The following is a 115,343-nucleotide window of genomic DNA, read 5'->3' as shown; positions in this document are numbered from 1 at the left end:
TTAACGGAAATTTTTAATGGTTAACATTATAGAGGAATGATAAGGAGGTAAGAGAATGGATTCATCACAATCAAGATTACGTATGCTGATTTTAACTGCTTTATGTACAGCAATTATCTGTATTTTAGCACAAATAACAATACCATTGCCACTTGTACCAATTACAGGACAAACGTTAGCAATTGGAATTGTTGCAACTATTTTAGGTTCAAAATACGGAACTCTTGCATCCTTACTTTATTTAATTTTAGGAGCTGTAGGGATTCCGGTATTCTCAGGTTTTTCTGGTGGACTAGGTGTGATTGTTGGTCCGACTGGTGGCTTTATTTTTGGATTTATTCCAACTGCATTTATAATTGGTTATTATTTAGAAAAAACATCATTCACAGTAATAAATGCCATTATTGCAAACATTATTGGGATGCTTGTTACATTAACAATTGGAACAGTTTATTTAAAAATAGTTGCTAATTTAACTTGGACAGCAGCATTTTTAGGAGGTTTTGCCCCTTTCATTATTGTTGGTGTAGTGAAAGGCGTTTTAGCAGCTTGGCTTGGAATTGTCGTGCGAAATCGACTGAATTCTGCTAATCTACTATATGCTTAATCCCTCCCCTTTTTGTAGGTAGAATATATCTTTGGCACATCATTTCTTGTTTGATAGAGATGATGTGCTTTTTATTCTTATTGAAAACCTTTACCACATACAAAAAGTGGCTAGACTACAATCAAAAGTAGTTAGCCACTTTTTTTATTTGATTTCTGTAATCATTTTATGCGTCTTTTCGATTTCTTCATCTGGAATTTCTAAATAATAGACACCATCAATTTTTGTTCCAGTACCCTGCATCATATAACTATCCATGTTTTTTCTCGTTCCACTATAGTCACTGAAAATTTGTTTCATATCACCAAATTCCATGTTTGTTGCCATATTTTTCCCTAGAATTTCCATCGTACTATTAATTTTCGGAACGTTACCAACAGATGCACCACGGTCAATAATTGCTTCAATTACTTTCCGTTGACGTTTTGTTCGGCCGAAGTCACCCTCTGGATCCTGTTTACGCATCCGAACATATGCCATTGTCATATCACCATCCATTGCAAGGGAACCTTTTGTAAAATTGTATTTACTATCAGACCATTCCACTTCATTTTGAACGGTAATATTACCTAATTCATCCACTAATTCTTTTAAACCTTCCATATTAATTTGCACATAATAGTCTAAATCAATATCTAGAAGATTTTTAACAGTAGCAGCAGACATATCAGCACCACCAAAGGCAAATGCATGATTAATTTTATCCTCTTTCCCTTTCCCAACAATAGTCGTCCTTGTATCACGAGGGATGCTAATTAATTGGGAACGGTTATTTTGCGGATCAAGCGAAAGAACCATCAATGCATCAGAACGACCCTTATCACCCGCTCTGGCATCCACACCTAAAAGAAGAATATTTAATGGTTCCAAATCCTCCAATTTTTTCTTCGCCTTGGAAATATCAATAGATTCTACCGGCTCATGCATCTCTTTATCCACTGTATTCTTCACCTTTACATAAAAGGATAATACATACGCCCCAATACTAAACACAAGGACTGCAAAAATAGTAAGCGGAATAACAATCCAGAGATTTCTTTTCTTTTTAGATTTATTTTTTCTCATGAAATAAACACCTCATATTCCCAGTCATATAATTTAAATTTTAAAGACACTGTACGGACTCACCTGCATTTAATTATACATCTAAAAAAAAAATACGCTAGACATATTAAGACAATATTCATAAAAAAATTCAGAATTTCGGGTGGGTTTATCGAGAGGTTTGGGCGGGATATCGGGATTCGGCGTGGGATATCGGGATTTGGGCGCAGGTATCGGGATTCAGCGCGGGATATCGGGATTTGAGCGCGGATATCGGGATTCAGGCGCGGATATCGGGATTCGAACGATTATATCGGGATTCAGACACATATATCGGGTTTCAAACAAATATATCGGGATTCGGACGAATATATCGGGATTCAGGCGAATATATCGGGATTCGGGCGCAGATATCGGGATTCAGAGCGAGATATCGGGATTCGGCGTGGGATATCGGGATTCAAGCGAATATATCGGGATTCGAGCGCGGATATCGGGATTCAGAGCAATATATCGGGATTCAAGCGCGGATATCGGGATTCGGCGTGGGATATCGGCATTCAGGCGAATATATCGGGATTCGGACGAATGTATCGGGATTCGAGCGAATATATCGGGATTCGAGCGCAGATATCGGGATTCAGACACATATATCGGGATTCGGGCGGATATCGGGATTCGGCGTGGGATATCGGCATTCAGGCGAATATATCGGGATTCGCACGATTATATCGGGATTCAGACACATATATCGGGATTCAGAACGATTATATCGGGATTCAAACAAATATATCGGGATTCAAACAAATATATCGGGATTCAGACACATATATCGGGATTCGGACGAATATATCGGGTTTCAAACAAATATTTCGGGATTCGCGACACAAGGTATTAATAGATTTTCCTCATTTGTTTCCAAAAGTGAAGGATTTGTTTTGTTTGTTCATATAATAATGATTCTGCATTTTTTATGCTGTCTTTTAGTGTTATTGGCTGTTTTTGAATGGAAAAGAAACCGGAAAACTTTTTCTGTAAAGCTGAAGTTTCTCCACCAAGGCTTCCGGAAATTAATACGGTAGGAACATTATGTTTGTATGCAATTTCCGCGATAAAACCAGGGGCCTTTCCGTACAATGTTTGTTCATCACTTTTTCCTTCACCAGTTAAAACAAGATCCGCCTTTTTTATCGCTGATTCAAGTTCAATCATGTCGGCAATTAGCTTTGCACCGGAGTATATATTTCCACCAATAGTTAACAGGGCGAAACCTATACCTCCTGCAGCACCTGCGCCTTGTTTACTTTTTTTAGATACATCGTCCTCTAGTCCACGAGCAGTTTTCGTTCTATGTTTATTTTTCACCAGTAGAGCGAATTCTTTTTCTAATAATGTTCCATAAGTATCCAATGCTTGGTCATATTGCGTTACTTGTGTTGGGGTCGCACCTTTTTGGGGACCAAATACACTACTTGCACCTGTCTCTCCGCATAACGGATTTGTCACATCGCTTGCAATTTTAATTTCCGTCTGCCAAATTCGCTTATCTAAATTGTCTATGTTCACTTTAGCCACCCGGAGCATGTCTTTTCCAAAATGGGATAGTAAGTTTCCCTTTTCATCCCAGGCTTGTAATCCTAATGCTTGAAGCATTCCAAAGCCACCATCATTTACCGCACTTCCGCCAAGTCCAATGACAATGGAAGAACAGCCTCTATCCAGCGCATCTCGAATAGCTTCTCCAATTCCATAGGATGTTGTTTTGTCAGGGTTTCGCATTTCTATAGGAACAAGTGGCAATCCAGCAATATTTGCACATTCAATCATTGCTGTTTTTTGATCAGATTGTATCCCATAACTAGTTGAAATCTCTTTTCCATCCGGACCTGTACACGTAATCGGGATTTTCCTTCCATTTGTAGCCTGTAATAAAATATCTAATGTCCCTTCCCCGCCGTCCGCCATTGGTTTTACGATGGACTGACATTCAGGAAAAATTTCAAGCACTGCTTTTTCCATCGTCTGGCCTACCTGTAATGCCGACATACTTCCTTTAAAAGAATCCGGTGCAATGACAATTTTCATAAGAAACCCTTCTCCTTTTTTGTTTTATTATTAATAGGAGTTCGTCTGATTCCTAGTTGTTATATGAAAAATAATTGCATGACTGCAATGTAAATAGCACCTAAAAATAATGCCACATGGCCAATGCAAATATTGGAAAAGAATTGTTTGATTTTACTTTTTTCTTCCACTTCACTTTTTTCTATAGAACATGTCGGACATGAAAATAGAGAGCTTTTTATTCCTTTTTCATTCTTCATCATCGCCATCCTCCATTAATTGATAGTAATGGTATAACATCTTATTTCATAAAAAAATATTATTTGGTGTCGGTATATAATATGCCCACCTTTTGTAATGCATGGCATGCGGCATCTAATTTTTCCGTTGAATCTGCTTCTAACGTGTGTAAATGAATACCTTCTGTTAAAACAGATAATAAATTTGCTTCTTGTTTGGATAATGCTGTAACAAATTCATTGACATCATACCGACTACTGATCATGAGTGAACCAGTTAAGTCGCCATATATTTGGTGCTCTACAATAACATCGACTACTGTTACACCAGCATCAACAATAATCTCAAGTTCTTTTTTCGTCTCTTCTGGTGTGTGATTACAAACAATAACTCGGCTATATTTCCCTTTAGAAGATTGTTTTTCTATATATAAATAACCACGATTTGTCGCAATAATTGGCTCTTTCCTTGTTTTTAATAAAGCCATATCTGTAACAATTACTTGTCTACTTACATTTGTCTTGTCAGCTAACTCCTTACCTGTAATAGGTTGGTCACTTTTCTTTAATAATTGCATGATGAATTCTCTTCGTTCTTCACCTAATAATTTTTTTACCATGCCTTTATCCACCTTTTTTTCCTTTATCCTTATTACAAATCCGGTATTTTATAAAGTGAAATTTCTAGTGATGGGAGATTTCCTCATCTGCCACTAGTTACAATCGAACGGGCATTTACTGGCTGTTGATTTCGACATCCATTTTTGTGGTCCCCAGTACTTCTTGAAATGTAATCATACAGCCAGCCTTCTCGAAATGTAATCTTACAGCCAGTTAAGCTGCGATAAATTTATTTTCTGCAATGTTTTTAATACTTTTCCGATTGTCTGGATAGTTTGGGTTATTTGTTCTTCTGTTGTCATTTTCCCAAATGAAATTCGAATAAGCTGTTTCGCATCATCCACTGTCTTTCCCATTGAAAGCATTGTTCGTGACGGACTTTGTTGCCCAACTTGACAGGCGCTTCCAGTTGAAACAGCTAACCCATATCTATTACATTCTAGCATAATATATTGTCCCTGTGCTTGTAAAAACGAGAGCCCAACGATATGAGGAAGTTGTTTATCCATATCATCATTACCTTCCACAACAAATTGGTTTGACAGTTCTTTTAATCCGTTTACCAATTTCATCCGCAAATGTAAATCCCGTCTTCTTTGCCCCTCCATTTCTTGATGCATCATTTGAGCTGCTGCTGTAAATGCTAAAATACTTGGAACATCCACTGTCCCCGGACGGAATCCTTTTTCATGGGTTGTACCCTTGTATTGTGACTTCCAGTTTACTCGCGGATTAATATAGCACATACCTATTCCTTTTGGTCCATATATTTTATGACTTGATACGGACAAACTATCAATATAGTTTTGGTTTACATCAATGGGAACTTTTCCATATGATTGGACGCAATCTGTGTGAAAAATAATCTGATGTTCTTTCAGGATTTTTCCAATTTCAAGTATAGGTTGTACAGCTCCAATTTCTGAATTACCGTGATGAATGGAAGCAAGTATTGTGTCTTTACGAAGGGCATTTTGAAAGTCTGCCAAATCGATCTGCCCGCCTCCATCTACCGATAAATAAGTCACTTCATATCCTTCTTCTTCTAATTGTTTAAACAAATTGTGTACAGAGGAATGCTCAGCATCTGTTGTAATCAGATGATTTCCCTTTTTACGGTTAGCCTCAATTAAAGAACGGATAGCTAAGATATTTGACTCCGAACCACCACTTGTAAAATAAACACCATCTTTATTCCCTTGAATCGTACCCGCTAATTGCTCACGACATAACTCCAATGCTTCATTTGCCTCTGTTCCGATATCATGTAAACTACTTGGATTACCATAATATTTTTTTGCAGCCTCTTGAAATGCATGTAATACTTCCTTGCGCATTGGTGTTGTTGCTGCATAATCTAAATAAATCATATCTATTCCCCCATTTTTCCATTTATTGTCTTGTCATATGTCAAGTTTTGTGTCAATATAGATGTCAACAGTTCCATTCTAACACATTTTTTAATTGATTGTGAAATTACTCACAACCATTATTCATAACGAGGGAAGAAATGATTGAATATTAATTTATTTATGGGAGGTTTTTTAATGGTGCAAATACTAGATATGTTGGATAAGAAACAGCGGTTACCTGAATCGATTAAAAATTTATCTGTAGAAGAAATGGAAAAACGAGTGATTCAAATAAAGAAACAATTAGGAAAGCGGTTATTTATTCCTGCACATCATTATCAAAAAGATGAAGTAGTACAATTTGCGGATGCTACAGGGGACTCCCTTCAATTAGCACAGCTTAGTGAAAAGAATAAAGATGCAGAAGTGATTGTATTTTGTGGTGTTCACTTTATGGCAGAAACTGCAGATATTTTAACGTCAAAGGATCAAAAAGTGCTCCTTCCTGATTTACGGGCAGGCTGTTCTTTAGCAGATATGGCGGATATTGGGCAAACAGAAAAATGCTGGGACATCTTACAAGATACATTTGGTGATACGATTATTCCTTTGACATATATTAATTCAACGGCTGCTATTAAAGCATTTGTTGGAAAACATGGCGGAGCAACCGTCACATCATCTAATGCGAAAAAAATGATTACATGGGCCTTGGAACAAAAAGAACGTATTTTATTTTTACCTGATCAACATTTAGGCAGAAACGTGTCACATGAGCTTGGGATTCCACTTGATGAAATGGCAGTATGGAATCCACAAACCTCTTCATTTGAATATGATGGAGATATTCAAGATGCTAAAATTATTTTATGGAAAGGGCATTGTTCTGTACACGAAAATTTCACAGCAGATAATGTAAAAGAGATTCGTGAAAAACATCCAGACATGAATGTCATCGTCCACCCAGAATGTCCACATGAAACCGTTCGTGCCGCTGACAAATCTGGTTCCACCAGTTATATTATCCGCACGATTGAAGAAGCACCAGCTAAAAGCAAATGGGCAATTGGAACAGAAATGAACTTAGTTAAACGATTAATGAATCAACATCCAGATAAAAAAATCATCTCTTTAAATCCATACTTATGCGCTTGTTTAACCATGAATCGGATCACATTACCATATTTACTAGCCTCACTAGAATCCATTATATCCGAGGAATATGTCCATGAAATTCATGTAGAACAAGAAACAGCTGACAATGCAATCTTGGCATTAAACCGTATGTTAAAAAATGTATGAGGAACTCGAAATTAAATTTAGATTTTGAGATTTGAATACTGTTCAGATGGAATTTTAGTGCGGGATATCGGGATTCGGAGCGAATATATCGGGATTCAGGCAAATATATCGGGATTCGGAGCATTATATCGGGATTCAGGCGGATATATCGGGATTCGGAGCATTATATCGGGATTCGAGCGGATATATCGGGATTCAAGCGAATATATCGGGATTCGGAGCATTATATCGGGATTCCGCACATTATATCGGGATTCAGGCGATTATATCGGGATTCGGAGCATTATATCGGGATTCAAGCGAATATATCGGGTTTCAGGCGAATATATCGGGATTCGGAGCATTATATCGGGATTCCGCACATTATATCGGGATTCAGGCGATTATATCGGGATTCAGAGCGGGATATCGGGATTCAAGCGGATATATCGGGATTCAAACAAATATATCGGGATTCAGCGCGGGATATCGGGATTCGAGCGAATATATCGGGATTCAAACAAATATATCGGGATTCCAACGCAGATATCGTGTGGATCATATGTAAAAAAATCATGCCAATCCTTTGTTATAAGGTGGCATGATTTTTTATTTTAGAAAAGGCCAAATACTCTTATTATCTCGCCAAATCCTGTGTCAATTAAAATTGTTGAAAAAATGAACACAACTACACCGAAAAATACTAGATATAATAAATAACCGTATAGTGGATCTACTTTTGCTGTGTCTTTTGTAAGTTGTTTACTTACAATATGCAATGGCATAATTACAGTGATAAGAGTCATTGTGAGACTTAGTAAGAATACACTGGATCCATAGGCACTTAAAAGGGAAAGTATTAAAGTAACTACGATAACAATATTTACTGGTATCATATGCACACCGTAGATACCAACAATTTCTTTAAAATGGTGTTCTTTTCCAAAGAATTTAATCGTTATAAAAATAAGTCCCATTATAATGGCTAGTAAAGCAACTAAAAAGATAAGGGATTTCCCGAATACTGGGAGGAAAACAGACTCTGAATACGAAAAGTAGTAGAACATGTCTTTCCCTATGAAATAAATTGTTAAAGAAAGTAAAATAACTAATAGAACATTATTAATGATACCATTTTTAAATTCGGTTTTACCTTTTGAAAATACAAGGGAAGGTTGCTTCAAATAATGTAGAAAATACGTGCCATATGCAGTCGCTGTCTCTTTTACTTTTTCCAATGTATCATTTTGACCTGTGTTAGGAGTTTGTTCTACGGTGGATGATACTTCTTCGATGCTTGCAGTCGATTGTTCAACAGTATTTGTTTCATTGGTTTGTTCCGTATGAGACGCATCTAACGGTTCACCACATTTCCCACAAAACTTTCCTGCTTCTTGTTCAAATCCACATTTTTCACATTGCAAATTATTACACCACCCAAAATATAAATATTCCCCATAAACTGAAAAAATATTATTTACATTCTTTTCTGATTATAGGTAACGATATTTTATCATTTATTAATAAGCCAAGCAATAGCTATTGACAACTTATTCCGTTAATGAAACATTATTCCTATGATGGAAGGACCAGAAGATGAAATTGTCATCCACTAGTTCATCTGCAAACATTTAAAAAAGACTCCACTTTAAAAAAATGGGGCCTTTTTTAGATTTGGATTTTTAAGTTCCATTTAATTCAATTTTTCAATATCTGTTATCGTTAAATTATGATTTTCTAAAGCTTTTACGACTTGTTTCATTAATTTTTCATCTACTTCTTCTGGTAAAACAATACATACTCTTCTAACATAGAGGGAGTTATTATTTAAAGAAATGACACTTTGTACATTGCAATATTCATTAATAATTCTCAACATTTTCTGTAATGCACCTGCATATTCAATGGTACCGATTGTAAGAGAATAACTTCCATTGTGAACGCCCCACGCATTTTCCAATACTTGAATCACATTTCCATTGGTTAAAATTCCCTGAAAATGTTTCTCCTCGTCAACTACAGCAAGAAAAGGTAATTGCTTAATCGATTTAAACACCTTAAAAAATGCATCATTTTCTTTTACAGAGCTGTTTTCTCTATCCGCAATTAGTTCATCTAAAGGACCATCCAAAGAATGTTCTTTTTCATGTTTCAATAAATGTACTTTATAAACATTACCAACATATTTTTCTCCTCGTTCATCTAAAACAGGGATACATCGATATCCAGAATCTGCTAATGTCTTCATGACCTCTTTCATATTGTCCTTTTCTTTAACGAATACGACTTCATTTTTATTAACATAGTCATTTTTAACAAGCATCTATAAAACCCTCCCCTATTATTTTTCTTGCCACTTCTATTTTCCTATATTTTCACTTCTATTTCAATAGAGGAAAAATTCATTATTCTGGAAGGAAATAACAAGTGGAATTTTCCCAAAATATATTAAAAAGGTAATTTAACATATTAACGGAAAAATTATAATCATAGCAATTATTTTGTTTTAACTAAAACTATTTACTAATTTTATTTGAGATGATAATGTATTAAATTGTGGCACTTCATCTTATTTTTATTTGTTACTGAATGCAATTTATTGTTTTTAAACTAATCAAAATAAAAGCGTTATCATAAGGAGGTTTTTATTATGGAATTTTCCCCCTGGGACTTTTTTATAGATTTTGGACTAGCTGCAACTCTATTGATGATTGGTACAGTTTTACGGGCAAAAGTACCTCTTATACAAAAACTGTTCTTACCGGCTAGTATTATTGCAGGATTTCTAGGACTATTACTTGGACCAAACGGATTAAACTTTCTTCCATTTTCCGATCAAATTGGTACGTATCCAGCAATATTAATTGCCTTTATTTTTGGTGCCATCCCTTTAACAACCACTGTTATTAATTGGAAACAAATTAAGAATCGTGTTGGTAGTATGTGGGCTTTTTCCCAAAACTCGATGATTTTAATGTGGGGAGCTGGACTATTATTTGCAGTACTTCTCATTAACCCATTTTGGAGTGAGTTAAATAGTGGATTCGGTCTGATCCTAGCAGCAGGTTTTGTTGGTGGTCACGGTACTGCAGCTGCTGTTGGTGATATGTTTTCCAAGCATGGTTGGGAAGAGGCAACATCTTTAGCAATGACATCGGCAACAGTTGGTGTACTTGCAGCTATTTTAATCGGAGTTCTATTTGTAAAAATAGGTTCATCCAAAGGATATGCTTCCTACCTTACTTCTTTTAAGGATTTACCAAACGAATTACGTACAGGCTTAATTCCACCAGCATCTAGAAAGAACGTAAAAATGGATACTATTTCTTCGATGTCTGTTGACCCTTTTGCTGTTCACTTTGCATTGGTTATATTTGTTGCAATGGGTGGATATTATTTAAGTCAATGGGGCGAGATGCTCATTCCGGCCGCGACAATTCCTGCCTTTTCATTAGCATTTATCGTTGGTTTAATTGTTCAGAAGATATTACGTTCAACAAATGCAGATCAATATATTGATAGCCATGTTATTAGTAGGATTAGTGGAAGTGCGACAGATTTTCTTGTAACTTTTGGAATCGCTTCAATCAGCATTTCCGTTGTATTAGACTATATCGTACCACTACTTTTATTACTTGCATTTGGAGTGTTTATCGCATTTATGTTCTTTGCTGTCATTTCAAGACAATACTTCCCAGATTATTGGTTTGAACGAGGCATTTTCAGCTGGGGATGGACAACCGGAACTGTTGCAATGGGAATCGCATTATTACGAATTGTTGACCCAGATGGTAAAAGTAAGACACTCGATGATTACGGTCTAGCCTATATCCCAATTGCACCTGTAGAGGTACTCTTAGTTACATTTGGACCATTATTAGTCATTCAAGGACAAGCTTGGACTTTTATTGGAATTACATTACTTGCATCTTTCCTTATCTTCTTTATTTCTTATAAAAACAAGTGGTTAACCTTTGGAAAAGACAAGTCCAAAAACGTAAATAGCTCAAACTAATCTTTGGCACGATAATGAAAACGATGACATATTATTTTTCAACATCCCCCCTTGATACAGTATCAAGGGGGGATGTTTACATTATGGGGTATGAAAACGAGGATGGTCTTTGGGGCTTGGTGGTTGGTATCCTTTATCATTAAAAATAGGGGGGCACGCGGCAGAATCCAGCGTTACCAAATTCGAGCATTGGACCAGTTTGGGGCACGCGGCAAGGACACCGCGTTACCAAATTCGAGCATTGGACCAGTTTGGGGCACGCGGCGGAATCCAGCGTTACCTAATTCGAGCATTTAACCAATTTAAGGCACGCGGCAGGGACACAGCGTTACCAAAATCGAGCATTAGACCAATTTAGGGCACGCGGCGGAATCCAGCGTTACCAAATTCGAGCATTTGACCAATTTGCGGCACGCGGCGGGATCCAGCGTTACCAAATTCGAGCATTTGACCAATTTGCGGCACGCGGCGGAATCCAGCGTTACCAAATTCGAGCATTGGACCAGTTTAGGGCACGCGGCGGGGGCCAGCGTTACCCAATTCGAACATTGGACCAGTTTAGGGCACGCGGCGGGGGCCAGCGTTACCCAATTCGAGCATTGGACCAATTTAAGGCACGCGGCGGAATCCAGCGTTACCAAATTCGAGCATTTGACCAGTTTAGGGCACGCGGCGGGGGCCAGCGTTACCCAATTCGAGCATTGGACCAGTTTGGGGCACGCGGCAGGATCCAGCGTTACCAAATTCGAGCATTTGACCAGTTTAGGGCACGCGGCGGAATCCAGCGTTACCAAATTCGAGCATTGGACCAGTTTAGGGCACGCGGCGGGATCCAGCGTTACCAAATTCGAGCATTTGACCAATTTAAGGCACGCGGCAGGGACACCCTCCCTGTCTCATCACCCATAAGGATTTTATTTTTAATAAAAAACAGCAGAGAAATCTGCTGTTTTCCAATTTATACCTTTTGTTTGTTCACGTATTGACGCATATGATCTTTAATTCCGGCTACACAGATTGGTGCTGGGTCTTCTTCTATATTTAAGTCTAAGGTGGAGCCATCTTTTGGTAGTTCTTGTTTGAAAATTTCTTCGTATTCTGCAATTGATACTTCTTGGCGTTTTTCAAACATTGTTGTATGCTCCGCCGTATGCAAATATTTGCGATAATTAGGTTGTAAAATTCCTGTGAAAAATTCGCCAACCGCACCTGAACCATAACTAAATAATCCAATTCGGGAACCATCTCGCAAGTTTTCCTGTTGTTCTAATAAAGATAATAAACTTAAATATAATGAAGCTGTATAAATATTTCCTACTTTACGGTTATATCTTGTACTTATTTGGTAATTTTCCACTAAGCGTTCTTTATCTGCTTCTGTTTTATCATCATAGATTGTTCGCAATGCTTTTAGGCCCATTTTTGTATATGGTAAATGGTAGCAAAGTGCTTCGAAATCATTTAAATCAAACCCGGTTTTTTCTTTATGTGCGGTCCACACATGGGAAAAGAATGAAATGTATTGTTCATTGGAGTACTTTCCATCGACATAGGCAGTATCCGAATATACTGGGCGCCAGAAATCCATTATTTCATCTGTTCGATAGGAAACCTCATCTTCCAAAACAAGAATTCTAGGGTCCGCACTAATTAAAATCGCTACTGCACCTGCTCCTTGTGTCACTTCTCCAGGTGTATTTAAACCATATCTTGCAATGTCGGAAGCTAAGACTAGTACTTTGCTTGTCGGGTTCAACGCAATATGTCCTTTTGCTAACTGGATGGCGGCTGTTCCACCATAGCAAGCTTGTTTCACTTCAATGGCGCGTGCTTCTTTTTTCAATCCTAGTAAATGGTGCACATAGACAGCACCAGATTTCGAATGATCGATTCCAGATTCCGTACCGAAAATAACGAAATCAATCTGTTCTTTGTCTGCTTCATCTAACATATTCCATGCGGCATTTGCTGCTAATGTTACAGGATCTTGAGTAATCGGAGCAACCGCCATTTCATCCTGGCCAATTCCAATCGTAAACTTCTCTGGTTCCTGATTTCTAGCAATCGCTAATTTATTCATATCTACATATAAATGTGGAGTGTAAAAGTTTATTTTGTCAATTCCAATTTGCACAGTCATTCTCCTTTATCTAACATAGATGATTGATCTAAGTTGTTATAATGTTGAAGTGAATGAGTTAGAAATATGAAGAACAAATGGGGGAAAATAAGCATTCTTACACAAGAAATACTACCCGACTACTTTTCAATATTCCCTAACTATCTGTTCACTTTTTTATACTAAACGAATCATTTATATACCCCATAATATCTTCGCACATTCGAGAATAAAATGAAAGTCTTGCAGTCCATATTTAGTAGATTTCCTTCTGCTTTAACAAAATGAATTTTACACTATTTCCCATCCCCAATTTTCAAAAAGCGATCAATCATTTCCTTTATCCATCCCTTTCTCTGTTTATTATCGAATGAAACTTTACAGATGATCTTTTCTATGATATCTTTTAGACAATTGCATAAATAGGAATCTACTAGGGGTGTCCAATTTTGCTTGGACTGAGAGAAAAGCGCGTGAAAGCTTTTCGACTCTTAGAACCTGATCTGGCTTACACCAGCGGAGGGAAGTAGTTGATAAGAGTACATCCATTTTAATTCATGCATATGGATCGCTGCCTCTTATGCTCTTGTTGCTGATAACTACTATCGGGTTCTTGAAAAAGAACTCGATTTTTTATGTTTCAAGAGCCTTTTTTCAATTCCTTACACTTCTCTATGGATTCCTTTTTTTCAATAAAAAGGAGGAATTTTTTATGAAACAAATGACAAATGCAAACATCGATTTCAAAAAGCAATTTCCAGCAAGCAAAAAAGTATATGTACAAGGGAACAAACCTGATATTCAAGTCCCTATGCGAGAAATCTCTCTAAGTCCAACCGAAACAGACATGGGTGTTTTCCAAAATGAGCCAGTCCGTGTGTATGATACAAGTGGCCCGTATACAGACCCAGATTTCAACCCAGATGTACATAAAGGACTTCCAAAACTTCGAAAAAATTGGATTTTAGAGCGCGATGATGTAGAGGAATATATTGGTCGAGAAATGAAACCAGAAGATAATGGATTACGTGAAGGCCAAAACCTGAAGACAGATGTATTTGAAAAGAAGGAAAATCCGCTTCGTGCAAAAAAAGGAAAAAATGTTACCCAAATGCATTATGCAAAAAACGGTATCATTACACCCGAAATGGAGTTTATCGCAATAAGGGAAAACCTTGATCAAGAATTTGTTCGAAAAGAAGTTGCTGCAGGCCGTGCCATTATCCCAGCAAATATTAATCATCCAGAAAGTGAGCCAATGATTATCGGTAGGAATTTTCACGTGAAAATTAATGCCAATATTGGGAATTCCGCTGTCAGTTCTTCTATTGAAGAAGAAGTAGAGAAAATGACGTGGGCAACTCACTGGGGAGCAGATACCATCATGGATTTATCGACTGGGAAAAATATCCATGCGACAAGAGAGTTTATTATTCGAAATGCTCCTGTACCAGTAGGAACGGTACCAATTTATCAAGCATTAGAAAAAGTAAATGGAATTGCGGAAGATTTAACTTGGGAAGTATACCGTGACACATTAATCGAACAAGCGGAACAAGGGGTAGACTACTTCACCATTCATGCGGGAGTTCTCCTTCGCTATGTTCCGATGACGGTTGAGCGAACAACTGGAATCGTCTCACGTGGTGGTTCCATTATGGCACAATGGTGTCTCGCCCATCATAAAGAAAGTTTCTTATATACTCATTTTGAAGACATATGTGAAATTTTAAAGGCCTATGATATTGCAGTATCCCTTGGAGATGGGTTGCGACCAGGATCGATTGCAGATGCGAATGACGAGGCACAATTTGCTGAACTAGAAACACTAGGAGAATTAACAAAAATCGCATGGGAACATGATGTGCAAGTTATGATCGAAGGACCAGGACATGTGCCAATGCATAAGATTAAAGAAAATGTAGATAAAGCTATCGACATTTGTCATGATGCTCCTTTTTACACGTTAGGACCACTGACAACAGATATTGCACCTGGTTATGACCATATTACTTCTGCCATTGGTGCAGCAAATATTGGTTGGCATGGAACAGCGATGTTATGTTACGTGACTCCAAAAGAGCATCTTGGCCTGCCGAATCGAGACGATGTTCGTGAAGGTGTCATCACCTATAAAATAGCGGCACATGCTGCAGATCTTGCCAAAGGACATCCAGGAGCACAGATACGAGATGACGCTTTATCGAAAGCACGATTCGAATTTAGATGGATCGATCAATTCAATTTATCCCTTGACCCTGAACGTGCACGCGAATATCATGATGAAACACTTCCAGCAGAAGGTGCGAAAATTGCCCACTTCTGTTCCATGTGCGGACCGAAATTCTGCTCCATGCGTATATCTCATGATTTACGTAAAATGGCAAAGGAAAGTGGAAAAACAGAAACAGAAATAGTAGAAGAAGGAATGAAGCAAAAATCAAAGGAGTTTGTTGAACATGGATCATCTATTTATAAATAATGTAGATGTTCATAAACAAATTCATTCGATTAAAAAAGAAATAAGAAATCTTCAAGAGAAAATGAATCACTTAGAAGAACAACTCTCCTATTTACAACAAAACTGTCAACATGTATTTAATGAAACAGACTTAATGCGAAGATGTGTCAAATGCCACTATACGGAGAGTTTATATTATTAAGTAAAACTTGATTCAGATGGAGTTAGATAAACTCCATCTGAATTTTTTTTGGAAAATTTCATGCTTTACTTTCAATCCAGTTGGAATGGTGCGGGATTTTAGTGGGGATTTTAGGATTCGGCGTGGGATATCGGGATTCAGGCGCTTATATCGGGATTCAAACAATTATATCGGGTTTCAAACAATTATATCGGGATTCAGAACAATATATCGGGTTTCAGACGAATATATCGGGATTCAGAACATTATATCGGGTTTCGAGCGAATATATCGGGTTTCAGGCGAATATATCGGGTTTCCGATGCACACATATCGGGATTCAGGCACATATATCAGGATTCCAACAATTATATCGGGATTCAGCACGATATATCGGGATTCAAGCAATTATATCGGGATTCAAGCGAATATATCGGGTTTCAAACAAATATATCGGGATTCCAACACATATATCGGGATTCAGTACGATATATCGGGATTCAAGCGAATATATCGGGTTTCAAACAAATATATCGGGATTCCAACACATATATCGGGATTCGAGCACATATATCGGGATTCAGCACGATATATCGGGATTCAAGCGAATATATCGGGTTTCAAACAAATATATCGGGATTCAGGCACATATATCGGGATTCCAACACATATATCGGGATTCGAGCACAGATATCGGGATTTCGGTATGCGATACATGGATTCATAGTCGCTATTTAATAGATTACTCAATTACTAACGAAAGCATCTATCTACAACTATTAGGTAAATTTTTCATTTGATATTTTTTAAAAAATATATTATATTTAAATAGAATTGTAAGCGTTATCTATTTGACTTTTCAGACAAAGGGGTTCAAAATATGAAAAACTATAGCAGGGAAGATATTGTCAATAGTGTCCCTCAAAAGGGATTTTTTGGTCATCCGAAAGGGCTTTTTACTTTATTTTTTACAGAGTTCTGGGAACGTTTTTCCTATTATGGAATGCGCGCCCTATTACTCTTCTATATGTATAGTGAAGTAGTAGACGGTGGTTTAGGGATGGAAGATGGGACAGCGAAATCAATTATGGCTGTCTATGGATCACTTGTATATATGTCTGGGATTATTGGTGGTTGGATTGCTGACCGCTTATTAGGAACACAACGCTCCATTTTTTATGGTGGGGTACTTATTATGGCAGGACATATTGTACTTGCACTGCCAGCCGGTGTAACAGCACTATTCATCTCTATGTTCCTTATTATTTTAGGAACTGGTCTATTAAAGCCAAATGTTTCTAGTATTGTTGGGGACATGTATCATGAACAAGATAATCGCCGGGATGCTGGTTTTAGTATTTTTTACATGGGTATTAATATGGGGGCTTTCATCGCACCTTTTATTGTCGGAACACTCGGCCAGAAGTATAATTACCATCTAGGGTTTGGTATGGCAGCAATCGGAATGCTGTTGGGATTAATTGTATTTTTAATTACTCGTAAGAAAAATCTTGCACTTGCAGGTACCCAAGTTCCTAACCCATTAGTAGGCGATGAGAAGAAGAAAGTATTCAAACGCTTTGGACTAGGTGCATTACTTCTTATTATCTTAGGGTTTATTACTATTCCAACTGGTATTTTAACAGTTAACAGCTTTACGGTTTTAATTAGTTTATTAGGAATTATCATTCCGACAGCATATTTTATTGTTATGTATCGTAGTAAGAAGACAAATGAAGTGGAAAAATCTCGCTTACTTGCCTATATTCCATTATTCATTACTTCTGTTATATTCTGGGCAATTTACGAACAAGGTGCTATTATTTTGGCAGATTACGCCCATAAACGGACAGAATTATCCATTTTTGGAATCGAACTTCATTCATCCTGGTTCCAATCATTAAGTCCGCTTTTCGTAATTACTTTAGCACCAGTGTTTGCTGCTTTATGGATTAAACTAGGTGACCGTCAGCCATCGACAACACGGAAATTTTCTTTTGGTTTATTCTTTGCGGGACTTTCTTTTATCATCATGATTGCGCCTGCTCTTATGTATGGAACAGAAGCACTTGTTCATCCAATTTGGTTAACACTTAGCTTTCTTTTAGCTGTTATTGGGGAGTTATGTTTATCTCCTGTTGGTTTATCAGCTACAACTAAACTTGCACCAAAAGCATTTTCAGCACAAACGATGAGTCTGTGGTTCTTATCAAACGCAGCTGCTCAGGCATTAAATGCTCAATTAGTAAAACTGTATCATCCATCTACTGAAGTTATTTACTTTGGAGCAATTGGTGGATTTGCCATCCTAATTAGTGTTCTATTATTTATGTCCGCACCGAAAATTCAGAAGTATATGATGGGAGTAAAATAACCCATTCATCCTCCACTTTCTTCGATGAGAAAGTTGGAGGTTATTTTTTTGCAATCACAATCACTATCACAGATTAACCGAATGAACGACTCCCACTACAAGAATTCAACTGAATCAAGATTTAAGGGGGACGAGCATTTTCCAATATTTTTATCTGTGATAGAATAGAGTAAAACAGTGGAGTGGATAAACATGGAAAAGCGTGTTTTTGTTGTTACTTTTGAAGAAGATAGTAAATCCTATCAAGCGTTTTCAGAATTGAAACAAATGCATGTGTTAAAAAAGGTACAAGTTGATCAAATGGCTGTCATTACAAATATGGAAGATGAAAAATTAAAGATAAAAGATTTTATGGATATGACAGGGCCGGATAAGACTTCACGTGGTAGCATTATTGGTATATTAATTGGGCTTTTAGGTGGTCCAGTCGGTATGCTTTTAGGATGGGTATCTGGTGCTGTCATCGGTGCTTCTGGGGATGCGCGTGAGGTAAAAGATGCGATGTCAGCTTTTGAACAAACTTTAGCCATGATTTCTACTGGGAAAACCGGCTTAATGGTCATTGCTACTGCCGAAAGCCGTGAAGCAATTCAAGATTTAGTACAGGAGGAAATAGAAGGAGGCCGCGTGCTCCAACTTGATTTAGAACTTGTCAAACGAGAAATCGAACATGCTAGACAAACCGAACGTGAACTACAAAGAGAAGCTCGGAAACGCTGGTTTGATAAAAATAAATAATATATCAAAATGGGCTGGGACATAACTAAGACAATCAACTTTAAAGACGAACAATATACTACCATCGTTCTTTGGATTATCTTAGCTAAAAAATTTTGTCCCAGTCCTTTTTTTAAAATGAAAACAGCCTAAAACCGCCCAGATCGAAAAATAGCAAAAATGATCCAAAGAAACATAATGGCTGCCATGACAAATCCAATTTCAATGACTGGTATATTCCACAAAAGTGTAGATTGTCTAACGAGTGCTGAACCGACAAGCAATCCTGCCATGACAATACTAAAAGCCAATAACACAATACTAAAAGATAAACGATTACTAATACGGTCTAGTTTTTTTAATGACCGGTCTAATTCCGGAATCGTAATTTCCATCCGAAACTTCCCCTTTTTCACAACTTCTTTTAACTTTTTTACAGAGGAAGGAAATTCAGTAACAAGCTCTTTATATTCCAAAAAATATTTAAACATATCTCCTACCACTTTTTTCGGATGAACCTTTCTTTTTATCAGCTCTCGTCCAAAAGGCTCTGCCATTTTCACAATACTTAGTTCTGGGTCCAGCTTTTCAACAATTCCTTCAATTGTAAGTAATGTTTTCCCGAGCAATGTTAATTCAGACGGAATATGTATACGATGTTCATACGACACAGCAAATAAATCCTCAATTGCTTCACTTAAACTAACCGAACTTAATGGGACATCATAGTACTTCAGCCGTAATTGTTCAATATCCTGATATAAGCTATTCATATCAACCTCATCCGAAATCATGCCCAACTGCATAAGAGCTTTCATAATCCCATCTGTATCCTGGCGCATTAAAGCTATAACAAACGTCCCTAAATCATCTTGTGTTTGTGGAGTAAGATGCCCAACCATCCCGAAATCCATAAAAATAATTTTCTCATCAGGAAGAGCCAAAATATTACCTGGATGTGGATCCGCATGAAAAAAACCATCAACAAAAACTTGCTGAAACATTGCCTCAACAAAACGCTTGGCCAGAGTGGTGCGATTAATCCCCTTTTCTTTTAATTTCTCTTCATCACTTAGTTTCGTTCCTGAAACATACTCCATAACTAACACTTTATCAGTCGTATAATCCCAATAAATCTCCGGTACATGAATGGACTTATCTTCTTCAAATGAAAAAGCAATTCGCTCCCCACTTCTTCCTTCTTGCATATAATTTAATTCTTTTTTTAAAGACTTTTCAAACTCCTCAACAATCTGACAAACTTGATAACGTTCAGCCCAATCTAAACGTTTTTCAGCTAAAACAGCTAGATCCTGTAAAATTTCCAAATCCGTATTCACAACTCGATGAATCCGAGGTCGCTGAATTTTCACTGCTACTTCATCATTCGAATGTAATATCGCATAATGTACCTGTCCAATGGATGCTGCTGCTAAAGGAGTTTCCTCAAATTCCGCAAAAATAGTTTCCAGCGGCTTTTCTAATTCGGTCTCAATAATATCTCGGACTTCTTCATACGGAAAAGCGCCCACATCATCTTGTAACTTTTCCAACTCTCTAATAACATTCTCTGGCAAAATATCTGGCCTCGTACTAGCAAACTGGCCTAACTTCACAAATGTCGGACCTAGTTCCTCTAAAATAAGCCGAATCCTTTCACCAACACTCTTTTTCTCTATTTCATAATCATTGTGTGACAGAATACGTTTAGGGAGGGATACCAAATCAAGAAGCCCCATCTCATCCGCAATGTAACCAAAACCATTACGAGAAAATGCAACCACAATATCCCGATACCTCTGCAAATGCCGAATTCTCTTTTCTAAAATAATGACCCCTCCTCTACTTGCGTATAAAATCCCGATATATGTGTGCGAATACTGGTATCTATGGGCGAAACCCGGTATCTGTGCGTGAATCCTGGTATCTGTGTGCGAATCCCGATATATTCGTCTGAATACCGATATATCCGCCTGAATCCCGATATATTCGTCTGAATCCCGATATATCCGCTTGAATCCCGATATATGCGTTTGAATCCCGATATATTCGTTTGAATCCCGATATATGCGTTTGAATCCCGATATATCTGCCTGAATACCGATATATCTGCCTGAATACCGATATATCTGCCTGAATACCGATATATCTGCCTGAATACCGATATATCTGCCTGAATCCCGATATCCTCGTTTGAATACCGATATATCCGCCCGAATACTGATATATTCGCCTGAATACCGATATATCCGCCCGAATCACGATATATTCGCTTGAATACCGATATATTCACCCGAATCCCGATATATTCGCTTGAATCACGATATATCCGCTTGAATCCCGATATATTCGCTCGAATCCCGATATAATGTTCTGAAACCCGATATGTCTGCCTGAATTCCGATATCCTGCCGTGAATACCGATATCCGTCGACACCACGATACACAACAGACTTATTATTTCCGATAAAAAAGATGATCATCTGTTTCTTGTCAAAATATTGACATAAGCATAGATGACCACCTTATCATTTTAAATCTTCATTATAATATAACTGCAAGAAACGCCTAGTCATCAAATAACAAGTAATATTAGCATATGCCTTTTTCTACTTTTTATTTGGATTCTTTCAGCGCTTTTTCCAATTCTTCTACTCGTTTTCTTAAATGTTCTACTTCATCTTCTGTCACTATGTTCATTTCTTTTAATACTTCATCCACTTTTTCATTTATTCTCTGGTCAAGGTCTTCTTTTGTTTCTTCGCCTTTTTCGATGAGTTCTTTGATAAAATTCGTTGATTCTTGTTTCGTCAGTTCTCCTTTTTTAACAAGCTCATTCGCAATTTTCTCTGCTTGTTCTTTCGTTGTAACTGCAAATCCTAGTCCTAATGCCAAACTCTTTTTAATCGTGTCTTTCATTTTAAATCTCTCCTTTAAATGGGAAATTTCAAATAACACATTCCATTCATTTGTCATTATTTCCATTCTTAGTATAACACTTTACATTGATACATGACTAATGATTAATGGTTAATATATCACGATTAGGTGAAAAATATATCTTTCAAACAAAGAAAACATCCCGAATTTCTGCTTCTTCATCTTATTTACCTTCCTTATGATATTTGTTACCTCTAAAAAAAGAGGTTTAAATCAGATTGTGTTGTCCCATCTTTTCTCTAAAATCCTTTAACCCAGCCATAAATTCACGAAGAAAATCACCTCGTTCCCTCGTCACCTCTCACCTTTTAGTATTTTTTGCGTTTATCGAATTATTTTGTCCGTATTTGTCAATATGCTATTTTCATTATTATAATACACGAAACTAACAGCCCTATTGCCAGTAAAATGACAAATGTAGTTGCTAAAATATAATCCAATTTATCAATTTCATCATCTTCTTTTTCAAATTCATGTTTGTTTTCAGTCATTTGATCAACCCTTTTCTGATTTCTTCAGTTATCTGTCATCGTTCATAATATCTTTTATAGCGTTTTTAAATTCCTTTAAAATCTTGCCTACCGATTTTCCTATTTCGGGTAACTTTAAGGGCCCGAATACAATTAAAACAATTTTGGTTGCTTCAATAATTAAACCTACAATATTTTCACATAATAGATTATTTAATATGTTAAAAAAAGCATTCGGAATCCTATGCTCTAAAAAAGGCATCAGAAAAACACTTCTTACTTTTGCCAAATAAGAATGAATGACATTGTGAAAATATTTTTTATAAATAAACTAATAATTGGGATTTTTATTATATTAGGGGAGGTAATTCGTTTGGTTTTGTACAACACAAATAAAACCAGCAATTTTTCTAGAGAAAAACAGATGGTTCATAAATTTAATGGGGATAGGTTTTCCCTTTAAAATATATAGAGCGTCAGTAGAAGGAAACAGAAATTCAGTCTGCCACTTTGGAATTATCGTTTGGACTGATTGGGTAATTACATCAGAACTGGCCATTGTATAAACTGTAGAGATTGCTGGTTCATCTGTAAAATCAAATGAAGACTGTCTCATTTCTTCCGAAGGGCCTATATATAGTGAGAATGAAATCAACATTAGTAACATGCTACTTAGTAAAAACTTTTTCATTGCTAACAGACCCCCTTCCTTTATTCCATATTATTATATAATAAAATTTAGTACAATCTTTATCTAAAACATCTTCAATATAAAAGTTTTATAACTTGCTTAAACAAGCTATATTTAAAGACTATTCTGTGTTTGAATTTTATATTTAGAATAGAGCTTGAATTATATGGCCCAATTGAAGCACAACTCTTATTCCATAATCAGCACCCTTTTGCTGAAGATTGAAAATGGGTATTTCGAGTAATTATTTTACAGTTACTATATTCCCCATTGAAATAGAAATTCTGTTCCATTTGTTAATTTGATTGATTATCAGAACAAGGTCAACATATTGTTTCTCATCATAATGTTCACGAATCCGTTGATAAAGTTCATCTGGAACACGTTTTGTTGGGATTAATGTCACATGCTCCGCCAACTCTAAGGCTACCTTTTCAGCTTCTGTATAAAATTCACACTTGTAATATCTCTACATAAATTCATTTTAATCCATTCAAGTAAAAGCTGGAAAATTCACTTATAAATAAATTCCATTAAATAAAAATAATTTTAATTGTTGACAAATTAAGATATATTGATTACACTAGTATATAATTTAATAAGACTTATCAAGAGTGGTGGAGGGATAGGCCCTTTGAAGCCCGGCAACCGGTTTTTATTATACGGTGCTACATCCTACAGCTTTTGCTGAAAGATAAGAACTTGCTCACGTGACCTCTTTCAGCTAAAGAGGTTTTTTTTTCAAAGTTTTTTCAGCCGTACTTTTTCGGCCATACATTTTCAGCTGTGGCTTTCCAGCTATACTGTTCCAGCTGTAGAAGTATTTACAATTAAATAAGAAAGAACTCTTATCAAGAGAGGTGGAGGGATGGGCCCTGTGAAACCTCGGCAACCTTCAGATGAATTCTGAAACGGTGCTACGTCCTGCGCTCGACCTTTCGAGGGATAGATGAGGGGGAAATCAAATTCGAACACTTCCCTTTCATCAACAAGATGCAAGGGATTTTTTATATCACTATTATTTTACAAGGGAGAAGATAAAATGACGAACAAAAATTTAAAGTTTGACACATTACAAGTTCATGCAGGCCAAGAGGCAGATCCAACTACAGGTTCACGAGCTGTACCAATTTACCAAACAACATCCTATGTGTTTGACAGTGTAGAACACGGTGCAAATTTATTTTCCCTAAAAGAAGAGGGAAATATTTATACAAGAATTATGAATCCAACGACAGATGTTTTTGAAAAAAGAGTAGCAGCACTTGAAGGTGGAATTGGGGCACTTGCATTAGCATCTGGTTCTGCTGCTATCACCAATGCTATTTTTAATATCGCGGGAACTGGCGATGAAATCGTTTCAGCAAGTACCCTATATGGTGGAACATACAACCTCTTTACAGCCACCTTACCAAAATTTGGTATCACAACTACTTTAGTTGACTCAGATGATCCAGAAAATTTCCGCCACGCCATTACAGATAAAACAAAAGCTTTGTTCTTGGAGACGATTGGAAATCCGGGAATTAATTTAGTGGATATTGAAAAAGTTGCAGAAATCGCACATGAACATAACATCCCACTTATTGTAGATAATACATTTGGAACACCTTACCTCATTCGACCAATCGAATATGGGGCAGACATTGTCGTTCACTCTGCCACTAAATTTATCGGAGGACATGGTACTTCTATTGGAGGAATTATCATTGATTCTGGAAAATTCAATTGGAAGGATAATGAAAAGTTCCCTGAATTCAATCAACCAGATAATAGTTATAACGGAATTGTCTATGCAAAAGATGTAGGTGCTGCTGCTTTTATCACGAAAGCAAGAGTACAATTACTTCGAGACACAGGGGCTGCAATTAGTCCATTTAATTCCTTTTTATTTATACAAGGATTAGAAACACTTTCCCTACGTATAGAGAAGCATGTAGCAAACACAAAGGAAATCGTCGCATTTTTACAGAACCATCCACATGTATCATGGGTGAATTATCCCAATTTAGAGGACAGTAAATACTATGATCTTGCCAAAAAATACTTCCCAAATGGGGCTGGCTCCATCTTTACGTTTGGTATAAAAGGTGGCATAGAGGAAGGAACGTCATTTATCGAGTCACTTGAATTATTTTCCAACTTAGCCAATGTCGCGGATGCGAAATCATTAGTCATCCATCCAGCAAGTACGACACATGCCCAATTAAATGAGGAAGAACTTGCCCAAGCCGGTGTTACACCAGATATGGTGCGAATTTCTGTCGGGATTGAAGATGCAGAAGATTTAATAAGAGACATCGACCAAGCACTCCATAAAGCAGTTGAAACTTCCGGTCAAACTGTCAAAAATTAAAAGACTAAAATAAAACGCACGAACATTCGACCACTCAAATACTCGAATGCTCAAAATAAAAAGAGAAGGAACGGAATACCTAGCAAAGGATTCCGTTCCTTTTTTATTAAAACCTCTACTATCTATATAAAAAAGCTCTCCCTTCTAGCATGCCAATAATGGCTGGAAAAGGAGAGCTTGTCTATTATTCTATCATTTTATTCAGTCAACCATTCGTCGATGACCTCTTTATTTTCTTCAATCCATTTCTTTGCCCCATCAATAGGCTTTTCAGCTTCTGCGACATAACTCATTAATGATCCGATTTGGTCATCATCCATTTTCCAGTTTTTTAACCACTCTGCTACTTCTGGATGATCATCGGCAAAGCCTAATCGGGTAGCATGGTGAATTTTCTCAACACCACCATACACTTCTTTTGGATCTTCTAAATATTTTAAATCTACTTCAGAAAATACACGGTGCGGACTCCATAAGGGAGAAACAATTGGTTTTTCTTCTTTAATTGCTTCCTTAATCTCTGTAATCATCGCCGGTTCTGAACTTGGTAATAGTTCTAATTCTAGATCATATTCTTCAATTAAGTCTTCTGTTACTTCCATTGTTCCAGCACCTGGATCGAACCCAACAATCGATTCTTCAAACATTTCTTTGTTATCATTTAACTCAGTAACACTATCTATTTCCACGTAATCTGGCACAACTAATCCCACTTTGGCATTATCATACCAAGTTTCTTCCGAGATATGAACCGTATCCTGATACTGTTTTTTATAGTTCGCATCTTGAATTGGTAGCCATACCTCTAAACCAACATCAAGCTCGTCATTTTCTAGTGCAGCCATAATTGTTCCCATGTCTAATAGATGTAATTTTACGTCATATCCTTTTTCTTCTAAAATAAGTTTCCACATATTGGATACGGCAATATTCTCTGCCCAATTAATTTGTCCGATATCAATTGTCTTTGCTTCTTCTTGTCCACTACTATTATCTCCACTAGTCTCATCATCGGAACTACATGCAGATAATGATGCTAAAACCAATATTCCTAACACAACTACTGTAACAAAATTCCTTAACTTGAAAATAATAAAAACCTCCATAAAATTTTAGTGATTTTCTGGATCCTTCGGTAAGAATTCGTATATTTCTCCACTACGAATACTTTTTACTAATCGCTTTAACCAATGATAATATTTTTTGGATTGCTCTAATAATTGATATTTTTCTTTCGCATCTTCTCGAATAACAGAAGAAATCGATTTATCTTCCATGACATTCTTTAATAAAACCTCTGCCTCATTAATGGCAGATAAATTCGTATTCGCTTCCCGCATCCACATTTGGCAAAAATAAGAGATAAATGAATTAAAAAAGTCTTTTTCAGCAATATAATTATGTTTTCTTGACCCACGTTGAAAAACCTTTTTCACCATTTCAATTTCTTGTAGTTTGCGAACACCGGTACTCATACTTGGTTTACTCATCCCAAGCTCATCACGCATTTCATCCAATGTCATTGCATCTTTAAAATACATGGTCGCATATAGCAAGCCTGTGGAAGGAGTAACACCATATAGATCCATTGTTTCTGAAATAGCACTAATCACAATATTTTCTGCTTCCTCTATTGTTTCCAGTGCTTGATCATTGTTGGAAAGGTTCATTTGTGCATCCCAGCCATTCATTCATTTAGTTTGTTAAATTTTTTCTTAACAATGTTTATATTATCGTATATAAGTAATATGTCAAATGTTTTTTAGCAAAATATATACGAAAACTCCAATAACTCATGTTCAATATGGCTTATATCAAAAAAGTAATCCCATTTTGACAATCTATTTTCTTTGTGTTAGATTAATTATGTTCAAAACGTTAAATTTTTTCTTAACAAACTTAACGAAAGTGAGGGGTTCATTTGGACATCAAAAAACAATACATTAATGGCGAGTGGATTTTATCAAACTCCAATCAAACGAGAGAGATTATGAATCCATTTAATAAAGAAGTGGTTGCTGTTGTAACGGAAAGTGATCGAACAGACGCCAAAGCAGCTATTCAAGCAGCAAGAGATGCATTTGATCACGGAGAATGGCCAACCATGACTAGTGCAGAACGTGGTGCAATCGTTCAAAAAATCGCAGAACTTATTCTTCGTGATAAAGAAGAACTTGCTTACTTAGAAACATTAGATACTGGAAAAACATTGGAAGAAAGCCGCTGGGATATGGATGATATTGCCGGTGTATTTCAATATTATGCCGACATTGCAGATAAAAATGGTGGAGAAATCATTGACTCCCCTATTCCGAATTCCGAGAGTAAGGTAGTTTATGAACCTGTTGGGATTTGTGGGCAAATTACACCATGGAACTATCCGCTTTTACAAGCATCATGGAAATTAGCACCAGCACTTGTTGCAGGAAACACATTAATTATGAAACCAAGTGAAATTACACCGCTAACTACCATTAAAACATTTGAATTAATGGAAGAAGCAGGTGTTCCAAAAGGTGTTATCAACTTAGTACTTGGACCTGGTAACACAGTTGGTGCGGAGCTATCAGAGAACACGGATGTTGACCTCATCTCCTTTACAGGTGGAATTGAAACAGGAAAGACAATCATGCGTGCAGCAACAAGTAATGTGAAAAAAGTTGCACTAGAACTCGGTGGGAAAAATCCAAATATCATTTTCGCGGATGCAGATTTTGATATTGCGGTTGATCAAGCATTAAATGGGGTATTTTTCCATGCTGGACAAGTTTGTTCTGCTGGAACAAGGGTTATTGTGGAAGAAAGTATTCATGATGAATTTGTCAAAGCATTAGTTGACCGAGTGAAAAACATCAAAATCGGTAGTGGCTTTGATGAGGATACTGAAATGGGACCACTAATTTCCAAAGAACACTTACAAAAAGTAATGGACTATGTAAACAAAGGAATCGAAGAAGGAGCAACAGTTGCCATTGGTGCAAAACAACCAGAAGATGCAGCTTTACAAGATGGCTTTTTCTATATGCCAACGATTTTAACAGACTGTACAACAGATATGTCTGTCGTACAAAATGAAGGTTTTGGCCCAGTGATTACGATAGAAAAATTCTCCACAGAAGAAGAAGCTATTAAACTAGCAAATGATTCTATCTATGGACTTTCCGGTGGAGTTTGGACGAAAGACATTGCCAAAGCAGAACGTTGTGTCGCAAAAATGCGCATGGGTACTGTTTGGATCAATGACTTTAATATCTACTTCCCACATGCACCATGGGGTGGTTACAAACAGTCCGGATTTGGTCGTGAATTAGGTAAAACAGGCCTGGAAGAATATCAAGAACAAAAACATATCCTATTAAACAAACAACCAGAACCTAGTAATTGGTTCGGATTTTCTGATAAAAAATAAGTACTACATACTGGAGGAATTACAATGGGTTTAAATATGAAAGTCGAACATTTGCACACATTTCAAGAGTTTGAAATGCCAACAGCTATTAAGCACGGAATCGGTGCAATCAAACATGTTGGAGACGAAGTGAAAAAATTAGGTGTTACAAAAGCTCTCTTAGTAACAGACCCTGGCATTTATAAAGCAGGCATCACAAAACCAGTAGAAGAATCTTTAAAAGCAGCTGGCATAGAGGTTGAACTATTTAATAAAGTAGAAGCAAACCCACCTGTTCGCTCTGTTGGAGAAGGTTCGAAATTATATAAAGATACAAACTGTGATGGACTTGTTGCAGTTGGTGGCGGAAGCTCCATGGATACGGCAAAAGCAATCGGTGTAGAAATTGCTCATAATGCATGTGTATTAGAATATGAAGCAGCTGAAGGTAAAAAACCTTTAGAAAAACGTATTCCACCATTAACAACAATTCCAACTACTGCTGGAACTGGTTCAGAAGTAACACAGTGGGCAGTTATTACGGATGAAGAACGTGAATTTAAATTTAACACAGGTGGACCTTTAATTGCAGCACACTTAACGATTATTGACCCAGAACTACATGTAACCATGCCACCACATGTTACAGCAATGACTGGTGTAGACGCATTAGCACATGCAATTGAATGCTATACAATGCATTATGCACAACCAATTACAGATGCTGTTGCACTTTTAGCAATGGAATATGTTGCAAAATACATCCGCCGTGCATTCGCTGATGGTGGAGATATCGAAGCACGTTATGGAATGGCACAAGCAGCAATGCTCGCAGGACTTTCTTATGGTAGTGCTTCAGCAGGGGCAGCACATGCGATGAGTCAAACACTTGGTGGAATCATTCCGGTTGCACATGGTCAATGTGTAGCAGCAATGATGGGACCAGTAATGGAATATAACTGGAAAGGTCATCCAGATAAATTCGCACGTATTGCAAAAGCAATCGGTGTAGATACAGCAAATATGACAACAGAAGAAGCTGCAAAAGCTGCTGTTAACGAAGTATACAAACTAGTAGAAGACTTAGAAATTCCTAGTTTAGAAGAACAAGGTGTATCACCAGACATGATCGAACGCCTTGCAAAAGAAGCAATGAATGACCCACAAACAATTGGAAACCCAAGAGATTTAACGGTAAAAGACTATGAGTGGATCTACAAAAGATGCTTTAACTTAACACCGAAAACAGTATAATTAGGATTGGAAAGGTTGCCGGTAGCACCGGCAACCTTTTTTTCCTGTTCAATTACAAGCATTCATCCATATGTTTTTGCTTTCTTTTTCAACCTACTTTACCACATCCCTACGACCTTTCTTCAGCTTCAGGTGCACATCTTTTTTATTCCCCAATTTACATCCAACAGTTAAAGCAATTTTGTGTAAACCCATCATAAATAACCCTGCCGCAACTTGATCATATTTTGTATGAAATGGTGCTGGAAGTATGGAAGTAGATGTTTCAGGAGGTAAACATACATGTTCACTAAGTTCTGCTAATAACGGATTACTTGCCCCTTCCAACCAGGCACTAACAATGAAAAATAAACAGGCTGGCGTGACGAGAAGCACACTTTTAAAGGCATATTTTTTCATATTTTTTTTGGAAAGTCGCGCCACTCCATCTGGAGATATAATCGGCCACCAGGAGCGAAGAGAAAGTAAAAATAATCCAATCATATATCCATTTTGTATGAATGGATACTGGGAGATACTTCCGATAATTGGTGGAAAATGATATATAAATAACAGAAATGCAAATCCATACAACGAATAGATTGGTGGAAATAGTTTTCCTACTTTTTTAACAAGGGGAGTGTTTACGATTGGATGATATAAAAGAAAAGGAATTCCAAGTAATAAAAGAGGTGGAACGATAAAGAGGAATATACTCATGTGAATCATATGAAAACTGAAAGATAGATTACTAATCGCAAGAATCGGACTTCCATATAAGAAATAAAGTAAACTCATCCCTAATAAAAAATAAGCAGATTGCGTATAAAATTGCCTTTTCCACGTCCTGTCCTTCATCTCATTTGAAGTTTTCATATGCCAAAAGAGTCCGTATCCATACAAACAAACGATACCTACAATCAACCAAAGTAACGGAATATTCCACGTCGCCTCACCTAAAAGTAAGGTGATCATCAAAATTGATCCCTCCATTTAAAAAGAACCATCCTCACATATGTATGATTACATCGGATGTTTCATTCCAGTTTTTCCATTCAACCTCCCTCTCTTTAGATCTTTGTACGTGATTTTTAAAAAATCTCACATGCAAAATAACGGGAAATTTTGTTGGATTCATTGACAGTAGGAACTATTTTTTGTACGATTACCTCAAGTAGAATAGAGGAGATGAGATGAGCATGAGCGTTCAGTTTAGTGTAGAAGAGAAAGGTTTTTTTGGAGAGTTTGGTGGAAGTTATGTACCAGAAGATTTACAGAAAGTTCTCGCCCAGTTGGCAGAAACATTTGAATCATGTAAAAATGATCCTGATTTTCATAGTGAATTGATGTATTATTTAACCGAATATGTTGGTCGGGAAAATCCATTAACATTTGCGAAAAATCTTACCAAAAAAATCAGTGGAGCCAAGATTTACTTGAAACGTGAAGATTTAAACCATACTGGTGCACATAAAATCAATAATGCAATTGGGCAGATTTTATTAGCCAAACGTATGGGAAAAAAACGTATTATCGCTGAAACAGGTGCAGGACAACACGGTGTAGCAACAGCAACAGCCGCTGCAATGTTTCATTTACCATGTACGGTTTATATGGGTAAAGTTGATGCCAAGCGTCAAGCACTGAATGTATTTCGAATGGAATTACTTGGTGCAGAAGTGATTGCCGTTGATAAAGGGGAAGGCCGATTGAAAGATGCTGTTGATGAAGCACTTCAAGACCTTGTTGAAAATGCAGAGGATACCTTTTATCTTATCGGATCTGTAGTAGGCCCACACCCATATCCGTCTATCGTCAGACATTTTCAAGCCATCATAAGTGAAGAATCGAAACGTCAAATGTTAAAAAAGGAAGGCAAACTTCCCACAGCCGTTGTAGCTTGTGTAGGTGGAGGCAGTAACGCGATTGGAGCGTTCGCCCATTATATCGATGACCCGAGTGTTCGATTGATCGGGGTCGAACCAGCTGAAGCAGCTTCTTTAACAAAAGGAAAACCAGCCGTTCTCCATGGATTTAAAAGTTTTACATTAGTAGATGAAAATGGGCAGCCAAGTCCTACTCATTCCATTGCAGCAGGACTCGACTATCCAGGAATCGGGCCGGAACATAGTTTTCTAAAAACAAGTGGACGCGCCGAATATATTACCATATCAGGCGATGAAGCACTTGATGCTTTTCACGAATTATCTCAAACAGAAGGAATTATCCCAGCTTTGGAAAGTTCACATGCCGTAGCATATGCAGTCAAACTGGCAAAAGAATTAGATAAAGAAGATAGTATTATCATTAATTTGTCAGGGCGCGGGGATAAAGATGTTGCCCAAATATATGAAATGAAACAAAATTAATTTGTAAGGAAAGGAACCAATTTATTTGGCTCCTTTCCTTTTTCGGTATTTTGGTGTGGGATATCAGGATTTGAGCACACTTACCGGGATTCCGGTGCATATATCGGGATTCCTGCACATATATCGGGATTCCTGCACATATATCGGGATTCCTGCACATATATCGGGATTCCAGCGCAGATATCGGGATTCCAGCGCAGATATCGGGATTCAGAGCAACATATCGGGATTCCAGCGCAGATATCGGGATTCAGAGCAATATATCGGGATTCAAACGCAGATATCGGGATTCAAGCATATATATCGGGATTCCTGCACACATATCGGGATTCAGAGCAATATATCGGGATTCAGAGCAACATATCGGGATTCAAGCGCATATATCGGGATTCAAACGCATATATCGGGATTCAAGCACACTTATCGGGATTCCAACGCATATATCGGGATTCAAGCACATATATCGGGATTCAGCACGATATATCGGGATTCAGGCAAATATATCGGGATTCAGCACGATATATCGGGATTCAGAGCAATATATCGGGATTCAAACGCACATATCGGGATTCAAGCGCATATATCGGGATTCCAACGCACATATCGGGATTCCGAAGTGGGGCAATATAGGTGAAGTGTCATTCTTTGTTTTTTAATTTTTTTGTTAGTAAGTATCTTCTACCTTTGTTTTTGCCAATTGATTCGAAGTTTTTTTCAAGTATATTTTTTACTATATACGGGGATTTTACTTGTAAAAATTCCCTTGCTTCTTTATTGGAAATAACGTCCCCTATTAATAATTGATAGTCATTTAATGCTAAAAGGTGTGCATCGGCTGCGGTATGACTACATTTTAAACAACACCATTTTCTATTTTTTCTTTTCATTGGCACCGCACCACAATTTGAGCAAAATACTCCTTTTATAAGATCAGATAGACTTACATTGAATTTTTCCATTACATTTTCTTTTTTTGGTTTGTGCATCGTTAATAATTTTCTAGCTACTTTTTTTAAATCATTGAAATTTTCAAGAACAACTGGCAGTGATTCTGCGGTCTCCTTTATAGAAAAAGGTAAATGATTGGCGTGGGTGATTTCTTTTGGAATTGTATAATGGGAAGAAGCGGATTTAATAATTGTGCTTGGGAAGCTAATACAAGATAATGTTATTATGGGAAAATTTAACCAGGGGAATTTTCCGTGGAGGCGGAGTTTTTGTAATTCGGCCTGTGCTACTGGATTGGGAAGGCCTTCCTCTTTTTCGTTATCACCAATTCGGGTAACTTGTCCATTCTCACCAAAAATAACGGTCCCATACCAGTTTTTTACCTCAACAACAAAAATACACTTTGTACAAAGAATCAGCTTATCAATCTGAAAAAATCCATTATGATCAACAAAACGTAAATCATGTAAAACAATAAATTTAGTAGGATCCAAAAACTGTAATCGATATGCAACTTTTCTTTCGCCAATCACCCCTGTCCGTTTCTTTCTATACTCAATAAAAATTTTGTCCTTTGATGGATGAGCCTGAATTAAACGTTGATTCAATACGTTGATTTTTATAAGCTCTTCTTGATAATTCATTGTTTTCATTTTAACTAGGTTCACTCCTTATAAAGTTTATACCTAAATAATTCGACAAGATTATCTCAAATCCTCTAAAAAAACTAACTTTAAATTTTGTTTAAAAAATCATTTCTATTTTTGTATAATCCCCTTATTTTCTCGGTGAAATATGATTTTCTTGAATAGTTTATCGGTGTTTCGCATGAATATTAGGCTTTTTAAACAAGATTATACTCCATCATAAGGTAAAAAGAGTGTTTCAAATTCATAATGATTTGCTTCGGAATTATTTAATTCAGACTGATTGTGCATTTTTTCGAGTTCATTCTATTTCCTTTTACCTACTTCATATTCGTTTACAATGTTAAAAATATAATAGCAGATATGATTTAAATTATTAGTCGGATGAAAATATTTTAAGTATCGTAAAATCCAAACCCAAAATTTTCCACCTTCTTATAATGATTCACCCATACAATAACTTTTTCGGTTATTACGTTTTGTTTACAAATATCCATTTCAAATGTACATTTAATATATACTTTTCACCAAAAAACGTATTGGAATATCGGGTTTGTGCAGCAGATATATCAGGATTTCGGCGCATATATCGAGGAAGGAGACAGCAAGAGATGCAACTACTAAATGAACCACTGATACTTGTTTTCGTTATTTTATGTTTAGGATCATGGATTGGGCAAATTAAATTAAAAGGACTTAGCTTAGGTTCAGCTGGAGTGCTGCTTATAGGAATGATTTTTGGACATTTTGGCTATCAAGTATCACCAATTATCCAAGACTTTGGGTTAAGTCTTTTTATCGTTGCAATCGGCCTTCAAGCAGGTCCGCGATTTTTTCGAATGATTCGATCAAAAGGTGCCATTTTTGGAATAATCGCATTGGTTATTGTACTTGCCGCTGGTATCACAACAATTATCGTAACGAAAGTTTTTCAAATTTCCCCTGCATTAAGTGTTGGTTTAATGTCTGGAGCATTAACAAGCACACCAGGACTCGCTGCTGCACTACAAGCAACGAATGACCCACTTGCATCTGTCGGGTATGGGATTGCCTACCCATTCGGAGTACTTGCGGTCGTATTATTTGTTCAACTTCTACCCCGCTTCACAAAGGTAGATTTAAAAAAGGACTTACAAGAAGCAAATGATCCCATTAAAACAAATCTCTCACCAGAAATGGCAAAAGTAGTCGTTACCAATCCTACACTTCATAAAAAAACACTAAAACAACTTAAACTTCATAAAAATTCCATTGTCATCAGTCGTGTGATTCGTAATAAGCAAACCATGATTGCATTAAGTGATACAGTCATTTTATTAGGTGATAAATTGGTAGCTATTGGGGAAAAAGAAAAATTAGATAAATTTACCGATTTCATTGGAGAGAAAATCGAAATGGACCTTGAAAACCCAGACAATATCCATTTACGAAAAATTACGGTTGAAGCGGAAAATGTGATTGGAAAAACCTTAAAAGAACTGAAACTCCGAAGAAAATACGGCGCAACCGTCACAAGGATTGTTCGAAATGGCATTGAATTAAGGCAAAATCCAAACATGCCATTAATACGTGGAGATGTGCTTACCGTAGTTAGTACAGAGGATAGACTTGAAGAAATAGAGAAATTTTTTGCTAAGAAAAAATTAACCGTTACAAATGTACACATCTTTTCGTTAAGCATAATTTTAATTGTAGGTATTTTACTAGGCATGGTCCCCTTTCACTTACCAGGCCTTGGAACCATCCAATTAGGAATTGCAGGTGGTCCTTTGTTTGTCGCACTGATTGTTGGCCACTTCGGGAAATTAGGACCAATTCATGTCCGTTATTACGGACCAGCAAATCATGTTATTCAAGAACTCGGACTTGTCTTATTTCTAGCCGGCGCAGGGACAATGGCTGGACAAGGTTTAGTAGAAGTCATCCAAACAGAAGGATTAAAGCTCGTTTTAGCCGGAATGATTATTACAATTTTACCAATTATTGTGGGATATCTTATTGCTAAAAGACTCTTTAAATTAAGTATTGTTCACGCTCTAGGTTCCCTTAGTGGTGGGATGACAAGTACGCCTGCGCTAGGTGCATTAAACCAATTAATTGATTCCGAAGACCCTGCCATTGCCTATGCTGCCGCCTATCCTTTCGCCCTTATATTTGTAGCTGTTGCATCCCAGTTGGTTGTCTTTTTCTTGTAAATATATTCATCAAATAGAAATCCAAAATGGAAATAGACATTTTGAGATTTTAATAGAAGATTTAAAAATGCGAATAAATCCGAACGTTCATCTAAGAACGCTCGGATTTATTTATGGATTATATCTTTTGTCCCAGCCTCTTTTAATAGCATTATTGTTTTTCTATTGATTGTTCTCCTAAAATTAAATATGCTAACTTTTTTTCTGGGATACTATTGTATTCTTTTCGTTTAAATAAATAAAATCCAAACCCTAGTAGTATCCAAATGACAAGAGCAATTAGTGATTCTTTTCCAAGAAATGCTGGTGACCCTGGAATTAACAATAGACTAATAAATATTAAACTAATGATGGAACCAATAAGAGAAATGAGTTTTTTCCATGGTGCTACTGCCTCTTTCGTTGCATCTTGTACATCTTTTTTGGACCATTTAAATAAAACAAATGCCGTATAGCAAGTATAAAAATAGGCAATCGAAACACCAATAGATGACATATCTACTACCCAAGTTAATACCTCCCGACCAAACCACGGTGCTGTCATGGCAACGACAGCCGTAAATATAATCCCCACATATGGTGTATTATATTTTGGATGTAATTTAGAAAAAGCAGCTGGAATCACCTTCGCACGTGACATCGCAAATAATAATCTACTAGTAGAAAGGATGAATCCATTTAATCCTGTAAAAATCCCCATCGATAAAGCAACAACTAAAATAACGATCCCTGTTGTTCCTAATAAATTTTGTAAGGCAAATCCTGTCCCCCACAAATGTTGCTCATTCACTAAATTTAACCATGGTTCTGCCATTGCCGTTGCAATAATCATTAAACTATATAGTACAAACGCAGCTATCATGGCGAAAATAATTAAACGAAATGCTTTCTTTGATGAAAAATTAAACTCTTCTGCTGCTTGTGGGACATTATCAAAACCAACATATGCCCACGGTGCAATCGCAACAATGGAAATAATAGCTGCAAAACTCGTTACCTCTGTATTAAAAGCGGGTTTCATATTTGCTAAACTTGTATCAGGAGAAATCCCTACGAAAGCTGTGATGGCCACAACGCCAACAACCATTACCACACAGAAAATAAATTGCATACTTCCTGTTAATCCAGATCCTCTAATATTTAAATATGCAAAAACTGCCAATAAAACAGAAGCAATGATCACTTCTGTAAAATAAACATCCCAGCCAGCTAGTTCGTACATATGAAAATGTTGAATAAATGCTGGAAACACATACTTAAACATGAGGGCAAATGCTGATGCATTTAACGCAACGATACCAATATATCCTAAAGAAAGAAACCATCCAGAAATAAAGGCATGTTTTCTTCCCAAACTAATAAAAGCATATGCGAATTCCCCGCCTGATACAGGGAAACTTTTGATTAGAAATCCATAACTAACCGCAATTAACATCATTAGAAGTGCACCGATTCCAAATCCAATAATTACTCCTAAAGGTCCTGCAGTAGACATCCAGTTCGTAGGTTGAACAAAAGCACCCCAACCAATAGATGATCCAAGGGCAATTGCCCATACCCAATGAGCTTTTAGTGACTTTTGTAATGTCTTTCGCTCTTCCATATAAACTCCCCTTCAATTTCACATTGAAAAATATACATTTTCTATCATAAAGTAGTATTCTGTCATATTCAATCATGTCCGTACCAGTTGAATACCATAAAAAAAAGCCTGCCAAATCCAATGGCAAACCCTTTAATTACTTTTTCTGGACAATTTAATGTGAAAAGAATACATATCCGCCCGATAGAAAGCATTCTCAAATTCAACAAAATGGCCATGAATATCGGTAATTTTCCGTTGGGCATTAAGAACATGAGAAGAATCCGGAATATGTAGAAGCTTTGCATCAACCTCTGTTGGTGCGATTGATTTAATAACTTGATCTGCTTCAAATGTTTTTACACCTAACTCACGCTCTAATAATTCATAGAATGCTTCCTTATTTAAATCATATTTAATCAGCTTGTTTCCAACATGTACCGGATAGTAATGATTTTCAATTCCAATTGGTACTTGATTCGCAAATCGTAATCGCTTGAAATGATATGCTTCATCCAATCCAGTAATCTTCTTTAATGGATCAGTAAGTAAAACCGTTTCTGACTTTAGTAATTTCGCACCTGGCTTCATTCCCATTCTTTCAACCGTTTCATTCGTACTACTTAAATTACCAAGCCAATCATTAATGGGTTTTACAGCAATAAATGTGCCTCTTCCATGTCTTTTCTCCAATACACCTTCATGTACCAATTGTGCAATACTTTGTCTTACTGTACTCCTACTAACATAAAATTCATCCATCAATTCCCGTTCACTAGGAATTTTGTCTGTATACTCTTCAGTAAATATCCTCTCCTCTATTTTTTTCTTCAACTGAAAATGAAGCGGAATAGAGTTGGTGTAATTTAACGGCATGACTTCACTCCTCGAAGTATCTATGTATGATGAATGGGAATCACAAATCATAAATAATATTTTATTAATTCTATATTAACTATTATTTATTATCTTTTCCATTCCATTTTATATATGAAAAAAGATATTAGCTTCCCACGCAGAGTTGGTACCCTCATTTAAAATTTTTCACTATATGGCCTAGGAAAATACCAATAGGGGACTAACAGCCATAACCTGTGATAATAGTTTATATTCTTCTATTATATATCATCATATTTTATTACAGGTAGAAAAGACATTTACCATATTCCCACATAAAACAAATTACTGCTCCTTTATTCTTAACGAATTTAGGTAAATATCTAAAAATTCCCAAATAAAACCTTTCAATTTAATGGTTTGTCGATTATAATAAGGATTAACAGGCGTTGAATGAACAGTCATTCATTAATAATAGGGGTGATTATGATGGAAAAAGTAAAATTGGTTAGTGAAAATGGTGTATCGACAATTACTTTAAATCGGCCTGACAATTATAATGCACTAGATGTAGAAACATTAATTCAGTTGTTAGATATTATCGAAACTGTTGAAGAAAATGAAGATCAAATTATCGTGATAACTGGTTCTGGAAAAGCATTCAGCGCCGGTGGAGACATCAATATGATGGAAAAAATTCATGACAATAAAAAATTCGATGAACTAATGGATTCCATCGAAAAAATGACATTAAAATTATACATGATGCCAAAACTAGTCATTACTGCAGTGAATGGGTCTGCAGCAGGATTAGGGATGAGCCTTGCGTTAAATTCCGATTATATCGTAGCACAAAACGAAGCAAGATTTGGTATGCTTTTTGCAGGAATTGGCCTTATTCCCGATGGTGGTGGCCACTTCTTCCTAAAAGAACGTCTTGGCACACATCACGCTAAACAATTTATCTGGAGCCTGGAACAAGTAAAAGGTGAAAAAGCAAAAAAACTTGGATTTGTCGATCTTCTAACAGATGAAAATGCAGCAGATGCAGCCCACCAGCTAGCCAAAAAATTACAACATGCACCATTACAAGCGATGATAGAATCCAAAATGATTTATCATGGAAAACAAAAAGAAGAATTACGATCCCTCTTACAACAAGAAAAACACAGCCAGTTAAAAATGCGAAACACAGAAGATCACAAAGAAGGAATACGAGCCTTTTTAGAAAAACGGAAACCTGTTTTCCAGGGAAAATAATAGAACACCATAACGGGAGACACGTATAATTAAAACGCGCCTCCCCTTTTTCATTTTCGTATGTGTTGGTTTAAAAAGGAGCAGCATTCGGGCGTGGATATCGGGATTCGGAGCATTATATCGGGATTCAAGCACATATATCGGGATTTAAGCACAGATATCGGGATTCAGATACATGGAAATGTTTCATTGTCTGCATAAAATGAGGACTTCACCCCCACGGGTAAAGTCCCATCAGCGTATTACAAAATTCTCGGTATAGTAAGGAGTTTTTTCATCATCAAATGCAACACCAATCGCAAGGAACTGATAGTCTCGATGCAATATATTTTCCCGATGGCCAAGTGAATTCATTAATCCTTCATGTGCGAAAATGCTACTCATTTGACCTGAGGCAATATTTTCTCCGGCGCCTCGAAACGCTATCCCATCCCTTTCCATCCGGCCAGAAGGGGATAGTCCTTGTTGGTTCGTGTGGTTAAAATAATGATTCTCTGCCATATCTGCACTATGACTGCGAGCGGTCTGTCTAACACCATCATCCCAATTCAAAACAGATAATCCGTGAGTTACTCTTTCGGCATTCGTTAAATCAAATAATTGATATTCGAATCCCTCTTTCAATTCTCCACTAGGTTCTCCAAACATTCCCTCTTTCCTGTTCTCCAGCTCTTCAGAAATAATTTGAATCGCTGTTACGGAATTATTTTCATGTTTATCATAAAAAATTGTCACGTAATTTTGATCGATTAAAAATGTGTCAAATTCTCCATCATTTTTCACCCGATAGTTCACATGTCCTTTTTGGATACCTGTAAGGGCTTCAGGTAATTGATTTTGAACATCTTTTTTAGATGTGCCAATTTTTATATCATAAGTGGATACGATTAAGTCTTGATTTGTATATAACCCAGCCACATCATTAGCATTATCATATGCCACCATGAAAAAGTTATGGTAATTTTCATGGTAAGTTGTCCAGTCCACTCCATATTCATTGAAAGAAGATCGTTTCGGTTTCCCTGTTTGTGTTTCCACTTGATCCCGATAATCACCAATTTCTATATTATGAACAGAAAATGACTGTTCTGCTGGAGCATCTAATTCTGGCTTCTCTGGTTTGGGTTGCTGTTGTTGTTCATCATTTCCCTTTTCTTCGAATATACTATTAAATAATTCCTTTGCACCTTCCTGAACTGCCACGATTCCCTGCTTCACTTTCGGATTATCTTTTATCTTATTTATATCTGTCTGAATTTCATCAATTACACCCGTTACACCTGATTGTTGATAAGTATTTCCATAGAAAAACCAAAATAGTCCTAGAATGAGTACGATAACAACAATCTTACGCAAAAAACGCATATTCTCACTCCCATTTATGTTGGGCCTTTTTCTTTATTTTAGGGCACATCCTCTAAAAAATAAACTTTTAATATACTTTATGTAAATGGAAAGTGTATGAAAAGGCTCCATTATTAACCAATCCTCTTCCATAATACTCTCCCTTATGAAAACAAAAAACACTCTACTGAAAGAGTGCTTTTATCTCAACATTGCCTATGTCACCATGTTCTATTCTAATTCAAAAATTTTCCTTCCTATTTTTCTACCTTTTGCACTTTATTTTCTAACACTCCAACGTTTTCTACTTCAATACGCACGGTATCGCCATCTTTTAGAAATTGCTGTGGTTCCATAGCAAAGCCGACTCCATGTGGTGTACCTGTCATGATTACATCGCCTGGCTCTAATGTCATTAAATTCGATATAAATTCTACTAATTTTTGCACAGAAAAGACGAGATTCTCCGTGTTGGACTGTTGTCTTAGCTCACCATTCACATAGGATGAAATATTTAAACCGGACGGATTTTGCAATTCATCTGCTGTAACTAACCAAGGTCCCATCGGTGCTGCACCATCAACAGATTTTCCTTGCAACCATTGCGGAGTACGGCGCTGAATATCACGGTATGTAACATCATTACAAATCGTATATCCTGCTACATAATCCAATGCATTTTCTTGGTTCACATTTTTCGCCCTTTTCCCAATCACAAATGTAAATTCTGCCTCATAATCTAATTGCTCTGAAATGGGATGATGTGGGATATGATCTTCAGGGCCAATAATCGCATTTGCGAATTTCGCAAACAGCACTGGGTTTGTCGGTAATTCTCTACCCATTTCTAAAATATGCTCCCGATAGTTTAAGCCCACACATATAATTTTTTGGGGCTTCTGTACCGGTGCTTCCAAGCGCACGTCTTCCCTATTAAATATGAAAGGTGAAGAATCTTCCGCTTGTAATGCAAATTCAACCGCTTTTTTCGCATATTTTAAACTAGTTTGGCCCCCTTCTATAAATTCAACCATATCTTGTGGAATATACGCATTCGCAATTTCCTTTGCCCTTCCTTCTCCAACTTCTGTTAAATGTTGCACCAATGCAGCATGTAAATCTATAATTTTTTCATTCTCAAATGCCCCTACTGATTTTCTTTGCCCAATTGTAAATGTTACTAGTTTCATCGTAATCTCCTTTGTTTTCAAATTTTATTTAAAATGCTAAATTCCTAATCAACTTATTTCTCATTTCGAAGCTTAGCGTAACTTACCCTGTCTAAAAATGAAAGAGAGTTCGTAATGCCACAAAGATAAAACACTCTATCAAAAATATACTGAATTTTCCTGTATATAGCAAACATTCTATTAGTCTAGTTTTTCATACTCCCTATCCCAATCGAATATAAATAATCACAACCTTATTTTAAAAAATATCTATTTGACTTGGAGGAATTCCTATGAAAAGAAGGACAGGATTTCTTTATGATGAAAGTTATTTCTGGCATAATACTGGAAATGGTGCATTATCTTTGCCACCTGGAGGATGGATTCAACCAGACATCCATTCAGAAAATCCAGAAACTAAGCGCCGTTTTAAAAATTTATTAGAACGGAGTGGTTTAATGGATCAACTTTATCCACTGAAACCTCGTCCGGCAAGTTTAGATGCGATTCAACTTTTTCATAAAAAAGAATACATCGAAAAGGTCAGAGAATTAAGTGAAATTGGATATGGTGATGCTGGCGATGAGGCATTGGTTGGAAAGGGTTCTTATGAAATTGCCTTATTATCAGCAGGTGGTGCCATTACAGCTGTAGAAGCAGTTATGAATGGGAAAGTCGATAACGCCTATGCTCTCGTTCGTCCACCAGGTCATCATGCAGAAGCGGATTTCGGAATGGGATTTTGTTTATTTAATAATGTAGCGATTGCAGCCAAATATGCACGTAAATACCTACATATCGAAAGAATACTAATTCTGGATTGGGATGTACATCACGGAAATGGAACAGAATCCGCTTTTTACCATGACCCGCATACGCTTTTTATCTCTTTACATCAAGAAGAGAATTATCCATCTGGACGTGGAAAGGTAGAAGATACCGGAATAGGAAATGGAGAAGGATACAATATTAACATTCCACTCCCCGCTGGTACAGGAAATGCTGGATACCTACATGCTATGCAAGAAATAGTTGCTCCAGTAGCAGATCAATTTAAACCACAATTGATTCTCATTTCAGCCGGACAAGACTCGAGCATGTTTGACCCTTTAGGGCGTATGATGGTAACAGCAGATGGTTTTAGACAGATGACAGACTTAATGATAGAAATTGCTGACAAACATTGTCAAGGTAGATTCGTAGCTTGTCATGAAGGCGGATATAGCACAGCCTATGTCCCTTTCTGCTCACATGCCATTGTCGAGGAAATGAGTGGCAGCAAAACAGACGTAAAAGACCCATTTGTAGATGAAAAGAATATGCCAACAAATAAAATATATGATATTCAAAAAGAATATATTCATCAAGCAAAGGAAGCACAATCGAAATATTGGAATTTCTAAACGATTATAAAAACACAGGTTACAATACAAACTTACACAGTGCCAGGCCCCTAACCTTTTTTGGGGCCTGTGCTAATGGACGTAAAGATAAACAAACCCAACAAGAAGGATAAAAAATACCTTTTAGGATTGAGAAACTTCATACGGAATGAGTTCTTCATTCATGATTTCCTAATTATCTAAAGAATAATTTCTTCACATCTTTTTCTTCAAATCCTCAATGTCTTCCCTTTTCAAATGAGTTACCTTCACAATGATTTCAATGGGTAATTCTTCTTTTAACATTTCAAGCGCAACCTCTTTTTTCCCTTGCATAACTCCTTTTTCTATTCCCTTTTCTATTCCTTTTTCTATTCCCTTTTCCTCATACGAAATCGGAAGCTCCAAAATTCTATCCGCTTCATCCAATTTTTTTACCTCCTCCATTAATTTTTCCTCCTCTTCATCATTTAATTTTAAATATGTTTCAAAAAATCCATAGATTAATCGTTGTTTCGCTGGGTTTATCTCCATCTTAGCCATCATTTTCAAAAATTCTATTTTAACTTGAATCCGTTCTTTTTCAGTATACCCCATTTTACTTAACAGAGCTGCTGCTACGGGATTATCTGATGCAATATAATCTCGCCAGTTCTTCTTTCGTAAATGTAGTGTTAAAAAGTTAAAATTTAAGACATGAAAGAAAGGGAATTCCATCGTAAATTGGTCTTTTTCCCAGTTTTCTTCATAACTAAATACTGCGATTGGAATGATTGGTTTCCTATATTTGTTGTAAAGAAGACTAAAATAATGAAACATTCGTTCATGGAAATCTGTTTGTGATGAACTTTGTGGCTCGATGTGGACGATGATTACGGCATCTTCTTGTTTTAATTTTGCTTGCACGACAATATCTAGTCTACGAGTATCCCCTTCAATTAAATCCGTAAAAACTTCTTCTGATAGTGGGGTAATAGTTCGAAAGTCAATTATTTCATATACTTCAGGAAAAAACACATCTAAAAACTCTTGAAAAAAAGTGTAGATGACTTCTTTAAACAGTTGATCATGTTTGGTGTAAGTTTTTATCATTTCTTTCTCACGTACAAGTGTTGTACTTTTGTTTTGGGTACAATAATCATATTTAATTGGTACTTCAAGTATTGGTTGCATTTTCAGCATATCCTTCCTGGGGATTTGGTAGGAGAAATCACTAAGGTGTGTGTCTGATTACAGTATACAACAAATCACAAACAAGAACAAGTGTTCCCTTTAAAATTTTCCACTTTATTTTAATCCACCATTTCAATCACATATCTAGGAATGTAAACAGAGAGTTTCCTGCAAAGAAACACCGATAAAAAACACCGATTGGAGTAAATCCAATCGGCATTTTTCTATACCCATCTACCTGTTACAACTTTTTTACGTGTGTAAAAATATAATCCATCTTTACCGTTCGCATGGAGATCTCCATAGAAGGAATCTTTCCATCCTGAAAACGGGAAGAAAGCCATTGGTGCTGGTACCCCAATATTAACACCAAGCATGCCTGCATCGATGGTCTCGCGAAATGTCCGAACATTTCCTCCATCTTTTGTAAATATACAGGCTCCATTAGCAAATCGTGATTGATTGGTTAGTTCAACGGCTTCCTCAAGATTTTTCACTCGACAAATGGACAAAACTGGTGCAAAAATTTCATCTTGCCAAATTTTCATTTCATTTGTAACATGATCAAAAATCGTTGGTCCTACAAAGTAGCCATCTTGCTCTACACCTTCATCATTTCGTCCATCACGTACTAGTTTTGCTCCCTCCTTTACACCAGTTTCAATATATTGGAGTGTGCGTTCTTTATGTTGGTCACGAATAACTGGCCCTAAGAATACATCGTCGTTCAATCCATTCCCCATTTTAATTTCATTTGTCTTTTCAACCAATTGATTGATAAATTCATCTGCTATCGATTCTTCCACAGCTACAACAGAGCAAGCCATACAGCGCTCACCTGCTGAACCGAATGCAGCATTGACAATCTGAGTAGTTGCATTGTCTAAATTCGCATCTTTTAATACAATAGAATGGTTTTTCGCTCCTGCAAGTGCTTGAACACGTTTTAAATTTTCCGTTCCTCTCTTATACACATACTCTGCTACTGGTTGGGAACCAACGAAGGAAATCGCAGCTACTTGTTTATGATCCAGCAAACCATTCACAACATCATGTGCACCATGAACAATATTAAAAACCCCTTTCGGTAGCCCTGCTTCCTCTAGTAATTCTGCTAAGCGATTCGCAAGCAATGGTGTACGCTCAGAAGGTTTTAATACAAACGTATTTCCAGTTACAATTGCCATTGGAAACATCCAAGTTGGCACCATCATCGGAAAGTTAAATGGTGTGATCCCACCAATTACACCGATAGGATAACGATACATACCAGATTCGAGTTCTGTAGCAATTGATGATAATTGCTCACCCATCATTAATGAAGGTGCCCCTGCAGCGAATTCCACACACTCAATTCCTCTTAAAACTTCCCCATGTGCTTCTTTTAAACTTTTTCCGTTTTCAAGCGTAATTAATTCTGCCAACTCATCCCAATGATCAACAAGTAATTGGTGATATTTGAACAGAATACGAGCACGTTTTACGACAGGTACTTCTTTCCAAGTTTTAAATGTTTCTGCCGCTACATTTACAGCATCATCTAAATCTTCCTTTGTGGATACAGGAACACGCGCAATTACTTCTCCTGTTGCGGGGTTATAAACTTTTTCCGTTTGGTTTGTTTTCGCTTCTACCCATTCTCCACCGATATAATTATTCATCACTTTTGTTGCCATCGTCATTAAAAATTCCTCCGATCATTTATTTAAAAAGGTGCATTCTCATGGCATTTTTTATGTGATTTAAGTAAATTGTTCTTTCATTTTTTCTAATAGTAGGTTCCTAAATGGAAAAAATTACAATTTCACAAATGCCTTTTTAATCGTACTTACAATAAAGTCCAGTTCCTCATCACTAATCGTAAGTGGTGGACTAAGTGTAATTATATTGTTATAGCCAGCCACCGTATCACCATTTTTACTAATAATCAGCCCTTGTTCTTTACATAAACTGATAATTTTATCCACTTTGTCTTGAGATGCAGGTTCTTTTGTCTGTTTATTTTCGACCATTTCAATTCCCATTAAGAGACCTTTACCTCGAATATTGCCCACATATGGATGATTCTTTAAATCCTCCATTTTATCCAACAGTTTCTCGCCCATTACCTGAGAACGTTCCACAAGATTTTCCCTTTCAAAAATCTCAATATTTTTAAGTGCCACAGCACATGCTGCTGGATTCCCACCAAATGTATTCACATGACGGAGATGGTTGTAATCCTCCGACCCTTGAAACATTTCATAGATTTCTCTTCGTACTGCTGTTACCGATAGCGGTAGATAAGCACTTGTTATTCCCTTGGCCATTGTCACAATATCTGGTTTCACTCCATAATGTTGGAAGCCAAAACGCTCGCCAGTTCGACCAAAGCCACAAATGACCTCATCAACGATTAAAAGTGCACCATGTTTATCACAAATTTCTCTGACGCGTGGCAAATAACTTTCATGTGGCATAATGACCCCACCACCTGTGATAATTGGCTCCATAATAACGGCCGCAATGGTTTTATCCAGTTCCCAAGTCATCACACGATCAATTTCATCTGCACAAGCAAGACTTTGTTCCTCGATTGTCCCTTGATATGGACTTCTGTACATATCTGGTGGTGTCACATGAAGAAATCCTTGAGCTAATGGCTCATAGCGATACTTACGCTGTGCCTGACCAGTCGCAGCAAGTGCCCCCATGGAATTCCCATGATATGCTCGGTATCTGGAAATAAATTTATGCCTTTCCGGTTCCCCATTTTGCTGATGATATTGCCGTGCGATTTTAAATGCAGTCTCATTCGCTTCCGAACCACTATTGGAAAAGAAAAATACATAATCCCCGCCAAGCCATTCATTCAGCTTTTCACCTAGTTCAATTGCCGGAATATGACTTTGTGTCAACGGAAAATAGGGAAGTGTTTTCAATTGTTCGTAAGCCGCTTCAGCTAATTCTTCCCTACCATATCCAGCATTTACACACCAAAGACCAGCCATTGCATCTAAATATCTCTTTCCATTATTATCCTCAATCCATGCCCCATCTGCTTTTTGAATCACCATGGTTGCTTCTGGGTTATAGCGCCGCATGGCATGCCAAATATATTTCTCATCCTTACGTAATAAATCTTTTGACTTTGTTTCCATTTTCATCCATCCCCTCTCCTAATCTCACTCTAGAAATTGAAATAAATCCACACACCGCTTTTCTATGAAACATAAATGTTAATTATCAGATAAATCATATATTTTATAAAACAAATAATCATTAGACAAAATGTTAAAATCTATATTTAAACATTGTACAAAATGCGATAAAAAGACACTTCAAGGAGAAAAAGTTTTACAACTAGTTAACCTGCTATAATGGATGGTATTTTCCAGTCACTGCATCCACTGCCAGCATAAACTTGTCTTTAGTATCTGTATCACCTTCTACAATCCAGTAAGGTCGATAAAAAAATTCCCGTTCTGCTATTTTTATTTTCGGGGTAGAAAAAACTTTCATTTTACGTGAAATCGCATGAAAAACAAACTCCTCAGCAATTTGTTCTGCATCCTCTGGCTGTAATTTTTCTTGAATAAGATTTGGAGGTACTGTTTGATTTTCTAAACGTGGATACGAATCCACAATTGCACCGATTTTATTCACACCATCCACTGTACATCCGATTAAACCGCCTTTAGGATGTGCTAAGCTTTTATTTTCTAATCGATATTCAAAATAAAAATAGGGATAGTAAATAAGTTGTTCTACCTTAAAGGCCCCATTAGACTCTACCTTTTCAAAAATGGATTGTATTTTTTTATTATCAAAGGAAACATTCTCCGATTGGATAACATTATTCATAACGTAATTTTCCTTTAGAAATATATTCAGAAATCGCTCTTGCTTCAGGTCCTATATCTTTGGCAATATTTTTTTCAATTTGCTTTGGTAATCTACGAGGTCCTTTCGCTTCTTCAAATAGTTCCATCATTTCCCTGGTAGGTGGTTTTCCAAAGTAGTTCCCAATAATCATTCCTATAATTGAAATAATTAAACCAGCTAAAAATGGGTGCATACCTGTAGCACTTTGCCAATCCAATGCCGTCCAAAGGATATTGGTCACTCCCCCACCAATCATCGAACACAACACACCAGTGCTATTGGCCTTTTTCCAATACACAGCAGCAATATAGGAAACCATGAAACTATTTCCGAGCGTACCAAAAGCAAATACGACCAGATCAAAAACTTTCGGAGGCTGAATAATTGCTACTATTATCCCAATTACTCCAGCAAATAAAACACTCAAACGGGATACGAAAATCACCCTACTATGGCTTGCTTTTTTGTTTATATATCGCTGGTAAACATCACGAGACAAAATGGTTCCTGCCTGCATTAAAATCGAATCAGATGTGGACATAATCGCAGCCATCACAGCAGAAAGTAAAATCGCTGCTAAAAAAGCCGGAAAGAAAGTATAAGCAAGCGTTGGAATCACCATTTCCGGATCACTCAAATTAGGCAGAAGAATGATTCCCATAAACCCAAGTAAATATGGTGCATAGGCAAACAATTGATTATATATCGCTGCCCATAATGTTGCTGATTTCACTGTTTTTGTACTTTTCATCGACATATGCCGAACAACAACATGTGGAAGTCCCATATAGCCAATCATATAAATTAAGCTAGAACCTAAAATAACACCCCATTGTCCATAGTAAACATAATCTTTTCCCCAAATACTTAAATAGGACGGATCAATTTCGCCAAGGGATTGGTTTAACCCGGAAAGTCCTCCAACATAGCCGAAACCAACAATTAAAAGAAAAGCAACTCCTAAAAGCATGACAATTGCCTGGAAAAAGTCTGTCCATACAACAGCCAAATACCCTCCAGCAACCGTGTAAATAATGATGATTCCAACTCCGATGATAACGGCCCATTCATAGGACCACCCTGTCAATGATTCTAAGGCTTTCCCTGCAGCAAGAAATTGCGCAAACACATACGCGAATAAAAATATCGTGGCAATAACAGATGCGACAATTCCAACTGCCATACTTTTGAATCGTTTTTCCAAATACTCAATTGGCGATAACGCCCCGAGTAGTTCTGACATACGGCGCATTCTTTTTCCTAAAACAGAAAGGTTGATAATTCCTCCCCCAGCATCTCCTACCGCATATAAAATGGCATACCACCCATGCTGAAACGCTAAAGCCGGACCACCAAGAAACATAAATCCACTCATTGACGTACTTTGCATCGTTAACGCTGTCACTGCTGGACCAACATTTCGTCCACCTAATAAATAACTTTCAGGAGATTTAGAAGCCTTTCTGGAAAAATAAACACCAATACATAACAAAGTAAATAAATATATAAGAAAAACAACCACATCATAGCTCATCTTATTTTTTCACCTCTCCTTTTGAATCTGCATTAAACTTGTCTTCCCAATCATCATCCCTTTTTTTGATAAAATACATCACAATACCAAGTGTCATCCAAATAAAAGGCCAGGGAACAATCAACCAAAAAGTATCTACTGGGAAATTGAACATACCTACCACCTCCTTTTTTCACGAAAGTTTTCTCAACGCTTTTTTTTAAAATGAAAGATAAGATGCTTCATAAATTATTTTATTGTCTTAATATATAATATAGTTTGATTTTTATATCAATAACAGACATAATGTTAAATTAGGATAGCGCTTACATGGACATTTTGTATTTTCTACAACATATAAGGATAATACGGGGTGATATATCATGGGATTGACTGTTAAAGAAATTTTAAAACGTCCACACTTTCAGGATGTGGAAATACTGGCAGGCAAAAAAGGTTTAAAACGTAAAGTAAGCTGGGCACACATCGTGGAAATTAACACATTTGGTCATTTGCTAAATGGACAAGAAGTTATTTTAACAACTGGAATGAATTGGGATAATGAAGATACTGAAAAATGCTTACATTATTTACAACAACTATTAGACCATCATGCTTCCGCGCTTTGTATTGAATTAGGAACCCATATGAAAAACGTCCCCCAAGAGATGCTGACACTTGCTGAAAGCCGTGATTTTCCCATCATCGTATTTAAAAAGGAAGTTAAATTTATTGATATTATGAGAGATTTACATAAAATGATATTAGGCTATCAGGACACGATTTTGTGGGAATTAGAGAATTTGCATAAAAAATGGAATCACACTTTAATTCATAATGGCTCTATTGGAGACCTTTTAAAAATCCTTCACCAGGCTACAAAAAAGCAGATTGCACTTGTTCATGATCAGGAGCAATATCGCTTTTTCCCTACTCCACCAAAGAGAAAACAACAAAAGTGGATGAAACAATTAGAAAGAGACGGATTTCCATCACATTACCCTGCTTACCCTATACAATTTTTAAACAAAACCATTGCATATCTTTATATATTAGAAAAACAAGAATCCATCTCTTTATTTGATGATTTATCAGCCAATCGTTGCAGTGAATTTCTTAATTCTTACTTCTGGAAATATTATCAACAGAAAGAAACAAGGGAAATAAAACAGAATGAATGGATAATAGAGGCACTTCGTGGACAGCTCTCCCCAGCAGCAATCATTGAAAAGATACATCAAGAAAATCCAACCATTAATTTAAAAGGCGTCATTGTAGGTGTCATACCAAAAAGTGACAGACCAATGTCCAAGGAGAAACGTGGCGATTTTTCAACGGAAACACTAATGTTAATACGTTCCATCTTGGATAAAAATGGATTTTACTTGATGACAACGGAAGATAAATCTAAAAATCACTATATTTTAGTATTAATTAATCAGCTCGACCATGTTTCGTTATATCAGCGTTTGGATCAATCGTTACAAGGGCTAAAGGATTCTGATTTCAAAGATTCTATTCCCAATGATTTGAAATGGATTAGTTTCGGAAAAATGTTTGGCGACTTTGGAAAGCTACCAATAAGTTATGAAACAGCCTTAATAACATTAAATTACCAGCGAAAAATGGGCCTGTTACCAAAACCATTTTATAACAATCTATCTGTGTATCGGTTAATCCACCAATTAGAAGATATGCGTGAGCTAAAAGATATTATTACAGACTACATCGGTCCTCTGATTTCTTATGACCGCGATAAAGGTGGGGAGCTTTTAAAAACCTACCAAGTTTATTTGAAGAATTTAGGTTCTAAAAATGATACAGCCCGCGAATTATTTATCGTAAGACAAACATTATATCACCGGCTAGAACGAATCGAACAACTAATCGGCGAAGATTATATGAACCCAGAGAAAAGAATTATGGCAGAATTTGCAATCTATGCTTTGGATTATTTAAATAAGACAAAGGCAGAAACATTATGAGATAGTTATTGGAATTCTAAATAAAAAAGCACATCCTCTTGGCGAGTAACCGATGTGGGGGGTGGGGGTGTGGCCTGGGGGTGCGCGTGGCCTGGGAGTGTGCGACTGGCCCAGGCATAGGGACAGCCTTTCTCCCTGTTCTGCCCTTATATCCCCTTTTTCAAACCTTCAATCTCTTCCTTTTCCTATTAAGTTACCTTAGCAATAATTTCCATTGATCAGCCCTTTTTTCAACATGTCAAGTACAATTTCTAGTTTACCCTTTTCTTCTTCTCTTGAAAAAATATGTGTGTTCATTTCTTTTTAAAAATGCTCATGCTAGTGTACGCTTTCTCCATAATCAGGTGGTGACAGGCACCCTATCTTAAAAAATTTTTTTGCCTTTCTTCAATATATATATCCAGAAATCATCCCAAAATAATTGATATGGATATTGAATTCCACTTCTTCGTCATCTAACGTTTCAACCACTGCAGCCTCTATCGATTTTCCACTTTGTTCTGGTTTCCGAACAATCCTCACCTCTACACCATGTTTTTTTCTGCATATTTCAAAAGATCACCCACGAAATAGCCATAACGATCTCCGAAGTCTTCAATCTTATCCGAGACGTCTTTCATAGTCCCAAATATAAAAACAATTGGGGGTTACCAAAAATATGACCCACCAAAAAAATAAATACCCCCCATAAAATCTTATTTAAATCTTTCATATGCCGCCTCCCACACGTTCAACCTTACACTAAGTTCCTAATATTTTTTTGTCATATAAGATATACCAAAATTTTCACGTTTATCATTCGACAAAATTCGGGAGGTGACAGGCACCAGAAAAAGATGTATAATTAATGGCTACAAATTAGAATGGAGATGTGAGAATATGACTACTATCGCAAGAGATGATCAGTGCAGGTTACTTGTTCGATGCCCGGATGGTCCTGGGATTGTAGCTGCGATTTCGACATTTTTACATGAAAATGGTGCGAATATTATAGAATCGAATCAATATACAACTGATGCCAAGACAGGAACATTTTTTATGAGAATTGAATTTCACATAACAAACTTAGTAGAGAAACGTTCCACAATGGAAGCTGATTTTGCGAATTTAGCTGCGGCGAAATCAATGGATTATCGCTTTTTCTATCTAAATGAACTCAAAAGGACGGCAATCTTTGTATCAAAAGAAACACATTGCCTAATGGAATTACTTTGGGAATGGCAAGGTGGGAATTTGAAGACAGATATTGCTTGCGTTGTCAGCAATCATGAAGATGCTCGCGATGTGGTTGAATCCTTAGGTCTGCCATTCCATTACATACCGGCAAATAAGGATATTCGATTACAAGTTGAGGCCGAACAAATCAAGTTGATGGAAGCATATGATATTGATTTGATCGTCTTGGCTCGCTATATGCAAATTTTAACACCGAATTTTGTAGAACGTTTTGAGGATCGAATTATTAATATTCACCACTCATTCCTCCCGGCGTTTATCGGTGCAAGACCATATGAACGCGCATATGACCGTGGCGTCAAACTAGTCGGAGCAACTGCCCATTATGTAACCAATGATTTGGATGAAGGCCCAATTATTGAGCAGGACATTGAACGCGTCGATCATAGGGACCAAGTTGCAGATATGAAAAAAATAGGCCAAAAAGCAGAAAGAAGAGTACTCGCCCGCGCAGTAAAATGGCACCTAGAAGACCGCATCATTGTAAAACAAAACAAAACCATCGTATTCGGGTAGGGGGTGCCTGTCACTCCCCGAATTTTGTCGAATGCCGCTGATTTCCTACTAACCATATATTTAATCAATAAAAAGCATGTGGAAATTCCACATGCTTTTTAGTTTTAGTGCCTGTCACCACCCGAATTTTGTCGAATTTAGGAAGGGCGAGACGTTTTACTCATCACATAATCTTTATACATTTTTCTCCTATCCCGCTTTCCCCCGGCGAAATAGTCTAATAGGATATGCATATTAAAAATCCTAGAAATTGGGCCAAAACCAGTTAATAAATACCGGTAACTGCTCCAGGGATAGTGTTCCGGTCTTGTGGTCATCTTTGCCTCTACTGGATTTAGATGGATATAACGACTAACTGCTAACATACTCTCCTTCGTATGAATGACTTCATCAAAATACCGTTTTTCAAACACATGACCAGTTAGTTTATTCTTTGTATTATAATAATCCGCATAGCGTTTGTTTATAAGTGACATCACTTTGGATATATGCTGTTCGCGTGAGCGCAGTTGTAAGTGGAAATGATTCGTCATGAGGCAATAGGAGGCAAGTTCGAATGGCGCTATTTCATTAACTTGATGTAAAATATACAAAAATGTTGTATAATCCCCTTCATCCATAAATAAGGGATCACGCCGATTTCCGCGACATACAATATGGTAAAAGGATTGTGGAATCCAAATGCGTCTTTTTCTACCCATGATTCGCTCCCCATTCCTTTATATAATTGAATGGATCATAAAGCTTTTTCTTTCCAGCGAATAATTTTATCAATACCTGTAATTTTCTCTCCTCTAAACTATTCTGCTCAATGTTTGAATCTATCGTACTCATCACTTTTCACACCTTTTTTATGTCAAGCCTAACTTTACTACGGGTAAACGTCAAAACAAACAAAATACAAAATCAACACACTGACACATCCATAAATGGGAAATCAACTTATCAAAAATTAAATAAATCACACCAGATAACATATAAAATTGAAAAACCATCCCAAACCAAAAACATTTCTCATTCGACATTATTTGACATTTTCCGGGTAGTGACAGGCACCCAAAAAACACCCCAGAAAAAACTTCTGGGGTCCTTTTTTAAGGCTATTCTTTTTTCATGACCACTGCGCTACCTTCAAGTACTATATCGCCATCTTGATTGTATGCATTCGTTTGTAATGTGAGAATATGTTTATCTGATCGTTTATCTGTTACCTTTCCTACTACTTTTATCGTATCTCCAATTCGTACAGGGGCCACGAATTTGCAATTTTGGGATAAATAAATCACATTTTTTCCAGGTAAAATAGTTCCAATCAGGGCAGAAATATAGCCAACCGTAAGGATACCATGGGCAACTCTCCCCTTGAACATAGACTTTTCAGCAAACTCTTCATCAATATGCACAGGATTTACATCTCCCGTTAATGTAGCAAAATCCAAGATATCCTGATTGGTAATTTTCCTTGTTAATGAAGCTTCATCACCAATACTTACTTCATGGAAGGAACGATCCTCTGTTTGTTTAGATTTTTCTTGCAGGATGAAATGTTGAGATTCCTCCCCCTTCAAATTACGCTTTCATATCGGTTGAGCATTTTCAATGAGTTGCTTTGTTTGTTCCTCCATCACCTTCAAGAAATTTTTTTGATATTCCTTCACTTGTGTCATGAAGTTTTCTGCCATTTCCTTTGGCTTTGTTTGTGCTTTTTCTTGCTCATCTACTATCTTTTTTACTGACTCATGCATTTTTGTATGGGATTGTTCCATCATTGTCAACAATGATCGACTTGGTGTAATTGCCAATTGTTGCATACTCCCCATAATTTCTGTTATTTTTCCATTCCAGCCTTCCACCGCACGAGCAGCATCTGCAGTAAATATGTTTCTATTATTTTTATCTAATGACTTTTTCATCTGATTAAAGGATTTTTCTAATTGCTCTTCCGCTTCATTAAAATTTGTTTTCATTGATTGGATAACATCTTGTTGTTTTTTAAAAGCATTTAAAGAGTTCTCTTCCATTCTTTTCTGGAAATCATATACCCTTTGAAATCCATCTTCCCAATTCTCCCACATCTTATCTACCATCTTATTCATTTGTTCCATTGTGGCAGTAAACATAGGGATAACCTCCTTCATATTTTTAAATTGCTTTTATGTGATTACAGATTACTCTGTAGAGTCACTTTCATCAGAGTCTTCATCCTTGTCATTAGAAACAAATGAAGGCATAACCATATTAGAGTACATCTTAAAAAAACCATCCAACATCGTTTGATAATGCTCCAAGGAATTAGCCCATAAATCTAAATACTGTTCACCAGCATCAGTCAATGAATAAAGCCGTTTAGCAGGACCACCACTTGTTGTATCCCACTCTGACTCCAATAAGTTATCCTTTTCCATTTGCCTTAGTACACGGTACACATTACCTTGGTCAACAGAGAAGAAGCCGAAATGGTTTAATTGCTGAATGAGTTTATAACCATGCAAACTAAATCCTCCCCGTAAACTCAATAGTAGAAATGGAACCATTAAATTTTTTGGTGCAGCCTTCTGTCTGATATTTTTTTTCATATTCCTTTTTTGTGAATTTTTATTGTTGTTATTCTTCATGATAACCCTCGCTATATTTATTTTTATCTATATGTGTAATTTACACCTATGTGTTAAGTTTGTCAATTGTAATTTAAAGACATTAATCATCAAAACTTAACATGATTCACATATTTCATGCGATTCTTGTGATAACTTTTGGAAAACTTCATGGTCTTAACGGCATAGAGCTTCATTAAGATATAGTTAAGAAATAAATTACGAAGGGAGTTTTCATATTGTCTAATCAAAAATCATTCGATCCAATTTCAATTTGGAAAACTAATTTCAAAAACATGGAAAATTACTGGGGGCAATCAATGGAGGAACAAATGAAAAGCGAGGAATTTTCTGAGTGGATGGGAAAGGTATTGGAATCGAACTTATTTTATAAACAGATTGCAGATACTTCCACAAAACAGTATTTAGAACAAATGAACGTACCTTCCCGTGAAGACTTGGCAAATCTTTCATCATTAGTAGTAAACCTTGATACGAAAGTGGATGATTTGGAAGAACAGCTAGAAGAAAATCTTGATAACCAAGTTTCCACATCAGAAATGACACAACTAAAAAAACAACTCAATAAAATAGATGGAAAATTAGACGAAGTACTTTCTTTTATAAACGAAACACAAAAAAGCGATGAAAATGGTAAAAACAATGAAAACAGGTAATATTATCCAACCCTTAAACGTATTTATTGATAGGAGCGTGATAAATCAATGAATAATTTACATGGAAAAGTCGCAATTATTACTGGTGGAGCAGTTGGTATTGGAGCCGCTATTGCAAAAGAACTAGCAAAAAACGGAGTAAAAGTAGTAATAAATTATAATAGTAGTAATCAAGTTGCACAAGAACTTGTTGCATCCATTCAAAAAGATGGCGGAGAAGCAATAGCTGTTCAGGCAGATGTGTCCACACCAGAAGAAGCAAATAGATTGGTTGAAACAGCAGTCAATACATATGAACAGTTAGATATTTTGATTAACAATGCCGGAATCACAAGAGACCGTTCATTTAAAAAATTGTCAGAGGATGATTGGAAAAAGGTTATTGACGTCAATCTAAATAGTATCTATAACACCATATCGCCAGCACTAAATCATATTTCTCATTCAGATGCAGGAAGAATCGTTAATATTGCATCCATTATTGGGCAAACAGGGGCATTTGGGCAAACCAATTATTCTGCAGCAAAAGCAGGAATGATTGGTTTTACGAAGTCACTCGCCCTTGAACTAGCAAAAACAAGTGTGACAGTAAATGCAATTTGCCCCGGCTTTATAGAAACAAGTATGATTACTGAAATTCCAGAAGAAATTCGTAAGCAAATCCAAGCAAAAATTCCTCAAAAGCGATTTGGCCATGCAGAGGAAATTGCAAAAGGTGTCCTATACCTATGCAAAGACGGTGCTTACATTACTGGACAGCAATTAAATATTAATGGTGGCCTATTCATGTAAAAACTCTTTAGACAATGAAAGGTGTGGACAAAAGTATGATTACCAAACAAATAGAAGATATGGTAGATTGGATGCCTGAAGAAACAAAACATTCCTATCACCGTTTCAAGAGAACAATGGAAATTTTAACCACAGATCCCGAACCTGAAGTAGGTTTAACACCAAAAGAAGTCATTTGGACAAAAAACAAAACAACATTATATCGTTATATTTCAGAAAAGCCAAAGAAATACAAAACACCTTTACTAATGATATATGCATTAATTAATAAACCATATATCCTTGATTTAACAAAAGGGTCTTCTTTAGTGGAATATCTTCTGGACCAAGGCTTTGATGTATATATGCTTGACTGGGGAACCCCAGGATATGAAGATCAGAACATGAAACTTGATGATTATATTTTGGACTATATACCAAGGGCAGTTAAAAAGGTTCTTCGTACATCAAATGAAAAAAATATATCTATTTTAGGATACTGTATGGGTGGGACAATGACATCGATTTTTGCCTCCCTTTACCCAAATCTACCTATTAAAAACCTAATATTTATGACCAGTCCATTTGACTTTGCTGATACAGGTTTATATGGGTGTTTCTTGGATGATCGTTACTTTGATGTAGATAAAGTTGTCGAAACATTAGGAAATGTACCGCCGGAGATGATTGACTTCGGAAATAAAATGCTCAAACCAATTACAAACTTTTACGGACCATATGTAAATTTATTAGATCGCTCAGATAATCCACAGTTTGTGAAAAGCTGGAAATTGATTCAAAAGTGGCTAACTGATGGCATTCCATTTCCAGGTGAAGCATATCGCCAATGGATTCGCGATTTTTATCAACAAAATAAATTAATCCATGGAGAACTAACCATCCGTGGTCATAAAGTTGATTTAGGCAATATTCAAGCAAACGTATTAAACCTGTCTGGTGAACGTGATCACATCGCTATGCCACACCAAGTAGAAGCACTAATGGATAAAATCTCAAGCAAGGATAAAGAATACAAGTGCATTCCTACGGGGCATGTATCTGTTGTCTATGGCCCAAAAGCCGTAAAAATAACCTATCCCACTATTGGTGACTGGTTAGCAGAACGCTCTAAATAAATAAGATAAAGAACAGGTTCAATGTTCCTGGTGTCCGGTACCCAAACAATTCAGATTGTGCGGGTGCTGGGCATTTTTTTACATTGATAGAATCGGGTGGCAACAGGCCCCCAAACCGGTGCCTGGCACTGTCCAATTCTATTCAACAAACTTCGGATAGTGCCAAGCACCCCCCTCTCACATTCTTCTACGCAATTCTTCAATCTCTTCCCTATCCAATTGAGTAACTTTTGTAATGAATTCAATTGAGGAGCCTTCTTTTAACATTTCAAGTGCAACTTCTACCTTTCCTTCCTTTTTGCCTTTCTTAATTCCCTTTTCTACTCCTTTCTTAATTCCCTTCCTAACCCCTCTTTCCTCATACGAAATCGGAAGCTCCAAAATTTTCTCCGCATCATCCATTTTTTTAACCTCTTCCATTAATTTTTCCTCCTCTTCGTCATTTAATTTTAAATACGTTTCAAAAAAGCCATAGATTAATCGCTGTTTTGCTGGGTCTATCTCCATCCTGGCCATCATTTTCAAAAATTCCATTTTGACCTGAATTCGTTCTTTTTCAGAATACCCCATTTTGCTTAATAAGGCAGCTGCGGCAGGATTATCTGATGTAATATAATCTCGCCAATTCCTTTTTCTTAAATGTAACGTTAAGAAATTAAAAGTTAATACATGAAAGAAAGGAAATTCCATCTTATATTGGTTTTCCTCCCAATTTTCATCATAACTAAATACTGCGATTGGAATGATTGGTTTCCTATATTTATTATAAAGAAGACTAAAATAATGATACATTCGTTCATGGAAATCAGTCTGTGTTGAACTTTGTGGCTCGATGTGGACGATGATCAGGGCATCTTTAAGTTTCCATTTTGTTTGAACAACAATGTCTAATCTCCGGGTATCTCCTTCAATTAGATCTGTGAAAACTTCTTCTGATAGTGGAATGATAGTTTTAAAGTCAATTATTTCATGAACTTCAGGAAAAAATACTTCTAAAAACTCCTGAAAAAACGTGTGGATTAATTCTTTAAACAGTTGATCATGCCTGGTGTACGTTTCCGCTATATCTTCTTCACGTACAAATGCAGCACTTTGATTTTGATGGCAAATTGAATAACTTGGCACTTTCCTTTTGTAAAACTGTATTGCTTGCATTGTAGCACATCCTTTGAGGGTTTAATAGAGGAAATTACTGAGGTGTTAATCTAAATATAGTATACAACAGAACCCGAAACGGAACAAGTGTTCTACTCTATTTTAACCAGTTTATATTTCGACTTATTTCGACAAATTTCGGGAAGTGACAGGCACCCCCCCAAAAAAACCGCTCAATGAAGAACGGTTTTTTATCTTTTTTAGGGGAAGTTCTAGTGTATTCTATTAATTTAACACTTCTTGTACGGCTGCATGTGTGTCTACAATTCCATGACCATATTCTAGTTCTGATCCTGCCGTTTGGGCGGTATCTGTTAAAATGGTTCTTGCTTCGTCAACAGAAATATCCGGGTTAGCTGCTCTGATTAATCCGAGCACACCAGCTACATGTGGAGTTGCCATGGACGTACCAGATAAGTTATCATATTCACCATTCGGTAATGTACTATAAATATCTGACCCTGGGGCCATGACATCTAATTCCTGTCCATAATTAGAAAAGCTAGAACGTGTTTTACTAGATGTAACAGAACCAACGGCAATGGCACTATCATATGCTGCTGGATATGATACATTTTCTAACCCGTCATTTCCAGCAGCAGCCACCACTATTGTACCTTGACTGTTTGCCGTTTCGATTGCTTCTTCCATTCCACGATCATATCCACCGCCACCTAGCGACATATTAATAACATCTGCATCTACACTCGCTGCATAAGTGATTCCTTGTTGAATCCCGTACATCGTACCACTTCCGCTGTCATTTAACACTTTAACAGGAATCAAAGTTGCACTCTGCATTACACCAGAAACATCTCCGTAACTCGCAATGGTTCCTGCTACATGGGTTCCATGACCCGCACGATCACCTGTATCTCCACCAACAAAACTCTTTCCTAATGAAGTATCGACAAAATCACTTAAACTCGGATGATTACTATCAATCCCCGTATCTAGTACTGCAATTCTAGTATTACTAGAGTCCGGGACAATCTCCCAAGCTTCCGGTGCTTTAATCATTTCGTAATTCCACTGTTGATTCGGATGGATTGCAGCTGGCAGTACCTTCTCAGGGGCTGTTCCTAGAGCATGCATGGTGTAATTTTCTTGAATATACCTAACATTTAAACCAGAGTCTTTTAAAGCTTTTTCAAGTTCCTTCTTTGCCTTATCCACATCCTTGTATTTGGACTCGGAATATTCAACTAAATAAACTAAACCCATTTGTTCTACAACATCTTGTTTAAAATCAGCACTCATTGCTCGCATAGAATCTGACTGAATACTATCTAACAATGAATCTGTAACTTCAAAACCGCTTTTCTCTAATGTAGTAGACTTATGAATGGTATCATCGGCGCTTTGAATAGATACGCCATTTGAATCCGCTTCAACTGAAATGACTAATTGTCCTTTGATATATTCGGATGATATTTCCGAGTCATGAGATGATTCAGCAAATACTTGTCCAGAAAATACTAAAGTTACAATAAAAGTTGCAAGAGATAGACTACCAATCAATTTCAAGATTTTTTTCATCATACATCCTCCTTTAATTTCGCCACTCTCTAAAAGAAGTTACTTTCTCTTCTCCAATACTTGTAAAACGTACACCTCCCAATAGTTAGAAAAACATTAAATTTCCACAATACTCTGTTTTTTAAGGGTAAATCTATCATTGATGTGCATTCTTTGAGGTTATAATCATTGGTGTCTATTCTTTGAGGTTATAAAATGACGCGAAGCTCCCAGATGTAAAAAGTAGATTGATTCGAGTGGCTTGATATCATCCTAACATAGAAAAATCCACTAAAAGCAGTTCACCCACATTTGTAAATTACATTTAATAGATTTGTAATAAGGTGCCTGTCACTTCCCGAATTATGTCGAATTATATCAAATTAAAGAGCAGAAGATTATACCTGCTAATCTTAAATAAGAAATAGGATTACATTCTTTTTAATGATTTCTACTTTAAGTAAATCTGCCCTGATTCAAAAAAAGATAGACATCCAGAAATTCCATCGTCTATCTTTTTCGATATTAGTATTTTGTAGGAGGGAGAAATTGCATGCTCCCTCCTTTTCCCAACAAGAAACTCGTACACGTAAATCAATTCTACAAAGGATATCAACCTTAAAATTCCACATAAAAAACTTCAAACACCATCCATTTGGCAATGTTTCGACACATTTCGACTATTTTCGGGAAGTGACAGGCACCTACAGCATTTTGAGGTTTTCGATGATTATGTCTGGTTGGATGTTTTTGTTTTGAATATCTTCTTGTTTAGTTACTCCTGTTAGGACAAGGCATGTGGGCATTTGTTTGTTTTTGCCTAATAAAATGTCTGTTTCTAGTCTGTCTCCGATCACTAAACAACGGGAGGGGTCAACTTTTAATTGTTCTAGTATTTGTTCCCCATAGAAAGTAGATGGTTTCCCGATGATTTCGTAAATTTCTTTTTCAGAGGCTACTTCAATTGCCCGAGCAATTGCTAATGTATCCAAAATAAATCCATCGGGAACCGGGCAAATGGGGTCTGGATTTGTTACGATAAGATCAGCACCACCACGGACAGCCTTCACTGCCTCGTTCAATGTTTCATATGTAAATGAACGATCTAAACCAACAAGAATATGGGATGCTTCTAAGGGTGCTTTCGTTATTTTCAATGATAATTGTTTCAATTCAGACTCCAGCGCCTTTTCACCGACGATGTATACAGTAGCATCTGGATATTTACTCGAAAAATATAAAGCAGACATATAAGCCGATGTAAAAATATTATCTATCTTTGTATGAATCCCTAATAATTTTAATTTTTCATGGCATTCCGCTCTAGTTTGTGTGGATGAATTCGTGATAAATAGTGTTTTTTTATTATGTACGTTCATCCATTCCATCATTTCTTTTACTCCTGGTAATAATTCATGCCCCAAATAAATGGTTCCATCTAAGTCAAAACAAAATGCCTGGATATCATCTATATTCACCAATGATTATACCACCTTTACTATCGAAAAATCTTTTATCATATATATGTATACGTAAAACACGCTTTTCAATTCAATCGAGATTCCTTTCCCATTTCTATTAATTTTAAAAAGGAATTCCTATCATTTTCACTTATTCTATTTAATCCCCGAATGCATGAAACTAGAAATAAATTGTCTTTGGAATAAAAAGAAGGCAAGTAACAGTGGAAATATGACAAATAATGTAGCAGCTGCAACAACGCCCCATTGTGCCCCAGAGTCTGATGTCTTAGCAAACATCGCTAAACCAACCGTCAACGGACGATTACTATCTGAATCTGTAATAATTAAAGGCCATAAAAAATTACTCCACTGAGCACTAATGGATATGAGTCCAAATGCAATATATGTTGGCTTTGCTAAAGGGACATACACATGCCAAATCGTCTGTAGCCGATTACAACCTTCCAACTTCGCTGCTTCTTCCAATTCATAAGGAATTCCTTTAAATGTTTGTCGTAATAAAAAGATTCCAAAGGCTGAAATAAAATAAGGTAGCATAATCGCTAATTTCGTATCATAAAGCCCTAATTGTGCAATCGTATTAGAATTCGGATAAATTAATAATTCAATTGGTATCATAATTTGAATGAGATAAAGTAAAAAAACAGTCCCCTTTCCGATAAAATTCATCCTGGCAAAAGCATACGCAGCTAGTGTAATGGTAAATAACTGCACAACCAAAATGCCGAAAACAATGATAAATGTATTCAAATAATAAGACGCGAAAGGAGCAGCATTCCAAGCCTCGATGAAGTTATCAATTGTTACAGAAAATCCTTCTACCTTCGTATCTTTAAAAGCCATATAGATAATTCCAAAAAGCGGAAGGGCAAAAAGAATCGCTAATAGGTAGGTTGATATACGAATGATTAGTTTCAATGCATACTCACCTCAACTGTAATGAATTTTACGATCCGTACCGAAAAATTGAATCGCCGCAATTACAATCATGATTACTAACACAACAACAGTAGCGGTCGCAGCCTTGCCATAATCCATAAACCGAAATGTACTTTCATAAATGTAGTATAGTAGTAGATTACTTGCATTATTCGGTCCACCTTGTGTCATTACAACAAGTTGATCAATCGTTTTAAAAGCATTGGTCGTTGCAATCACAACAGAAAATAAGGTGGTTGGCATTAATAGTGGAAAAACAATTTTCCAAAACTGCATCCATTTGGAAGCCCCGTCTATATGAGAAGCTTCTAATAATTCTTTCGGGATATTTTGTAAAGCTGCTAAATAAAATATCATAAAGAACCCCGCTTCTTTCCAAATAACCATAACAATAATTGCGATTAAAACCGTACTGGAATTACCTAATAAATTTAAGTCGCCAATTCCTAATAAATGTAATAATTTATTAATCATTCCATATTCTGGTGTATAGAAAAACAACCAAATAAATGCCGCACTAACCATTGGGATAACTACCGGATAAAAAAAGGCTGTTCTTGCTAAGCTAGTACCCTTTATTTTTCTATTTACCAATATAGCTAACAACATTCCCAACATAACACTTGTCGGAATCGTACCAACCGCAAACCAAAAATTATTGATAAAAGCCTTCCGAAATACCTCATCTTCCAACATCATTTTAAAATTAGTTAAACCAACATATATTGGCCTATCTGTCGATAAATCCGATTGAAAAAAGCTTAAATAAACAGTTTTTATAATCGGATACAATGTAAATAAGATTAGGAAGATGAGTGATGGAAGGAGAAAAAGCCATGCCATAGTATTTTCCTGCATTCGCTTACCTTTCCTCAATCCTCTCACCTCATCTATTTATTTCAATTCAATTGCTATTAATTCCCTATTGATAGGGCTTTAACAACACTTCAGCCTCTTCTTGGGCTTTATCCAATGTGGCATTTTCATCATCTCCATTAATGGCTGCTTGGATAGCATCTTGTAATAATTTAATAATTTTCCCTTGCTCATAAACAGAGATTTCCTTATATGCATGCTCTAACTGTTCCATTGCTGTCAACGCTTGTGGAAATGAATTTGTATACTCTTTTAATTCTGGTGTTTCATAGCTTGATTGGCGAGTTGCTATATATCCCGTATCAATACTCCATTCTGCCGCACGCTCCGGCTGTGCAATCCACTTTATAAACTCCATCGCAGCAAGTTGTCTTTCTTCAGATATATCTTTAAAAATGTAAAAGTTTCCACCACCAGTTGGAGTTGCTAATCGTTCATTACCAGGTAAAAATGCAACACCAAACTCAAAATTAGCGTTATTTTTGACATTCGTTAAATTACCAGTTGTGGATAACATCATCGCTGTTTTCCCCTCAATAAAATCGGTTGGAACAGTCGTCCAGTCCAGAACTCCTTCGGGCATGATTTGATGTTTGGTTGATAAGTCAATCCAATATTGAAGTGCATCTTTGGCTTCTTTCGTATCAAAATAAACTTCCTTCCCATCATCACTCATTAAATTTCCATCCCCATTTTGGAGGGCTAACGCTTGATAAATCCAATATCCACTAATGGTTGCTGGAAGCTCGATTCCCCATTGCCCATCTTTTGTCAGTTTTTCACCATAATCCACAACTTCATCCCATGTCGTTGGAGCTTGTTCTGGATCTAAACCTGCTTCCTTAAACATATCCTTATTGTAATAAAGTAACACTGTACTACGCTGAAACGGAACAGACCATGTCTTTCCTTCCGCTTCGGAATTCAACATAAATCCTGGAAAAAAATCATCCATCATTTCCTGTGCCTCAGAGTCATTAGCAATCATTTCATCTAAAGAAATAATGGAGTCTTTGATTTGAAATAAATCAACAGATAAAAGAACGGCCATGTCTGGAGCTTTCCCATTTTTGACAGCTGTTTGCACTTTCGTCATGGATTCATCATAGTTTCCACTATATACAGGCTCAACCGTTACCTTTTTTCCATTGACCTCCACACCTTCTTTATTAAAGGATTCCGCATAATCATCAATTACTTTCGTTACCTCTCCACCGACATTCACAGGATAATACCATGTTAAATCAATCGTATCTCCATCTGAATCGGTGTTACCTGAATTTGTCTCAGAAGAGCCTCCACCACACGCACTTAATAAACTAATGAATAATATAAGTAATCCAACAACAACTGGAGCCTTTTTCATGTATTTTCCCTCTCCTCCATTTTTTTATTTCATAGTATCCATTTCATACTTGCATTCGATAGAATGATTCCCTTTTTCAATATCCCTCCTCCAACATAAAAAAATAGACCACAAATATATTGTTATCGCAAGAACATAACAACAATTTGTGGCCTCTCTAATTGGCACCCTATTTATTTACTTTTCAATTATCATTATAAGAAATAGGTATTAATTTATAGTTAATAAAATGTAAAGAGTTGGTTAATGCTTACCTAAACCAGATTTCCATAGATTCGTATTAGACGTTGTAACGGCCATGGCACCATGTTCTAAGGCATTTATCGCATGCTTCGTTGTTGAAAGCAATCCACCCGTAATAATCGGTATCCTGGAAACTTCTGATAGCTTTTGCAATAAATCTGGTACCCTACATGGCATAATCTCAATGATATCTGGTTGAATATGTTTTACCGTTTCAACTAAATGATCATAAACCTCTGTATCTATTAAGAAAATTCGTTGAATCACAAATATCCCCTTTGACTTGGCTTTATTAATGAGGTTTGATTTTGTCGTCACAATGGCAAATGGCTTCACATATTCAATCAAAAAATCCATCCCATAATCATCAACATGTAAACCACCAATTTTTTCAACATGTAAAATAACTGGCAATCCCTCTTGTTGTAGCACTTTCACATAATCCTTTATCGTCAAAATATTCCCCGTCATTAAAATAACCGCTGCAAGGTTTTGCTTATATTTAATCGCCCTATCAATAGACTTCGGATGCTTAATCGCTCCAATTAATTTCGACTTTTTTAGATTGTTTTTAAAAAGGATTTTCATGCTTGGATTCATTATGTACTCCCCCTCAAATAAACTTCTTTTTCAAACAGCTATAAAACCACTTTTATATCTTTCACTTTCTATCATAAAAGTCTACATGTATTTGTTAATACCCAATATAACACCTAGCCGAACACGGCAGTCCAATTTTGGAATAGATTCATTAAATCCCATCAACGAATTTTTGCCTATATCAATTGAATATGTTTTTTTAAAAATAAATTGCCGAATATGAATATAAATAGAGGCATCTTTCAGTGTTATAAACAGCACCATCCACAACATTTCCCATGTTACATCTTCCCCATTCCATTCGCACGAAGTTCATACGAAGTGTTTAAGGATAATGTAAAATTTAAATTTATTTGGTAAATGAACTTTAATATATCATGTCAAGTTTTATTACCTGCTTCTTAGGAGTATTCATTTACTTCGTCTCATTTGCAATACTTCATATACTGGTTTTACAGATTTGGCCACAAGCAAATTCTGTCATTGTTTCATGTTTCACGATTAAATCCATTGGTTATCAATTAATTTACATAGTATATAACATTTATATTGTATATGAAATTTCACACTATTAAAACAGTAAAGATGTTCGACAAAATTCGGGCGGTTTCGGGCGGTGACAGGCACCCCTACTCAACCTCCTGCTCTATTTTCAATGGTTTTCTTAAATATTCCTTTACCTTCAATTTCATAAACTACTTTATATGAATCTGGTCTTGTAGTAGTAGATTAAAAAAACACCTTAAAAGGTCTTTAGCCAATTAAGGTGGTTTTAATTATATTGCTTTTAATACTTCATCTACAGAATTGCTAAACATAATTGGGTCTTCACTTTTTATGTCTCTTAATAAGTTTATTATTATCTCTTTTGTCTTGTCATCTAGCTTTGAAAGTACACTACCGTATATTTTTCTTACTTGTTCATGATTTAAAATTCTGTAATGTAAAACTTCCATCCATTCTCTTGCCCTATCAATAACACTTGGGACAGCTAAAGCGATTAAATATAATCCCTCCTCAATATTTTCCTTATAGAGATGCTCTATGCCATGTACTAATCCAAACATTATTTCATGTTGTTCTGTATCATCATCAAATCCCATACATAATTCTGTAATAACTGATCTATCTCCTAAATCAATGAGATTACCTAATGCTTCTTCAAATGCAGATATTTCTTTTTGAGATTGTAAAAGTCTATTTATGTAGACTTTCTTTAATTCCAATTGTACATTCATACACTCCACCCCACTAGTTTTTAAATAATTCATTATTTCAGAAACAGCTAAAGACAATCATTAAAAAAACTTCGAAGAGCATCTCCTCCTGCCTCTATTAATCCATCATCTAGCACTATGATGTTCGATAAAATTCGGGTGGTGACAGGCACCCATTGGACAAACATCCTACCTACAAACCCTCTCCTGCTCCTGTCTTCTCTCTTTTTCTTTTAATTCACGGAACCAGTCTGGGACGACATTTGGTGCTTGGTAGGTAGATTTATATGATGAACGGTATTCCCCATAATTCGACATATTTCGGGCGGTGACAGGCACCTGTCTACTAGAACGGAATGCTTGCTCTGATTGAAGGACGTCTTCCACGGTAAACAATTGTTCGCTATGCCATCTTTTTAAAATGCCGACTGTATATGGCCATTCTTTTCCGTTCTCAACGGTTCGCTGTAATGCTTGGACAACTAGTTCATCACCCATCACTTCTATCCATTTCATTATTTGTTGGTGCACATATTTGGATGGTGCTCTGAAATGTTCCGTGTAAAATTCAATCGAACGAAAAGATACCACGCGACTATTACTACTAGTAGTAGTCGTTTTGTTTATGTTTTGTTTCGTATTGTTTTGTTTATATAATGTGCCCACAACTTCCGCCGCAACTTCGTTCACAACTTCCGTCACATCTTCATTCACATCTTCATTCACATCTTTCGCCACATCTTCCACCATCACTGTTGTCACTGCTCTGTTCACATTCCCACCCACCTCTTGCACCACATCTTCGCTTTCCCTTCCGCCCGCATCTACCTTCACCTTTCCCGCACATCCTACTTCCTTACTTACCACTCTTTGATTAGACATATCTGCCTTGTTTCCCGAATGATCTTCAACCACAACATATCCGCCATCCCCAACTTCTTCCCTTACACAAGAAATCATTTCATATACCGGTGCTTTCGTTCCTCGCGACTCAAAGCTGATCAAGCGCTTCTCACGCAATTCCTGCCGTGCTCTTCTAAATCCGCTTTCCGATAATCCCGTTTTATAACAAAGAACCGCCGCAGCAACCGTAAATCGTTTAATCCATCCTGCTCGATTATTGATATGTAACAATGCATGCCAGAGGGCCACCGCTCCTGTTGATAACGCCTCTGTCTCCATTTTTATGTAAAATGCATTTATTTCCTTAATATAATTCATCTAAATCGGCTCCTTCGATTGATTTCTTTCCTTTATCATAAAAATTCCTCAAGAAAATATCGAAGCAACAATTTTTTTATATCCCTCTTCAAAATGCTTAAATCCACCAGGATACGGACATTTTCAAAGAAAAAATAGTTCTAAAATGCTTTTTTAAGCCCAAATGGGAAAATTTGATACTTTTTCTTTTCAAAAATAAATCAAAAGCAATTACAAATCATCTAAGAGATAAACAACAAAAAATAAACTACGAAGCACAAAAGCATCCTAAAATTCGACAAAATTCGGGCGGTGACAGGCACCGCCCAAAACAGGCACCGCCTAAACAAAACAAAAGAGAGGAACCCCCAAAACAGGCACCTCCCTAAGTATATTTCCCTTCTATAATTTCTTCAGCATTAACGAAGTTCATATAAGTGTATCCCCAATTTCCTTGAAGATTATTTAATTCTCTCTGATAATTCAGATTATAACAGGCAAAGTAAATCTTGGGGACACAATAATTTTCCTTGAGGTATTTGTAAACATTATCCAAATATATTACTTTATTTCTGTGGGAAGGTTTTGCTTTTTCAAAAGGATAATCTTTGGGGATTACATTTCCTATATCTGCCTTACATTCAACAAATTCAATAGGACAGCTCTTACTATATAAAAAGACAAAATCACATTTAACATCGGACTCGCCAACTATCATTCCTTTATCTTCTACAACAGGTTCAATGTATACTATATTTCTCTTTAATCCATAAGACACTGGTCCATATAGATATACGACATTTTCGAGAATTTCACCACGAATCTGATTAAATTTATTTAAGTCTAATTCATAAATTTCTTTAATTATACCGCTTAATTGTATGATTAGTTCAGAATCCAGATTTAATCTAGGTGATTCTAAAACCTTATCAATATACTGATAAATTTCTGTTTTAAGTTTCTCACTATTCTTTTTATAAGTTGAAAAAATACGTGCAATATACTTAAATACTTTAGGATTTGCTTTAACCTTATCTACTATTTCTACAACTAGCTGTCTTTGCGAAATATTTTTTGTGCTATTTATTACCAGAGACATGACACTAAAAAAATCCTATATGCTTATATGTTGGAATCACCAATGAAGGAAATCCCATTCTAGTTGTTACTGAACTAATTATTTCTCTTGCATAAGGCCAAGCATTAACCGGTACATTATTTTCCACAAACCTATCAATCTCATCTTTATAATCTATCAAAATATCATCAACATCATCTAAATCTAGTATATAATTTAATTCCAAAATAAATTTTATGTTAAATAATATTTCTTTATTCGGGATATCTTCTCTGTTTTTTGGGTCATCTACTTCATCACTAAAGGCAGTTATTTCAAATCCAAATTGAACATTCAAGTCAGTTTGTTCAAGATATGTTTCTTTTTTGTTACTTTTTAACCCTATTTGAATACTTGTTCTTTTTTTAGGGGGGAAATTTTTGTTTTTCCAACATTCTAATGAGTATAATTCAATATCATCTAATTCAATCGATTCGATCAATTTATTATATTTTTCATCAGACATAAATCATGCTCCTACACTATATTGTTTTTCGTTCGAATTATACGACATAACTACCTCCAACTGACCGTCCAAAGATTTACTTGATATAGAATTCTTTATTGGTTTCTTTCTAGGTAGATTATCTATCTCCAAATCAGACTTTAGATAGTAAGGAACCTCTTTTATATGTTCAAAAACAACTTCAATACGCTCCAACGTAAGTTCTTTACATAGTATCTTTCTTGTAATATCTTCCTGATAAGAAATAATATCGTTCAATAAATCAAAGGTTGGTTGATCAATTTCTTTCTCGTTAAGTTGATCGACCATTTGATTTATTAAATCTATACCGTTATGTCGATATTCACTATATTCATAAATTATATCTTCTAAAAGTTTGAGTTTATTCAATTCCTTTTTTATATTTAAATGATTATTGAAATAATTACTTAAAAAGTCAAATAAATTCTGGAATGCACCCATTATCATTTCTTCAAATATTTTAAGGCGATTTTGAAGTATTTCGTGATAATTATTAGATAGATTCTTCACTTTTTGATTATTGAAATAAAATTGCGAATAATTTAAAAAATAATGTTTTTGTAAATTAATATTCTTCATAATCACAACTCCTCTCAAATCCATCCATAGGTACCTCCTGACTATTTTACCATTAGAACATATATAAGTAAATGTATATGCTGAACCATTATTCCCTAATTCTATGCTAATCATACTCATATATGCCTATAGAATTATCCCTTCCATAAATAATATCGTAATTAAATAAGATAAAAGGGAAAAACAAAGGAAACTTCAGGAAACTGCAATGCAGGAAAGTGGTATGACACCCAGTAATTATAGAAGGTAAAGCTTTCAAAAGGAGGCTTTCCGATGATATATGAAATAAAGGAAGCAGATAAAGATAGATATTTGATTGGTGACCATTGTGAGAATTGGTAAATTCATTCCTGGCTTCGAACCCAGGAAATCCTCCATATTCTCATTAAAAAGAATGACTTCATCCTGAACGTCAATAACTTTTTTAGCACCACTGTGGTTTGATGTACTCTCTCTTTATCTGTACTAGACACAATTTTCCCTTCTAAATTCATTATATTAATATTAACCTCAGTATATTTTGATAATCGCTTTATGATTTCATTCCCTAACTCTTCAGTAATTTTCATTTATATTAACCTCCTTAGTTGATACCTCGCACGACACAAATTTCTGTTTAACAATAATGATACCTAGTTATTTCAATATTTAATAGTGTACTTACCAAAAAATTAATAGAATTTCATACAAACAGAGATTATCATTGAATTTATGTAAACTAGAGATCAAATAAACCGGGTGAAAATTAAATTTTATTAGGTTCAGTTGCTATTTTAAAAGCACAAAACCGAGGTGGAAATTACGGGATAGAGAATTGTGGAAGAAGTTAAAGGGGAGGGTAAAACATAAAAAGAATCCCCACCCTTGTTATGAAGCGAAGATGGAGATATACTTTAAATTTCATTTTGTACTAGATTTAAATCAAAATTCCTTTTCAAGCCCAAATGGGAAAATTTGATACTTTTTCTTTTCAAAAATAAATCAAAAGCCATTACAAGTCATCTAAGAGATAAACCACAAACATATCCTAAAATTCGACAAAATTCGGGTGGTGACAGGCACCATTCGGGCGTCATTCCACTTTCATATTCGACAAAATTCGGGCAGTGACAGGCACCATTCGGGACACCAGGCACCATTCGGGCGAGGCACCATAATTCACGTAATGTTCACAAATTATGACCTATAGGTCGTACTAATTTGGTCATAACCCTTCCATAATCGGTGGAAAGGGAGGAAATAAACTTGAAAACACTTGAAAAATTAGGATTAATTGCAATCGGGGAGACAGTTCGTCATTATCGTAGAGTTGTCAGAAATATATCCATGGAAAAGCTCGCTGAAGAGGCTGACATAAGTCCAGACCACTTAGGAAGAATTGAACGAGCGGAAAAATCCCCTCATTATACTACAATGTTCAAGATATGTAGTGCACTCGAATTAGATATGAATGATATAAATAAACGTATTCATGAATTAGTACACGAACATAAAGATGAAATAGAAGCAGAACGAGAAGCAGATAACCAATAAAAAGCACGCCCACCTCTCCCCCTCCTCCTTCCTTCCATAAAGGAGCGAACAAAATGATACGTACCAAATACACGGTAAACAAAGAAACCCTGGCTATTCTACCTGCTAGAGCAATAGATTATCGAGCGATCGTTTTAGAGAAACAACAAACCTATCACATTCGACAAACACCATTAGCAATCATAAAAAATGCGTGTATCGAGATAGGTTTTTCCACATTAAAAGGAAAACAAGAAGCTGTAAAACACCATACAGATTTGAAATACAAACTTCCCATTCCCATTTCGATTGCCCAGCAAATCTATGCATTTCCTACGCAATCCATTCTTAACTACGATTGCAGTTGGATTTTTTACCATCACATCATGCATGTTGGAAAATTACCTTCCAACAACAAACCGACCCAGACAACAATCACTTTTAAAAACAAACGGGAAATGAATATCAATGTTTCACCATATATCATCCAGCAACAAATGAACCGCACCTTCCTATGTACACAACAAATAGAGAGTGTATTCCGTTCACCTGAACTTTCCCCTGCAAATATGACCAAATCTAATGGAAAACCTCTAAAATCCTATTTTTAAAACATTCCTTCTGCAAAAACCTTAATGATCTATCTAAAAACAGTGAAATAGAACCATTTACTAGAAAATTGTCCAGATGCACGTTTCCCCCTTCCACCCTATGATGAAATTACCAGCTCGAGCAGGAATATCATTTCATAGGAGGAAATCCATGAAACAAAACTTTGACATATTCTTTAAAGCAAACGAACGCCGCATTCATTTTCAAATTCATCGACTTGGGATTAGTGAGGAATGGTACGGGGAATTTTATGCAGAGGGAATGTTTGCACTTTGGAAGGCATATAAAGCCTATCAACCAGACAAAGGCGCATTCGGGACATTTTTAAATTATAAAATACGCTATCAATTAATTGATCTATTACGAAAAAAATTACATGACCAAAATGGCACAGAAAAAGTCATGCAGGAAAATATCACACAACTAGATAACGGAAACCGCCACCGTGGAACAGGAGTACCAATTGTACACATACCAGAAATTACATTAAAAGATCCATCCTTCTGGCAAGAAATACGAAGACGCCTCACAGATAAACAATGGAAATGGGTCGAATACTTCATCATCGCTGACCTTACCGTAAAGGAAATTATGGAACTCGAAAACGTCACAAAAGAAACCGTCAAAAGTTGGGGAAAAGCAGTGAGAAAGAAGTTGAGAGATGAGAAGTTGAGGAAGATGTTGGAGGGGCGGGAGTAAATAGGAAAAGTAAAAACCTCCATCCTTTGAGATGAGGATGGAGGTTTGATTAATAAACAGAAGCCTCAAGTAAATTCAACGAAAATTAAAATTTTAAGTTGCTGCAGTCCATTATTTAGCGCCTTTCCCTCCATAATTTCTTCCGTGCTAACAAAAATCGAATGAAACAACCCTCTTCAGTATAGCGATTCTCTTCTTTTTAGCGAAGAGCAATAGTTACTTTTTTTGTTTATAATGTATAAGATTTCAATCGATAATCATTCCATTCGTATGTCGTAAAAATCAAAAAAATCAATAATATGTTATACTAGATATTAGAAAGAGAAAAAGTGCGTTTTATTCTCTTTGAAAATTTCCTTTCTTTCACAACCACAGAGTCTAAGATCTCCAGAGTGAGTACGTCTCTTCTCCAAAAGAATGAACTTTGCCAACATCCCTTGCTAAATGACTAGCAAGGTTTTATTTGTATGACGGGAGGTCAAATTAAATTCATGAACAGCAATTATTTTCATCCTATCTAGTGCAACGGAAAGCTAGAAAATCTAGATAATGATTTTGTATTTCGAAAATTAATTGGAGGGATTTATTTTGATTCGAACAGTTGGATTTCCACTAAATTGTAAAAAGAACGAACAGAGACAGGCATTGATATTTAATGACATTGCTAAAATGAAGAATAAAGACAAATTATATTTTGAAAAAGGATATGGCGAGTCTTTCGGTATATCAGATAAGGAATTACAAAACATTGGAGTAAATATTGTAAGCAGAGAAGAGGCGTTAGAACAAGATATTATATGTGACCCAAAGGCCGGGGACGGGGACTATATAAAAGAACTGAAAGATGGACAACTTATATTCGGTTGGATCCATGCAGTACAAAATAAAAAGTTAACAGATATCTTTCTATCGAAGCATTTGACCGGGATTGCATGGGAAGATATGTATGAAAAAGGTAGACATGTGTTTTGGAGAAATAATGAAATCGCTGGGGAAGCGGCAATCATGCAAGCATTTAGTTGTTATGGAAAGATGCCATATGACACAAAAGTTGCTGTCCTGGGAAGAGGGAACGTGGCACGAGGTGCATACAAAATATTAGTTGGACTTGGTGCAAATGTGACTGTTTATGATAGACGAACAGAACATTTATTTCGTAAAGAAGTAGGTAAGTATGATGTACTTGTCAATGGAATTACGTGGGATGTTAGCCGTTCAGATCATATTCTATATAAAGAAACTTTAAAAGAAATGAAAAAGGATTCAATGATCATTGATGTTAGTTGTGATGAAGGACTTGGAATCGAAACAAGTAAACCAACAACAATTGACAATCCAACTTATCGTGTTCATGGTGTCCTTCATTATGTCGTAGACCACACACCAAGTATCTTCTACAAAACGGCATCAAAATCGATTAGTGCTGAGGTCGCAAAATATTTACCCTTGATTATGGAAGGTAAAGAAACGAAAAACGAAGTATTACGGAAAGCAACAATTATCGATAATGGACGTATTTATGACCACAAAATTTTAGAAAACCAGGATCGTAAAGAGGTCTTGAAAGTTAAAGGAAAACGTATCAATCGTTAAGCTTTATTTACCCATGTTAAAAGCCCAGTCATTATAATATGCACCCCTTGCGTTAGAGCAGAATCTAACGTAAGGGGTGTTTTTGTATGGCGAAATAATGCTAACATATTTTCATCGACACACTTAGTCTAAATTATAACAATCAAACTAGGAGGATGTGTCCAATGACAAAACATAAATAGGGTAAACGATTTAATGGCGATTTTCGTGAGATGATTGTTGATTTATACAATTCAGCTCATTTAGTTAAAAAATTGAGCAGCGAATATGGCGTATCTGATGTCACCATTTATGCATGGATTAAAAAATTCAGTCCAATAGAAATGGAAGATGGACCGTCCATCACTCCAGATGACTATAATAAATTACAAAAACAAATGCTTAAAATCCAGAGAAAAATGAATTATTAAAAAAGCCTATGGCCATATTCATGAAAAAATAAACGATGCTAAAATCCTACTCTTATTTAATCTGCTCATATAATCAATCCTTTATAAATAGCACTATTCTGCTGAAGAATTATAATCAACCTCTACATTTTTTAATCCTTCTATTACTTTATTTATTCGTCTCGATAAGTCTTTGATTTCTTCTAAAGCGAATGTATTCATCAATTGCTTTTGAGAGATCCTCAAATGTCTCATACTTATGTAAATAATACTTCTCGCATGTAAGAGTTCCCCAAAACGATTCCATCGGACCGTTATCAATGCATTTTCCAACTCGAGACATACTATGTGTCATCTCTGCATTATCTATCCTTCTTTTAAGCCCATGTGAGGTGTACTGAAACCCACGATCACTATGAATTAGAGTATGTGTTTGCCATCCAATTGATTAACAGCCTGATCAACCGTTTTAAATACAAGTTTATTATTATTAGAATGGCCTAAAACATAGCTAACAATTGAACCATCATACAAATCCAGTATAGCGCTTAAAAAATAGGCTTTCTTTGAAGAACTATATTTGAATTCTAAAGAATACGCTCTTTTTGACACAAAAAACTCTCCCTAAGATAGAAACAGAATTTTACTTTTTAATCTGTCTACCTTAAAGGGAGAATGTCATATGATACGTCATTATTTATTTTTCACAACTTTCTTTATCTGTTCTATTACATTTTCTAACCACTCAATTGGTTCTATATGAAGTGCAGGAAAATACACACCATCTGCAGCAGATTGAATGAATTCACTTTTTTCAGTATCTGAATTCTCACTTCCAACAAAATTTGTTAAAAAGACAATAGCATATTCCAAATACTCTTTACTTTCCTCGGTTAATAACTCTTGTAAAGCATCATCAGGTGACTCAATATCCTGATGAAATGTTCCAGCCAAAAACTGAAAAACAGGATCCTCTTGTTTATTTGTAGTTAGCATATCATCTCACTCCTTTTCTAATATTAATCGGGATAACCTGTTAAGATGTAATTCCCTTTGCCATCCTTCTTTAAAACAATTCTAGCATTGGTTTTATTTTCAACTGTTGTAGAACCTCTTTTCACTCCACGTCCAATCACTTCTATTCCTTGATATTCTAAAACTAAAGTGGATTTACTTTGTGGATTACTTAACCAAGATTGAATAATTTTTTTGTTGTTTTTATCAGTTAAGACCTCACTAGCTACCTTCTCAGCTGTAGCCCTATCTTTAAAAGTAGAAGAGCCCGTGATTTTGGGATTACTTTTCATTCTTTCTAATAATTCCTCGTCAGTTTTCCCAACATGCCTATCTATTAAATGGCCACCTTTTAACTCGTGTGCAGTCAATCCACCACCTGGCGCTAAAGAACTTTTATCTCCTTGCTTAACATTGGCTTTCCCCTTACCAACCTTCCCCACTCCACCAACCACATCATCCATTGGCTTTAAAAACTTAGCCGGTTTAAAAGCTGGAAATGAAAACAACCCGGCAAAGCATCCGCTCACTTACGGTGGACTCTGGATGAAAAGCAGTCAGGTACCTTATGCTCAAGACTTCCTTTTAGTTCATTTATGCTACTTTGGACATAAAATTCGGATTTAAGAAAACATCATACAACTAGATAACGGAAATCTGCATCGGTTACACTTAGTTACCAAATATTGGCCAAATAAAGATGGAGTTGATCAGTTGCTGCCTTAGTCACCAACTATTCCATTGCATTGTCAAAGTACAAAGTAAAATTCTCAATCAAAGTATAAACGAACCCACGCCTGAATAATAGGTGTGGGTTCGTTGAAGCTTACATATATATATTGTTTGGTATAAAAAAATTATTATCTAATTTATTCTTTTTCCCCAACGCTCCCCATCACATCTTGCTTCAATTCCTCCAACATTTGCTCACTCTCTTCCATCGTTTTTCCCCTTACACCAAAATAAAACTTAATCTTCGGCTCAGTTCCAGATGGGCGGATGCAGAACCATGAGCCGTCTTCTAGTTTGTATTTCAATACATTGGAAACTGGTAGAGTAATTGCTTCATGTCTATCTTCTTCGACAAATATACGCTCACTAGTTTGATAATCTTCGCGAACGACTACTTTCTTTCCAGCAACATCCACTGGTGGTTCAGAACGGAAGCCTTCCATGATAGAAGCAATCTTCTCTACGCCAGCCTTTCCTTCTAATTTCAATGATTCTAGTCCTTCGCGGTAATAGCCATATTCCTCAAATATTTCCATTAAAGCGTCATATAGATTCATGTCTTTTGTTTTGTAATAGGCAGCAACTTCAGAGATTAGTAAGCATGCTTGGACGGCATCCTTATCGCGAGCGAAATCACCGATTAAATAGCCGTAGCTTTCTTCGTAGCCGAATAAGAAGGAATGCTCCCTAGTCGCTTCAAACTCCCTTATCTTCTCGCTAATATATTTAAATCCGGTTAAGGTATCAATTGTTTCCAAACCATGTGCTTCTGCTATATCTCGGCCTAATTCAGATGTTACAATCGTTTTTAACACTGTCGCATTGTCCGGCAGTCCATTTTTCTTTTGTTTCTCCGTAATAAGATAATGAAGTAACAAAGCCCCAATTTGGTTTCCAGTTAAAAGCTGGTACTCTCCATCACAATTTTTAACCGCTACACCAACTCGGTCTGTATCTGGGTCAGTTGCTAGTAATATATCAGCATCATAGTTCTTTCCGTATTCGATAGCTAGTTTAAATGCATTCGGTTCTTCTGGATTCGGGCAATCTACTGTTGGAAAATCTCCATCTGGATGCTCCTGCTCTTTGACGACTTGGACGTGCTTAAATCCTATTTGTTGCAAACCTTTTCTAACAGGACGGTCCCCTGTTCCATGAAGTGGTGTATAGACAATTTTAAATGTATCAGCAACTTGTTTAATTATTTCGCGATTAACAGTAATGGTTTCTAGTTGTTTTAAATATGCTTGATCCACTGTGTCACCAATAATCAATAGAATCCCTTTTTCTTTTAATACTTCTTCTCTAGTTACAGGTATTGTCAGTTCATCTTCCACTTCATTGACCTTACTAACTAACACACTCGCAGCTTCAGATGCAAATTGTGCCCCATCCTCCCCATATACTTTAAATCCATTGTATGGAGCAGGATTATGGCTTGCGGTAATCATAATGCCGCTTATCGCATGTAAATAACGAACAGCGAAAGAAAGCTCTGGTGTCGTCCGTAATGATTCAAAAACATACACTTGGATGCCATGATGCCCTAATACTTTAGCAGCTTCCATCGCAAATTCCGGTGATTGATGACGGGAATCATAAGCAATAACAACTCCACGACCTTTTGCCACATCACCCTGCTCCTCGGTAAAACGGGCTAAGCCTTCCGCTGCCTTTCTTACCGTATAGATGTTCATTCGATTCGTTCCTGCCCCGATAATACCACGCATGCCACCTGTTCCAAATTCTAAGTGCTTGTAAAAGGCATCTTCTAGTTGGGCCTCGTCTTTTTCATCCTGTAATGCCTGTTTCAAATCTTGATCAATGTCCGCAAATTCTAACCAACGCTTCACATTTTCTTTCCAGTTCATTTGTTTCCCCCATTCCTATGAAAATGGCCCGCTATTAGCAGGCCACCATCATGTTCATATCTATCGATTAATCACGAGCAAAAATATCACGCGTATATACTTTATCCTTCACATTTTGTAGTTCATCTGCTAAACGATTAGCAACAATAACATCCGATGATTGTTTGAACGCTTCTATATCATGAAACACTTTCAGCCCTTCAAAGGAATCCGCTGTTAGCGCTGGTTCGTAAATAATAACCTTAACGCCTGCTGCTGTTAGATGTTGGATTACATCTTGAATAGCTGATTGACGGAAGTTATCGGACCCTGTTTTCATTGTTAAGCGGAAAACACCAACTGTTTTCGGTTTCTTTGCCAAAATTGCATCTGCAATATGTTTCTTACGAGTACTATTCGCATCGACAATCGCTGTAATGATATTATTCGGAATGCCTTTAAAATTAACTAGTAATTGTTTCGTATCTTTTGGTAAGCAGTAGCCACCATAACCAAAGGAAGGATTATTATAGTGATCCCCGATTCGCGGATCCAGTCCAACTCCTTCAATGATTTGCTGGGTATTTAATCCGTTCATTTCTGCATATGTATCCAATTCATTAAAGAAAGAAACACGCATCGCTAAATAAGTGTTCGCAAATAACTTAATTGCTTCAGCTTCCGTGGAGTCCGTAAACAACATCGAAATATCTTCTTTGATTGCACCTTCTGCAAGCAAATGAGCAAACTTCTTCGCACGGTCTGATTTCTCCCCTACAATAATTCGGGATGGATGTAAATTATCGTATAATGCTCTTCCCTCTCGTAAAAACTCTGGGGAAAAGATGATATTGTCTGTTGCAAACTTCTTACGAATAGACTTCGTGTAACCAACAGGGATAGTAGATTTTATCACCATCGTTGCATCAGGATTAACGGATAACACCTGTTCAATGACCGTTTCTACTGAACTTGTATCAAAATAATCCCGTTCTGGATCATAGTTTGTTGGTGTAGAAATAATGATATATTCTGCATCCATAAATGCCTTTTTATAATCTGTTGTAGCTGATAGATTTAATGATTTATTTGCTAAAAAATCTTCAATCTCTGGATCAACAATTGGAGATTTTTTATTATTAATTAAATCAACTTTTTCTTGTACAATATCAAATGCTGTGACTTCGTTGTGTTGGGATAGTAATACAGCATTTGATAGGCCAACATAGCCTGTTCCGGCGACTGTGATTTTCATTTTATTCCTTCTTTCACCAATTATTCTACAATCATTTTAGCATAATTTCTTCGCTACTTGTTACTTCCCGAATGAAATAGGAATGGAATTTTTTTAAGGTAGGGATAAGCAAAATCGAATTCTCTCTTTCATCCACTCGGCCTCTTGTAACTGTACACTTTAGTTTATCAGTTACACAAACCCGTGCGAGTAAACATCCACGTCGATTTTTAGCTGATTACCAGGGGTATCTGCATGTGGATGGTTACGCAGGTTGTAACGGTATATCTAACGTAACGTTAGTAGGTTGTTGGGCGCATGCGCGCCGTAAATTTACAGAGGCTCTACAAGCGCTTCCTAAGTCTGCGGAAACCTCCACTGTAAAAGCGAAAGAAGGTTTAGCCTACTGTAATCAACTTTTTGAAATTGAGCGCGATCTCAAGGACAAGTTTCCTGAAGAACGCTATAAAGAACGTTTAGAACGCAGCCAGCCAATTCTAGATGCTTTTTCAGCGTGGCTTCGTGAACAAACACCACGAGTTCTTCCTAAGAGTGCACTTGGCCAAGCTATAAGATATTGTCGTAACCAATGGGATCGTTTAGTAGCTTTTCTAGAGGACGGACGTTTGGAGATTGACAATAATCGCGGAGAAAGGTCTATCAAGCCTTTCGTTATCGGCCGCAAAAATTGGCTGTTCAGTAACACAGCTAAAGGAGCAAAATCTAGCGCAATTATTTATAGCGTTGTGGAGACAGCAAAGGAAAATGGCTTAGACCCATTTAGATATCTTAGCTATCTGTTTGAAGAGCTCCCCAATATGGATACAACAGATCGAACAAAATTGGATCAACTTCTGCCTTGGTCAACAACTATTCCAGAAGAATGTCGCGTTCCAAATAAATCTAAATAAATCATAACAGAAGTCCACATCTTAAATACAGGTGTGGACTATTTTACGCTTACTACGATAAAAGCACAGCTTCTGGCAAGAATTACGAAAATGCTTCAAACAATGGAGATAGGTCGAATACTTCATCGTTGTCGACTTAATCATCATAGAACTCGAAAACATCACAAAAGAAACCTTCAAAAGTTGGAGAAAAGCAGGAAGAAGGTAGTTGAAGAAGGTGTTGAAAGGACGGGATTGAAACATAGGTACAGGTTCTCCGTTCTTTTACTTTTAACTATAAACTGGGACGTGGGGTTTGGCCCCTTGTCCCTCATACTAACTTTAATCATATTATTATCAAGTAGAATCAGCGAGAGCAGATTTTTCCCCTCTAGTCCTTCGCCTTTTATATAGCAATTTATTATTTTTTCGCCAATAAATTCCTTATTGCATTAATAATTAAATATCTTTCCTTTTTGGATAATAGTAAAACAAATACAAAAGCTAAATAACAAACGCTGACAATAGTTAACATACTAATAAGATTAAACCAACTTTGTATCTCAAATAAATTCTGTAAAATAATACTAATTATAATGATGAACGCAGCACCTATAATAGGTTCTAACATCCCTCGATAATACACAAAAATTGATTGCTTTGTTATTACTGAACAGTAATATGGATTAAAAAATGTATTTTTAAGCATCAATCCTATAGCACCAGCAATCACTATTCCATAGAGTTCGAGTGAAGTATATCCGGATAAAATAAATGCTAATATGAGGTTTATTAAACCAAATATTATAGTTGTAATTCCTGGTATTTTTAATTTATTAACCGCTGTAAAAACATGAGAAAGTGGCAATGGACTTAAAGTGAATACTAAATATCCCGCACTTAAAATCAGAATCCATTTATAACTTATAAATTCTTTTCCCAGCCAAAGATTTAATACAGGCTCTGCGTAGCTACACAATATTGCTGCTGGAAGCACTATTAGCAATCCATTCAGTTTTACCGATTTATTAGAATAAGCAAGGAGGCCTTTCAAATCATTATTTGCATATTTTTTAATTATTACTGGAGCAAATACAACTGATATAGAATTAGATATATTTCTTAATAAAAGCGGAAATTGAATCATTGCAGCATAAATTCCAGCTTTAGCTGGGCCTAATGTCAAATTAGCAACTAAAAGTTCCGTTCCTAAAAATAAAATAACACCCACTTGACCAATTGATACCCAAATACCAGCACTCATAAGTTCTTTTAATTTTTCAAAACTAAATTGTGTGAACTTAATTTTTAATGTCGGAATTAGCTTTTTAAAAATGGCTATACTTAATAAGAGAGAAAATATAATAGCTATCATAGCGCCTAAATTCACATACCAAATCTTCGGTGTAAATACAATCAGCAATAAGAAGGTTAATAAGCCTTTTACTATTGCATTTAAAACATTTATTACTTTGATTAAATATACCTTATTTTGAGAAAAGGGTGCAGATACAAATAAGGATTGAAATAAAGAAAAGACTATCATTATACCGCTAAAGAGAATAGCTAATTTCACATCAAGTACTAAACTATCTGGTATATTGATTAAATTTTCAATAAAAAATGTTAGAGTAATTATAATTGACATGATGATTATTGAACCAAATAAAGAAGCTACCAGATATGTGTTAAAATATCCTTGAGCTTTTAATATGCCACCTCGAGTTATAGAAACGGTAAAAAATCGCGCAATCACTGAACTTAATGCGATTGTCAAAATGGTAAGAACACTGATAAGGTTTTGAGTTAAAGGTATGAAGCCATAAGCTTCAGCACCTAAATTAGATATTATAAAGGGAGTCATCCAAAAGCTTATTAAAGCTGTTATAAAAAATGATACAAAAGACGCTCCCAAATTAAAAACTAAATTTTTCATTTGTCTTCCTTTCTGAAACTTCAACTTTGAATAGTTTTATCTTTTAAAATCTCTTTTAATATTTTTTTATTTATTTCATACTTAGGAGACAGTTGTTCTTTCTTTTTTAATATATAATTACGTTCAAATTTATAATTTGTTGCTACTTCGTTAACTTTATTAATTGCACTTCTATAATTTTTTATAAAGTCATATATCCCTAATAAATTCTGTTCATAATTTACCATTTCAAAGAATCCTTTTACTTTTTGCTGCCAATTAATACCTATAAAAGGAATACCTTGTGAAAAGGCAATAATTGTAGAGTGCATTCTAGTTCCAATCAATAAATCAATATCATAATAAACATTTAAAACATCATCTAAACTTGTTTTCTCTTTGAAGTACAGGTTTTTCTTTTTTTTATAACCTTCTAATTGCTTTTCTAAATCCATTAAAGCATTGATATCTTTCAATTCTGTACAAAAGACGCTTATCTTATAATCACTATTTTCAATAAAGTAAGATATTAGTGATTTTAGGCTGTCAATATAACCTCGATACTGAACTTCTGAAAAATCAGCTAATCTTAAATCCATTACAGTAATACCTAGGTGTTTGGGCATGTCTACTCGGTTAGACTTTTTATCGCTTAAGAATAAAACTGGATCCACAGTTTTATATAATTTTCTTTTGTCTTTATTAATTACTTTCAATAGATCATAGGAATACTTATCCCTTACCGTTATATAATTAGCCTTTTCTAATACTTTAATAGTATTTTTATGCTGTCTGCTAGTTTGAAACGGTCCAATCCCTACATTTAAAACATATATTGGTATTTTCAACTTAATTGCTTCTTTAATAATTAGATCAAAATAATAGTATGAGGACGAGTGCTTTTCGGTATCAAAGATTGCATTTCCTCCACCTACGATAAGGACTTGGGATTGTTTTAATTTTTGTTTATAAATTGCAAGATTTACATTCTTTTTAGCCCTTCTTTTATTAACAAAATCTCTAACAATAGCAATCAATGTAGATTTTCTTAGATACTTTTTATAAAAACTTTGTTTTGTATTATTGTTTCCTACTATATTATTCTTAATATTATTATCAAAAGAGGATTCAAGACTTTTATAATTAACTAGATTGAAACTATATCTATCTATATCTTCCGTAAAATCCAATAATATATTTTCTAATTCCCTTACAATTAATTCATCTCCAATATTTTTACTGCCATATCTACTAACAAACGAAATTTTCATACCAACTCCAACTTTCTATAAAACATTTTCCCACTCACTTATAACTCTAGAATAGCCAAATTTTTTATTAATATTTTGGGTATTTTTAGATAGTACTTGCCTAAATTCCTTATTTGAAATCATTCTATTAATTGCATCTGATAGTTCCCCTACATCTCCATTTTGAACCAATAAACCATTCTTCTCATGTTTAATTAATGATCTAGGACCATAATTACAATCAAAAGATATAACAGGTATACCAACACTCAAGGCTTCTAAAATCACGATTCCAAAAGACTCATATTTAGAAGGTACTACTAAAAAGGCATAATCTTTATATAAATTAATTATGTTATTGCTATATCCCTTAAAAACTACATTGGCTTCGAGTTTTTTTCTAACTACTAATGACTTTAATTCATCTAAATTTGGTCCTGTTCCATAAACATCTAATTTCCATTCATTATATTGTTCTTTATTAATTACATTTGAGAACGCATCTATTAATAAATGCGGTCCTTTCTCAGTACTTAATCTACCAACAAAACATATTTTATTGCTATTTGGGTTATATGGAGATCTCTTTACATTTGGTTCTATAGTATTGGGGATCACCTTAAACTTATTCCTAACCTTTGGAAACATCCTAGAATACTCTTCCTTATTTTCATTAGTCAATACGATAAAAGTATCAGCATATTTTAACGACATTTTTAAACCAACCCAGCTTAGACCAAACTTTTTAAAATTACTATATCCACTATGGTCACGTACAATTATTTTAATTGATTTATTCTTTAGGATTTTTTTAGGTACAAGAGGAACGAGACCCAATCCTTCTATAACAATTGAATCAAAATCAACTTTTGACAATAAACTAGCACATTCAGTTTTTGCCTTAAAAAATATTCTTTTAATATTATTATTGCTCTTTAATGATCCTTTAATATGATTTGTGATTTTTCCATAATCATATCTTTTTTCTTTATAATCAAATAGTGACACTACAGTTACTGAATATTCTTCTTTTTTATTTAATGCACTACTTATCATAGAAACTGATCTTTGAATACCTCCTCCAGTGGCGGCTGAAGAGATTAAAAATAATACATTTATCAATTTATAATCTCCCTCTCATTTTATTATTTTTAACTAGTAATATTTATTGCTGACTTCAACAGTCATAAGGTTAGATATTAGAGGACACTTAAGCCCTTTAAATACCTGAATATTCTATTAGTTCGAACAGTAAATCAATCTCTGTATCCTTGTAATCAAAAGTTAAATAATTTAATTAACCGTAGAAACCGATTTTAAATTATTATATGGATAACTAAATATAAAGGCCACTGTGAACCAAAACGATGATTGGTTAGTATAAGTACCGCTAAACATTAGTAATATTAAAGGATGAAACGCAATAACACATATAATTCTAAAACGCTTATCTACTTTTAAAATTTTACTAGTCCTATTGATTAATTTAGTAAATATGAATAGGAAAAAAATTAAATAAATTAATCCGCCTTGCAACAAAATTTCTATAAATAAATTATGTGGGTAACCACCATATGAATCGAACATGCCAAAAATGCCATACCCAAATAATGGAGAGTTATAAACATATTCTAGAGCCACACTATATACTGAATCCCTTCCAGAGGTGGCACTTATATCTATTCCCTCACTAGAGATATATGAGAATACTCTACTGAATGAACTTTCATATATAGAAATCTTCATTAATTGAAAGTGCACTAAAATTCCAATTAGAAAGGTTAAACTTATTATTATAAAGTATTTAAATATTTTTGTATTTCTATTTTCTTTAATTGAGTTTATTATCAAATATATAAAATATACTATTGCTAATACCATTCCCCCTCTTCCACCCGAAGAAACTATTGCAAATAACTGCAACATTAAAAGAAAGTAGCAAAAATAACGATATAAAGTGGTTTTTGCAAATTTAAATCTATAGATATTTTCCCCAAATAATAAATAGTATAGGTTAATACCAAATGCAAAAGATGCAATATATGAAGCATTCTGATATGTAGCACCACCAATATTTGCTCTAGTATTAGTGGTTAGAACTTCAATGCTTGTCAGAATAGCAGCAATTGAAAAAAGTATCATTATAACATCCATAAATTTAATAATATGGTCAATTCTATTATTTTTAGATAGATAGATCCCCATCAATATTGATGGTAAACCCCATAGTAAAAAGTATTGAAAATGAATTGAACCTGAATTATCAATATTACCAATTAAATATTCAATTAGAAAGATTGCTAAAAAGATAAATGGAATAGAAATTACAAATATCTGATTAGAAGTAAAGTACACCTTTTGAAATAAAGCATCAGAAAAAAATAATATTACTCCAATAACCAGTATCAGAACATTATATATAATAAAAACAGGAGACGATTCACTTCCTAAATATTGATATCCTAATATGCCTGACAACACAAAAAATAAATTGTAGCTAAAAATTATAATTAATGGGGTATATTTAATCATATAGTCAATCCTTTTTTATATCTCAATACTTCGTTTTGCAATATTTTCATAAGAGAATTGATTCTTTCCAAATGTCTCTGCTTTATTTTTCATTTCATTATATCTCATGGGATTATTTAATAGTAAATTTACTTTATGTTCAATTTCCTCGATAGAATCCTGATACAAAAATTCACAATTTCCTCCAATATTAACATGGTCCGTTCCCTCCCAATATTTAACAATCATTGGAATTCCTAAACCAACTACTTGCTCCCAAAACACTGAATGTCTACCAGGAAATATTACTAGATCTGCCGAAGCAAAATATTTATAACTGTCTTCTGAAGACACCCAACCTATATATTTAATCTTATCATCATCAACCAAAGTATTAAACTTCTCTTGTAGTTCCTCAATCACCGAACCAAAAATTATTAGCTTTACCTTTGGATTATTAATTTTTTTTATTGCTTGCATTAAAAATAAGGTTTGTCGCTTCGCATTATCAATTTTACCACCAGTTATTATTAAAAAGTCATCTAGTCTAATATTATATTTTTCCCTTATTTCTTTTTTTACATTTACCTGTCTTGCTTCTTGTACTTTTTCATCATCAGCACCCATAACAAGTAACTCAACTTTATCTTCTGGTAATTTATATATTTTTTTTAAAAAATCTACCCTTGCAGGCAATACTCCATAAAATTTGGTTGTATATGGTTCGATTAACTGCGCACACTTTCTCCAAATTAGTCCATGTAATAATGATTTAGAAATAATATTTGTTGCACTATTTGAAAAATCAGCATGATTATCTACAAAAGTTACTACATGTGGATTTTTCTTTAAATATTTAACAATATCTTTTATATTCAAAAACTGTACACCATGAACAAATAATATGTCAGGACTTTCACTTACAATAGTTTCATAAACATCCTTATAAAATTTGAATTTTGAATAAATAGTAGTGTTATATTTTGATTTTAACCTAATTGTTTTAATACCATATTCATTATAGTACATAGAACGTTGATCTATTTTTACATCATTATTTTTGCCATAAATATACTGTGATGTAATAACAGAAGTTTCATATCCTAAGCGTTTATGATATTTAGGTAATAAGTTGTCCTGATATGTCCAGCCATCAGTTACAGGACCACATAAACATACATGTGTAATTTTCATTTAAGCACATCCTAATATTCAATATTAATCAAGAACTTCATCAATTAATAGTACTTTTGATATTTTTTTTTCAACACTTACATCATCTATAAAATTAATTTTTCCTTTACTTATATGTATCATTAAAGTTGCTAACTCATCACTATCAAAAGCGTTGAAGAAATAAGCATTTTCATACCCATCTAGTATTTCATGTGAAAATGGAGTATTTGCAGCTAATATTACACCTTTATGCATTTTACTTTCTAGCATAGGTAATCCAAAAGTTTCAATATATGAAGGAAATATTAGGACTGTTTTTGAATAGTATTTAAATACATCTTCTCGACTAATACTTCCTAAAAATTCCACCTGTAAATTTTCCTTTATAACTCTATTATATAGAGTAGCGAGGTGTTCATTTTCATTTCCAGTCAATGTGAAAAGCACTTTATAATTATTCACACCTTTAGACTTTAACTTTTTACATGCTTCAACTATGGTACGGTGATTTTTATAATAACTAGCTCCAGCTGGATAAAAAAATGTGGAAAGAGAATTTTCAGTTGGAGAAAAATATTTTTTTATATCAATATTTACTTTTGGTGGTATCACTTTAATTTTTTCTTCTGCAACTGCAGTTTTTTCTATGCATGCATCTTTGAACCAATTCAATTGAACAATAACCTTTTTTGACCTTTTAATGGACTTGAATATAATCTTACTGACAATATTTTGGTATACCCAAAATAGTTTATTTTCTCTAATACTAAAACGATGGTTCACAAAAGGGAGGGATTGATGAATATATATAATCTGCTCTACCTTAACTCTAGGAATAATAACATTTTGCAGTGAAAATATTTTATCGGGATTAAACTTTCTAACCAGTTTAGGTGCCTTAATTTGATCAAAATACATTCTATGTAACCAACTTTTTTTGGCCCATGGGTATCTAATAATTTTTATGTTTTTCGTCTCTTTCAACATAGGTTTACTTAATACAAAAATCCATTGGATATTTTTGTCTTCATAAAACTTCACTTCGCGATAGAATTCTTTTAAAATTGATAAAGCTCCCCCATTCTCTGCTGGTACATCAAAAACCATTACTTTCATCAATTAATTTTCCCCCACACAACCCGATCCACATAATCTGTATAAGATAAAATAATCCGTAACACTTTATCTGATACATTAGGCATACTATAATCTCCTACAAGTCTTAAAGTATCTTTTTCCTGCGTCTTTAGTATCTCAAGTCCTTGTAATACTCTTTCTTTTTCTAGACCTACCATCATCACTGATGCTTCTTCCATTGCCTCTGGTCTCTCATGAGCTTCTCTTATGTTAAGTGCCCTAAATCCAAGAATGGAAGACTCCTCGTTAATCGTACCACTGTCACTTAAAACTGCTCTTGCCTTGATTTGAAGTTTCACATAATCATTAAACCCTAAAGGTTTCATAGTTTTCACTAAAGGATTGAATTCAATTCCTTTCGATTCAATCATCTTTCTAGTTCTTGGATGCGTACTCACAATAATCGGTATACTATATTTTTCTGCAACAGCATTCAAGCTATCAACCAAATCTAAGAAGTTACTCTCTGAATTAATATTTTCTTCTCTATGTGCAGATACGACAAAATAATTATCTTCTTCTAAGTTCAGTCTCTCTAACACATCAGATTTCTTAATATCCTCTTTTCTTGAATGAAGAACTTCGTACATAGGACTTCCAGTTTTAATAATTCGGTCAGCAGGTAAACCCTCACTTATTAAATATTCTCTTGCAATATCACTGTATGTTAAATTTATATCAGCTGTATGATCTACTATTCTTCTATTCGTTTCTTCTGGTACTCTTTGATCAAAACATCTATTTCCAGCTTCCATGTGAAATATAGGGATATGACGCCTTTTTGCTGCAATTGCACATAAACAGCTATTTGTATCTCCTAATACTAAAAATGCATCTGGATTTACTTCTTCCATTATAGGGTCTATTTTAACTAGTATATTTCCTATTGTCTCTACTGCTGTACCAGTAGCAGCATTAAGGAAATAATCTGGTTTTTTTAAATTGAAGTCTTTAAAAAATACTTCATTTAACTCATAATCATAATTTTGTCCTGTATGAACTAATATATGTTCAATTGCATTGGATTCTTCTAATTTATTAATAACAGCAGATAGTCTTATAATTTCTGGTCTAGTCCCAACTACTGTCATTACTTTTAGTTTTTTCATTTATTATACCTCCATAAAGTAAGTATCTGGATTTTCTGGATCAAAACATTCATTTACCCACATTACCGTTACCAAATCACTATCCCCTACATTTACAATGGAGTGTGTATAACCAGTAGGAATATCTACTACCTGGAGTTTTTCACCACTTACCCGATACTCAATAACTTCGTCTGAGTCTATTTTTCTAAAGCGAATTAACCCTTCTCCACTTACCACTAAAAACTTCTCATTTTTCGTATGATGCCAATGGTTTCCTTTAGTAATCCCAGGTTTTGATACATTTACAGAAACTTGCCCTCTTTCAGGTGTTCTCATGAATTCAGTAAAAGATCCTCTATGGTCAGTATTCATTTTAAGGTTATAAGCAAATTGGTCCTCTGGTAAAAAACTTAGGTAGGTGCTGTAAAGTTTCTTTGTTAAAGCATCTTCCATATCAGGAATACTTATATTCTTTCTGCTTGCTTTAAAGCTTTTTATTAAATCGGCCAATTTTCCAAGTGTGATATTATATGTTACCGGCACAATACAAAACTCATCTTGCATTGTTGGATTGTCGTCCAAAGCATTAAAAAACTCATCTAACACATCATCTATATAGCAAAGACTAAGTTCAGCATCAGGGTTGTTTACTTGAATATCTAATTCTCTAGCAATATTATGACAAAACGTTGCGACTACTGTATTGTAATTGGGCTTACTCCATTTGCCAAATAGATTTGTCAATCTATAAACATAAACATCTACACCCGTTTCATTACTATATTCAAATAATGTTTTTTCCGCTGCTCTTTTACTTTTACCATAAGGATTGTCCTTTTCAGCTTGGATAGAAGAGGTAATAAGAATGGGTGCTTTATTATTATGTTTTTTCAACAATGCCAACAAATGTGTTGTAAAGTCAAAGTTACCTTCCATAAATTCAGTTTCATTTTCTGGTCTATTTACTCCGGCTAAATGAAAAACAAAATTGCATTCTTTTGTATATTGATTCAGTAATGAAGGATCTGTTTCTCTTGAAAATTCAAGTATATCTTTGTCATTATATCCTTGGTTTTTTAATTCTGCTACTAAATTCTTTCCTACAAAACCTTTTGAACCCGTAACAAGAATCTTCATCAATTATTCCCACCTTTTAATTCATTACATGAGTATTTTCTTTCCATTTCTTTAATTCATTTTGTACATAATCTAGTTCAAGTAATTTTTCTTTAATCTGATCAACAGTAAGAATTTGCGTATTATCCGAGTTATATTCTTCCATAGTAGTAAGTTCATGTTCCCCATCGTCGAAGTACTTATCATAGTTAAGATCTCGTTGGTCAGCTGGAACTCTATAGAAATCAGGCAAATCCTCTGCTTTTACATATTCTTCTTTTGTCAGAAGTGTTTCATAACGTTTTTCCCCGTGACGTGTTCCAATAATTTTTATATTATTAGCTGCGTTAAACAACTCTTTTAACGCTTGAGCAAGGTCACCAATTGTGCTTGCTGGCGATTTTTGAACCATAATGTCTCCTGCTTCAGCATTTTGAAACGCAAATATAACTAGTTCAACTGCTTCTTCTAAACTCATCAAAAATCTTGTCATATTGGGATCTGTGATGGTTAATGGCTGACCACTTTTTATCTGTTCAATAAATAGTGGAATAACTGAACCACGTGACGCCATTACGTTACCATATCTAGTTCCACAAATTAGTGTTTTTTCAGGATCAACAGTTTTAGATTTTGCAACAAATACTTTTTCCATCATTGCTTTTGATATTCCCATGGCATTGATTGGATATGCTGCTTTATCAGTTGAAAGACAAATAACCTTTTTTACACCATATTCAATTGCTGCCGTTAACACATTATCCGTACCTAAAATATTCGTTCTTACAGCTTCTAACGGAAAAAACTCACAAGAAGGCACCTGCTTTAATGCAGCAGCATGAAAAATATAATCGACACCATGCATTGCATTTTTTACACTGGATAATTCCCTTACATCACCTAAGTAGAATTTGATTTTATCATTTTTATATTTTTTTCTCATATCATCTTGTTTTTTTTCATCACGAGAAAATATACGAATTTCTTTTATGTCTGTATCTAAAAATCTTTCCATTACAGCATTACCAAACGAACCCGTTCCACCTGTTATTAGTAACGTTTTATCTTCAAACATGGTTAAACCTCTTTTCTATTATCTAAAATGACTCATTATAATCTCGTATGAATGTCTACTCGTATAGTTTTTCTCTAAGTATTTTCTCGAGTTAATTCCCATTTGTTTCCTTAAATTTTCATCACATAAGCGCTGTACTTGTTTATTAAATTCTTCAACATTATTGCTCTCGCACCACAATCCAAACTTTCCTTGTTCTATAACTTGTCCGATATCAGTATTTACATCTGTTGCTGCTAAAACAGGCATTGAAGCCTGCATATAGGTAAGAAGTCTCGATGGAAAATTTGGTATTGTAAAGCGATTATCTAAAAAGATTAATCCAACATCACATGAATTTGCCAAGATTTCATAGTCTTCTTTTGGCAATTGATTAAACAGTTGTGCGTTGGTTACTTTTTCTTTGTTAAAGAAAGATTGTAGCTTATTGAACTCTGTTCCCGAACCAGCTATAACAAAATAAACTTGCTTATTAGATTGATTAGCATTTAAGCATTTAATTAAAAAATCAATTCCCTGAGGCTTTCCAAGATTGCCGCCATAAATAAATACCGTTTTATCTAGTGGGATATTGTATTTTTTTCGGATATTTTCCATCTTAGTTTTATTATTATTAATTATTTGTGGTTCGATACTATTAGGACACACTTCTACTGTATCTGGTGGTATATCCGGGTTATTTTTTAAAACAAAATCCACATTTGCTTTTGACATACATCCTATAAAGTCAGATTGTGCATATAACTTCTTTTCTTTCAATCTAAAATACTTATATATGATTCCTTTTTTACTAAACATATTTAAATCAACAGCATTTTGTGGAAATATGTCTTTTAATAGAAGATAAGATTTTGCCCCATCTCTTTTTTTAATATAGCTAATCACTTTCTCAAAAGTAATTGGTGGCGTTGAATAAAGAGCTAAATCAAACTTTATATCATTCATATACTTTTTTATAGCTTTTAAAAATAAACTCTCTATTCTTATAGTTGAAATACCTTTTTCAATAACATTGGTTTTAGTGATATTTCCAATTTTTACTTTCAAAAAATGTATCCCATCTTTTTCGTTAAATTCTGTAGGCATATTTGCCTTTTTTTCCCTTGGACTAACTATATAAACGTTATGATTTCTTTCTCTAAACTTCCGCATTAAGTCCGAATAAATGTTTTGACGGTTTATACTGTTAATGTTGACCATTGTTAAAAATAAAATATTCATTTCTTCACCCATTCATTCTATTTATAACATATTTTCTCTTTCCTGAAGACAATACGGGTATTTGATCAACCAATTCTAGTTTTATTTGGGCCTTTTTCCCCAGAAGGTTAAATAAAATATCCTTCAATTCATTTTCCTTCACTAATTTACGATCAGCACAGATTTTTATAGTATATTGGTTACTGGTCTCTTGAATAAATTGAAATTGTTTAATTTCAGGAAATGACCAAAAGTTATTACTAATAATATGCGGTGATAAACGATTACCGTAACAATCATATACTATATCAATCTTCCTACCGCCAAAATTTGAAATTGCTCTCTTTTGTATACCGTTATAATTTACAAATGTAGTTGTTCCTATATCTCCGGTATCGTATCTAATAAGGGGCATTGCGTAATTGTATAAATCTGTAATAACAATACGTCCAACTTCTCCCTCTGACACAGGAGTATCTTCGTTTTCTTTAAAGATTTCCACTAGATAGTTAGCCTCGTTAAGAAGAAAGGCATTGTTTATTCTATCGTCCTGTCCTATTATTCCATTTTCCTGATTAGAATATCTAGAAAAACATTGGCAATTAAATGCTTTTGATATCGAGTCTCTTGTATCATCAAATAACATTTCTGAACTACTTACAATGCCAGTAATATTGCTCTCACCAATTTTTGAGTTCCCGTTTCTTTTGAAGTAATCCTTTAATACGTCAAGAGTTGATGCATATGCTAATATCATTGAACCCGAACTAGAAGCCTTTTCTATTTCTCCTAAAATCCCTTCAATATTTTTATTATCAAGATGACTAATATCTATTAAAGATTCATTTTGAATCCATTGGTGAATTTTTGTTTTTTTACTCTTTTCTGTGAGTGCTCTCAAAAATATCAAGTTTTTACCTACAGAATAGCCAGCTTTTTCACTGTAATAAATTACCTCAGCATTTACTCTTTTCTTTTTCTCTTTATTTTGGTAACAAATAAATGGGGTACCTGTAGATCCACTTGTTGACATCGCAATTAAATTATTCTTGTTATAGATATTAGACATGAATTCCTTTTTATGTTCGTTAATTAAATGTTTATCTATAACAGGGAAATCCTTTAAAACGGCCCCTTTGAAAGGTTTATAAAAATCTGTAGTATCAGTAGCATGAACTATTAATTTATTTAGAGCATTTTCTTGATATTTTATAACTCGATCACTTCTACTATCAATATGATCTATTTCCTTTATTTTATTATAGGCATTTCTTACACTGTTTCCCTTCACAGAATCTAATCTCCAAAAAGCTAACCCTCTTAACTTACACAATGCTTTTCCGAACATAAAAAATCACCCTTCATTCGTTTGTTCTATTTTTATTTCGTTGTATTTCATCATGTAAGTTCCCGAATCATATTTACCTATCTTATTCTGATTTACATCTTTACTTATATTATTAATAATCATTCCTGGAACATTTACTCCACTCTCATGTGCATGAGGATATCCTCCACCAAAGCGGGGGTTCACTTCAGAAATGTAGTAATTACCGTTTACCTTAAAAATATCCACATCAATAATTCCTTTAAATTCTATTTTTTTCACAAAATCTGTAATTAATTTAAATAGACTCTCATCTTTAACGGATACAGATTTATCGGTTTCTCCAGCTCTCATTTTTAATTTTTCTTTTAAAAATATTGCAACTGGTTCATTAGAAATCATATCAATATACACATCAGCACCGTATTCCGTACCATCCATGAATTCTTGTATCATTAGATTATCAAACCTACTAAATAGTAACTCAATTTCTTCCTTGGAAGTCACCTTACTTATATTAATACTAGCACTTCCTTTTACAGGTTTAACAAACACAGGGTAATTAATAATGCCTGATTCTACATCATTATAGAATTTCTCTTTATCTATGTAACTCTTTACAGTTGGGAAACCATTTTGTTCTAAAAACTGAAACATCTTATATTTATCAAAACACATTTCAACAACATCATAATTAGATACAACAGGTAAAACACCGATATCCATAAATTCATGTTTATGTTTTGCAATTAAACTAAGTTCTGGATCAATTAATGATAAAATAGCTTTAATCCTATTTTCTTTGCAAATAGAAAGAATTACATCTAGATACCCATCTTCATCCATTCTTGGAACAACATAATGTTTATCAGCTTCATATAAAGCAGGTGCTAGATTGCTACAATCTGTTGCTACTACAATACCTCTTCCATCTAATTCCTTTTTAAAATACTGAACAATTTTATTTCTAGTTCCACAGCTTAAAATCAGGACATTCAGATTATCAATCATTATACAAATCCTCCGAACCAAAATATACAAAAAGTTAATATATTTATAATAAATTATAGTTTAAATAAATTTTTCCATTAATATTAAGTCCTTATATTTACCATCTATAAATCGTTCATCTTTATATTCGCCAACTTTTTTATAACCTAAAGATTGCCACATATGAATTGCTGCTTCATTATCAAATACAACATTTAGCTTTATTTTCCTTAAATTTAAGTATTTACTTGCAAATTGTTCTATTAATACACATGCTTCTTTTGCGTATCCTTTGCCTTGTGCACCTTCATTTCCTATATAAATACCAACTTCACAAGTGCGATGAATCCAGTTAATACTATATAAGCCAACCATTCCACATGCTACATTATATTTATCACAAATGATAAATCTTTTGTTGTTACCTGTAGTATCTATCATGGAGTCCATCCATTTTTCTTGTAGATCTATAGAGGTAGGCAAAAAACCTCCACCCAAATTTTTATATACTCTCTCATTATTTTTCCATTCATTTAAAAATGTAACATCTTCTTTAATAATAGGTCTTAGATATACCTTCTTTCCCTTAATCATCACTTCACCACTTTCCACTAGAAGCATTATATTTACACTGACTTTTTGGTAGATTTATTATCCTGTTCCATATAGATGTTTTCTGATTTAAAAAGCTTAAGTATCGTTTTGAACAATATTTTACAATCCAAATATACACTAAAGTGATCAATATATTTATTATCTACAACAATACGTTCATCCCAACTTACTGAATTTCTTACTGTAACCTGAGCTAATCCTGTTATTCCAGGATGCATGGTGAATCGTTTTTTTGCCCATTCAGGATATTCTCCATAACCCTTATAAGGAAAATAAGTAACAGGTGGACGAGGCCCTACAAGGCTCATCTGTCCAGATATAACATTAAATAATTGCGGCAATTCATCAAGGCTTGTTGAACGAAGAAATTTCCCAACCTTTGTAATTCGGTCATCATTATTGCTTTTCACTGTTAATCCGTCACCAATTTTTTCAGCATTAACAACCATTGTTCTAAATTTAATAATTTTAAAGGTTTTGCCACCTTTTCCTAAACGTTCTTGTTTAAAAAATACTGGACCTTTTGAAGTTAACTTTATAGAAATTGCAATAAGCAACAAAAGTGGAGAGATTATTATAATACCTATTAAACTCCCAAAAAAATCAATTATACGTTTAATAAATAGATTTAAAGCTTTCATTTTTATCTCCACAATCCTTTAATAACATTTACAACTCTTTCCAAATCCTCATCCGTCATTTTCGTATCGGAAGGTAAACATACTCCATTCTCAAACAACTTTTCTGACATACCTTCACCAATAAAATCATATTTTTCAAAGTATGGTTGCATATGCATTGGCTTCCAAACAGGTCTCGATTCGATATTTTCTTTCTCAAGAGCTTCCATCACATCAATTGGTCTAACCTTACCATTTAATGTCATGGAACTTAGCCAATAATTTGGTTCATTCCATTCATTACTTGGCATGAATTTAACACCGTCAAGTTCACCTAGTTCTTTCTTATAAAAATTATATATGTATCTCTTTTTAGCAACTCTGTCATCTAAAACTTTCAATTGCCCTCTACCGATTCCTGCAACAATATTACTCATACGGTAATTAAACCCTATCTCGCTATGTTGGTAATGTCTTGCTTTGTCTCTACTTTGTGTAGACCAAAATCTTACCTTTTCAATTCCTTCTTCATTATCAGAAACAAGCATTCCACCACCTGATGTAGTGATGATCTTGTTTCCATTGAAAGAAAAGACTCCATAATCGCCAATGGTTCCTGTGTGTTTTCCTTTATAATATGTACCTAATGATTCAGCTGCATCTTCTATTACTGTTACATTATGTCTGTTACAAATATCCATAATTTTATCCATATCTGCTGATAATCCATATAAATGAACAACAAGAACAGCTTTCACTTCTGGATATTTTTCAAATGCTTCTTCTAACGCTTTTGGACTCATATTCCAAGTTTCATAATCACTATCAATAAAGACAGGTATTGCGTTTTGATAGATAATTGGGTTAGCTGTAGCTGAGAATGTGAGTGAAGGACAAAACACAATGTCACCTTCTCCTACCCCAGCTGCTTTAAGAGCCAAATGGATGGCGGCTGTTCCAGAAGAAAGAGCTGCCGCAGCTTTCGAACCAACCTTTTCAGCTAACTCTCTTTCAAATCCGTTTACGTTTTCACCTAATGGTGCAATCCAGTTTGTATCAAATGCCTCTTTCACGTATTCTCGCTCATAACCTTCATCACTCATATGTGGTGAAGAGAGAAAAATTCTATCTGCCATTATTTAAGACTTCCTTCCCCTAGTTAGGTTTGTAATTAGTAAATTAGGACTTAATTAGAAACTACTGTTCTTTAATTCCAACCAACTGCTAAAACACCAAAATACAAAATAAGTTAATAAAGGTGATGAAATCATCACCTTTACTTTATCTACCTAATAGCTAATATAATTCCTGAATCTCTATTTTTGAGCCACTTTTCTTTCTTCTACCTTCTTCACCAAATACTCAAATATCTCATCTTTAATCTCATCTTTTTGCAATGCAAAGTCAATCGTTGTTTTCACGAAACCATTCTTTTCACCAACATCATATCGCTTGCCTTCAAAGTCATAAGCGTACACTTTTTGTGATTCATTGATATGTTGGATAGCATCGGTTAATTGGATTTCTCCACCTGCCCCAATTTCTTGTCTGTCTAGGAAGTCAAATATTTCTGGTGTTAATACATAGCGTCCCATAATCGCTAAATTCGATGGCGCTGTACCTGGTGCTGGTTTCTCTACGAATTTATTTACTTGGTAACGTCTGCCTTCCTTTGTAGATGGGTCAATAATTCCATAACGATGTGTTTCGTTATCTGCAACTGTTTGTACACCTACAACAGAACTTTGTGTTTCTTCAAATTGTTGGATAAGTTGTTTTAGTCCTGGTGTTTCTGCTTGGACGATATCATCACCTAACAAAACAGCGAATGGTTCATCACCAATAAACTTACGAGCACACCATACCGCATGTCCTAGTCCTTTTGGTTCTTTTTGACGTATGTAATGGATTTCTACATTAGTTGTTGCTTTTACTTTATCTAGTAGATCCCATTTTTCCTTTTTAACGAGATTATCTTCTAGTTCAAAGTTATGATCAAAATGATCTTCGATAGCACGTTTTCCTTTTCCAGTTACGATGATAATATCTTCAATCCCGGATTCAATTGCTTCTTCGATTATGTATTGAATGGTAGGTTTATCTACAATTGGAAGCATTTCTTTCGGCATTGCCTTTGTTGCTGGTAGGAATCTCGTTCCTAACCCTGCTGCTGGAATAATTGCTTTTTTAACTGTTTTCAAGTCATAACCTCCATTTTTAGCATGATTTGCATTATATTGTTATATATATTTTGTGCTTATTATCATTTAGCCAACACTAATTCCTTCTCCCCATAAACAATCCCCATCAATTCATCCTTCAATTCTACTACATCCAACTGTTCGAATTCTCCTATCATCCTACCAATTAGAGCGAAGTCTACCTCTGTTGTACGACCAACATAGATTTTCTCATATACTTCTCCTGGTAGAATTTCATCTTCTCCGAGGAGTTCTTCGTACATCTTCTCACCCGGCCGGATGCCTGAGTATTCGATTGGGATTTCTTCTTCGGTGTATCCAGATAGTTTAATCAAGTTTCGTGCGAGATCAACGATTTTTACTGGTTCTCCCATATCCAATACGAAGATTTCGCCACCTTTTGCTAGTGTTCCTGCTTGGATAACGAGTCTGGATGCTTCTGGAATCGTCATGAAATATCTTGTCATATCTTTATGTGTAACTGTTACTGGGCCACCTTGTTCGATTTGGCTTTTGAATAGTGGAATTACACTTCCACGGCTTCCGAGTACATTTCCGAAGCGAACGGCGACAAATTTCGTGTCGCTCTTTGTTGCCATGTCTTGGATGACCATTTCAGCAATTCGTTTTGTTGCACCCATGACATTTGTTGGGTTAACTGCTTTATCAGTGGAGACGAGAACAAATCGCTTTACTCCGTATGCATCAGCAGCTTCGGCGACATTTTTCGTACCGATCACATTATTTTTCACTGCTTCATGTGGGTTGTATTCCATTAATGGAACATGTTTATGTGCTGCTGCATGGTACACAAGTGTTGGTTGATGTGTGTCCATGATTTCGAACATCCGGTTTCTATCTTGAACATCACCAATCACTGGGACAATTTCTGTATCATCTTGGCCGTATTTCTTCTTTAATTCCATATCAATTTTATAAATGCTATATTCACCGTGGCCAACGAGTACGATTTTCCCTGGATGGAATGTCATCAACTGTCTACAGATTTCGGAACCAATGGAACCACCTGCACCTGTTACCATGACGGTATTTCCACTCACATATTCTTTAATTGCATGAATGTCAAGGACAACTGGTTCTCGACCAAGTAAGTCTTCCACTTCGACATTTTTCAAATTGCTGACAGATACCTTTCCTGTCATGAGGTCCTCGATTTTCGGGATCATTTTTACCATTGCTTTTGTTTCATTACAAAGTGTCACGATTTTTTGTAATTCACTTTGTTTTAATGATGGAATGGCAATCACCACATGTTCAATCTGATGGTTATGTACAATTGTCGGTATATCTTTGATTTGCCCGATGACAGGAACATCATAGATTTCCATCTTCTGTTTGGATAGGTCATCATCGACAAATGCGACAGGTAATAATTCCGTATCATTATCCCCATTATGTAGTTGTCTTGCAATCATCGAACCTGCTGCACCTGCACCAACAATTAGTGTACGTTTTTTATTGGCGTCTTTCGCAATATAGCGGTCACGATATACCCGCCACCCAAAACGTGATCCACCAATTAAAATAATATGTAAAAGCCATGTTACAAACATTGCACGTCTATAAATGCTGAAGTCATTGACCAGAAATTGTACAACTCCTGCTGATATAATGGCAAATGTAATAGATTTCACAATTGCAATTAACTCTCCAACACTCGCATATGCCCACACCTTATTATACAATTTATAAATCATTGCAAACACATGGTGGAATACGAGCAGGGCAAATGAACTAGCAACCAGAACGCGCATACTAGATTCATCAATTACTGTGCTTGGATAGACGATCCATACGGCTAGAAATATCGCAAATGTCACGATAATCGAGTCGAGTAAAACGAGTAATGTTAGCCGTTTTCTGTATGACAATCACTATCTCTCCTTTCTCGTTGTTGTCAATGTCCTATGTATTTATGATGGGAAATTCCACATCCACCATAACTTTGTCTAAAAATGTCTATTTTAATCTATTTTTTTAAGCAACATTTAGTATAACAAAAGATAAGTCAATATTAATAGTGACTTTTACAACAAAAAGTAATCATTTTGTAACTTTTTTGTAAATTTTATTACAACCATATTACTTTACCAGTTTTTTTAAAAAGTCAATCGCATCTTTTCGGCGGCGGATATTGATTTTTTGATAGATTTCACTTATATAATTTTTTACGGTGCCTTCACTTATTTGTAGTCTATGTGCGATGCGCTTATTGCTTTTCCCTCGCATGAGTAAATGAGCGATATCTAATTCTCTTGCTGTTAAAGATATATCGTTATTCTCCAGTCTGAGACTGAGGATTGTCTTTTTATCCTTGGTTAGTTCGCGAACTTTCTGAACGAGGATTTTGGCTACTTTGCCACATAACACATTTTCCCCGCGATGGACACGGCGAATCACGCCCTTACATGTATCTGGGTACATGTCACGCATTATAAAACCATCCGCACCTACATTAATACCTCTTAAGACTAATTCTTCATCTATTTCATCGGATAAGAAAACAACTTTTATATGTGGATATTTTTCCTTTACTACTGTGGTTGTCTGTATGCCATCGATTTTCCCCGTCTTGATGTCAATGAGCATAACATCTGGTTCTACTTGTTCGATTAATTCCAACAATTTAGAGCTGGTCTCGGTAATCCCGACAACCTCTAACTCAGGTTCTGTCTCGATAATAGCTTTTACTCCCTCACTGAACAAACGCTGTTCCTGTACCAACAACACACGTATCAATTCACAACCCTCCAACACCCTTTGGTATTTTTTACCACTATGTTGTTAGTATATCATTTATCCTGGGCATTTATTTGTACATCTATTGAGTCTTACGTTTTTCTAACCATATCATTAGAATAATCCAAGGAATTTCTTCTTTTTCTCTATGCGTTTCGGTTCAAATCGGTTCACATTCTGTCCTTCTATTAAAAGTTGGCCATTTTCTAAGAACATATAGGACATGTCCGTCCCATATCGCTTTTCAATTTCTTGATAGGATTCTTTCATGTTGAATCCTCTTGTTGTTGTATTATGAGCATCTGATGCAATGAAATGTGTCAGATTTGCCTCGATAATTTGGTTGGTAAATTTTTGAATGTTTTTACCGAATTTCCCAATGAGACTTGCCGCAGTAATCTGTGTTAGTGCTCCTTTTCGAACAAAGTCATATAATTTATTCGGATGTTCACTTAATTCACGATTCCGCTCAGGATGAACGATGATTGGAATAAACCCTGCCACTTGAATATCAAACAGCATCTGCTCTGCATAGCGCGGAACATGACCTGAAGGAAATTCAATGAATAGATATTTAGTATTATTTAAGGTTTGTATAAGACCTACTTCCATGTCTTCTAGGATTTCTCCATACATACGAATCTCTTGTCCTGGTAAAACAGTTAGCGGGATATTCTTATTGTCGAATAATTGATTCAGAAGTTCGACATGTTTCATAATACTTTCCTTTTCATTGTTATATTGACCGTTCTGGTGATGTGGTGTCGCAATAATCGTATGAATACCTTGTTCAACGGCTGCATAAGCCATTTCCAAACTATCTTCTTCCGTTTTCGCTCCATCGTCCACTCCCGGCAAGATATGACTATGTATATCAATCATGTGTTCACACCTCTTCTTTTATTTTATATTACCTAATATGAATCTATTTTACAATTCGATTTCTTTGTAAAACTATGAAAATTACTTCCCTTACATTAAATAATTAAAAAGACGTATCCAGTATACCATATACATTATTATTTTTAGGACTTTTTTCTTAACCTATTTTCAGTAAAAAAGAAGTTACAAAAAAACTCCTTCACCTCTTCTAATAGAGATAAAGGAGTTCCCGCCTTAATTCGTTCCATAGTAATAATAGTAATTATTCCCTTGCTTCTCACGGTCATTTAAGACAGTTCCAAGGAGTTTCGCATGTGCAGGTGCTAATGCTTCCTTCGCTTTTAACGCGGCTTCTTTTTCCGTTTGGCCACTTCGAATGACTAGGAGCATTCCATCCACTTTATTTGCTAGAATTTGTGCATCGGTTACTGCTAGTACTGGTGGTGTATCGAAAATAACTAAATCATAGTTTTCCTTAGCTTCCTCGATAAATGTCTGCATCTTCTTAGATGCTAATAATTCAGATGGGTTTGGAGGAATTGGCCCAGATGATATCACATCCAAATTCTCTTCCCCACTAAATTCGACTACTTGTTCAAGAGAATTCTCTCCAACTAAGACATTACTTAATCCACGTAAATTATCTAAGCGAAACGTATAATGAACGGTCGGTTTACGCATATCTGCATCAATTAACAGAATCTTTTTCCCTTGCTGTGCATAGACAATGGCCAGATTTGCTGTAATAGTTGATTTCCCTTCACTTGGTCCAGATGATGTTACTAGGATGGATTCTAATTCCTCATCTACTGAAGCAAACTGGACATTCGTCCGTATTGTCCGATATTGCTCTGAGATTGGTGATCGCGGATTTAATTTCGTAATAAGATGACGAACCGCTGACGTTGAGTTAGACTGTTTCTTTTTGCGTGCCACGTACTCCACCTCGTTTCATTTCAGATGGTTGTAAAGACATTCGTCCTGCACGAATATCTTCGCTTGTCATATGAGAAATCACACCAAGAACTGGTAAACCAAGTTCCTTTTCAATATCTTCTTCCGTGCGAATGGTGTTATCCAAATACTCTAGTAAAAAGGCAATTCCAACACCAACCATTCCACCTAGAACAATCGCAATCGCAATGTTTAATAGTGGTTTAGGTGATACAGGTGCAGGGTTTTCCTTCACTTCCGCTGTTGATAATACTTTTACATTATCTACATTCATAATACCAGGAATGGCATCTTGAAATGTTTTTACCGTTGTATTAGCAATTTGTGTTGCTATTGCCGGTTTTGGGTCTGTTACTGTAACCGTAACAACTTGTGAATTTTCCGCGCTAGAGACTTGAATCTTTTCAGCTAATGATGCTGAAGAATAATCCAGGTCCAATTCTTCTACAACTTTATCTAAAATTATCGGACTTGTAATGATGACATTATATGTATTGATAAGTTCAACGTTCGTCCGGATGTCATTTACATTAAAAGGATTATTTTCATCTTGTTGGGACTGATTGACAATAAACTGTGAACTAGATTGATAGGTTGGCGTGATAATAAAGTAGCTGAATACAGCGGCAACGAGTGCTGCTCCAAGCACAAAAGCTACGATTAGCATGAAGCGTTTTTTTATGACCCCAAATATTTCCTTCAGGGATATCGTTTCTTCCATGAGCTTACCTCCGTTATTTATGTTCCAATGATTTGATTGGATTTTTGCACACACTTGGTTCTTTATATTGACGAACAAGCAGGTGCTTTTTTTATTAATTTTTTAAATAGATAAAAAATAGACATATAGACATTACATTCGAAATTATACCATAGACCAAAAGCTTTTAGTAATGTTTTCTGCAAGAATTATTGACAATTAAGGAATTTCGTCTGTTTTCGCAGGTTAGCTTGATATAAGATTCCTCGGATTGAAGTTTTAATTTATTTCTAATGCCCTATATATTTTTTATGTCATTTTTTTCATGCAAGTTCAACTTTTTATGTATTTTACAGATCATTTTTAGTAATTTACCAGTTCTTTTAGCCTAAATTTTCTTTCATATCTCCTTTTTATTAGGTCTTTCACATCATTCATGTTATAAATTCTTATAGTTCTTTACACTTAATATTGATAAATGCGAATTATGAAATTTTCTTAAAAATCACCCTAATAGCTAAGTTCTATCAACTATTGAGGCTATTTTTAGTGATAGGGAATTAGAACTATGTCGATTCTTGTCGACTATATTACAAATCTATTACAAATGACCTATGACGGTTCAAAACACCTAGTTTAATAGCTATAATAGTAACTACAATCATATATTCCCTAAATATGGGTAATTTTCCACAATCTTTTCCGATATTCATGGAAAAACAGCATGTGTTACCAGAGAAAAGTAAAGGTTTTTTAATCGGATTTTGTAGCATTTTCTTCATGTCGGATAAGTAGGAATCATAAGGGATCTTTAAAATGATGAAGATAGAATGTGAGAATCATTTCTCTCATTCTATTTAAACAAGGTGTAGAGGATGTGGATCTTCGTCTTCACCAAACATGGGAATGGAAATCCCTAATTTTTAATGATGTGATGTTAATATTTCGTATTTACGAATTTTATTATGTGAAAGGGGTAAGTTCATTGGCAAACAAAAAAATTTATATGGGTGTAACTGCTGGTGCATTCATTGCTTCTGCATTTCTATCTGCACAAACTGCTGATGCGGCATCCCATAAGGTAAAACAAGGGGATTCACTTTGGTTAATTGCACAAAAGTATTCAACGACTGTTTCACATTTGAAAGACTTAAACAATTTAACAAGCGATATAATCTTTCCTAATCAAACACTTCAAGTGGATGGGAAAACGGCAACTAAAAATAATTCAACTTCTAATAACAAATCATCTAACAAACAGTCAGCAACTAAAGGAACAACATATACTGTCAAAGCTGGGGATACATTAAGTGGGATTGCATATGACCACAATATTTCTCTTAACAATCTCATGGAATGGAATAACTTAAATACAACACTTATTTTCCCAGGTGATCGCCTAGCCGTATCGAAAAATGGTTCTAGTAGCTCATCAAGTGGAAACACATCTACCTCTGGAAATAAGAATAATAGCAGTAGTTCTTCAAGTAATGCATCTACATATGTTGTGAAATCCGGAGACACATTATCTGAGATTGGCAGTAAATTCGGCGTATCTGTTAGCAATTTAAAGAAATGGAACAACTTAAATTCAAGCCTTATACTTGTCGGACAGAAATTAAACGTGAAAGAAAGTAAATCCAGTGGTGGAAGTACGAATAATAGTAATAATGGAAGTTCTAGCAATAAAGGAAGTTCCTCTTCAACAAACAAAAGTACATACACAGTTAAAGCTGGCGATTCTTTATCAAAGATTTCTGCACAGTACGGGGTATCTGTTAGTGACTTGAAGAAGTGGAATAATTTATCTTCTCATTTAATTTATGTTGGCCAAAAACTAACTTTAAAAGATAATGGGTCCAGTTCTAATAACTCCAATAAGGGGAATACGTCAACTAACAAAGGCTCATCTTCCAACAAAGGAAACACGTCAACTGGATATAATGTGAATAAACTCATTCAAACAGCAAAAAGTGTGATGGGTGTTCCATATGTATGGGGTGGACAATCACCAAGTGGGTTTGACTGTAGTGGATTCATCCATTTCGCTTATAATGATGCAGGCATGAAAATGGGAAGAACAAACACCGGAGGATACTATAACAGATCCTACCATATTAATAATCCACAACCAGGTGACCTTGTCTTCTTCTCAGGCACATACAAGAGTGGAATCTCCCACATGGGAATCTACCTTGGTAACGGGGATTTCATCCATGCCGGATCAAGCACAGGTGTCACTATCGCAAATGTCAGTAACTCTTATTGGAGCAAACACTTCGATTCGTATAAGCGGTTTTACTGAAAATAGTATAGTAAGGAAAGAACTCCAGTGAGCTGGAGTTCTTTTTTATTGGATTGGGTGCTGGAGTGCTGGGGGCCGCGGATGTACGCTTAACAGCCAGTAGTCGAAGCAAAAAAAGCATTTCTACTTAATAAAAGTAGAAATGCCTTACTTTATAGTAGATTTTCCACTAAAGCTGAAAATCATCTGTTATTAATAATTTTTGATAAGTAAAACTAAACCAAAGTTATAACCGAAATGAGGCTATAACTTTGGTTTTTGAAGTTTACAGATCTATTAAACTCTTTTTCTTCTAAATAGCATCAGTACTCCACCAGATAGTGCTAACATGCTACCGATTAAAATATACGTAAACATGCTTGTTGCTGTGTTTGGTAGAGTTGCTCCATCACCGTTCCAAGTATCATTGTCATCGGAATCTCCTGGCGCTGGAGTATTAGAGTCATCTTTCGGGTCTTCTGTGTCTTTTGGTTCGTCAGAGTCTTTCGGATCTTCTTTTCCTGGATCTTCTGGATTCTCAGGGTCTTTTGGATCCTCTTTTCCTGGGTCTTCTGGATTCTCAGGGTCTTTTGGATCCTCTTTTCCTGGGTCTTCTGGATCTTCAGGGTCTTTTGGATCCTCTTTTCCTGGGTCTTCCGGATTCTCAGGGTCTTTTGGATCCTCTTTTCCTGGATCTTCTGGATCTTCGCCTGGTTCACCTGGTTCACCTGGTTCTTCTGGTTCTTCAGGGTCTTTCGGGTCTTCCGGTTCCTCTGGATCTACCGGATCACCTTCATAGTTTACAATTTCAAATGGAACTTCGATTTCTTCAACGACTTCTTCTCCATTTTTATACAATGTAACAATTACTTTTAGTCCTCTTAGATCCTCTATAGAATCACTGCTTTCACCAAAAGCCGTGAAAAATCCTTGATTCCACTGTGTACCTTTTACAGTATCTAGATTGATAAGAGCTGTATTTCCGTCCCATTCAATGTCAAGGTTACCACTGCCTCCATTGCCTTCGTCTAGGAAGTCTTTCAAGGAATCAGGAATTTCTCCACCTTCATAGCTCTCTGGTTCATGAATTTTGATGTTTTCAGGTACTTTGAATTCAACTTTCACTTGGTCCACATCTTCAATTGTTAAGTTTTGTGAAGTGAAAGCAAAGCGCAATCCAAATAGGTTCTCTTCTAGATCTGGGAAGTCTTTGACAATTTGACTTTCTGCATCAAATGTCCAAGCAACATCCATATCAGATAGGTCAATGTTTACATTTCCTTCCATTTTCCCTAATGGATAATAGCCACTATCGTCAATTTGATATACATTAATTGTTGAAGATTTTACTACTTCATTTGTTTTTCCAATCACAGGAATTTGATAGGAAATACCTTCTTCCTTACCTGCTTGTAGTGCTGGAATTTTAACAGTATATTCTACTGTTCCATCTTCTAGCTGAATCGGTTTCAGGTCACTTGGTGTGTCTTCATTTTGAATAACAACAATATCTTCTGGAAGAGTGAACCCTACATATGTTTCACCTAAATCAACATCCATATTGTTCTTGGCATTAATATTTAAGTCAAGCATGTAGTAGTGCTTTTCAGCGTCAAATGCTGCTTTACCACTAATTGATCCTTCCACATCCATTGTTGGTGTTTCTTTCATGACGGAAAAGTCAATATTTCTTTGACTTTTAATTTGACCAAGATCTTCATATGTCATGCTTTCTACATCAACATTAAATAGATATAGATTTAAGTTCGGATTGTTTTCTTCCGGCACTCCTAATAGAGGAATTTTCGGATAAACATGTTTGGAGTCAGGCATTTCCGTAACATCTGGAATCCTAACTGCTAATCCATTACTTCCATCATAAAGTTTTACTGGAACAACTCCACCCGGTACTTCCTCTACATCCGGAACAAATACGCCATCTGGTAGAGCAAAAGCTACCCATTTCTGAGTTAGAACTTGATTTCCAGAGAAATTTGAAAGACCTGCTTGTAAATCAAGTACGTAATATCCTTTATTAAAATCAAAAGTGATTTTTCCGTTAGCTGATCCATGAATTTTGTCTAAATCCAAATCTTCATCAGCTTGTTCTTCAGAAGCTTCCTCTTCAACTTCCTGCTCGTCTTCGGTAACTTCCTCTTCTTCTGAGGATGCTTCTTCTTCCGTTACTACGGATTCTTCATCTTGTTGTTCTGCATCTTCTTGGTGGTTATCTGTTTTATCATTGTTGTTGGATGAATCAGCCTCTTCGTCTTGAGTAGCTGTTTCAACTTCCTTTTCTGCATCAGTATCAGCGTCTTCTTCCTTAGATCCTTCATTAGAATCTACAGAATCCACTTCTTCTTTAACTGATTCTTCCTTATCAGTAGAAGCGTCATCTTGATCAGCTTGTTTGTCAACATCCGCTTTTTCTACTGAAACATTGGCATCATCGGATAATTCATTTTTCTCTTGTGCTTTTGCTTCATTCTGACTAGTTTCTGCCGCGAAGGCGAATGTCGGATAGAATGCAAGCATAAGAGCAATACCGATAATCGACAACTTTTTCTTCATTTAACCACTCCTTCTTTTCACTAACTTTCTAATATCCAACACATAATAACTCGATAAACAAGATGTTAATCTATGTATTCGAATATTCTGGAGCGTTGGACAAGTAGTGAATTAATAGTACATTAAGAAGTTTAACCAATGACAGAATATTCAACAAGAGGCTGTAGACCTATGCAAATAGGCTTAATTAATTTCAAATAAATGTAAAATTCAGTAATTTAATAGGAATATATAGTTCGATAGTTTCAATTTATTTACTACATCAATATGACTTCCTATAAACGAAAACTTAATATTCCCTTTACTAGGTAAAAGGTTTCATATATTTAATAGTTAGGTATTATTAAATACTTGTAAATTTATTGAGCCTATGAGGGGGCGTGGGATTGATTAGCTGAGATTCGTTACCGTTTTTGACACTAAATGGCGGGCGCGGGCACGATTGAGCTGGATTCGTTACCGTTTTTGACTCTAAATGGCAGGAACGGGAACGATTAGTTCGTATTCGTTACCGTTTTGACGCTAAATGGCAGGAACGGGAACGATTAGTTCGTATTCGTTACCGTTTTTGACACTAAACAGCAGACATGGGCACGATTAGATCGTATTCGTTACCATTTTGACTCTAAATGGCAGGAGCGGGCACGATTAGATCAGATTCGTTACCGTTTTGACTCTAAACAGCAGACACGGGCACGATTAAGCTGGATTCGTTACCGTTTTGACGCTAAATGGCAGGAGCGGGCACGATTAGATCGTATTCGTTACCAATTTGACGCTAAATGGCAGGAGCGGGCACGATTAGTTCGTATTCGTTACTCTCTTTGGAAATTTACGGTATCCTCAGCCAAGATCATATCTAATTTTTCCTTTCCGTCCATTTACAAGCTGCATCAGTAATTAGTGTTTAAAAGGTACACCAGAAAACGTGATTTTCTACAGGTTGGAAATTGGATGTTTCTATGAAATTAAGTGATATATCTGTTTGATTTGTTCCAACATATTCATTTTCATCGACATTATAATATTGAATGACCTCTACCTTATAATCACCATTTTTAATGTCTATTTTATAATTCGAGCAATTTTCATCAGGTACTTTTTCATGTTTGAATTGAGCAGCCATCGTAAGACAGTCGTAGTCAACTAAAAATAATTGATTATTTGTTACTTTTAGATAACCTATCACCCTTCGAAAACAATTCGAAATGTTTTCATCAGCACCAATTTTTACGTTAATATTCCAGGAATGTTCAATACCTTCTTCCGTCATTTGAAAGACTAAAAGATTTCCCTTCTTCGTCTCATAACCAAAATGTTTTAAGAGAATATCCAAATCCCAATCTTCATCCACAAAAGAACGATATTCTTCAACATTCGCTACCCCAATAAAGTTGGTATCACCAAATTTCATACAATACTTCATACTTCTTCATCTCCCTATATTTTATTATATTTTATTTTTTCAAAAAATAATATCCAAAGAGAATACACTATTTTATAAACAAGAGGATGACCGACACTTTTAAATCTCATCTATAGTTTTTCTTTCAAAGCTCAGTCAGATGCCCTGGGCAATTCATTCTCGATGTAATAATTCACCTTTCTTTGAATAAGCTTTATAAGTTACCGTATCTGAAAAAGGTTTTGTGCTGTATGTATAGTATAAACTTGATTGTTCACCAGGAATTTTTCCTAATTCAATCTCATTGTTGGCTTTATCAATAGCAACCATCTTATAAACTTTTTTATTATTTGTAGTAATTAAAATAAGGTGTAGTTGTTTATCTCCTTCGAATTGAAGCAATTCTTCTCTTGCCTTAAATGGGTTAGTTGTAGGATGAGAAATGTTAATCATGTCAGTAATAGCCCAACCCAAATATCCTTTAGAGACAGAATTGACTTGATATCCATTTTTCAGTTGATTAAATGCCAATACTTCCCCTTTGGCAATATCAGTTAACAACGCAACTTCTCCATCTTCGTCTTTTAATGCATCTGAAGCTGTCGGATTAACAATGTATCCCTTCCAAATAAAATTGTAAATGATTGCAACAAAAATGATAGTTAATAATCCCTTGATATACGTTTTTATTTTAGACTTTTTTCGTTCACTTTTATTCATTAAATTTTAATTCACCCCTTTCATTATGTCTATTTCCGGTGTAAACGAAATAATTAAAAGTGATTTTTCATCATTCTAAATCTAGATGTGGAAGGATAAGGTGTGATAATTAGGGGGATTTACTCTAGTACTGTTCTGGGGGTGGATTGTCCAGTATATCTGCAACTCCCGATTACTTCATTTGCAAGTTCTCCTGGAAGTTTAATCATCATCTTTTCTCATTTTCATTATTCTATCTCCACTATCATCATATTCTTTAACCCACTGAACATTATACTTTTCCATCAATTCTTTTCTTTTCTCATATACTATTTCATATTTATCTTCTAATGCTTTATCGTAAATTTCGAATCGATTAAACATCTCATTAATTTCAGTTTTATTTCCGTCATTCAATATTTTTGCTTGTTCTTGAAAAATTTCATATCCGAATGTTTCAGCTTCTATCTGTAATAGATTTAATGCTTCTATTTCATTACTGTCCAACTCAATTTCTTTGAGATATTCTAATATTTCATTATGTGAAGGCAATATTTCTTCATTAAGCAGATTAGCAATCGCTTCTTCATTATCTTCCATCGCAAATGCTGTATACATAGGAATTTTAGAACTGATTTTTGCATCTTTCATCTTTTGTACTTTTATCCAATCATTATTATGATATTCAATCAATTCCTTTGCTACCTCATCCTTATTCATACAGCCCGATATAAGTAAAATCAAGGTTATACCTGTTAAAAAACAATATATTTTTTTCATCATATCCCCCTCTCAACAACTTCATTTCAACCTTAGAATCATTAAAGAATATTATAATACATAAAACGAACTTAGGGGTAATCCCTCTGTTTTCTGATTGTTATAATTACTTCTTTGAAAATCCTTTATCTCTTTATCCTTCAGCCTTTTGCACATTTTAAAAGCATTCGAAAATAACGTTTCCAATGCTTTTTTTAATTAATGTTCCTCATCTTCATTGATAAAACGTATAGGCAATTTTTCTTTCCAAACTAATATAAGTTTACGGAATTCCTCCGTCTCCATATACTGTTCTGGGGGTGGATTATCTAATATATCTGCAAGCGAAACAGATGTTACATCTGGTTTAATGACTACTGTTGGGGCATTAAAAAGTATTTCGAATTCATCATGTGTGCCATTCATTACTTGATCAACAATACTAATAAATTCATCTGCTCTTTCTTCTGTTGCAATCAGCTCAATAAAATCAGAAAATAATGCTACTTCTTCAGGTAGTTTTATTAATAATCGTCCTGAGGGAGTTCGAGTAAAAGAATATGAATAACTCATTTATTAATCACCTCATATATTATTTTTTATAAATAGGAAAAGCAGTTGATATTATACCATCCTCATCCAGGTACATTTGTATATCTATACCTCTAGGTGTGTTCCTTCATACTTTATGTCTTTTGTTCTCAGACGCTTCTTTAACTGCCTTAAGAACATCCACTCTATCCCAATGTTGTGGAAAGAAACTAGAAGCTGTCTTTTTCTTCTTCCCTACCTCATAAACGCCATTCTTGTCTGGTGCTGTTTCAGTCCCTGGAATAATCCTTCCGTTAGCTAACGGGCTCGAAAACTACAGTAAAAGTATCATAACGTTTGGATCCAGAGATGATTTTAATTTATATACCTGCATTCATTCGATGTAAGTTCAGTACATCTGAAATCCCTTTCTCATTCATTTTTTTAAGCAGATAATCATATCCTTTTTCCAGTGCAAGATTCCTTTCTTCTTCATAAATGGGAATAAGCGTATACATGCGTATATTTCTCTGTTTAATATTGATATTTGATAGTTCAGATTCCTTAGGACGACATACCATCATACATGATAATTTTGTGTTTTCTGCAAATGGTTGAGGTGGTTCTCCATTTGGAAGAATAACACCTTCTTCAATCCATCCATCATAAATATGGGGAATATGAGCTACTTTTCTTAACCAAGCTATTGGCCAAAATTTTTTTCATCGTTCATACTTTCTTTCTCAATTTCCCAGTTTAAAGGCAATTTTAGTAACAACTCTGCATATTTGTAAACACTATCCTCTTTGGAATAATCCATGGGCCTATCACTCATCCCAGTAGTTACCAGAGTTATAAAGTTTTTATTGTTTGATGGTGGGATTATATGAATATTAATTGCTACTCTACTACCAGGA

At 35.3% G+C, this 115,343-nt stretch carries 107 protein-coding genes, 5 pseudogenes and 3 riboswitches (1 of these 115 only partly in view); of the genes and pseudogenes, 30 read left to right on the top strand and 82 right to left on the bottom strand.

What is annotated here, in order from left to right; genetic code table 11:
• The first annotated feature begins 55 nt into the window (after window positions 1-55).
• A complete protein-coding gene (locus FHP05_RS05595; RefSeq protein ID WP_147666245.1) occupies window positions 56-607 on the top strand; it encodes a biotin transporter BioY in 552 nt (183 codons plus the stop codon).
• 144 nt (window positions 608-751) lie between these two features.
• Here FHP05_RS05595 and FHP05_RS05590 read toward each other — a convergent pair whose 3' ends face one another.
• Window positions 752-1,672 (bottom strand): LCP family glycopolymer transferase, encoded by a 921-nt coding sequence (locus tag FHP05_RS05590; RefSeq protein ID WP_147666244.1) that lies wholly within the window; start codon window positions 1,670-1,672, stop codon window positions 752-754.
• 160 nt (window positions 1,673-1,832) lie between these two features.
• Between FHP05_RS05590 and FHP05_RS05585 the strand changes: the two genes are divergently transcribed.
• Window positions 1,833-2,549 carry a hypothetical protein gene (locus FHP05_RS05585; RefSeq protein WP_147666243.1) on the top strand — a complete coding sequence of 239 codons (717 nt, stop codon included), beginning with the start codon at window positions 1,833-1,835 and terminating at the stop codon, window positions 2,547-2,549.
• Here FHP05_RS05585 and FHP05_RS05580 read toward each other — a convergent pair.
• The 4 genes from FHP05_RS05580 to FHP05_RS05565 form a co-directional block, all read right to left on the bottom strand.
• A complete protein-coding gene (locus FHP05_RS05580) occupies window positions 2,546-3,736 on the bottom strand; it encodes a glycerate kinase (RefSeq protein ID WP_147666242.1) in 1,191 nt (396 codons plus the stop codon). The genes FHP05_RS05585 and FHP05_RS05580 overlap by 4 nt on opposite strands.
• Before the next feature lie 59 nt (window positions 3,737-3,795).
• The gene (locus FHP05_RS05575) at window positions 3,796-3,975 is read right to left on the bottom strand and encodes a hypothetical protein (RefSeq protein ID WP_147666241.1); all 180 of its coding nucleotides are present in this window, start codon (window positions 3,973-3,975) and stop codon (window positions 3,796-3,798) included.
• A gap of 59 nt (window positions 3,976-4,034) precedes the next feature.
• Window positions 4,035-4,574, bottom strand: coding sequence for a transcription repressor NadR (locus tag FHP05_RS05570; protein WP_147666240.1), 540 nt, complete (start codon window positions 4,572-4,574; stop codon window positions 4,035-4,037).
• Window positions 4,575-4,778: 204 nt separating this feature from the next.
• The gene (locus FHP05_RS05565; RefSeq protein ID WP_147666239.1) at window positions 4,779-5,945 is read right to left on the bottom strand and encodes an IscS subfamily cysteine desulfurase; all 1,167 of its coding nucleotides are present in this window, start codon (window positions 5,943-5,945) and stop codon (window positions 4,779-4,781) included.
• A gap of 177 nt (window positions 5,946-6,122) precedes the next feature.
• On the opposite strand from FHP05_RS05565, the gene nadA reads away from it, so the two are divergent.
• Both nadA and FHP05_RS05555 read left to right on the top strand, forming a co-directional pair.
• Window positions 6,123-7,229 carry a quinolinate synthase NadA gene (gene nadA, locus FHP05_RS05560; protein ID WP_147666238.1) on the top strand — a complete coding sequence of 369 codons (1,107 nt, stop codon included), beginning with the start codon at window positions 6,123-6,125 and terminating at the stop codon, window positions 7,227-7,229.
• A gap of 57 nt (window positions 7,230-7,286) precedes the next feature.
• Window positions 7,287-7,826, top strand: coding sequence for a hypothetical protein (locus tag FHP05_RS05555; protein WP_147666237.1), 540 nt, complete (start codon window positions 7,287-7,289; stop codon window positions 7,824-7,826).
• On the opposite strand, the gene FHP05_RS05550 is transcribed toward FHP05_RS05555, so the two are convergent.
• Window positions 7,823-8,632, bottom strand: coding sequence for a Yip1 family protein (locus FHP05_RS05550; RefSeq protein ID WP_147666236.1), 810 nt, complete (start codon window positions 8,630-8,632; stop codon window positions 7,823-7,825). The genes FHP05_RS05555 and FHP05_RS05550 overlap by 4 nt on opposite strands.
• A 269-nt stretch (window positions 8,633-8,901) precedes the next feature.
• Complete coding sequence (gene cbpA, locus FHP05_RS05545; RefSeq protein ID WP_147666235.1) at window positions 8,902-9,531, bottom strand: cyclic di-AMP binding protein CbpA; 630 nt, start codon at window positions 9,529-9,531, stop codon at window positions 8,902-8,904.
• 327 nt (window positions 9,532-9,858) lie between these two features.
• Here cbpA and FHP05_RS05540 point away from each other — a divergent pair, with 327 nt between their 5' ends.
• Window positions 9,859-11,223 (top strand): sodium/glutamate symporter, encoded by a 1,365-nt coding sequence (locus FHP05_RS05540; RefSeq protein ID WP_147666234.1) that lies wholly within the window; start codon window positions 9,859-9,861, stop codon window positions 11,221-11,223.
• 958 nt (window positions 11,224-12,181) lie between these two features.
• Here the strand turns inward: FHP05_RS05540 and FHP05_RS05535 are convergent.
• Window positions 12,182-13,357 carry a hydroxymethylglutaryl-CoA synthase gene (locus tag FHP05_RS05535; protein WP_147666233.1) on the bottom strand — a complete coding sequence of 392 codons (1,176 nt, stop codon included), beginning with the start codon at window positions 13,355-13,357 and terminating at the stop codon, window positions 12,182-12,184.
• A gap of 410 nt (window positions 13,358-13,767) precedes the next feature.
• A riboswitch (TPP riboswitch) is annotated at window positions 13,768-13,884 on the top strand.
• Window positions 13,885-14,063: 179 nt separating this feature from the next.
• On the opposite strand from FHP05_RS05535, the gene thiC reads away from it, so the two are divergent.
• The 5 genes from thiC (at window position 14,064) to FHP05_RS05510 (ending at window position 19,096) form a co-directional block, all read left to right on the top strand.
• Window positions 14,064-15,824 carry a phosphomethylpyrimidine synthase ThiC gene (gene thiC, locus FHP05_RS05530; protein WP_407923424.1) on the top strand — a complete coding sequence of 587 codons (1,761 nt, stop codon included), beginning with the start codon at window positions 14,064-14,066 and terminating at the stop codon, window positions 15,822-15,824.
• The gene (locus FHP05_RS05525) at window positions 15,802-16,005 is read left to right on the top strand and encodes a hypothetical protein (RefSeq protein ID WP_147666231.1); all 204 of its coding nucleotides are present in this window, start codon (window positions 15,802-15,804) and stop codon (window positions 16,003-16,005) included. The genes thiC and FHP05_RS05525 overlap by 23 nt, the downstream gene beginning before the upstream one ends.
• Before the next feature lie 101 nt (window positions 16,006-16,106).
• Window positions 16,107-16,784: a hypothetical protein gene (locus FHP05_RS05520; RefSeq protein ID WP_147666230.1), complete on the top strand. Its 678-nt coding sequence runs from the start codon at window positions 16,107-16,109 to the stop codon at window positions 16,782-16,784.
• A gap of 80 nt (window positions 16,785-16,864) precedes the next feature.
• Complete coding sequence (locus FHP05_RS05515; protein ID WP_147666229.1) at window positions 16,865-18,358, top strand: peptide MFS transporter; 1,494 nt, start codon at window positions 16,865-16,867, stop codon at window positions 18,356-18,358.
• Window positions 18,359-18,550: 192 nt separating this feature from the next.
• Window positions 18,551-19,096 (top strand): DUF1269 domain-containing protein, encoded by a 546-nt coding sequence (locus FHP05_RS05510; RefSeq protein WP_147666228.1) that lies wholly within the window; start codon window positions 18,551-18,553, stop codon window positions 19,094-19,096.
• Between the two features lie 128 nt (window positions 19,097-19,224).
• Here FHP05_RS05510 and FHP05_RS05505 read toward each other — a convergent pair whose 3' ends face one another.
• The 7 genes and pseudogenes from FHP05_RS05505 to FHP05_RS05480 all read right to left on the bottom strand — a co-directional run.
• Complete coding sequence (locus FHP05_RS05505; protein ID WP_191126258.1) at window positions 19,225-20,904, bottom strand: ABC1 kinase family protein; 1,680 nt, start codon at window positions 20,902-20,904, stop codon at window positions 19,225-19,227.
• Entirely contained in the window at window positions 20,898-21,515 is a 618-nt protein-coding gene (locus tag FHP05_RS05500) for a hypothetical protein (RefSeq protein ID WP_147666226.1), read from the bottom strand. Before FHP05_RS05500 ends, FHP05_RS05505 begins: the two co-directional genes overlap by 7 nt.
• A gap of 176 nt (window positions 21,516-21,691) precedes the next feature.
• On the bottom strand, window positions 21,692-21,994 hold the full coding sequence (locus FHP05_RS05495; RefSeq protein WP_147666225.1) for a phasin family protein: 303 nt from the start codon (window positions 21,992-21,994) through the stop codon (window positions 21,692-21,694).
• Between the two features lie 371 nt (window positions 21,995-22,365).
• Entirely contained in the window at window positions 22,366-22,506 is a 141-nt protein-coding gene (locus FHP05_RS15275; protein WP_191126251.1) for a hypothetical protein, read from the bottom strand.
• A gap of 28 nt (window positions 22,507-22,534) precedes the next feature.
• Complete coding sequence (locus FHP05_RS05490) at window positions 22,535-22,747, bottom strand: twin-arginine translocase TatA/TatE family subunit (RefSeq protein ID WP_147666224.1); 213 nt, start codon at window positions 22,745-22,747, stop codon at window positions 22,535-22,537.
• A gap of 93 nt (window positions 22,748-22,840) precedes the next feature.
• Window positions 22,841-23,176, bottom strand: a complete 336-nt coding sequence (locus FHP05_RS05485) for a hypothetical protein (protein WP_147666223.1) — start codon at window positions 23,174-23,176, stop codon at window positions 22,841-22,843.
• 244 nt (window positions 23,177-23,420) lie between these two features.
• Window positions 23,421-23,636 (bottom strand): annotated as a pseudogene (locus FHP05_RS05480) (carboxymuconolactone decarboxylase family protein); the annotation flags it as partial.
• A 142-nt stretch (window positions 23,637-23,778) separates the two neighbouring features.
• A riboswitch (SAM riboswitch) is annotated at window positions 23,779-23,877 on the top strand.
• Between the two features lie 144 nt (window positions 23,878-24,021).
• A riboswitch (SAM riboswitch) is annotated at window positions 24,022-24,132 on the top strand.
• An 86-nt stretch (window positions 24,133-24,218) separates the two neighbouring features.
• Between FHP05_RS05480 and FHP05_RS05475 the strand changes: the two are divergent.
• Complete coding sequence (locus FHP05_RS05475) at window positions 24,219-25,532, top strand: O-acetylhomoserine aminocarboxypropyltransferase/cysteine synthase family protein (protein ID WP_147666222.1); 1,314 nt, start codon at window positions 24,219-24,221, stop codon at window positions 25,530-25,532.
• Between the two features lie 197 nt (window positions 25,533-25,729).
• On the opposite strand, the gene FHP05_RS05470 is transcribed toward FHP05_RS05475, so the two are convergent.
• Together FHP05_RS05470 and cudC are read right to left on the bottom strand one after the other, a co-directional pair.
• Window positions 25,730-26,578, bottom strand: coding sequence for a glycine betaine ABC transporter substrate-binding protein (locus FHP05_RS05470; protein WP_330998076.1), 849 nt, complete (start codon window positions 26,576-26,578; stop codon window positions 25,730-25,732).
• A 66-nt stretch (window positions 26,579-26,644) separates the two neighbouring features.
• On the bottom strand, window positions 26,645-27,202 hold the full coding sequence (gene cudC, locus FHP05_RS05465; RefSeq protein WP_147666220.1) for a choline uptake/conversion transcriptional regulator CudC: 558 nt from the start codon (window positions 27,200-27,202) through the stop codon (window positions 26,645-26,647).
• A gap of 251 nt (window positions 27,203-27,453) precedes the next feature.
• Here cudC and betB point away from each other — a divergent pair, with 251 nt between their 5' ends.
• Both betB and FHP05_RS05455 read left to right on the top strand, forming a co-directional pair.
• Window positions 27,454-28,941: a betaine-aldehyde dehydrogenase gene (gene betB / locus FHP05_RS05460; RefSeq protein ID WP_147666219.1), complete on the top strand. Its 1,488-nt coding sequence runs from the start codon at window positions 27,454-27,456 to the stop codon at window positions 28,939-28,941.
• 24 nt (window positions 28,942-28,965) lie between these two features.
• On the top strand, window positions 28,966-30,174 hold the full coding sequence (locus FHP05_RS05455; protein WP_147666218.1) for an iron-containing alcohol dehydrogenase: 1,209 nt from the start codon (window positions 28,966-28,968) through the stop codon (window positions 30,172-30,174).
• Window positions 30,175-30,267: 93 nt separating this feature from the next.
• Here the strand turns inward: FHP05_RS05455 and FHP05_RS05450 are convergent, their stop codons facing one another.
• Entirely contained in the window at window positions 30,268-31,128 is an 861-nt protein-coding gene (locus tag FHP05_RS05450) for a cytochrome c oxidase assembly protein (RefSeq protein WP_230973935.1), read from the bottom strand.
• Between the two features lie 224 nt (window positions 31,129-31,352).
• Here FHP05_RS05450 and trpB point away from each other — a divergent pair, with 224 nt between their 5' ends.
• Both trpB and FHP05_RS05440 read left to right on the top strand, forming a co-directional pair.
• The gene (trpB, locus tag FHP05_RS05445) at window positions 31,353-32,522 is read left to right on the top strand and encodes a tryptophan synthase subunit beta (RefSeq protein ID WP_147666216.1); all 1,170 of its coding nucleotides are present in this window, start codon (window positions 31,353-31,355) and stop codon (window positions 32,520-32,522) included.
• A 70-nt stretch (window positions 32,523-32,592) separates the two neighbouring features.
• Entirely contained in the window at window positions 32,593-33,156 is a 564-nt protein-coding gene (locus FHP05_RS05440; RefSeq protein WP_147666215.1) for a hypothetical protein, read from the top strand.
• 4 nt (window positions 33,157-33,160) lie between these two features.
• Here the strand turns inward: FHP05_RS05440 and FHP05_RS05435 are convergent, their stop codons facing one another.
• Window positions 33,161-34,123 carry a nuclease-related domain-containing protein gene (locus tag FHP05_RS05435; RefSeq protein ID WP_147666214.1) on the bottom strand — a complete coding sequence of 321 codons (963 nt, stop codon included), beginning with the start codon at window positions 34,121-34,123 and terminating at the stop codon, window positions 33,161-33,163.
• 605 nt (window positions 34,124-34,728) lie between these two features.
• Here FHP05_RS05435 and FHP05_RS05430 point away from each other — a divergent pair.
• Window positions 34,729-36,312, top strand: coding sequence for an aspartate:alanine exchanger family transporter (locus FHP05_RS05430; RefSeq protein ID WP_147666213.1), 1,584 nt, complete (start codon window positions 34,729-34,731; stop codon window positions 36,310-36,312).
• A gap of 151 nt (window positions 36,313-36,463) precedes the next feature.
• Here FHP05_RS05430 and FHP05_RS05425 read toward each other — a convergent pair whose 3' ends face one another.
• Complete coding sequence (locus tag FHP05_RS05425; RefSeq protein ID WP_147666212.1) at window positions 36,464-37,915, bottom strand: APC family permease; 1,452 nt, start codon at window positions 37,913-37,915, stop codon at window positions 36,464-36,466.
• Window positions 37,916-38,047: 132 nt separating this feature from the next.
• The gene (locus tag FHP05_RS05420) at window positions 38,048-38,770 is read right to left on the bottom strand and encodes a GntR family transcriptional regulator (RefSeq protein ID WP_147666211.1); all 723 of its coding nucleotides are present in this window, start codon (window positions 38,768-38,770) and stop codon (window positions 38,048-38,050) included.
• A 450-nt stretch (window positions 38,771-39,220) separates the two neighbouring features.
• On the opposite strand from FHP05_RS05420, the gene FHP05_RS05415 reads away from it, so the two are divergent.
• A complete protein-coding gene (locus tag FHP05_RS05415; protein ID WP_147666210.1) occupies window positions 39,221-39,991 on the top strand; it encodes an enoyl-CoA hydratase in 771 nt (256 codons plus the stop codon).
• Window positions 39,992-40,225: 234 nt separating this feature from the next.
• Here FHP05_RS05415 and FHP05_RS05410 read toward each other — a convergent pair whose 3' ends face one another.
• Both FHP05_RS05410 and FHP05_RS05405 read right to left on the bottom strand, forming a co-directional pair.
• Entirely contained in the window at window positions 40,226-41,356 is a 1,131-nt protein-coding gene (locus FHP05_RS05410; RefSeq protein WP_147666209.1) for a CAP domain-containing protein, read from the bottom strand.
• A gap of 236 nt (window positions 41,357-41,592) precedes the next feature.
• Complete coding sequence (locus FHP05_RS05405) at window positions 41,593-42,525, bottom strand: fumarylacetoacetate hydrolase family protein (protein WP_147666208.1); 933 nt, start codon at window positions 42,523-42,525, stop codon at window positions 41,593-41,595.
• Between the two features lie 272 nt (window positions 42,526-42,797).
• On the opposite strand from FHP05_RS05405, the gene FHP05_RS05400 reads away from it, so the two are divergent.
• On the top strand, window positions 42,798-43,907 hold the full coding sequence (locus FHP05_RS05400) for a class II histone deacetylase (RefSeq protein WP_147666207.1): 1,110 nt from the start codon (window positions 42,798-42,800) through the stop codon (window positions 43,905-43,907).
• Between the two features lie 195 nt (window positions 43,908-44,102).
• Here the strand turns inward: FHP05_RS05400 and FHP05_RS05395 are convergent, their stop codons facing one another.
• The 6 genes from FHP05_RS05395 to FHP05_RS15270 all read right to left on the bottom strand — a co-directional run bounded on the left by FHP05_RS05395 (window position 44,103) and on the right by FHP05_RS15270 (window position 50,611).
• On the bottom strand, window positions 44,103-44,978 hold the full coding sequence (locus tag FHP05_RS05395) for an Rpn family recombination-promoting nuclease/putative transposase (RefSeq protein ID WP_147666279.1): 876 nt from the start codon (window positions 44,976-44,978) through the stop codon (window positions 44,103-44,105).
• Between the two features lie 305 nt (window positions 44,979-45,283).
• Entirely contained in the window at window positions 45,284-46,741 is a 1,458-nt protein-coding gene (locus FHP05_RS05390; RefSeq protein ID WP_147666206.1) for a CoA-acylating methylmalonate-semialdehyde dehydrogenase, read from the bottom strand.
• A gap of 114 nt (window positions 46,742-46,855) precedes the next feature.
• A complete protein-coding gene (locus tag FHP05_RS05385; protein ID WP_147666205.1) occupies window positions 46,856-48,205 on the bottom strand; it encodes an aspartate aminotransferase family protein in 1,350 nt (449 codons plus the stop codon).
• A 208-nt stretch (window positions 48,206-48,413) separates the two neighbouring features.
• Window positions 48,414-48,902 (bottom strand): hypothetical protein, encoded by a 489-nt coding sequence (locus tag FHP05_RS05380; RefSeq protein ID WP_147666204.1) that lies wholly within the window; start codon window positions 48,900-48,902, stop codon window positions 48,414-48,416.
• A complete protein-coding gene (locus FHP05_RS05375; RefSeq protein WP_147666203.1) occupies window positions 48,895-50,457 on the bottom strand; it encodes a sodium/proline symporter in 1,563 nt (520 codons plus the stop codon). Before FHP05_RS05375 ends, FHP05_RS05380 begins: the two co-directional genes overlap by 8 nt.
• A 1-nt stretch (window position 50,458) precedes the next feature.
• Window positions 50,459-50,611, bottom strand: a complete 153-nt coding sequence (locus FHP05_RS15270; protein WP_191126249.1) for a hypothetical protein — start codon at window positions 50,609-50,611, stop codon at window positions 50,459-50,461.
• A gap of 208 nt (window positions 50,612-50,819) precedes the next feature.
• On the opposite strand from FHP05_RS15270, the gene FHP05_RS05370 reads away from it, so the two are divergent.
• Both FHP05_RS05370 and purU read left to right on the top strand, forming a co-directional pair.
• Window positions 50,820-52,421 (top strand): PucR family transcriptional regulator, encoded by a 1,602-nt coding sequence (locus FHP05_RS05370; protein WP_147666202.1) that lies wholly within the window; start codon window positions 50,820-50,822, stop codon window positions 52,419-52,421.
• An 879-nt stretch (window positions 52,422-53,300) separates the two neighbouring features.
• Window positions 53,301-54,173 (top strand): formyltetrahydrofolate deformylase, encoded by an 873-nt coding sequence (gene purU, locus FHP05_RS05365; protein WP_147666201.1) that lies wholly within the window; start codon window positions 53,301-53,303, stop codon window positions 54,171-54,173.
• Window positions 54,174-54,310: 137 nt separating this feature from the next.
• Here the strand turns inward: purU and FHP05_RS05360 are convergent, their stop codons facing one another.
• From FHP05_RS05360 to phaQ, 5 genes are all read right to left on the bottom strand, one after another.
• A complete protein-coding gene (locus tag FHP05_RS05360; RefSeq protein WP_147666200.1) occupies window positions 54,311-54,874 on the bottom strand; it encodes a transposase in 564 nt (187 codons plus the stop codon).
• On the bottom strand, window positions 54,867-55,007 hold the full coding sequence (locus FHP05_RS15265) for a hypothetical protein (RefSeq protein WP_191126248.1): 141 nt from the start codon (window positions 55,005-55,007) through the stop codon (window positions 54,867-54,869). The genes FHP05_RS05360 and FHP05_RS15265 overlap by 8 nt, the downstream gene beginning before the upstream one ends.
• 266 nt (window positions 55,008-55,273) lie before the next feature.
• Complete coding sequence (locus FHP05_RS05355; protein ID WP_147666278.1) at window positions 55,274-55,714, bottom strand: MaoC family dehydratase; 441 nt, start codon at window positions 55,712-55,714, stop codon at window positions 55,274-55,276.
• Between the two features lie 36 nt (window positions 55,715-55,750).
• On the bottom strand, window positions 55,751-56,293 hold the full coding sequence (locus FHP05_RS05350) for a hypothetical protein (RefSeq protein ID WP_191126247.1): 543 nt from the start codon (window positions 56,291-56,293) through the stop codon (window positions 55,751-55,753).
• A 48-nt stretch (window positions 56,294-56,341) separates the two neighbouring features.
• Window positions 56,342-56,788, bottom strand: coding sequence for a poly-beta-hydroxybutyrate-responsive repressor (phaQ, locus tag FHP05_RS05345; RefSeq protein ID WP_147666198.1), 447 nt, complete (start codon window positions 56,786-56,788; stop codon window positions 56,342-56,344).
• Between the two features lie 218 nt (window positions 56,789-57,006).
• Between phaQ and FHP05_RS05340 the strand changes: the two genes are divergently transcribed.
• From FHP05_RS05340 to phaC, 3 genes are read left to right on the top strand one after another with little or no spacing between them, the layout of a single operon-like run.
• Window positions 57,007-57,444 carry a DUF4349 domain-containing protein gene (locus FHP05_RS05340; RefSeq protein ID WP_147666197.1) on the top strand — a complete coding sequence of 146 codons (438 nt, stop codon included), beginning with the start codon at window positions 57,007-57,009 and terminating at the stop codon, window positions 57,442-57,444.
• A gap of 48 nt (window positions 57,445-57,492) precedes the next feature.
• The gene (locus FHP05_RS05335) at window positions 57,493-58,236 is read left to right on the top strand and encodes a 3-oxoacyl-ACP reductase (protein ID WP_147666196.1); all 744 of its coding nucleotides are present in this window, start codon (window positions 57,493-57,495) and stop codon (window positions 58,234-58,236) included.
• 35 nt (window positions 58,237-58,271) lie between these two features.
• Window positions 58,272-59,351 (top strand): class III poly(R)-hydroxyalkanoic acid synthase subunit PhaC, encoded by a 1,080-nt coding sequence (gene phaC, locus FHP05_RS05330; RefSeq protein ID WP_147666195.1) that lies wholly within the window; start codon window positions 58,272-58,274, stop codon window positions 59,349-59,351.
• Between the two features lie 177 nt (window positions 59,352-59,528).
• Here the strand turns inward: phaC and FHP05_RS05325 are convergent, their stop codons facing one another.
• From FHP05_RS05325 to FHP05_RS05260, 13 genes are all read right to left on the bottom strand, one after another.
• Entirely contained in the window at window positions 59,529-60,506 is a 978-nt protein-coding gene (locus FHP05_RS05325; protein WP_230973927.1) for an RpnC/YadD family protein, read from the bottom strand.
• 225 nt (window positions 60,507-60,731) lie between these two features.
• Window positions 60,732-62,045: a S8 family peptidase gene (locus tag FHP05_RS05320; protein ID WP_147666194.1), complete on the bottom strand. Its 1,314-nt coding sequence runs from the start codon at window positions 62,043-62,045 to the stop codon at window positions 60,732-60,734.
• 683 nt (window positions 62,046-62,728) lie between these two features.
• Complete coding sequence (locus tag FHP05_RS05315) at window positions 62,729-63,502, bottom strand: HAD-IIA family hydrolase (protein ID WP_230973934.1); 774 nt, start codon at window positions 63,500-63,502, stop codon at window positions 62,729-62,731.
• A gap of 138 nt (window positions 63,503-63,640) precedes the next feature.
• A complete protein-coding gene (locus tag FHP05_RS05310) occupies window positions 63,641-64,426 on the bottom strand; it encodes a carbohydrate ABC transporter permease (RefSeq protein ID WP_191126246.1) in 786 nt (261 codons plus the stop codon).
• Between the two features lie 12 nt (window positions 64,427-64,438).
• A complete protein-coding gene (locus tag FHP05_RS05305; protein WP_230973926.1) occupies window positions 64,439-65,290 on the bottom strand; it encodes a carbohydrate ABC transporter permease in 852 nt (283 codons plus the stop codon).
• A gap of 79 nt (window positions 65,291-65,369) precedes the next feature.
• Window positions 65,370-66,689, bottom strand: coding sequence for an ABC transporter substrate-binding protein (locus FHP05_RS05300; protein ID WP_147666192.1), 1,320 nt, complete (start codon window positions 66,687-66,689; stop codon window positions 65,370-65,372).
• A gap of 243 nt (window positions 66,690-66,932) precedes the next feature.
• A complete protein-coding gene (locus FHP05_RS05295; protein ID WP_230973925.1) occupies window positions 66,933-67,532 on the bottom strand; it encodes a glycerol-3-phosphate responsive antiterminator in 600 nt (199 codons plus the stop codon).
• 776 nt (window positions 67,533-68,308) lie between these two features.
• Complete coding sequence (locus FHP05_RS05285; protein ID WP_147666191.1) at window positions 68,309-68,770, bottom strand: Imm30 family immunity protein; 462 nt, start codon at window positions 68,768-68,770, stop codon at window positions 68,309-68,311.
• 168 nt (window positions 68,771-68,938) lie between these two features.
• A complete protein-coding gene (locus FHP05_RS05280) occupies window positions 68,939-69,970 on the bottom strand; it encodes a DnaD domain-containing protein (RefSeq protein ID WP_147666190.1) in 1,032 nt (343 codons plus the stop codon).
• A 364-nt stretch (window positions 69,971-70,334) separates the two neighbouring features.
• The gene (locus FHP05_RS05275) at window positions 70,335-71,048 is read right to left on the bottom strand and encodes a hypothetical protein (RefSeq protein WP_147666189.1); all 714 of its coding nucleotides are present in this window, start codon (window positions 71,046-71,048) and stop codon (window positions 70,335-70,337) included.
• Window positions 71,049-71,052: 4 nt separating this feature from the next.
• The gene (locus FHP05_RS05270) at window positions 71,053-71,532 is read right to left on the bottom strand and encodes a protein-export chaperone SecB (protein WP_147666188.1); all 480 of its coding nucleotides are present in this window, start codon (window positions 71,530-71,532) and stop codon (window positions 71,053-71,055) included.
• 3 nt (window positions 71,533-71,535) lie between these two features.
• The gene (locus FHP05_RS05265; RefSeq protein ID WP_147666187.1) at window positions 71,536-72,156 is read right to left on the bottom strand and encodes a hypothetical protein; all 621 of its coding nucleotides are present in this window, start codon (window positions 72,154-72,156) and stop codon (window positions 71,536-71,538) included.
• 320 nt (window positions 72,157-72,476) lie between these two features.
• Window positions 72,477-72,701, bottom strand: a complete 225-nt coding sequence (locus tag FHP05_RS05260) for a sugar diacid recognition domain-containing protein (protein ID WP_147666186.1) — start codon at window positions 72,699-72,701, stop codon at window positions 72,477-72,479.
• Window positions 72,702-73,377: 676 nt separating this feature from the next.
• Between FHP05_RS05260 and FHP05_RS05255 the strand changes: the two genes are divergently transcribed.
• The 5 genes and pseudogenes from FHP05_RS05255 to FHP05_RS05235 form a co-directional block, all read left to right on the top strand.
• Window positions 73,378-73,665 carry a helix-turn-helix domain-containing protein gene (locus FHP05_RS05255; RefSeq protein ID WP_191126245.1) on the top strand — a complete coding sequence of 96 codons (288 nt, stop codon included), beginning with the start codon at window positions 73,378-73,380 and terminating at the stop codon, window positions 73,663-73,665.
• A gap of 53 nt (window positions 73,666-73,718) precedes the next feature.
• Window positions 73,719-74,255, top strand: coding sequence for a competence protein ComK (locus tag FHP05_RS05250; protein WP_147666184.1), 537 nt, complete (start codon window positions 73,719-73,721; stop codon window positions 74,253-74,255).
• Window positions 74,256-74,406: 151 nt separating this feature from the next.
• Window positions 74,407-74,955, top strand: coding sequence for a sigma-70 family RNA polymerase sigma factor (locus tag FHP05_RS05245; protein WP_191126244.1), 549 nt, complete (start codon window positions 74,407-74,409; stop codon window positions 74,953-74,955).
• A 588-nt stretch (window positions 74,956-75,543) separates the two neighbouring features.
• The gene (locus FHP05_RS05240) at window positions 75,544-76,548 is read left to right on the top strand and encodes a N(5)-(carboxyethyl)ornithine synthase (RefSeq protein ID WP_210766924.1); all 1,005 of its coding nucleotides are present in this window, start codon (window positions 75,544-75,546) and stop codon (window positions 76,546-76,548) included.
• A 197-nt stretch (window positions 76,549-76,745) separates the two neighbouring features.
• Window positions 76,746-76,958 (top strand): annotated as a pseudogene (locus tag FHP05_RS05235) (IS3-like element ISBce13 family transposase); the annotation flags it as partial.
• Window positions 76,959-77,051: 93 nt separating this feature from the next.
• Here FHP05_RS05235 and FHP05_RS05230 read toward each other — a convergent pair.
• The 7 genes and pseudogenes from FHP05_RS05230 to FHP05_RS05200 form a co-directional block, all read right to left on the bottom strand.
• The gene (locus FHP05_RS05230) at window positions 77,052-77,192 is read right to left on the bottom strand and encodes an Imm3 family immunity protein (RefSeq protein WP_330998075.1); all 141 of its coding nucleotides are present in this window, start codon (window positions 77,190-77,192) and stop codon (window positions 77,052-77,054) included.
• Window positions 77,182-77,244, bottom strand: a pseudogene (locus FHP05_RS15690) (hypothetical protein); the annotation flags it as partial. The gene FHP05_RS05230 and the pseudogene FHP05_RS15690, both read right to left, overlap by 11 nt.
• Before the next feature lie 113 nt (window positions 77,245-77,357).
• Window positions 77,358-77,549 carry a hypothetical protein gene (locus tag FHP05_RS05220; RefSeq protein ID WP_147666181.1) on the bottom strand — a complete coding sequence of 64 codons (192 nt, stop codon included), beginning with the start codon at window positions 77,547-77,549 and terminating at the stop codon, window positions 77,358-77,360.
• 81 nt (window positions 77,550-77,630) lie between these two features.
• On the bottom strand, window positions 77,631-77,933 hold the full coding sequence (locus FHP05_RS05215; RefSeq protein WP_147666180.1) for a contact-dependent growth inhibition system immunity protein: 303 nt from the start codon (window positions 77,931-77,933) through the stop codon (window positions 77,631-77,633).
• A gap of 23 nt (window positions 77,934-77,956) precedes the next feature.
• Window positions 77,957-78,460: an RNase A-like domain-containing protein gene (locus FHP05_RS05210; protein WP_407923420.1), complete on the bottom strand. Its 504-nt coding sequence runs from the start codon at window positions 78,458-78,460 to the stop codon at window positions 77,957-77,959.
• 360 nt (window positions 78,461-78,820) lie between these two features.
• Window positions 78,821-80,554: a phospho-sugar mutase gene (locus tag FHP05_RS05205; RefSeq protein ID WP_147666179.1), complete on the bottom strand. Its 1,734-nt coding sequence runs from the start codon at window positions 80,552-80,554 to the stop codon at window positions 78,821-78,823.
• A gap of 67 nt (window positions 80,555-80,621) precedes the next feature.
• On the bottom strand, window positions 80,622-81,788 hold the full coding sequence (locus FHP05_RS05200) for a nucleotide sugar dehydrogenase (protein ID WP_147666178.1): 1,167 nt from the start codon (window positions 81,786-81,788) through the stop codon (window positions 80,622-80,624).
• A 179-nt stretch (window positions 81,789-81,967) separates the two neighbouring features.
• On the opposite strand from FHP05_RS05200, the pseudogene tnpC reads away from it, so the two are divergent.
• Window positions 81,968-82,678 (top strand): annotated as a pseudogene (gene tnpC, locus FHP05_RS05195) (IS66 family transposase); the annotation flags it as partial.
• Between the two features lie 400 nt (window positions 82,679-83,078).
• On the opposite strand, the gene FHP05_RS05190 reads toward tnpC, so the two are convergent.
• The 21 genes from FHP05_RS05190 to FHP05_RS05090 form a co-directional block, all read right to left on the bottom strand.
• Window positions 83,079-84,593 (bottom strand): MATE family efflux transporter, encoded by a 1,515-nt coding sequence (locus FHP05_RS05190; protein WP_147666177.1) that lies wholly within the window; start codon window positions 84,591-84,593, stop codon window positions 83,079-83,081.
• A 20-nt stretch (window positions 84,594-84,613) separates the two neighbouring features.
• Window positions 84,614-85,843 carry a polysaccharide pyruvyl transferase family protein gene (locus tag FHP05_RS05185; protein ID WP_147666176.1) on the bottom strand — a complete coding sequence of 410 codons (1,230 nt, stop codon included), beginning with the start codon at window positions 85,841-85,843 and terminating at the stop codon, window positions 84,614-84,616.
• Window positions 85,844-85,858: 15 nt separating this feature from the next.
• Entirely contained in the window at window positions 85,859-86,944 is a 1,086-nt protein-coding gene (locus FHP05_RS05180; RefSeq protein WP_147666175.1) for a glycosyltransferase, read from the bottom strand.
• Between the two features lie 171 nt (window positions 86,945-87,115).
• Window positions 87,116-88,354: an O-antigen ligase family protein gene (locus FHP05_RS05175; RefSeq protein WP_147666174.1), complete on the bottom strand. Its 1,239-nt coding sequence runs from the start codon at window positions 88,352-88,354 to the stop codon at window positions 87,116-87,118.
• Window positions 88,355-88,369: 15 nt separating this feature from the next.
• Window positions 88,370-89,527, bottom strand: coding sequence for a glycosyltransferase family 4 protein (locus FHP05_RS05170; protein WP_147666173.1), 1,158 nt, complete (start codon window positions 89,525-89,527; stop codon window positions 88,370-88,372).
• A 24-nt stretch (window positions 89,528-89,551) separates the two neighbouring features.
• Window positions 89,552-90,625, bottom strand: coding sequence for a glycosyltransferase (locus tag FHP05_RS05165; RefSeq protein ID WP_147666172.1), 1,074 nt, complete (start codon window positions 90,623-90,625; stop codon window positions 89,552-89,554).
• Entirely contained in the window at window positions 90,625-91,755 is a 1,131-nt protein-coding gene (gene wecB, locus FHP05_RS05160) for a non-hydrolyzing UDP-N-acetylglucosamine 2-epimerase (protein ID WP_147666171.1), read from the bottom strand. Before wecB ends, FHP05_RS05165 begins: the two co-directional genes overlap by 1 nt.
• 3 nt (window positions 91,756-91,758) lie before the next feature.
• Window positions 91,759-92,874, bottom strand: coding sequence for a capsular polysaccharide biosynthesis protein CapF (locus FHP05_RS05155; protein ID WP_147666170.1), 1,116 nt, complete (start codon window positions 92,872-92,874; stop codon window positions 91,759-91,761).
• Between the two features lie 16 nt (window positions 92,875-92,890).
• The gene (locus tag FHP05_RS05150) at window positions 92,891-93,928 is read right to left on the bottom strand and encodes a polysaccharide biosynthesis protein (protein ID WP_147666169.1); all 1,038 of its coding nucleotides are present in this window, start codon (window positions 93,926-93,928) and stop codon (window positions 92,891-92,893) included.
• 18 nt (window positions 93,929-93,946) lie between these two features.
• Window positions 93,947-95,149, bottom strand: a complete 1,203-nt coding sequence (locus tag FHP05_RS05145) for a glycosyltransferase family 4 protein (protein WP_147666168.1) — start codon at window positions 95,147-95,149, stop codon at window positions 93,947-93,949.
• Between the two features lie 4 nt (window positions 95,150-95,153).
• Window positions 95,154-96,476: a phenylacetate--CoA ligase family protein gene (locus tag FHP05_RS05140; RefSeq protein WP_147666167.1), complete on the bottom strand. Its 1,323-nt coding sequence runs from the start codon at window positions 96,474-96,476 to the stop codon at window positions 95,154-95,156.
• A 6-nt stretch (window positions 96,477-96,482) separates the two neighbouring features.
• Entirely contained in the window at window positions 96,483-97,466 is a 984-nt protein-coding gene (locus tag FHP05_RS05135; protein ID WP_147666166.1) for an ATP-grasp domain-containing protein, read from the bottom strand.
• Window positions 97,467-97,526: 60 nt separating this feature from the next.
• A complete protein-coding gene (locus tag FHP05_RS05130; RefSeq protein WP_147666165.1) occupies window positions 97,527-98,066 on the bottom strand; it encodes a GNAT family N-acetyltransferase in 540 nt (179 codons plus the stop codon).
• Window positions 98,067-98,071: 5 nt separating this feature from the next.
• Window positions 98,072-98,701 carry a sugar transferase gene (locus FHP05_RS05125; protein WP_147666164.1) on the bottom strand — a complete coding sequence of 210 codons (630 nt, stop codon included), beginning with the start codon at window positions 98,699-98,701 and terminating at the stop codon, window positions 98,072-98,074.
• 2 nt (window positions 98,702-98,703) lie between these two features.
• The gene (locus FHP05_RS05120; protein WP_147666163.1) at window positions 98,704-99,816 is read right to left on the bottom strand and encodes a DegT/DnrJ/EryC1/StrS family aminotransferase; all 1,113 of its coding nucleotides are present in this window, start codon (window positions 99,814-99,816) and stop codon (window positions 98,704-98,706) included.
• Between the two features lie 180 nt (window positions 99,817-99,996).
• Entirely contained in the window at window positions 99,997-100,881 is an 885-nt protein-coding gene (gene galU, locus FHP05_RS05115) for a UTP--glucose-1-phosphate uridylyltransferase GalU (RefSeq protein WP_147666162.1), read from the bottom strand.
• A 62-nt stretch (window positions 100,882-100,943) separates the two neighbouring features.
• Window positions 100,944-102,773, bottom strand: a complete 1,830-nt coding sequence (locus FHP05_RS05110; RefSeq protein ID WP_147666161.1) for a polysaccharide biosynthesis protein — start codon at window positions 102,771-102,773, stop codon at window positions 100,944-100,946.
• Between the two features lie 211 nt (window positions 102,774-102,984).
• Window positions 102,985-103,632 (bottom strand): LuxR C-terminal-related transcriptional regulator, encoded by a 648-nt coding sequence (locus FHP05_RS05105; protein ID WP_230973932.1) that lies wholly within the window; start codon window positions 103,630-103,632, stop codon window positions 102,985-102,987.
• Window positions 103,633-103,755: 123 nt separating this feature from the next.
• Entirely contained in the window at window positions 103,756-104,523 is a 768-nt protein-coding gene (locus FHP05_RS05100; RefSeq protein ID WP_147666159.1) for a tyrosine-protein phosphatase, read from the bottom strand.
• Between the two features lie 234 nt (window positions 104,524-104,757).
• Window positions 104,758-105,459 carry a CpsD/CapB family tyrosine-protein kinase gene (locus FHP05_RS05095; RefSeq protein WP_147666158.1) on the bottom strand — a complete coding sequence of 234 codons (702 nt, stop codon included), beginning with the start codon at window positions 105,457-105,459 and terminating at the stop codon, window positions 104,758-104,760.
• Complete coding sequence (locus FHP05_RS05090) at window positions 105,434-106,198, bottom strand: YveK family protein (protein WP_147666157.1); 765 nt, start codon at window positions 106,196-106,198, stop codon at window positions 105,434-105,436. The genes FHP05_RS05095 and FHP05_RS05090 overlap by 26 nt, the downstream gene beginning before the upstream one ends.
• A gap of 964 nt (window positions 106,199-107,162) precedes the next feature.
• Between FHP05_RS05090 and FHP05_RS05085 the strand changes: the two genes are divergently transcribed.
• A complete protein-coding gene (locus FHP05_RS05085; RefSeq protein ID WP_230973924.1) occupies window positions 107,163-108,482 on the top strand; it encodes a C40 family peptidase in 1,320 nt (439 codons plus the stop codon).
• A 276-nt stretch (window positions 108,483-108,758) separates the two neighbouring features.
• Here FHP05_RS05085 and FHP05_RS05080 read toward each other — a convergent pair whose 3' ends face one another.
• From FHP05_RS05080 to FHP05_RS05050, 7 genes and pseudogenes are all read right to left on the bottom strand, one after another.
• Entirely contained in the window at window positions 108,759-111,032 is a 2,274-nt protein-coding gene (locus FHP05_RS05080; protein ID WP_147666156.1) for an LPXTG cell wall anchor domain-containing protein, read from the bottom strand.
• A 907-nt stretch (window positions 111,033-111,939) separates the two neighbouring features.
• Window positions 111,940-112,446: a hypothetical protein gene (locus tag FHP05_RS05075; protein WP_191126256.1), complete on the bottom strand. Its 507-nt coding sequence runs from the start codon at window positions 112,444-112,446 to the stop codon at window positions 111,940-111,942.
• 165 nt (window positions 112,447-112,611) lie between these two features.
• Window positions 112,612-113,157, bottom strand: a complete 546-nt coding sequence (locus FHP05_RS05070) for a hypothetical protein (protein WP_147666154.1) — start codon at window positions 113,155-113,157, stop codon at window positions 112,612-112,614.
• A gap of 201 nt (window positions 113,158-113,358) precedes the next feature.
• Window positions 113,359-113,916 (bottom strand): hypothetical protein, encoded by a 558-nt coding sequence (locus tag FHP05_RS05065; RefSeq protein WP_147666153.1) that lies wholly within the window; start codon window positions 113,914-113,916, stop codon window positions 113,359-113,361.
• Window positions 113,917-114,114: 198 nt separating this feature from the next.
• Entirely contained in the window at window positions 114,115-114,468 is a 354-nt protein-coding gene (locus FHP05_RS05060) for a tRNA-Val4 (RefSeq protein WP_147666152.1), read from the bottom strand.
• A gap of 106 nt (window positions 114,469-114,574) precedes the next feature.
• Entirely contained in the window at window positions 114,575-114,730 is a 156-nt protein-coding gene (locus FHP05_RS15515; protein WP_230973931.1) for an EndoU domain-containing protein, read from the bottom strand.
• A gap of 76 nt (window positions 114,731-114,806) precedes the next feature.
• Window positions 114,807-115,343, bottom strand: a pseudogene (locus FHP05_RS05050) (suppressor of fused domain protein); it runs 611 nt beyond the window's last position.

The sequence above is a fragment of the Cerasibacillus terrae genome (genome assembly GCF_008039555.1).
GTDB classification, from domain to species: domain Bacteria; phylum Bacillota; class Bacilli; order Bacillales; family Amphibacillaceae; genus Cerasibacillus; species Cerasibacillus terrae.
The sequence above is the reverse complement of the archived record's forward strand: the minus strand, read 5'-3'. Positions and strand labels throughout refer to the sequence as shown.

Bases quoted from the DNA above. Each gene is read 5' to 3' on its own strand.
- FHP05_RS05595 (WP_147666245.1), top strand. From the start codon at position 56: ATGGATTCATCACAATCAAGATTACGTATGCTGATTTTAACTGCTTTA.
- FHP05_RS05590 (WP_147666244.1), bottom strand. From the start codon at position 1,672: ATGAGAAAAAATAAATCTAAAAAGAAAAGAAATCTCTGGATTGTTATT.
- FHP05_RS05580 (WP_147666242.1), bottom strand. From the start codon at position 3,736: ATGAAAATTGTCATTGCACCGGATTCTTTTAAAGGAAGTATGTCGGCA.
- FHP05_RS05575 (WP_147666241.1), bottom strand. From the start codon at position 3,975: ATGAAGAATGAAAAAGGAATAAAAAGCTCTCTATTTTCATGTCCGACA.
- FHP05_RS05570 (WP_147666240.1), bottom strand. From the start codon at position 4,574: ATGGTAAAAAAATTATTAGGTGAAGAACGAAGAGAATTCATCATGCAA.
- FHP05_RS05565 (WP_147666239.1), bottom strand. From the start codon at position 5,945: ATGATTTATTTAGATTATGCAGCAACAACACCAATGCGCAAGGAAGTA.
- nadA (WP_147666238.1), top strand. From the start codon at position 6,123: ATGGTGCAAATACTAGATATGTTGGATAAGAAACAGCGGTTACCTGAA.
- cbpA (WP_147666235.1), bottom strand. From the start codon at position 9,531: ATGCTTGTTAAAAATGACTATGTTAATAAAAATGAAGTCGTATTCGTT.
- FHP05_RS05540 (WP_147666234.1), top strand. From the start codon at position 9,859: ATGGAATTTTCCCCCTGGGACTTTTTTATAGATTTTGGACTAGCTGCA.
- thiC (WP_407923424.1), top strand. From the start codon at position 14,064: ATGACAAATGCAAACATCGATTTCAAAAAGCAATTTCCAGCAAGCAAA.
- FHP05_RS05525 (WP_147666231.1), top strand. From the start codon at position 15,802: ATGGATCATCTATTTATAAATAATGTAGATGTTCATAAACAAATTCAT.
- FHP05_RS05515 (WP_147666229.1), top strand. From the start codon at position 16,865: ATGAAAAACTATAGCAGGGAAGATATTGTCAATAGTGTCCCTCAAAAG.
- FHP05_RS05510 (WP_147666228.1), top strand. From the start codon at position 18,551: ATGGAAAAGCGTGTTTTTGTTGTTACTTTTGAAGAAGATAGTAAATCC.
- FHP05_RS05495 (WP_147666225.1), bottom strand. From the start codon at position 21,994: ATGAAAGACACGATTAAAAAGAGTTTGGCATTAGGACTAGGATTTGCA.
- FHP05_RS15275 (WP_191126251.1), bottom strand. From the start codon at position 22,506: ATGACTGAAAACAAACATGAATTTGAAAAAGAAGATGATGAAATTGAT.
- FHP05_RS05490 (WP_147666224.1), bottom strand. From the start codon at position 22,747: ATGCCTTTTTTAGAGCATAGGATTCCGAATGCTTTTTTTAACATATTA.
- FHP05_RS05485 (WP_147666223.1), bottom strand. From the start codon at position 23,176: ATGAAAAAGTTTTTACTAAGTAGCATGTTACTAATGTTGATTTCATTC.
- FHP05_RS05475 (WP_147666222.1), top strand. From the start codon at position 24,219: ATGACGAACAAAAATTTAAAGTTTGACACATTACAAGTTCATGCAGGC.
- cudC (WP_147666220.1), bottom strand. From the start codon at position 27,202: ATGAACCTTTCCAACAATGATCAAGCACTGGAAACAATAGAGGAAGCA.
- FHP05_RS05455 (WP_147666218.1), top strand. From the start codon at position 28,966: ATGGGTTTAAATATGAAAGTCGAACATTTGCACACATTTCAAGAGTTT.
- FHP05_RS05450 (WP_230973935.1), bottom strand. From the start codon at position 31,128: ATGATCACCTTACTTTTAGGTGAGGCGACGTGGAATATTCCGTTACTT.
- trpB (WP_147666216.1), top strand. From the start codon at position 31,353: ATGAGCGTTCAGTTTAGTGTAGAAGAGAAAGGTTTTTTTGGAGAGTTT.
- FHP05_RS05435 (WP_147666214.1), bottom strand. From the start codon at position 34,123: ATGAAAACAATGAATTATCAAGAAGAGCTTATAAAAATCAACGTATTG.
- FHP05_RS05430 (WP_147666213.1), top strand. From the start codon at position 34,729: ATGCAACTACTAAATGAACCACTGATACTTGTTTTCGTTATTTTATGT.
- FHP05_RS05425 (WP_147666212.1), bottom strand. From the start codon at position 37,915: ATGGAAGAGCGAAAGACATTACAAAAGTCACTAAAAGCTCATTGGGTA.
- FHP05_RS05420 (WP_147666211.1), bottom strand. From the start codon at position 38,770: ATGCCGTTAAATTACACCAACTCTATTCCGCTTCATTTTCAGTTGAAG.
- FHP05_RS05415 (WP_147666210.1), top strand. From the start codon at position 39,221: ATGGAAAAAGTAAAATTGGTTAGTGAAAATGGTGTATCGACAATTACT.
- FHP05_RS05410 (WP_147666209.1), bottom strand. From the start codon at position 41,356: ATGCGTTTTTTGCGTAAGATTGTTGTTATCGTACTCATTCTAGGACTA.
- FHP05_RS05405 (WP_147666208.1), bottom strand. From the start codon at position 42,525: ATGAAACTAGTAACATTTACAATTGGGCAAAGAAAATCAGTAGGGGCA.
- FHP05_RS05400 (WP_147666207.1), top strand. From the start codon at position 42,798: ATGAAAAGAAGGACAGGATTTCTTTATGATGAAAGTTATTTCTGGCAT.
- FHP05_RS05395 (WP_147666279.1), bottom strand. From the start codon at position 44,978: ATGATAAAAACTTACACCAAACATGATCAACTGTTTAAAGAAGTCATC.
- FHP05_RS05390 (WP_147666206.1), bottom strand. From the start codon at position 46,741: ATGACGATGGCAACAAAAGTGATGAATAATTATATCGGTGGAGAATGG.
- FHP05_RS05385 (WP_147666205.1), bottom strand. From the start codon at position 48,205: ATGAAAATGGAAACAAAGTCAAAAGATTTATTACGTAAGGATGAGAAA.
- FHP05_RS05380 (WP_147666204.1), bottom strand. From the start codon at position 48,902: ATGAATAATGTTATCCAATCGGAGAATGTTTCCTTTGATAATAAAAAA.
- FHP05_RS05375 (WP_147666203.1), bottom strand. From the start codon at position 50,457: ATGAGCTATGATGTGGTTGTTTTTCTTATATATTTATTTACTTTGTTA.
- FHP05_RS15270 (WP_191126249.1), bottom strand. From the start codon at position 50,611: ATGTTCAATTTCCCAGTAGATACTTTTTGGTTGATTGTTCCCTGGCCT.
- FHP05_RS05370 (WP_147666202.1), top strand. From the start codon at position 50,820: ATGGGATTGACTGTTAAAGAAATTTTAAAACGTCCACACTTTCAGGAT.
- purU (WP_147666201.1), top strand. From the start codon at position 53,301: ATGACTACTATCGCAAGAGATGATCAGTGCAGGTTACTTGTTCGATGC.
- FHP05_RS05360 (WP_147666200.1), bottom strand. From the start codon at position 54,874: ATGGGTAGAAAAAGACGCATTTGGATTCCACAATCCTTTTACCATATT.
- FHP05_RS15265 (WP_191126248.1), bottom strand. From the start codon at position 55,007: ATGAGTACGATAGATTCAAACATTGAGCAGAATAGTTTAGAGGAGAGA.
- FHP05_RS05350 (WP_191126247.1), bottom strand. From the start codon at position 56,293: ATGTTTACTGCCACAATGGAACAAATGAATAAGATGGTAGATAAGATG.
- phaQ (WP_147666198.1), bottom strand. From the start codon at position 56,788: ATGAAGAATAACAACAATAAAAATTCACAAAAAAGGAATATGAAAAAA.
- FHP05_RS05335 (WP_147666196.1), top strand. From the start codon at position 57,493: ATGAATAATTTACATGGAAAAGTCGCAATTATTACTGGTGGAGCAGTT.
- phaC (WP_147666195.1), top strand. From the start codon at position 58,272: ATGATTACCAAACAAATAGAAGATATGGTAGATTGGATGCCTGAAGAA.
- FHP05_RS05325 (WP_230973927.1), bottom strand. From the start codon at position 60,506: ATGCAAGCAATACAGTTTTACAAAAGGAAAGTGCCAAGTTATTCAATT.
- FHP05_RS05320 (WP_147666194.1), bottom strand. From the start codon at position 62,045: ATGAAAAAAATCTTGAAATTGATTGGTAGTCTATCTCTTGCAACTTTT.
- FHP05_RS05305 (WP_230973926.1), bottom strand. From the start codon at position 65,290: ATGGCATGGCTTTTTCTCCTTCCATCACTCATCTTCCTAATCTTATTT.
- FHP05_RS05300 (WP_147666192.1), bottom strand. From the start codon at position 66,689: ATGAAAAAGGCTCCAGTTGTTGTTGGATTACTTATATTATTCATTAGT.
- FHP05_RS05295 (WP_230973925.1), bottom strand. From the start codon at position 67,532: ATGAATCCAAGCATGAAAATCCTTTTTAAAAACAATCTAAAAAAGTCG.
- FHP05_RS05285 (WP_147666191.1), bottom strand. From the start codon at position 68,770: ATGAATGTACAATTGGAATTAAAGAAAGTCTACATAAATAGACTTTTA.
- FHP05_RS05280 (WP_147666190.1), bottom strand. From the start codon at position 69,970: ATGAATTATATTAAGGAAATAAATGCATTTTACATAAAAATGGAGACA.
- FHP05_RS05275 (WP_147666189.1), bottom strand. From the start codon at position 71,048: ATGTCTCTGGTAATAAATAGCACAAAAAATATTTCGCAAAGACAGCTA.
- FHP05_RS05270 (WP_147666188.1), bottom strand. From the start codon at position 71,532: ATGTCTGATGAAAAATATAATAAATTGATCGAATCGATTGAATTAGAT.
- FHP05_RS05265 (WP_147666187.1), bottom strand. From the start codon at position 72,156: ATGGATTTGAGAGGAGTTGTGATTATGAAGAATATTAATTTACAAAAA.
- FHP05_RS05260 (WP_147666186.1), bottom strand. From the start codon at position 72,701: ATGAAAATTACTGAAGAGTTAGGGAATGAAATCATAAAGCGATTATCA.
- FHP05_RS05250 (WP_147666184.1), top strand. From the start codon at position 73,719: ATGATACGTACCAAATACACGGTAAACAAAGAAACCCTGGCTATTCTA.
- FHP05_RS05245 (WP_191126244.1), top strand. From the start codon at position 74,407: ATGAAACAAAACTTTGACATATTCTTTAAAGCAAACGAACGCCGCATT.
- FHP05_RS05230 (WP_330998075.1), bottom strand. From the start codon at position 77,192: ATGAGACATTTGAGGATCTCTCAAAAGCAATTGATGAATACATTCGCT.
- FHP05_RS05215 (WP_147666180.1), bottom strand. From the start codon at position 77,933: ATGCTAACTACAAATAAACAAGAGGATCCTGTTTTTCAGTTTTTGGCT.
- FHP05_RS05205 (WP_147666179.1), bottom strand. From the start codon at position 80,554: ATGAACTGGAAAGAAAATGTGAAGCGTTGGTTAGAATTTGCGGACATT.
- FHP05_RS05200 (WP_147666178.1), bottom strand. From the start codon at position 81,788: ATGAAAATCACAGTCGCCGGAACAGGCTATGTTGGCCTATCAAATGCT.
- FHP05_RS05190 (WP_147666177.1), bottom strand. From the start codon at position 84,593: ATGAAAAATTTAGTTTTTAATTTGGGAGCGTCTTTTGTATCATTTTTT.
- FHP05_RS05185 (WP_147666176.1), bottom strand. From the start codon at position 85,843: ATGAAAATTTCGTTTGTTAGTAGATATGGCAGTAAAAATATTGGAGAT.
- FHP05_RS05175 (WP_147666174.1), bottom strand. From the start codon at position 88,354: ATGATTAAATATACCCCATTAATTATAATTTTTAGCTACAATTTATTT.
- FHP05_RS05170 (WP_147666173.1), bottom strand. From the start codon at position 89,527: ATGAAAATTACACATGTATGTTTATGTGGTCCTGTAACTGATGGCTGG.
- FHP05_RS05165 (WP_147666172.1), bottom strand. From the start codon at position 90,625: ATGAAAGTAATGGTTTTTGATGTACCAGCAGAGAATGGGGGAGCTTTA.
- wecB (WP_147666171.1), bottom strand. From the start codon at position 91,755: ATGAAAAAACTAAAAGTAATGACAGTAGTTGGGACTAGACCAGAAATT.
- FHP05_RS05155 (WP_147666170.1), bottom strand. From the start codon at position 92,874: ATGAAGATTCTTGTTACGGGTTCAAAAGGTTTTGTAGGAAAGAATTTA.
- FHP05_RS05150 (WP_147666169.1), bottom strand. From the start codon at position 93,928: ATGTTTGAAGATAAAACGTTACTAATAACAGGTGGAACGGGTTCGTTT.
- FHP05_RS05145 (WP_147666168.1), bottom strand. From the start codon at position 95,149: ATGAATATTTTATTTTTAACAATGGTCAACATTAACAGTATAAACCGT.
- FHP05_RS05140 (WP_147666167.1), bottom strand. From the start codon at position 96,476: ATGTTCGGAAAAGCATTGTGTAAGTTAAGAGGGTTAGCTTTTTGGAGA.
- FHP05_RS05135 (WP_147666166.1), bottom strand. From the start codon at position 97,466: ATGATTGATAATCTGAATGTCCTGATTTTAAGCTGTGGAACTAGAAAT.
- FHP05_RS05130 (WP_147666165.1), bottom strand. From the start codon at position 98,066: ATGCTTCTAGTGGAAAGTGGTGAAGTGATGATTAAGGGAAAGAAGGTA.
- FHP05_RS05125 (WP_147666164.1), bottom strand. From the start codon at position 98,701: ATGAAAGCTTTAAATCTATTTATTAAACGTATAATTGATTTTTTTGGG.
- FHP05_RS05120 (WP_147666163.1), bottom strand. From the start codon at position 99,816: ATGGCAGATAGAATTTTTCTCTCTTCACCACATATGAGTGATGAAGGT.
- FHP05_RS05100 (WP_147666159.1), bottom strand. From the start codon at position 104,523: ATGATTGATATACATAGTCATATCTTGCCGGGAGTGGACGATGGAGCG.
- FHP05_RS05090 (WP_147666157.1), bottom strand. From the start codon at position 106,198: ATGGAAGAAACGATATCCCTGAAGGAAATATTTGGGGTCATAAAAAAA.
- FHP05_RS05080 (WP_147666156.1), bottom strand. From the start codon at position 111,032: ATGAAGAAAAAGTTGTCGATTATCGGTATTGCTCTTATGCTTGCATTC.
- FHP05_RS05075 (WP_191126256.1), bottom strand. From the start codon at position 112,446: ATGAAATTTGGTGATACCAACTTTATTGGGGTAGCGAATGTTGAAGAA.
- FHP05_RS05070 (WP_147666154.1), bottom strand. From the start codon at position 113,157: ATGAATAAAAGTGAACGAAAAAAGTCTAAAATAAAAACGTATATCAAG.
- FHP05_RS05065 (WP_147666153.1), bottom strand. From the start codon at position 113,916: ATGAAAAAAATATATTGTTTTTTAACAGGTATAACCTTGATTTTACTT.
- FHP05_RS05060 (WP_147666152.1), bottom strand. From the start codon at position 114,468: ATGAGTTATTCATATTCTTTTACTCGAACTCCCTCAGGACGATTATTA.